Annotated in this window: 104 protein-coding genes; 42 read left to right on the forward strand and 62 right to left on the reverse strand. The window is 70.3% G+C overall.

The window, feature by feature from the left end:
- The first annotated feature begins 73 nt into the window (after positions 1–73).
- Positions 74–403, forward strand: coding sequence for a glycosyltransferase (locus tag ACYVGD_RS12735; protein WP_460744111.1), 330 nt, complete (start codon positions 74–76; stop codon positions 401–403).
- A 20-nt stretch (positions 404–423) separates the two neighbouring features.
- On the opposite strand, the gene ACYVGD_RS12740 is transcribed toward ACYVGD_RS12735, so the two are convergent.
- Positions 424–1,590 carry a nucleotide sugar dehydrogenase gene (locus ACYVGD_RS12740; RefSeq protein ID WP_460744113.1) on the reverse strand — a complete coding sequence of 389 codons (1,167 nt, stop codon included), beginning with the start codon at positions 1,588–1,590 and terminating at the stop codon, positions 424–426.
- A gap of 110 nt (positions 1,591–1,700) precedes the next feature.
- Between ACYVGD_RS12740 and ACYVGD_RS12745 the strand changes: the two genes are divergently transcribed.
- The 8 genes from ACYVGD_RS12745 to ACYVGD_RS12780 all read left to right on the forward strand — a co-directional run bounded on the left by ACYVGD_RS12745 (position 1,701) and on the right by ACYVGD_RS12780 (position 10,725).
- Positions 1,701–2,738, forward strand: a complete 1,038-nt coding sequence (locus ACYVGD_RS12745; RefSeq protein WP_460744115.1) for an LLM class flavin-dependent oxidoreductase — start codon at positions 1,701–1,703, stop codon at positions 2,736–2,738.
- 262 nt (positions 2,739–3,000) lie between these two features.
- Positions 3,001–3,558, forward strand: a complete 558-nt coding sequence (locus ACYVGD_RS12750; protein ID WP_460744117.1) for a YdcF family protein — start codon at positions 3,001–3,003, stop codon at positions 3,556–3,558.
- Between the two features lie 256 nt (positions 3,559–3,814).
- Positions 3,815–4,459, forward strand: coding sequence for a DUF6803 family protein (locus ACYVGD_RS12755; protein WP_207483723.1), 645 nt, complete (start codon positions 3,815–3,817; stop codon positions 4,457–4,459).
- Positions 4,460–4,490: 31 nt separating this feature from the next.
- Positions 4,491–5,186: a response regulator gene (locus ACYVGD_RS12760; RefSeq protein WP_460744118.1), complete on the forward strand. Its 696-nt coding sequence runs from the start codon at positions 4,491–4,493 to the stop codon at positions 5,184–5,186.
- Between the two features lie 143 nt (positions 5,187–5,329).
- On the forward strand, positions 5,330–6,325 hold the full coding sequence (locus ACYVGD_RS12765) for a HAMP domain-containing sensor histidine kinase (RefSeq protein ID WP_460744119.1): 996 nt from the start codon (positions 5,330–5,332) through the stop codon (positions 6,323–6,325).
- A gap of 35 nt (positions 6,326–6,360) precedes the next feature.
- The gene (locus ACYVGD_RS12770; protein ID WP_460744120.1) at positions 6,361–7,839 is read left to right on the forward strand and encodes a multicopper oxidase family protein; all 1,479 of its coding nucleotides are present in this window, start codon (positions 6,361–6,363) and stop codon (positions 7,837–7,839) included.
- 175 nt (positions 7,840–8,014) lie between these two features.
- A complete protein-coding gene (locus tag ACYVGD_RS12775) occupies positions 8,015–8,320 on the forward strand; it encodes a hypothetical protein (RefSeq protein ID WP_460744121.1) in 306 nt (101 codons plus the stop codon).
- 68 nt (positions 8,321–8,388) lie between these two features.
- Entirely contained in the window at positions 8,389–10,725 is a 2,337-nt protein-coding gene (locus ACYVGD_RS12780; protein ID WP_460744247.1) for a copper-transporting P-type ATPase, read from the forward strand.
- A 31-nt stretch (positions 10,726–10,756) separates the two neighbouring features.
- On the opposite strand, the gene ACYVGD_RS12785 is transcribed toward ACYVGD_RS12780, so the two are convergent.
- From ACYVGD_RS12785 to ptsP, 7 genes are all read right to left on the reverse strand, one after another.
- Positions 10,757–11,587, reverse strand: coding sequence for a cytochrome c oxidase assembly protein (locus tag ACYVGD_RS12785; RefSeq protein WP_460744122.1), 831 nt, complete (start codon positions 11,585–11,587; stop codon positions 10,757–10,759).
- Complete coding sequence (locus tag ACYVGD_RS12790; protein ID WP_460744123.1) at positions 11,584–12,003, reverse strand: DUF2243 domain-containing protein; 420 nt, start codon at positions 12,001–12,003, stop codon at positions 11,584–11,586. Before ACYVGD_RS12790 ends, ACYVGD_RS12785 begins: the two co-directional genes overlap by 4 nt.
- The gene (locus ACYVGD_RS12795) at positions 11,919–12,134 is read right to left on the reverse strand and encodes a DUF2243 domain-containing protein (protein ID WP_460744124.1); all 216 of its coding nucleotides are present in this window, start codon (positions 12,132–12,134) and stop codon (positions 11,919–11,921) included. The genes ACYVGD_RS12790 and ACYVGD_RS12795 overlap by 85 nt, the downstream gene beginning before the upstream one ends.
- Before the next feature lie 73 nt (positions 12,135–12,207).
- A complete protein-coding gene (locus ACYVGD_RS12800) occupies positions 12,208–13,332 on the reverse strand; it encodes a GTPase family protein (RefSeq protein WP_460744125.1) in 1,125 nt (374 codons plus the stop codon).
- Between the two features lie 88 nt (positions 13,333–13,420).
- Positions 13,421–14,389 carry a glucosaminidase domain-containing protein gene (locus ACYVGD_RS12805; RefSeq protein WP_460744126.1) on the reverse strand — a complete coding sequence of 323 codons (969 nt, stop codon included), beginning with the start codon at positions 14,387–14,389 and terminating at the stop codon, positions 13,421–13,423.
- Between the two features lie 235 nt (positions 14,390–14,624).
- A complete protein-coding gene (locus ACYVGD_RS12810) occupies positions 14,625–16,388 on the reverse strand; it encodes a PTS transporter subunit EIIC (RefSeq protein ID WP_460744127.1) in 1,764 nt (587 codons plus the stop codon).
- A 12-nt stretch (positions 16,389–16,400) separates the two neighbouring features.
- A complete protein-coding gene (ptsP, locus tag ACYVGD_RS12815; protein WP_460744128.1) occupies positions 16,401–18,962 on the reverse strand; it encodes a phosphoenolpyruvate--protein phosphotransferase in 2,562 nt (853 codons plus the stop codon).
- Between the two features lie 158 nt (positions 18,963–19,120).
- Here ptsP and ACYVGD_RS12820 point away from each other — a divergent pair, with 158 nt between their 5' ends.
- The 3 genes from ACYVGD_RS12820 to ACYVGD_RS12830 all read left to right on the forward strand — a co-directional run bounded on the left by ACYVGD_RS12820 (position 19,121) and on the right by ACYVGD_RS12830 (position 25,441).
- Complete coding sequence (locus ACYVGD_RS12820; RefSeq protein ID WP_460744129.1) at positions 19,121–20,659, forward strand: HNH endonuclease signature motif containing protein; 1,539 nt, start codon at positions 19,121–19,123, stop codon at positions 20,657–20,659.
- A gap of 460 nt (positions 20,660–21,119) precedes the next feature.
- On the forward strand, positions 21,120–22,982 hold the full coding sequence (gene typA, locus ACYVGD_RS12825) for a translational GTPase TypA (RefSeq protein ID WP_460744131.1): 1,863 nt from the start codon (positions 21,120–21,122) through the stop codon (positions 22,980–22,982).
- A gap of 236 nt (positions 22,983–23,218) precedes the next feature.
- Positions 23,219–25,441 (forward strand): L,D-transpeptidase family protein, encoded by a 2,223-nt coding sequence (locus ACYVGD_RS12830; protein WP_460744132.1) that lies wholly within the window; start codon positions 23,219–23,221, stop codon positions 25,439–25,441.
- A gap of 436 nt (positions 25,442–25,877) precedes the next feature.
- On the opposite strand, the gene ACYVGD_RS12835 is transcribed toward ACYVGD_RS12830, so the two are convergent.
- From ACYVGD_RS12835 to arsB, 9 genes are all read right to left on the reverse strand, one after another.
- Entirely contained in the window at positions 25,878–26,756 is an 879-nt protein-coding gene (locus tag ACYVGD_RS12835; protein ID WP_460744134.1) for a hypothetical protein, read from the reverse strand.
- Between the two features lie 137 nt (positions 26,757–26,893).
- On the reverse strand, positions 26,894–29,497 hold the full coding sequence (locus tag ACYVGD_RS12840; protein ID WP_460744136.1) for a glycoside hydrolase family 65 protein: 2,604 nt from the start codon (positions 29,495–29,497) through the stop codon (positions 26,894–26,896).
- A 38-nt stretch (positions 29,498–29,535) separates the two neighbouring features.
- Positions 29,536–30,258 carry an HAD family hydrolase gene (locus ACYVGD_RS12845; protein ID WP_460744138.1) on the reverse strand — a complete coding sequence of 241 codons (723 nt, stop codon included), beginning with the start codon at positions 30,256–30,258 and terminating at the stop codon, positions 29,536–29,538.
- Positions 30,259–30,371: 113 nt separating this feature from the next.
- A complete protein-coding gene (locus ACYVGD_RS12850; RefSeq protein ID WP_460744140.1) occupies positions 30,372–31,043 on the reverse strand; it encodes an FMN-binding negative transcriptional regulator in 672 nt (223 codons plus the stop codon).
- A gap of 1 nt (position 31,044) precedes the next feature.
- A complete protein-coding gene (locus ACYVGD_RS12855) occupies positions 31,045–32,016 on the reverse strand; it encodes an asparaginase (RefSeq protein ID WP_460744142.1) in 972 nt (323 codons plus the stop codon).
- Positions 32,017–32,058: 42 nt separating this feature from the next.
- Positions 32,059–32,664 (reverse strand): response regulator transcription factor, encoded by a 606-nt coding sequence (locus ACYVGD_RS12860; RefSeq protein ID WP_460744144.1) that lies wholly within the window; start codon positions 32,662–32,664, stop codon positions 32,059–32,061.
- Positions 32,661–33,926 (reverse strand): sensor histidine kinase, encoded by a 1,266-nt coding sequence (locus tag ACYVGD_RS12865; protein WP_460744146.1) that lies wholly within the window; start codon positions 33,924–33,926, stop codon positions 32,661–32,663. The genes ACYVGD_RS12860 and ACYVGD_RS12865 overlap by 4 nt, the downstream gene beginning before the upstream one ends.
- Positions 33,923–34,900, reverse strand: a complete 978-nt coding sequence (locus tag ACYVGD_RS12870; protein ID WP_460744148.1) for a lysostaphin resistance A-like protein — start codon at positions 34,898–34,900, stop codon at positions 33,923–33,925. The genes ACYVGD_RS12865 and ACYVGD_RS12870 overlap by 4 nt, the downstream gene beginning before the upstream one ends.
- Before the next feature lie 152 nt (positions 34,901–35,052).
- Positions 35,053–36,138: an ACR3 family arsenite efflux transporter gene (gene arsB, locus ACYVGD_RS12875; RefSeq protein ID WP_460744150.1), complete on the reverse strand. Its 1,086-nt coding sequence runs from the start codon at positions 36,136–36,138 to the stop codon at positions 35,053–35,055.
- Positions 36,139–36,198: 60 nt separating this feature from the next.
- On the opposite strand from arsB, the gene ACYVGD_RS12880 reads away from it, so the two are divergent.
- Positions 36,199–36,552 carry an ArsR/SmtB family transcription factor gene (locus tag ACYVGD_RS12880; RefSeq protein WP_460744152.1) on the forward strand — a complete coding sequence of 118 codons (354 nt, stop codon included), beginning with the start codon at positions 36,199–36,201 and terminating at the stop codon, positions 36,550–36,552.
- An 81-nt stretch (positions 36,553–36,633) separates the two neighbouring features.
- Here the strand turns inward: ACYVGD_RS12880 and ygfZ are convergent, their stop codons facing one another.
- Genes ygfZ through ACYVGD_RS12905 form a run of 5 tightly spaced genes read right to left on the reverse strand, consistent with a single transcriptional unit; the run spans position 36,634 to position 39,081 of the window.
- A complete protein-coding gene (gene ygfZ / locus ACYVGD_RS12885) occupies positions 36,634–37,593 on the reverse strand; it encodes a CAF17-like 4Fe-4S cluster assembly/insertion protein YgfZ (protein WP_460744154.1) in 960 nt (319 codons plus the stop codon).
- A complete protein-coding gene (locus ACYVGD_RS12890; RefSeq protein WP_460744156.1) occupies positions 37,594–38,121 on the reverse strand; it encodes a heme-binding beta-barrel domain-containing protein in 528 nt (175 codons plus the stop codon).
- A 2-nt stretch (positions 38,122–38,123) separates the two neighbouring features.
- Entirely contained in the window at positions 38,124–38,312 is a 189-nt protein-coding gene (locus ACYVGD_RS12895) for a hypothetical protein (RefSeq protein WP_460744158.1), read from the reverse strand.
- Positions 38,313–38,370: 58 nt separating this feature from the next.
- Positions 38,371–38,802 (reverse strand): D-aminoacyl-tRNA deacylase, encoded by a 432-nt coding sequence (dtd, locus tag ACYVGD_RS12900; protein WP_460744160.1) that lies wholly within the window; start codon positions 38,800–38,802, stop codon positions 38,371–38,373.
- Positions 38,803–38,829: 27 nt separating this feature from the next.
- Entirely contained in the window at positions 38,830–39,081 is a 252-nt protein-coding gene (locus ACYVGD_RS12905; protein WP_460744162.1) for a ubiquitin family protein, read from the reverse strand.
- Positions 39,082–39,145: 64 nt separating this feature from the next.
- Between ACYVGD_RS12905 and ACYVGD_RS12910 the strand changes: the two genes are divergently transcribed.
- Positions 39,146–39,787 carry a response regulator transcription factor gene (locus tag ACYVGD_RS12910; RefSeq protein WP_460744164.1) on the forward strand — a complete coding sequence of 214 codons (642 nt, stop codon included), beginning with the start codon at positions 39,146–39,148 and terminating at the stop codon, positions 39,785–39,787.
- Positions 39,788–39,790: 3 nt separating this feature from the next.
- On the opposite strand, the gene ACYVGD_RS12915 is transcribed toward ACYVGD_RS12910, so the two are convergent.
- On the reverse strand, positions 39,791–40,390 hold the full coding sequence (locus ACYVGD_RS12915; protein ID WP_460744166.1) for a hypothetical protein: 600 nt from the start codon (positions 40,388–40,390) through the stop codon (positions 39,791–39,793).
- A 67-nt stretch (positions 40,391–40,457) separates the two neighbouring features.
- Between ACYVGD_RS12915 and mshD the strand changes: the two genes are divergently transcribed.
- The 9 genes from mshD to ACYVGD_RS12960 all read left to right on the forward strand — a co-directional run bounded on the left by mshD (position 40,458) and on the right by ACYVGD_RS12960 (position 50,668).
- The gene (gene mshD / locus ACYVGD_RS12920) at positions 40,458–41,432 is read left to right on the forward strand and encodes a mycothiol synthase (protein WP_460744168.1); all 975 of its coding nucleotides are present in this window, start codon (positions 40,458–40,460) and stop codon (positions 41,430–41,432) included.
- Positions 41,392–43,494 (forward strand): RNA degradosome polyphosphate kinase, encoded by a 2,103-nt coding sequence (locus ACYVGD_RS12925; protein ID WP_460744170.1) that lies wholly within the window; start codon positions 41,392–41,394, stop codon positions 43,492–43,494. Before mshD ends, ACYVGD_RS12925 begins: the two co-directional genes overlap by 41 nt.
- 1 nt (position 43,495) lies before the next feature.
- A complete protein-coding gene (locus ACYVGD_RS12930; protein ID WP_460744172.1) occupies positions 43,496–44,377 on the forward strand; it encodes an NUDIX hydrolase in 882 nt (293 codons plus the stop codon).
- Between the two features lie 167 nt (positions 44,378–44,544).
- Entirely contained in the window at positions 44,545–45,672 is a 1,128-nt protein-coding gene (gene pstS, locus ACYVGD_RS12935) for a phosphate ABC transporter substrate-binding protein PstS (protein ID WP_460744248.1), read from the forward strand.
- A gap of 92 nt (positions 45,673–45,764) precedes the next feature.
- Positions 45,765–46,925 carry a phosphate ABC transporter permease subunit PstC gene (gene pstC, locus ACYVGD_RS12940; protein WP_460744174.1) on the forward strand — a complete coding sequence of 387 codons (1,161 nt, stop codon included), beginning with the start codon at positions 45,765–45,767 and terminating at the stop codon, positions 46,923–46,925.
- A gap of 17 nt (positions 46,926–46,942) precedes the next feature.
- Complete coding sequence (gene pstA, locus ACYVGD_RS12945; RefSeq protein WP_460744249.1) at positions 46,943–47,842, forward strand: phosphate ABC transporter permease PstA; 900 nt, start codon at positions 46,943–46,945, stop codon at positions 47,840–47,842.
- 13 nt (positions 47,843–47,855) lie between these two features.
- Positions 47,856–48,632 carry a phosphate ABC transporter ATP-binding protein PstB gene (gene pstB / locus ACYVGD_RS12950; RefSeq protein ID WP_460744176.1) on the forward strand — a complete coding sequence of 259 codons (777 nt, stop codon included), beginning with the start codon at positions 47,856–47,858 and terminating at the stop codon, positions 48,630–48,632.
- A 260-nt stretch (positions 48,633–48,892) separates the two neighbouring features.
- Positions 48,893–49,849 carry a DUF2510 domain-containing protein gene (locus ACYVGD_RS12955; RefSeq protein ID WP_460744178.1) on the forward strand — a complete coding sequence of 319 codons (957 nt, stop codon included), beginning with the start codon at positions 48,893–48,895 and terminating at the stop codon, positions 49,847–49,849.
- A 3-nt stretch (positions 49,850–49,852) separates the two neighbouring features.
- Positions 49,853–50,668: a DUF2510 domain-containing protein gene (locus ACYVGD_RS12960; protein ID WP_460744180.1), complete on the forward strand. Its 816-nt coding sequence runs from the start codon at positions 49,853–49,855 to the stop codon at positions 50,666–50,668.
- On the opposite strand, the gene ACYVGD_RS12965 is transcribed toward ACYVGD_RS12960, so the two are convergent.
- The 3 genes from ACYVGD_RS12965 to ACYVGD_RS12975 form a co-directional block, all read right to left on the reverse strand.
- Complete coding sequence (locus ACYVGD_RS12965) at positions 50,669–51,874, reverse strand: glycoside hydrolase family 3 N-terminal domain-containing protein (protein ID WP_460744182.1); 1,206 nt, start codon at positions 51,872–51,874, stop codon at positions 50,669–50,671. It abuts the gene before it with no gap.
- Positions 51,875–51,907: 33 nt separating this feature from the next.
- Complete coding sequence (locus ACYVGD_RS12970) at positions 51,908–53,320, reverse strand: mycothione reductase (RefSeq protein ID WP_460744184.1); 1,413 nt, start codon at positions 53,318–53,320, stop codon at positions 51,908–51,910.
- Positions 53,321–53,524: 204 nt separating this feature from the next.
- On the reverse strand, positions 53,525–53,821 hold the full coding sequence (locus ACYVGD_RS12975; protein WP_460744186.1) for a YciI family protein: 297 nt from the start codon (positions 53,819–53,821) through the stop codon (positions 53,525–53,527).
- 62 nt (positions 53,822–53,883) lie between these two features.
- Between ACYVGD_RS12975 and ACYVGD_RS12980 the strand changes: the two genes are divergently transcribed.
- Both ACYVGD_RS12980 and hutH read left to right on the forward strand, forming a co-directional pair.
- On the forward strand, positions 53,884–54,684 hold the full coding sequence (locus ACYVGD_RS12980; protein WP_460744188.1) for an SDR family NAD(P)-dependent oxidoreductase: 801 nt from the start codon (positions 53,884–53,886) through the stop codon (positions 54,682–54,684).
- Positions 54,685–54,759: 75 nt separating this feature from the next.
- Entirely contained in the window at positions 54,760–56,319 is a 1,560-nt protein-coding gene (gene hutH / locus ACYVGD_RS12985) for a histidine ammonia-lyase (RefSeq protein WP_460744191.1), read from the forward strand.
- 3 nt (positions 56,320–56,322) lie between these two features.
- On the opposite strand, the gene ACYVGD_RS12990 is transcribed toward hutH, so the two are convergent.
- Positions 56,323–57,102, reverse strand: coding sequence for an IclR family transcriptional regulator (locus ACYVGD_RS12990; protein ID WP_460744193.1), 780 nt, complete (start codon positions 57,100–57,102; stop codon positions 56,323–56,325).
- 203 nt (positions 57,103–57,305) lie between these two features.
- Between ACYVGD_RS12990 and hutU the strand changes: the two genes are divergently transcribed.
- From hutU to ACYVGD_RS13010, 4 genes are all read left to right on the forward strand, one after another.
- Positions 57,306–58,973, forward strand: coding sequence for a urocanate hydratase (gene hutU / locus ACYVGD_RS12995; protein WP_460744195.1), 1,668 nt, complete (start codon positions 57,306–57,308; stop codon positions 58,971–58,973).
- Positions 58,973–60,199 carry an imidazolonepropionase gene (gene hutI, locus ACYVGD_RS13000; protein ID WP_460744196.1) on the forward strand — a complete coding sequence of 409 codons (1,227 nt, stop codon included), beginning with the start codon at positions 58,973–58,975 and terminating at the stop codon, positions 60,197–60,199. Before hutU ends, hutI begins: the two co-directional genes overlap by 1 nt.
- Complete coding sequence (gene hutG, locus ACYVGD_RS13005; protein ID WP_460744198.1) at positions 60,196–61,206, forward strand: formimidoylglutamase; 1,011 nt, start codon at positions 60,196–60,198, stop codon at positions 61,204–61,206. The genes hutI and hutG overlap by 4 nt, the downstream gene beginning before the upstream one ends.
- A gap of 78 nt (positions 61,207–61,284) precedes the next feature.
- On the forward strand, positions 61,285–61,473 hold the full coding sequence (locus ACYVGD_RS13010) for a hypothetical protein (protein ID WP_460744200.1): 189 nt from the start codon (positions 61,285–61,287) through the stop codon (positions 61,471–61,473).
- Here the strand turns inward: ACYVGD_RS13010 and ACYVGD_RS13015 are convergent, their stop codons facing one another.
- The 11 genes from ACYVGD_RS13015 to hemL form a co-directional block, all read right to left on the reverse strand.
- The gene (locus ACYVGD_RS13015; RefSeq protein WP_460744202.1) at positions 61,474–62,670 is read right to left on the reverse strand and encodes a multidrug effflux MFS transporter; all 1,197 of its coding nucleotides are present in this window, start codon (positions 62,668–62,670) and stop codon (positions 61,474–61,476) included. It lies immediately after the preceding gene.
- Positions 62,667–63,611, reverse strand: a complete 945-nt coding sequence (gene ccsB / locus ACYVGD_RS13020) for a c-type cytochrome biogenesis protein CcsB (RefSeq protein ID WP_460744250.1) — start codon at positions 63,609–63,611, stop codon at positions 62,667–62,669. The genes ACYVGD_RS13015 and ccsB overlap by 4 nt, the downstream gene beginning before the upstream one ends.
- A 106-nt stretch (positions 63,612–63,717) precedes the next feature.
- Positions 63,718–64,905: an L-2-hydroxyglutarate oxidase gene (lhgO, locus tag ACYVGD_RS13025; protein ID WP_460744203.1), complete on the reverse strand. Its 1,188-nt coding sequence runs from the start codon at positions 64,903–64,905 to the stop codon at positions 63,718–63,720.
- Positions 64,902–65,768: an amidohydrolase family protein gene (locus tag ACYVGD_RS13030; RefSeq protein ID WP_460744204.1), complete on the reverse strand. Its 867-nt coding sequence runs from the start codon at positions 65,766–65,768 to the stop codon at positions 64,902–64,904. Before ACYVGD_RS13030 ends, lhgO begins: the two co-directional genes overlap by 4 nt.
- On the reverse strand, positions 65,765–67,045 hold the full coding sequence (locus ACYVGD_RS13035; RefSeq protein WP_460744205.1) for an MFS transporter: 1,281 nt from the start codon (positions 67,043–67,045) through the stop codon (positions 65,765–65,767). Before ACYVGD_RS13035 ends, ACYVGD_RS13030 begins: the two co-directional genes overlap by 4 nt.
- Positions 67,046–67,108: 63 nt before the next feature.
- Positions 67,109–67,813 carry a GntR family transcriptional regulator gene (locus ACYVGD_RS13040; protein ID WP_460744206.1) on the reverse strand — a complete coding sequence of 235 codons (705 nt, stop codon included), beginning with the start codon at positions 67,811–67,813 and terminating at the stop codon, positions 67,109–67,111.
- Positions 67,806–69,353, reverse strand: a complete 1,548-nt coding sequence (gene resB / locus ACYVGD_RS13045; RefSeq protein ID WP_460744207.1) for a cytochrome c biogenesis protein ResB — start codon at positions 69,351–69,353, stop codon at positions 67,806–67,808. The genes ACYVGD_RS13040 and resB overlap by 8 nt, the downstream gene beginning before the upstream one ends.
- Before the next feature lie 27 nt (positions 69,354–69,380).
- Positions 69,381–70,136, reverse strand: coding sequence for a cytochrome c biogenesis CcdA family protein (locus ACYVGD_RS13050; RefSeq protein WP_460744251.1), 756 nt, complete (start codon positions 70,134–70,136; stop codon positions 69,381–69,383).
- Between the two features lie 26 nt (positions 70,137–70,162).
- Complete coding sequence (locus tag ACYVGD_RS13055; RefSeq protein WP_460744208.1) at positions 70,163–70,747, reverse strand: TlpA family protein disulfide reductase; 585 nt, start codon at positions 70,745–70,747, stop codon at positions 70,163–70,165.
- 3 nt (positions 70,748–70,750) lie between these two features.
- Complete coding sequence (locus ACYVGD_RS13060) at positions 70,751–71,410, reverse strand: histidine phosphatase family protein (RefSeq protein WP_460744209.1); 660 nt, start codon at positions 71,408–71,410, stop codon at positions 70,751–70,753.
- Positions 71,411–71,451: 41 nt separating this feature from the next.
- Complete coding sequence (gene hemL, locus ACYVGD_RS13065; RefSeq protein WP_460744210.1) at positions 71,452–72,759, reverse strand: glutamate-1-semialdehyde 2,1-aminomutase; 1,308 nt, start codon at positions 72,757–72,759, stop codon at positions 71,452–71,454.
- A gap of 42 nt (positions 72,760–72,801) precedes the next feature.
- Here hemL and ACYVGD_RS13070 point away from each other — a divergent pair, with 42 nt between their 5' ends.
- On the forward strand, positions 72,802–73,290 hold the full coding sequence (locus ACYVGD_RS13070) for a hypothetical protein (RefSeq protein WP_460744211.1): 489 nt from the start codon (positions 72,802–72,804) through the stop codon (positions 73,288–73,290).
- Positions 73,287–74,060 carry a hypothetical protein gene (locus ACYVGD_RS13075; RefSeq protein ID WP_460744212.1) on the forward strand — a complete coding sequence of 258 codons (774 nt, stop codon included), beginning with the start codon at positions 73,287–73,289 and terminating at the stop codon, positions 74,058–74,060. The genes ACYVGD_RS13070 and ACYVGD_RS13075 overlap by 4 nt, the downstream gene beginning before the upstream one ends.
- A 110-nt stretch (positions 74,061–74,170) precedes the next feature.
- Here ACYVGD_RS13075 and hemB read toward each other — a convergent pair whose 3' ends face one another.
- From hemB to ACYVGD_RS13110, 7 genes are all read right to left on the reverse strand, one after another.
- Positions 74,171–75,151: a porphobilinogen synthase gene (gene hemB, locus ACYVGD_RS13080; protein ID WP_460744213.1), complete on the reverse strand. Its 981-nt coding sequence runs from the start codon at positions 75,149–75,151 to the stop codon at positions 74,171–74,173.
- Positions 75,151–76,803 carry a bifunctional uroporphyrinogen-III C-methyltransferase/uroporphyrinogen-III synthase gene (locus ACYVGD_RS13085; RefSeq protein ID WP_460744214.1) on the reverse strand — a complete coding sequence of 551 codons (1,653 nt, stop codon included), beginning with the start codon at positions 76,801–76,803 and terminating at the stop codon, positions 75,151–75,153. The genes hemB and ACYVGD_RS13085 overlap by 1 nt, the downstream gene beginning before the upstream one ends.
- Positions 76,804–76,850: 47 nt before the next feature.
- Positions 76,851–77,807 carry a hydroxymethylbilane synthase gene (hemC, locus tag ACYVGD_RS13090; protein WP_460744215.1) on the reverse strand — a complete coding sequence of 319 codons (957 nt, stop codon included), beginning with the start codon at positions 77,805–77,807 and terminating at the stop codon, positions 76,851–76,853.
- Positions 77,804–79,078: a glutamyl-tRNA reductase gene (locus tag ACYVGD_RS13095; RefSeq protein WP_460744216.1), complete on the reverse strand. Its 1,275-nt coding sequence runs from the start codon at positions 79,076–79,078 to the stop codon at positions 77,804–77,806. The genes hemC and ACYVGD_RS13095 overlap by 4 nt, the downstream gene beginning before the upstream one ends.
- Before the next feature lie 35 nt (positions 79,079–79,113).
- Positions 79,114–79,791 carry a redox-sensing transcriptional repressor Rex gene (locus ACYVGD_RS13100; RefSeq protein WP_460744217.1) on the reverse strand — a complete coding sequence of 226 codons (678 nt, stop codon included), beginning with the start codon at positions 79,789–79,791 and terminating at the stop codon, positions 79,114–79,116.
- 134 nt (positions 79,792–79,925) lie between these two features.
- Positions 79,926–80,162 (reverse strand): glutaredoxin family protein, encoded by a 237-nt coding sequence (locus ACYVGD_RS13105; protein ID WP_460744218.1) that lies wholly within the window; start codon positions 80,160–80,162, stop codon positions 79,926–79,928.
- Positions 80,159–81,643: a class I adenylate-forming enzyme family protein gene (locus tag ACYVGD_RS13110; RefSeq protein ID WP_460744219.1), complete on the reverse strand. Its 1,485-nt coding sequence runs from the start codon at positions 81,641–81,643 to the stop codon at positions 80,159–80,161. The genes ACYVGD_RS13105 and ACYVGD_RS13110 overlap by 4 nt, the downstream gene beginning before the upstream one ends.
- Positions 81,644–81,727: 84 nt before the next feature.
- Here ACYVGD_RS13110 and ACYVGD_RS13115 point away from each other — a divergent pair, with 84 nt between their 5' ends.
- Positions 81,728–82,522: an HAD family hydrolase gene (locus ACYVGD_RS13115; RefSeq protein ID WP_460744220.1), complete on the forward strand. Its 795-nt coding sequence runs from the start codon at positions 81,728–81,730 to the stop codon at positions 82,520–82,522.
- A gap of 224 nt (positions 82,523–82,746) precedes the next feature.
- Here the strand turns inward: ACYVGD_RS13115 and ACYVGD_RS13120 are convergent, their stop codons facing one another.
- The 7 genes from ACYVGD_RS13120 to ACYVGD_RS13150 form a co-directional block, all read right to left on the reverse strand.
- Positions 82,747–83,754: a lysophospholipid acyltransferase family protein gene (locus tag ACYVGD_RS13120; protein WP_460744221.1), complete on the reverse strand. Its 1,008-nt coding sequence runs from the start codon at positions 83,752–83,754 to the stop codon at positions 82,747–82,749.
- Positions 83,747–84,772, reverse strand: coding sequence for an NAD-dependent epimerase/dehydratase family protein (locus tag ACYVGD_RS13125; protein WP_460744222.1), 1,026 nt, complete (start codon positions 84,770–84,772; stop codon positions 83,747–83,749). Before ACYVGD_RS13125 ends, ACYVGD_RS13120 begins: the two co-directional genes overlap by 8 nt.
- Positions 84,773–84,785: 13 nt before the next feature.
- Positions 84,786–84,887: a 30S ribosomal protein bS22 gene (locus tag ACYVGD_RS13130; RefSeq protein ID WP_042842924.1), complete on the reverse strand. Its 102-nt coding sequence runs from the start codon at positions 84,885–84,887 to the stop codon at positions 84,786–84,788.
- Between the two features lie 259 nt (positions 84,888–85,146).
- A complete protein-coding gene (locus ACYVGD_RS13135) occupies positions 85,147–85,371 on the reverse strand; it encodes a helix-turn-helix domain-containing protein (protein WP_460744223.1) in 225 nt (74 codons plus the stop codon).
- A 332-nt stretch (positions 85,372–85,703) separates the two neighbouring features.
- Positions 85,704–86,849 carry an acetoin utilization protein AcuC gene (locus ACYVGD_RS13140; protein WP_460744224.1) on the reverse strand — a complete coding sequence of 382 codons (1,146 nt, stop codon included), beginning with the start codon at positions 86,847–86,849 and terminating at the stop codon, positions 85,704–85,706.
- Positions 86,850–86,876: 27 nt separating this feature from the next.
- The gene (proC, locus tag ACYVGD_RS13145; protein ID WP_460744225.1) at positions 86,877–87,692 is read right to left on the reverse strand and encodes a pyrroline-5-carboxylate reductase; all 816 of its coding nucleotides are present in this window, start codon (positions 87,690–87,692) and stop codon (positions 86,877–86,879) included.
- Between the two features lie 3 nt (positions 87,693–87,695).
- Entirely contained in the window at positions 87,696–88,733 is a 1,038-nt protein-coding gene (locus ACYVGD_RS13150; protein ID WP_460744226.1) for an aspartate-semialdehyde dehydrogenase, read from the reverse strand.
- A 102-nt stretch (positions 88,734–88,835) separates the two neighbouring features.
- Here ACYVGD_RS13150 and ACYVGD_RS13155 point away from each other — a divergent pair, with 102 nt between their 5' ends.
- Positions 88,836–89,798 carry a cation diffusion facilitator family transporter gene (locus tag ACYVGD_RS13155; protein ID WP_460744227.1) on the forward strand — a complete coding sequence of 321 codons (963 nt, stop codon included), beginning with the start codon at positions 88,836–88,838 and terminating at the stop codon, positions 89,796–89,798.
- 3 nt (positions 89,799–89,801) lie between these two features.
- Here ACYVGD_RS13155 and ACYVGD_RS13160 read toward each other — a convergent pair whose 3' ends face one another.
- The 6 genes from ACYVGD_RS13160 to ACYVGD_RS13185 are packed head-to-tail and all read right to left on the reverse strand — an operon-like array spanning position 89,802 to position 95,469.
- Positions 89,802–90,608 carry a CPBP family intramembrane glutamic endopeptidase gene (locus ACYVGD_RS13160; RefSeq protein ID WP_460744228.1) on the reverse strand — a complete coding sequence of 269 codons (807 nt, stop codon included), beginning with the start codon at positions 90,606–90,608 and terminating at the stop codon, positions 89,802–89,804.
- 8 nt (positions 90,609–90,616) lie between these two features.
- A complete protein-coding gene (locus tag ACYVGD_RS13165) occupies positions 90,617–91,552 on the reverse strand; it encodes a proline dehydrogenase family protein (protein ID WP_460744229.1) in 936 nt (311 codons plus the stop codon).
- Positions 91,553–91,597: 45 nt separating this feature from the next.
- Positions 91,598–92,407, reverse strand: coding sequence for a sugar phosphate isomerase/epimerase family protein (locus tag ACYVGD_RS13170; protein ID WP_460744230.1), 810 nt, complete (start codon positions 92,405–92,407; stop codon positions 91,598–91,600).
- Between the two features lie 9 nt (positions 92,408–92,416).
- A complete protein-coding gene (locus ACYVGD_RS13175; protein ID WP_460744231.1) occupies positions 92,417–93,616 on the reverse strand; it encodes a glycosyltransferase family 4 protein in 1,200 nt (399 codons plus the stop codon).
- Positions 93,613–94,485 carry a DMT family protein gene (locus ACYVGD_RS13180; protein WP_460744232.1) on the reverse strand — a complete coding sequence of 291 codons (873 nt, stop codon included), beginning with the start codon at positions 94,483–94,485 and terminating at the stop codon, positions 93,613–93,615. Before ACYVGD_RS13180 ends, ACYVGD_RS13175 begins: the two co-directional genes overlap by 4 nt.
- 27 nt (positions 94,486–94,512) lie before the next feature.
- A complete protein-coding gene (locus ACYVGD_RS13185) occupies positions 94,513–95,469 on the reverse strand; it encodes a Ppx/GppA family phosphatase (RefSeq protein WP_460744233.1) in 957 nt (318 codons plus the stop codon).
- Positions 95,470–95,505: 36 nt separating this feature from the next.
- Here ACYVGD_RS13185 and ACYVGD_RS13190 point away from each other — a divergent pair, with 36 nt between their 5' ends.
- The 6 genes from ACYVGD_RS13190 (at position 95,506) to disA (ending at position 100,906) form a co-directional block, all read left to right on the forward strand.
- Positions 95,506–96,297, forward strand: coding sequence for a hypothetical protein (locus tag ACYVGD_RS13190; protein WP_460744234.1), 792 nt, complete (start codon positions 95,506–95,508; stop codon positions 96,295–96,297).
- A gap of 109 nt (positions 96,298–96,406) precedes the next feature.
- Positions 96,407–97,042, forward strand: a complete 636-nt coding sequence (locus ACYVGD_RS13195; RefSeq protein WP_460744235.1) for a VOC family protein — start codon at positions 96,407–96,409, stop codon at positions 97,040–97,042.
- Positions 97,042–98,136, forward strand: a complete 1,095-nt coding sequence (gene hisC / locus ACYVGD_RS13200; protein WP_460744236.1) for a histidinol-phosphate transaminase — start codon at positions 97,042–97,044, stop codon at positions 98,134–98,136. The genes ACYVGD_RS13195 and hisC overlap by 1 nt, the downstream gene beginning before the upstream one ends.
- A 35-nt stretch (positions 98,137–98,171) precedes the next feature.
- Complete coding sequence (locus ACYVGD_RS13205) at positions 98,172–98,399, forward strand: arsenate-mycothiol transferase ArsC (RefSeq protein WP_460744237.1); 228 nt, start codon at positions 98,172–98,174, stop codon at positions 98,397–98,399.
- Positions 98,400–98,409: 10 nt separating this feature from the next.
- Entirely contained in the window at positions 98,410–99,837 is a 1,428-nt protein-coding gene (gene radA, locus ACYVGD_RS13210) for a DNA repair protein RadA (RefSeq protein ID WP_460744238.1), read from the forward strand.
- A gap of 31 nt (positions 99,838–99,868) precedes the next feature.
- Positions 99,869–100,906 carry a DNA integrity scanning diadenylate cyclase DisA gene (disA, locus tag ACYVGD_RS13215; RefSeq protein WP_460744239.1) on the forward strand — a complete coding sequence of 346 codons (1,038 nt, stop codon included), beginning with the start codon at positions 99,869–99,871 and terminating at the stop codon, positions 100,904–100,906.
- A 6-nt stretch (positions 100,907–100,912) separates the two neighbouring features.
- Here the strand turns inward: disA and ACYVGD_RS13220 are convergent, their stop codons facing one another.
- Complete coding sequence (locus tag ACYVGD_RS13220; RefSeq protein WP_460744240.1) at positions 100,913–101,398, reverse strand: hypothetical protein; 486 nt, start codon at positions 101,396–101,398, stop codon at positions 100,913–100,915.
- A gap of 85 nt (positions 101,399–101,483) precedes the next feature.
- Between ACYVGD_RS13220 and ACYVGD_RS13225 the strand changes: the two genes are divergently transcribed.
- Positions 101,484–102,344, forward strand: coding sequence for an HhH-GPD family protein (locus ACYVGD_RS13225; RefSeq protein WP_460744241.1), 861 nt, complete (start codon positions 101,484–101,486; stop codon positions 102,342–102,344).
- Here ACYVGD_RS13225 and ACYVGD_RS13230 read toward each other — a convergent pair.
- Positions 102,341–103,180, reverse strand: a complete 840-nt coding sequence (locus ACYVGD_RS13230) for an EamA family transporter (protein ID WP_460744242.1) — start codon at positions 103,178–103,180, stop codon at positions 102,341–102,343. The genes ACYVGD_RS13225 and ACYVGD_RS13230 overlap by 4 nt on opposite strands.
- A gap of 108 nt (positions 103,181–103,288) precedes the next feature.
- On the opposite strand from ACYVGD_RS13230, the gene ACYVGD_RS13235 reads away from it, so the two are divergent.
- Complete coding sequence (locus ACYVGD_RS13235) at positions 103,289–103,480, forward strand: hypothetical protein (RefSeq protein ID WP_460744243.1); 192 nt, start codon at positions 103,289–103,291, stop codon at positions 103,478–103,480.
- Positions 103,481–103,523: 43 nt separating this feature from the next.
- On the opposite strand, the gene ACYVGD_RS13240 is transcribed toward ACYVGD_RS13235, so the two are convergent.
- Entirely contained in the window at positions 103,524–104,027 is a 504-nt protein-coding gene (locus ACYVGD_RS13240; protein WP_460744244.1) for a hypothetical protein, read from the reverse strand.
- A gap of 53 nt (positions 104,028–104,080) precedes the next feature.
- On the opposite strand from ACYVGD_RS13240, the gene galE reads away from it, so the two are divergent.
- Complete coding sequence (galE, locus tag ACYVGD_RS13245; RefSeq protein ID WP_460744245.1) at positions 104,081–105,100, forward strand: UDP-glucose 4-epimerase GalE; 1,020 nt, start codon at positions 104,081–104,083, stop codon at positions 105,098–105,100.
- Here galE and ACYVGD_RS13250 read toward each other — a convergent pair.
- Positions 105,088–105,441 carry a hypothetical protein gene (locus ACYVGD_RS13250; RefSeq protein ID WP_460744246.1) on the reverse strand — a complete coding sequence of 118 codons (354 nt, stop codon included), beginning with the start codon at positions 105,439–105,441 and terminating at the stop codon, positions 105,088–105,090. The two genes, galE and ACYVGD_RS13250, sit on opposite strands and share 13 nt — an antisense overlap.
- Positions 105,442–105,594: the final 153 nt, after the last annotated feature.

Consider the following 105,594-nt stretch of genomic DNA (forward strand, 5'->3'; position numbering starts at 1 on the left):
GACGTCTATCCCCGGACCGACGCGCCCACACCGCCATCGACCGCTACACCCTCATCTGTGAAGAGCCGATTTGATGCGCGCAGCAGACCTCGCCGTGCTGGTGTCTCACCGTGAGGGCCTTCCTGTGAATGTCAAGGAAGCCATGGCAACGGGGCTCCCCCTCGTGGTCTCTGATTGCAGGGGGAGTCGCGAACTTGTGAGTGACTGGGTGAACGGGCGGATCGTAGGCGGTCGCGTGGAAGACACCTCTCGGGCCATCATCGACCTGCTGACCGATGCCGATCTCGCCCACCGCTACGGCATGAAGGGGCGCGAGCGCGTGCAAGCGTACGGTGCTGGCCCGGTCAAGGAAGCCATGTCGGAGATCTACCGTTCTGTCGGGAGTTTCAGCCCTAGGAAGTAGCAGCGACGCCCAATGTGAGCTCAGTCTTGGCCGTACAGGTCCCGTGTGTAGACCTTGTCCGCCACGTCCTTGAGCTCGTCGACCATCCGGTTGGCGACGACGACGTCACAGCGCTCGAGGAACTCCCCGAGATCCTTGATCACCTCGGAGTTGTAGAACGAGTCGCCGTCGAACAGCGGCTCGTAGAGCACCACGGGGATGCCCTTGGCCTTGATGCGCTTCATGATCCCCTGAATCGACGAGGCGCGGAAGTTGTCCGATCCGGCCTTCATCGCCAGCCGGTAGATGCCGACAACCTTCGGCTTCCGGTCGAGGATGTCAAAGGCGATGAAGTCCTTGCGCGTGGTGTTCGACTCCACGATCGCCTTGATCAGGGTCTGCGGCACGGCCTGGTAGTTCGCCAACAGCTGCTTGGTGTCCTTCGGCAGGCAGTAGCCGCCGTAGCCGAACGACGGGTTGTTGTAGAAGTTGCCGATGCGCGGGTCGAGGCCGACGCCCTCGATGATCTGCTTCGTGTCGAGGCCGTGGGTGGCCGCGTACGTGTCGAGCTCGTTGAAGTACGCCACCCGCATCGCCAGGTAGGTGTTGGCGAACAGCTTGATCGCCTCGGCCTCCGTGGCGCCGACCAGCATCACCGGGGTGTCCTCGTCGAGCGAGCCCTCCTTCAGCAGGTTCGCGAAGGTCTCCGCCTCCGGGCACGGGTCGGCGACGACGATGCGCGACGGGTGCAGGTTGTCGTGCAGCGCACGCCCCTCGCGCAGGAACTCCGGCGAGAACAGGATCTTCTGATCGGGGAAGTCCTGGCGTACGCGCGCGGTGAATCCCACCGGGATCGTCGACTTGATCACGACCGTCGACGCCGGCGCGTGCTGGGCGACCTGGGCGAGGACCTTCTCGACGGTGGAGGTGTCGAAATACTGGGTCTCGGTGTTGTAGTCCGTGGGTGTCGCGATGATCACGAAGTCCGCGCCCGCCAGGGCCTCCGCCGCGTCCGTCGTTGCTGTCAGCCGCAGGTCCTTCGTCGCGAGGAACTCCTCGATGTCCGGGTCGACGATCGGCGAGCGCCGCTCCGAGATCGCGCGTACGCGGGACTCGTCGATGTCCACGGCCACGACGTCGTGGCGCTGCGACAGCAGCACCGCCGAGGCCATGCCGACATAACCCATACCGAAGGCCGCGATCCGCATAAGGGCCATGGTAGAGGCTTCGCGACTCGCGGTGCTCGCTCGAGGAGCACATGGAGTCTCGACCCGCCCCCAGCGGGAATAGTTGAACAGTCACCCAGGTTGCCCGACACATGAAGGCCTTCGGTTTCCTCAGCTTTGGTCACTACGGCGCGCCCGGCCCCGATGCGCAGCAGATGCTGCACGACCACGTCGACCTCGCCACCGGCGCGGACGAGATCGGCGTCAACGGCGCCTATCTCCGCGTCCACCACTTCGCCCGCCAAGCCGCCTCCCCCATGCCGCTGCTCACCGCAATGGCCGCGCGTACGCAGCGCATCGAGGTCGGCACAGGCGTGATCGACATGCGCTACGAGAACCCGCTGCAGATGGCCGAGGAGGCCGCCGCGCTCGACCTCATCGCCAACAATCGCATCGCCCTCGGCGTGAGCCGCGGATCACCCGAGCCGGCCGACCGCGGCTGGGAGGCGTTCGGCTACACCGGCTCGACCGACCCCCGAGGCGCCGACATCGCCCGCGAGAAGTTCACGACCTTCCTGCGGGCGATCGACGGCGAGTCGATGGTCGACGCCGACCCCGCGCAGTACGGCCGCCGCGTACGGCTGTCCGTCGAGCCCCACTCCCCCGGGCTACGCGACCGCATCTGGTGGGGTGCCGGTTCACGCGAGTCGGCCGAATGGGTCGGTCGCCAGGGACTCAACCTCATGAGCTCCACCCTCCTCACCGAGGCCACCGGCCAGGCGTTCGGCGACCTCCAGGCCGACCAGATCGCCCGCTATCGCGATGCGTACGCCGACGCCGGCCACGCGCGGACGCCGCGGGTGTCGGTCAGCCGCAGTGTGTTCCCCGTCGTCGACGGCAACGATGCGCTCTGGCTGCAGATGCGTCGCGAGGGCCACGACCAGATCGGGGTCATCGACGGCTTCCGCTCCACGTTCGGCCGCACCTATGTCGGGGAGCCCGACCGGCTGATCCATGAGCTCAGGAGCGATGCCGCGGTCATGGCGGCCGACACGCTCATGCTGACCATCCCGTCACAGCTCGGCGTCGACGCGAACCTCCGGGTGTTGCAGAACTTCGCTGAGCACGTCGCGCCGGAGCTCGGATGGCGGCCGAACACCGAGGGGCCCGTCACGGGGTACGCCGTTTGACGGCTGGCCGTAACCCCCCGTTCTCCCACTCCGGCTAGCCTCGCGGCGTGAACCGCAAGCCCCTGCTCGTCCTGTCCGCCGCCACTGCGCTGCTCGCCGTCGTGTGGGCCGGGGCGTGCTGGCGCTATGTCGTCCACGTCGCACGACGCGCTCGTTCTCTGTCTTCTCATCCGTCATTGCCCGCCGCCCCTTCGCTCACCGGTCCTGCGAGGACGCGACTGCACTAAGGAGGCGCCCCTGAATGGCTGCATAGACTTGCGACGTGCATGGCCCCAGGACGCGACGCATCCTGGCCGCAGCGACCCTCGCCGCCCTCCTGGCCGGCAGCGCATGGGCCGCGCTCGCCTCCCGCTACATTCTGCGGCCCGACGTCGACCCCCTCCAGCAGACCGACGCGACGTACGTGCTCGCGTCCAGTGGCGGTGTCGAAGTCATCCTCCAGGACCTCTACACGAAGCTGCCCGGCCGGGTGCTCGTCGTCTCCACCACACCCGAGCTGATGGCCATGCCCGCGTACGCGAAGCTCTGCGCCGCCGGCACCAGCGGTGGTCGCGAGGTCGTCTGCACCACCCCCGACCCGCTCACCACCCGCGGCGAGGCCCGCGTGTTCGCCGGCCTCGCCCGCGAGCGCGGCTGGACGTCGGTCACCGTGGTCAGCCACCGCACCCACCTGTCGCGGTCCCGCATGCTGATGGAGCGCTGCTTCCCCGGCACGGTCCGCATGCACGTCCAGGAGTCCGAGGGCCGCCGCGCCAAGGCCGTCGCCGTGCTCTACGAGACCGGGGCCTACGTCAAGGCGTCCGTGCTGCGGGGGTGCTGAGCATGGCCTTCGACGAACGGGGCTTGTTCATTTTTCCTCCCCGTTCGCGTATCGTGAAAGCGTCTGCACAGGTCCGGGGCATCGATGGTCCGGACGGGGGAGGTGGGTGACAGCCGGTGTTCGCGGTGGATCTTGATCATTTCTTCACACTGTCTTGCTCGTGGCTCGACATGCCGCCTGGAGGCTTGGCGGCATGACGACGAATGGATCCTCATCCCTGGCTCGTGGGTCCCTCGCATTCCTGGGAATTGCCAGCGTGGCCGCGGTCGGGCTGGCCCTGGCCGTGCCCGACCTGACTGCTGGCTCGGGCATGGCTGGCATGGCGATGACCCACTACATGGAACTTCTCGCGGTGCGGCAACCGTGGAACCTGCTGTTGTTCATGGCCCTCCCGGTCATCCTGGCCGAGACCTTGGCGATCACGGAACTGGTCATGCTGCTGGGGCGCCGCAATGACCGGCCCGCAGCCCCGTGGGTGGCGAGGCTCAGTCGGGCTGCTGGCCTGCTCGCCGGTCCCGTGTGGGTCTTCATCGGGACGCACCTGATGGTCCACGCGGTGGTGCCCTTGACCATGAATGGGGGATGGCGCGGCCCGGCTGATGTCATCGCGGTCCTCAGCTACTTGGTCGGTGGCCTGCCCATGCTCGTGATCAGTCTCCTCGAGGCGGGGGTCCTGGGCCGCAGTAGTGAGAACCGTCTGCGGATGCACGTGGCGATGGTGGCGGCCTTCCTCGTGGTGGCCCACGTGGCGATGATCTTCGGGATGGTCGATCCGGCAGTCCTGGGAGGTGACACGTCGTCGAGCGTCATGACCCATGACATGGGTGGCATGTCCGGCATGAACCACGACATGGGCAGCATGAACCACAACATGTCCCCGTCCTCGCAACCGACGAGGTGACGCCTGCTGGGTCTCGTGGTGAGGTGGAGCCATGAACGATGTGGCGCGCACTTCGGTGCTGGTGGTCGACGACGAACCGGTGCTGGCCGGCACGGTGAAGAACTACCTGGAACGGGCCGGCATGGCCGCAGACACCTGTGCAGACGGGAACGAGGCGGTGTCGCGGATCCGGGAGGAGCAGCCGGATGTCGTCATCCTCGACCTTGGCCTTCCGGGCCTCGACGGAGTGGAGGTCTGTCGCAAGGTGCGCACCTTCAGCGACTGCTACGTCCTGATGCTGACCGCGCGAGCTGACGAGGTGGACATGCTCATCGGGCTGTCCGTGGGCGCGGATGACTACCTCACCAAGCCCTTCAGCCCGCGCGAACTCGTCGCACGCGTCCAGGTGATGCTGCGTCGCCCGAGATCCACGGCTTCGGCATCCGTCGCCCGCAGGATCGGGGAACTGGTGGTGCATCCCGACTCGCGCGAGGCTTTCATGGATGGTGTGGCGGTGGACCTGACACGCACCGAGTTCGACCTGCTGAAGGCGCTGTCCGCGCATCCCGGACGTGTGTTGAGCCGGCGTCAGCTCACGGACATGGTCTGGGGCGAGGACTGGGTCGGCGACGACCATCTGGTCGATGTCCACGTGGCACACCTTCGCAAGAAGCTGGGTGAGGAGGCCGCCGATCCCCGCTACGTGCTGACTGTGCGGGGCGTGGGCTACCGGATGGGCCGAGGCTGATGGGAGGACGGCCATCAGAGCTGTGGCCCGGGTTGTCGTGGGGTCGACGGCTGGTGTGGACCCAGTTCGCCGTCCTGGTCACCATGAGCGTCACGCTGGTCCTGACCGCCCTGGAGATGGGCCCGCCGTTGTTCAAGAAGCACATGGCCGAGGCCGGGCACACCCAGCCCATGGTGCTGGACCATGCCGAGCGTGCCTTCCATGACGCCGGTGCGGCCTCCCTGGGATTGGGGCTTGCCGCCGCGATGATGATCGCGGCGGTGACGTCATGGGTGCTGAACCGCAGCCTCATCCGAGGGCTGGATGCCCTGGCCGAGGGGGCTGAGAGGGTCGCGCACGGCAACTACGACGACCCCGTGCGCATGCCGCCACTGGGGCGCGAACTCGAATCCGTGGCCCATGAGTTCAACCGGATGGCGGCCCAGATCGCGGCCACGGAGGCCACCCGACGACGCATGTTGACCGATCTTGGCCATGAGCTGCGCACGCCCCTGTCCGTGACGCGGGTGACGCTCGAGAGCCTCGAGGACGGAGTCGCCGTGTATGGGCCGGAGGTCCTTGAGGTCCTCCAACGCCAGAACGAGCGCATCACGGCGCTGGCGGCCGACATCTCCGAGGTCTCCAGGGCAGAGGAGGGGCGGATCCCCTTGGAACTACGGCTGACCCGCATCGATGACCTGGTGGAATCGGCGGTCACCTCGTGTGCGAAAGCCTGTGCCGAGGCAGGTATCCAGCTGGTGACCCGTGGCAACTGCCCCGTGGAGGTGGATGTCGACCCTGCACGCATCGGCCAGGTCCTGGACAACCTGCTGCGCAACGCCGTCCAGCACACGCCACGCGGGGGTGAGGTATGTGTGACGAGCTGGTCTGACACGGACTCGGTGTCCATCCAGGTCAGCGACACCGGCGCAGGCATACCCGCCGGTGAGGTGCCCCACGTCTTCGAACGCTTCTTCCACCAAGGATCACGCAGGGTCCGTGACGTCGACGGCGGAACCGGAGTCGGCCTGACCATCGCCAGAGCCGTCGCCCGGGCACATGGGGGCGACGTGCTGGCGGCCAGTCCGGGGGTGGGCTGCGGTGCGTCGTTCACCCTGGTGCTGCCACGAAGTCTTGATCGAATCTCCACACTTCCCTGACCCGGTCACAATGCGGGGCGGGAAGAGTCGGGGGCATGAACACGATCACTCGCCGACAGGCCTTGCTCGCCGGCCTCGGCCTGGCATCCACCAGCGCCCTGGCTGCATGCGGCGCCAAGCAGCCCTCCCCGGCCAGCACCACCCCGGCCACATGGGCCATCCCGACCCAGACACCACTCGCCACCCCGGCCGGGGCGACGACTATCACCCACACCCTGACCCCGCGCCCTGTCACCTTGGACCTGGGCGGTGTCCTGGCCAAGACCTGGGCCTACACCGACGAACTCGACGGGAACGTCCTGCGCGGCAAGGCGGGCGACCTGTTCCGGGTCACGGTCGACAACCAGCTCCCCACAGCCACCTCGGTGCACTGGCACGGCATTGCCCTGCGCAACGCCTCCGACGGTGTGCCTGGTGTCACTCAGGACCCCATCGCCGCCAAGAGTGCCTTCACCTACGAGTTCGTCGCACCCCATGCCGGAACCTACTTCTTCCATCCCCACAGCGGAGTCCAGATCGACCGGGGCCTGTACGCTCCCCTCGTGCTGGACGACCCACGCGATCCGGGCGACCACGACGCGGAATGGGTCCTGGTCCTGGATGACTGGACCGATGGGGTGGGCAAGTCACCGGATGCGATCTTCGCCGACTTCAAGGCCAACAGCGGCCCCCTGTCCCAAGGAATGAACCACGACATGGGAGGCATGGACCACGGCAGTTCCCCCTTGGGCGATGCCGGAGACGTGAGCTACCCGCACTACGTCGTCAACGGCCGGATCCCGGCCGCACCGCGCACCCTCACGGCACGCCCCGGAGACAAGATCCGGCTACGGCTCATCAACGCCGGAGCCGACACGATCTTCAAGGTCGGCCTGTCCGGGCACCGACTCACCATCACCCACGCCGACGGATTCGCCGTGCAGCCGGTCGAGGCGACGGCCATCTACCTCGCCATGGGAGAAAGGATCGACGCCACCGTCACCGTCGGCGACGGCGTCTTCGTGCTGCAGGCCGCCCCCGAGGGCAAGACCGGTACTCCCGCCCGCGCCATCGTCAAGACCGGCGCCGGCAGCATTCCGCCGGCCACCACCCGAATCCCCGAACTCGGAGGAAAGGCTGCCCTGGGCACCGCCCTGCGCGCCGCCGACGCAGCCAAGCTGCCCGACAAGGAACCGGAGCAGACCCTCGAGGTCCAGCTCAACGGCCAGATGAAGCCCTACGCCTGGGGCATCAACGGCAAGAAGTTCGGTGAGGACACACCCCTGTCGATCAGCCCGGGACAGCGGGTCCGGATGCGGATGACGAACATGACGATGATGGCCCACCCGATGCACATCCACGGCCACACTTGGTCCCTGCCGGGCAGCAACGGACTACGCAAGGACACCGTGCTGCTGCTGCCCATGCAGACCATCGAGGCCGACCTGCAGGCCGACAACCCCGGAGCCTGGATGCTGCACTGCCACAACATCTACCACGCCGAGATCGGCATGATGACCAGCCTGCGCTACTGACCCCAGCCCACGCCGATGCGGTTCCCGCGTCACCCCGGGAACCGCACCGCCGCATGCCCGCACATGCCTCCGACGTCTTGGTCAAACCTTCATCATTTGCCCCGGTCCAGCTTCATGGACGCTCGACAGTCTGGATGGTGACGGCAGCCAGCCACACACGACGAAGGAGACCACCATGTACACAAGCCCCACCCAGCTCAACCGCAGTGACAGCGACGCTCCCCGCCCCGCCGCCGACCCGGAACTCGAGCCCGTGCAGCACCGGCACGACCCGAAGATGACAGGCCACGGCAAGAGCCACCACTGGATGCACCTGCTGATGTGTGCCCCAATGCTGCTCATCGTGGCCGGATACCTGTGGACAGGTCGTGCCAGCCTCGCCGCAGGCGGCGTCATGGCCGCCGTCATCCCCGCCCTCGGCTGCGTAGTGATGATGTGGCTCATGATGCGGATGATGAACCACGGGGCCGATCACCACTGAGCCAAGAACCTCGCACCACGCGCCCACCAGCACCACAGAGCACCACCACTCAACGGACGAAGAAGACCATGACCAGCCCTACCCCACCCGACAAGCCCATCACGGCTGAAGGGGACTCCTTCACCTGCCCCATGCACCCCGAGGTCACCAGTGACCACCCTGGCCGCTGCCCCAAGTGCGGCATGTTCCTCCAACCGGACGGACAGCCCCCCGCGCCAGCAGCACACCAGCACACCCACCCCGGGCAGACTGCTGCCCACCAAGAGCACGGCGGGCAAAGCGCCCCGCCACCACAGGCCGACACCGGCCCACGCGATGGCGAATGGACCTGCCCCATGCACCCCGAGATCCGGCAGGATGGGCCGGGCGAGTGCCCGATCTGTGGCATGGCGCTCGAACCGGTCTCGGTGGGCGTCCACGACGGACCCAACCCAGAGCTGGCAGACATGCGCCGCCGTCTCCGCGTGGCAGCCGTGCTCAGCCTGCCCCTGGTGGTGCTGGCGATGGTCCCGGCCCTGGCCGTCGGGGCGTGGGTGCCCTGGGTCGAACTCGCGCTGTCCACCCCCGTGGTGTGGTGGGCCGGGTGGCCATTCTTCGCACGTGGCGCCCGATCAGTGGCCAGCCGGCACCTCAACATGTTCACCCTCGTCAGCCTCGGTGTGGGTGCCGCGTGGTTCTACAGTGTGGTCGCCGTCCTGGCCCCGGGGATCTTCCCGGCCATCATGCGTGATGACGGTGGCCGGGTCGGCGTCTACTTCGAGGCCGCCGCCGTGATCATCACCCTGGTGCTGCTGGGGCAGGTACTCGAACTGCGGGCACGCGACCAGACCTCGGGTGCCATCCGCGCCCTGCTGGACCTGTCGCCAGCCACCGCGCACCGCATCAACCCCGACGGAGAAGAAGAGGAAGTGCCATCCGCGGACCTGCAGGTCGGCGACCATTGCCGGGTCCGCCCCGGTGAGAAGATCCCAGCAGACGGCATCGTGGTCGACGGCCACGCCTACGTCGACGAATCCATGATCACCGGCGAGCCGGTACCTGTTGACAAGAACCCCGGCGACCGTGTGATCGGCGGCACCATCACCAGCGGCGGCAGCCTGGTCATCGAGGCCACCGGCCTGGGCGCCGACTCGACCCTGGCCCGCATCGTCGACCTCGTGTCCCAGGCGCAACGTTCCCAAGCCCCCATCCAAGGGCTCGTCGACAAGATCTCCGCTGTGTTCGTGCCGGTCGTGATCGGCATCGCACTGATCACCTTCGCCGTCTGGGCCACGGTCGGGCCACAGCCCCGGCTACCGTTCGCGATCGTTGCTGCAGTGTCCGTGCTCATCATCGCCTGCCCTTGCGCGCTTGGCCTTGCCACACCCATGTCCATCATGGTCGGGGTTGGTCGCGGAGCCCGCGATGGCGTCCTGGTCAAGAACGCCGAAGCACTCGAACGACTGCAGAAGATCGACACCCTGGTGGTCGACAAGACCGGGACCCTGACCCAGGGCCATCCCAGCCTCGTCGACCAGAAGGTCGTCACCGGCCGCCACGCCGAGATCGTGCTGGCCATGGCGGCCGCTGTCGAGTCCGGGTCCGAACATCCCTTGGCCCGCGCGATCGTCGACGCGGCGCGAGAACGCGACGTCACCGTACCGACCGCCACTGCATTCACCGCCCACCCGGGTGGCGGCGTCGAAGCATTGGTCGACGGTCACCAGGTCATGGTCGGCAGCCCTGCCTTCCTCACGACCCAGCATGCCGACACGACCCCCCTGACCGACGACATCGACGCCTTCCGTCGCCAAGGAGCCACTGCCGTCATCGTGACTGTCGATGGTCAGCCTGCAAGCATCCTGGCCATCGCCGACCCACTCAAGCCCACCACCGCCCAGGCCATCGACGACCTACGTCACCGTGGCATGCGGATCGTGATGCTGACCGGGGACAACGCCACCACCGCCCACGCCATCGCCGACGAGCTCCACATCGACGAGGTGATCGCGGACGTGCTTCCGGATCAGAAGCATGGGCACGTCCAGCGGTTCCAGGAGCAAGGTCACACGGTCGCGATGGCCGGTGACGGCGTCAACGACGCCCCTGCCCTGGCCGGAGCGGACGTTGGCGTCGCCATGGGCACCGGGACCGACGTCGCCATCGAGAGCGCGGACGTGACCCTCCTCGGCGGCGACCTCGCAGCCCTGGTCAAGGCCCGCGACCTGTCCGTCGACACTATGCGCAACATCAAGCAGAACCTGCTGTTCGCATTCATCTACAACGTCATCGGCATTCCGATCGCCGCGGGAGTGCTCTACCCCGCCTTCGGCTGGCTGTTGTCCCCGATGATCGCCGCAGCCGCCATGGCCCTCAGTTCGGTGAGCGTCATCACCAACTCCCTGCGCCTGCGCCGACACCACTGACATGAACTGCCCCCCATAAGCTGCCCGGAGTTCACTCTGGGTTGGCTTCTCGCACCCAACCGGGGCCCAGCCAGACCGACAACCCGGGGCCAAATGAAGTTGACATAGCCACCAGGGCCAGGCCCAGCTCGGCGATGTCCCCGCCGTAGTACATGAGGTCGGCTCCAGCCCTGCGCTCGGCCGGCGTCGCTGGCACCTGCGTCCACAGGCCCCCATAGATCGCCTGCGCCAGCAGCGCGTGCACCGTGATCGACACGCCCAGCACCACCAGCCGGAACGGCACCGACGGCCGGTGCGGCGCGGGATCGGCGCCACAGATGGAGTATGCGAACAGGTAGCCCGCGGCGAGGAAGTGCACGTGCACCAGCGAGTGCACCCACCCGTGGTGGGTGGCCAGCACATACAGGGGCGTGAAATACAGCACCGCCATCCCGCCCAGGTTCAGGACCATCGCCGTCACCGGGTGGGCCAAGAACCTCAGCAGCGGCGTACGCAGCAGCCGGCCCACCCGCTTGCCCACCAGCCGCGGCACCGAGCGCAGCAGCAGCGTCAGCGGCGCACCCAGCGCGAGGAACAACGGGGCGTACATGCCGATGAGCAGGTGCTGCAGCATGTGCGTCGCGAAGCCGTGCGGCGGCCACGGCGACCACCCCGGCACCGCCGACGCGGCCAGCAGGCCACACCCCACCAGGAACGACGCCGTACACCAGCTCTTCCAGCCGCGCGGCTCCCTGCCGCGCCGGGCCGCCAGGACCGCGTACGCGACCCCCACCGCGACCGCCGCCACCAGCGGCAGCCAGGCGACCTCGGCGCCGACGTGGCCGTGGCCGCCCGTGTGCAGGGGGACGAGGACGGCGCTCATGACGCGCGTGTGGATGCGACGTCGTCGACCGGGGCGCCGGAGCGCTGCACGAGCCAGCCGACCCCCATCAGCACCACGCCGGACGCGAGGAACGCGAGGTCGGCGGCGAGCTGGTTGGCGCCGCCGATCACGTGGTGGATGCCCAACACGTGGTGGTTGATGATGCCCTCGACGAAGTTGAACAGGCCCCAACCGAACAGGATCCAGCCCCACAACACCCGGGACGTCCACACGCGGCCGCGGGCGTGGGTGACCCTGGCGTACAGCAGGCCCAGGCCGGCGAGCGTCGACGTCCACGTGGCGGCGTGGAAGATGCCGTCCCAGACGGTGTTCATCTCCAGGCCGTGGACCGTGTCGACCGGGTAGTCACCGATCGGGATGTTGGCCGTGGCGAGCTCGACAGCATGTGGTGCCACTGCAGGATCTGGTGCAGCAGGATGCCGTCGAGGAAGCCTCCGAGGCCGATGCCGAGCAGGATCCCGGGGAGGGCGATGCCGGGCGGCCTGGTCGACGTGGGCGCTGCCGTCGCCGCGTGCATGCTGCTCATGCCGACTCCTTCACGGATGGATATGTCGACAAACACCCTACGACGAGTCGGCTCCCCTGTCAGGGGGTCGTGCTCACTGCTCCCGGCGTACGCCCGGCATGCGCTTGCGGAACTCGTTCTGGAACAGGTCCTGGACCGCCTGGGAGTCGAGCGCGCCGTCGAGACCGGCGAGCTGACCCGCCTGGGCGCGCTGGCAGACCACGATCCACGCCTGGCCCATCGCCAGCGTGAACGTCGACGCCACTCCCGCACTGATCAGGCCGCCGGTCAGTGTTCCCGCACCCGGCACCATCTTCAGCAGGTTCGTGAAGGCAGCCCGCCCACCGGCGGTCGCGGCCGACGTGGACGCCAGCGCCAGCATCGACGCACGCTCGAAGCGTACGCCGAAGACCTGCGCGATCCGGGCGAACATGCCCAGCTGGATCGGCACGAGCATCGCCGCGTCCGAGAAGGGGATGGGCGACGCCGCAGCGGCCGCGGCCGACGCGGCCGCCGTCGTCACGGCTTTCTGGGCCTCCCGCGCCTTGGCAGCGAGATCGATCTGCTGCGTCGCCGCGAGGGCTCCGTGGACGGCTTCGGGCGCAACCTGAAAGGTCGCCGTCAGCACGTCGATCAAGCCGTGCTCGGGCTGACCCGTGAACGGATCCCTCATCGCGTTGGTCATGAACGGGCGCCCGCCCACGATCGGCAGGTTCATCGACTGGATGTGCCTGGCCAGCGCCACTGCATCCGGGTGGTAGAGACCGTCGGCGTTCCGCGGCACCTGCGTGAAGACCATGATCACCGGCAGCTCGAGCTCGGCCAGACGGCGTACGAAGTCGGCCTCGGCCTCCTCGAAGCGCCGGTCCATGCCGCGTACGCAGTACCAGGCCACGTGGACCTGCTCCGCGACCGGCTTCTTGCGCATGTCCTTGACCATCTTCTCAAGGTCGCCGAACAACGCCTTGTTGTCCTTGCCGACCTCCAGGCCCTGGGTGTCGACGATGCCGAGCTGGCCCCGGCGGTCGAGGTAGAGGTGGGAGCCCTGCGTCACCGGCTCACCGATGCCCGTCTCGGCCACCTTCTCCCCGAACACGGCATTGACCAGCGTCGACTTCCCGACGCCGGTCTTGCCGAAGATCGCGAGATTGAAGCGGCCCATGATGTGGGCCTGGCGCTCGAACTGCTCGCGGAACGACTCGGTCACCCACTCGCTCATGGATCAAGCGTACGTGGCCGCCCCGCGGCGTCACTCGGCGTCGAGCCCGCCCAGACCGGCCAGACCGCGGGAAGCGGGGTGGTCGAGGTCACTGCGCCGTCGCCTTCCCCTGCCGCTCCACGATCGCGCCGTTGTCGAACACCAGCCGCGTCGCGCCGTCGGCTTCGGAGCCGGACGCCTTCGGCGCCCCCAGCCGTTCGCGCAGCTTCGGGTCGTTGCGGTAGAGCATCCACGTCGGTCCCGTCAGGGGGAATGCGCCGTGCTCGCGGGTCCACAGCATGATGCCCTTCTCGAACACCACGAGCGTCGTGTCGGCTGGCCCGTCCTGCTCACCGCCGACCGGACCGCCCAGGGGCGAGGTCGCGCCGCCCATCTCGGCCCACCGCTGCCCGATCGGTCCGTCGACCTTCGCCTGCCCCGGCGCGGGGCTCGGCGTGGGCGACGGGGTCGACAGGTCGTACTGCGTCAGGTCGTAGGTGTCGACCAGCTGCATCACCAGGTCGGGGTAGCCCGGGTCGGTCGCATACCCTGCGCGATGGATCCGCACCACGAACTCACGCGGGTCCTTCGTCGTGAACGCGTCCGCATAGCGCGGGTTGTCGCGCAGGAACTGGCCGTGGTCGGCGAACGAGTCCCGCGGCGACGCGTACGTCCGGAAGCTCGACACCTCCGCACGCGGGCTCGCCGACGCGTCATACTCCAGCGACGACTGCGCCACGCAGTCCATCTGGAACTTCGAGGTGACCTTCGAGCACTTGATGCCGAAGTACGCCCCACCCCACACCGTCAGCCCCGAACGGCCCCAACCCGACTCCAGGATCGCCTGGCCCATCGCGATCGACGTGGGGACGCCATGGGTGCGCTCGCCCTCCTGGGCGTACGGGGCGATGGACTGGATGAAGCGCAGGTTCGCGATCTTCTCCGACTGACGCGTCACCCGCGGGGTCGTCGGGCCCTTGGGCGACTGCTCGACCTCGCACGCGGTCATTCCGACGGCGAGCGATGAGGCGAGCAGGACAGCAGCGAGACGGCGCACGGGGACGATTGTGTCAGCCACGGGCAACTTCCTCGTCTCGGCCGCAGGCGGCTCGCTCGGAGAACCGAAGTGGGCAAGCAGAGTGGCCCCGCTCGGAGGACCGGAGATGATGCCCACCGCCCACGAACGAGCACACCCCTACTTCAGGCCCTCGAGCGAGCGCCAGCGAGACCAGGAGCAGCCGAATCGGCCCGGAACGACGATGACACGCCCAAGGTTGGGCGTGTCATCGCTGATCGGGGACGATCTGGCTCGGTCACCTCCGCGCCATGGCCGTCGCGTAGTGGTCGGCATCGACACCTGCAATGAGGTGCCAGACACCGGGCGAGACCTCCACGGCGGCGGGCAGTCCCGCCTCGCGCAGCGCGGCCTGGTCAACCTTCGTCGAATCCTTGACCTCGACGCGGATGCGCGTCTCGGCCAGCGCCTCGGACTTCTCCACGTTGGTCTCGCCACCCAGCGCGGCGATCCAGGCACCCGCCTTGTCGGTCTCGGCATCGGAGACCTCGACCGGGGCGGACGGAGCGGCGGCGACCGCCGCGACCTCGGTGTCGACCGGCTCACCGGCAGCCTTGGCGAGGGCCTTCTGCTCCGGCGTGCGGTAGTCGAGGAAGATCACCAGCAGCATCGCCGTCAGGAACGACGCCAGGATCGCGATCGAGTACAGCAGGATGTTGTCGAACGCCGGGATGGTGAGCAGCGACGAGAACACGAACGCCTGCGTCTTCACCGAGCCGCCGAAGCCCAGGATCAGGCCGCCGACGAGACAGCCGGGCAGCATGCGCGAATAGATCTTCTTGTAGCGCAGATGGATGCCGTAGAGCGACGGCTCGGAGATGCCACCGAGCAGACCTGCGACCAGCGCACCCGTCGCGGTCTGACGCATCTGCGTCTCCTTGTCCCGCATCGCCAGCACGAGCACGCCGGCCGTCGCACCGAAGCAGGCGAAGTTCCACGCGCCCATCGGGCCCTGGATGTAGTCGAAGCCGAGGGTCTGGATGTTCAGCAGCATGACGGCGTTCAGCGGCCAGTGCAGGCCCAGCGGCACCATGAACGGGTAGGCCAGCGGGATGATGATGGCGAAGATGAACGGCGAGATCGCGTTGATCGCACCCAGGCCGCCGGCCAGCCACGCACCGATGTAGACGCCGATCGGGCCGATCAGGAACGCCGTCAGCGGCAGCATGATGAGCAGCGACAGGAACGGCACGAAGATCAGCTGCAGGTTGTCGGGGATGATCTTCTTCAACAGCTTGTAGAGCGGGCCCAGCAGCGCCGCCATCAGCAGGGGCGGGAACACCTGGGACGAGTAGTCGAACACCGTCAGCGGCACCCCGAAGATGTCGACCAGGGTCACCTCTGAGCCGGCGATCGTCGCCTTGTGGGCGATGTCGAGCTTCCCGAGGGCGGTGAAGCCCGGCAGCATCGTCATCGCCATCACGGCGAAGCCCACCCACGGGTCAGCGCCCACCTTCTTGGACGCGTTGTACGCGACCATCAGCGGCAGGAAGACGAACACCGACTTCCACATCAGGTTCACGAACTGCCACGACGGCGGCAGATCCGTACGCGGGTCGGCCCAGTTGCCGATCACGCCCACCGTCGCCATCAGCGACATGAACGTGATGAACAGCGACGCGCCCAGCAGTGCGCCCAGGATCGGGCGGAACGAGTCGGACAGGAACTCGAACAGTGAGTCGACCCACGCCGCCTTGCCGCGTACGCCGCCCTCGCGTGCCGCCGCCTTGATCTCGGCATCGGTCGGCTCCTTGCGACCCTTGATGGACGGCAAGGCCACGATGTCGTTGTAGACGTTCTGGACCGCGCCGCCGATGATGACCTGGTAGCGGTCACCTGCCTGCGGCACGGCGCCCATGACGCCCTTGACCGACTCGACCGTAGGGGTGTCGACGATGCTGCCGTCGCGCAGCTGGAAACGCAGCCGCGTCGCGCAGTGGGTCAGGCTGTCGATGTTCTCGGGGCCACCGACGGCCTCGACGATCTCTTCTGCAGTGCTCATGGTGTGGCCTCCTCAGTCCTCGTCCATCGGCACGAGGGAACGGACCTCGCCTGCGGTCGAGCAGGTGACGGCCTTCGCGGCCAGCCCACGGCAGGACTCCAGCGAGAACTTCCGGACCATCGCCTTCACCGAGGGGATGGCCGGGATCGAACAGCTCAGCTCGTCGACGCCCAGGCCGACGAGGATCGGGACGGCCTGCGGGTCGGAGGCGACCCCGCCGCAGACACCGAGCCACTTGCCCTGTTCGTGGAGCGCCTGCGCGGCGTTCCCGATGAGGGTGAGGATGGCCGGGTTGCAGGGGTCGACCTGCGCCGCCAGCTTGGGGTGCCCGCGGTCCATCGCGAGCGTGTAGGACGTCAGGTCGTTGGTGCCGACCGAGAAGAAGTCGCAGCCGTCCTCGGCGGCGAACTGCTTCGCCATCACCGCGACCGACGGGACCTCCATCATGATGCCGATGCTCACGTCGGCCCGGTTGTCGACCTTCGCGCGCTCCTCGTCGACGATCTTCTTGGTGCGTCGCCAGTCCTCGATGGTCGCGATCATCGGGAACATCACGTTCAGCTTCGCGCCCTCGTCGGCCGCGGCGAGGATCGCGCGGACCTGCGTACGCAGGATCTGCGGCTTCTCCAGGCCGACGCGTACGCCGCGTACGCCGAGGAACGGGTTCTCCTCCGCCGGGAGCGGGAGGTAGGCCAGCGGCTTGTCGCCGCCGACGTCAAGCGTGCGGATCACCAGCGGCTGGCCGGGCTGGAGCGCGCGGGCGCAGTCGGCGTACACCGCCGCCTGTTCCTCCTCCGTCGGGGCGGTCGGGCGATCCATGAACACGAACTCGGAGCGGAGCAGGCCGACGCCCTCGGCGCCCTTGGTCATGGCCTGGCGGGCGTCGTCGGCGTTGCCGATGTTGGCGACGACCTGGACCCGGTGGCCGTCAGTGGTGACCGCCGGCTCGTCCTTGGCGGCCTCCTCGGCCTCGCGACGCTCGGCCTGACGCCGCTGACGCGTCAGGATCGCGTCGAGCTCGGAGTCGCTCAGGTTGAGCTCGAGCGTGCCGGCCGTGCCGTCGAGGACGACGCGGGTGCCGTCGGCGATGTCGAGCGCGCGGGACTCGATGCCGGCGACCGCCGGGATGTCGAGCGAGCGGGCGATGATCGCGACGTGCGACGAGGCGCCGCCGCGAGCCGTCGCGAAGCCGACCACCTTCGAGCGGTCGAGCTGGGCGGTATCGGACGGTGTGAGGTCCTCGGCGAGGAGGATCGTGTTCTCCGGCATCTCCTTCGCCTCCGAACGCTGGCCCGTCAGCTCCTCGAGCACACGCTGGCCCACATCGCGCACGTCGTTCGCGCGGCCTGCCAGCACCTCGTTGGACAGGCCGGCGAGCTGGTCGGCGAAGCTGGTGAACGCGCCCTGCCACGCGTACGCGGCGCTGCGACCCTTGTCGATCGCACTGACGGCGCGGTCGAGGAGGTCGGGATCCTGCAGGATCTCCTGGTGGGCGGCGAAGATCGCGGCCTTGTCGGGGGCCGCCTCGTTCTCGAGGCGGTGCTGAAGCGCCGAGAGGTCGAGCAGCGCGCGGTCGATCGACTGGTCGAGGCGCCGGCGCTCCTTGTGGCGGTCGGAAGCGTCCTTCTCGACCTGGATCTCCTCGCGGCGCATCTGGAGGACCGTGCCCACACCCAGGCCCGGCGAGGCCGAGACGCCCCTGAGGACGTTCGGGTCCTGAGGCTCGGCCGGCACGTCGGGCTGCACGTCGAACGCGGTGGCGCCGGCCGCGGCGGCCGGGGCCTCGGTGAGCGGATTGACGTCCTCGCCCAGACCCTCGCGGATCGCTTCCGCGAGCCTGGCGACGGCCTCCTTGGCGTCGGGGCCGTGGGCGGTGACGACGACCTTGTCGCCGTAGCCGACCGCCAGTCCCATGACCGACACGATCGAGCGGGCGTTGGCGGAGTCGTCTCCACGGCGGATGCGGATGTCGGACTTGAAGCTCTTCGCGAGGCCGGCCAGCGTGGCGACCGGGCGGGCGTGGAGCCCCGTCGGGTTCGGCACGAGGATGGCCTCGGAGGTGGCCTTCGCTCCCCCGGCGGCGGCGCCCGCAGCCTCGTCCTGCTCACCCATCGCGATCGTGAGCGCGACGTCCTCGCCCGCGGTGACGAGGCCCTCGGCGGGTTCCATCGACTCCACGAGCTCGCCGTTGGTGACGACCACCTGGGTGAGCAGCGACTTCGCCTTCTGGGCCACCTCGTCGAGGTCGAACTCGATCAGCGGCTGGCCCGCCTCCACGGACTGTCCCGCGGAGACTTTTGCGGTGAACCCCTCGCCCTCGAGTCGGACGGTGTCGAGGCCGATGTGCATCAGGACCTCGAGGCCCTCGGCCGTACGCAGCGTCACGGCGTGGCGCGAGGGCTGGACGTCGACGATCTCGCCCGCCGCGGGCGCCACGAGCACATTTCCGACGGGGTCGATGGAAAATCCGTCACCGACCATCTTGCGGGCGAAGACCGGGTCGGGGACCTGATCGATCCGCACCATGACTCCGGTCAGTGGCGCGAGAAGGGTGGTTGGGGGCTGTTCGGACATCACGCCGTCCTCTCCGGGTCGAACCCGTACCTCCATTGGCGAGTTCCAGACCGCATGGTCATTCTTGCAACTCCCCCTCCTCCGTAACAACCGTTTGTTAACCCGATGTTCACCACCCGTGATTCGTACACATGTTCGATTCATGGTAGTCTTTGATCATGCCCTCGAACAAGAGCCTCACCACGCGGGAGGCCCTCCTGCAGATCAGTGACGCCCTCGACGGGCTGGACGACGACCGGCGTCGTCTTGATCATGAGACGCGCCTCGAGCTCGTGACCTCCGCGCGCCGGGTCGCGCGACGCCTGCAGGCACTGGCGGCCGTGTTGGTGGCCGAGGCCGATGCCGCAGGCTCGTCCCAGAAGGCGAAGGCGACGCCGACCACCCAGTGGCTACTCACCGACCCCACCGTCACCCGCGGCGAGGCGCTCGGTGCGGTCTTCACGGGGCGCGAGCTGGCGGCCAACGAGGCCGTACGCGAGGCCACCCTCGCCGGCGACCTGCCCCTCGACCGCGCGCGAGCCGTGGTGAAGGCGCTGGGCCAGCTACCCGAGGGACTGACGAGCCAGCAGCGCGACGCGGTCGAGCGCGACCTCGTGGCCCACGCCGACACGGTGTCTGAGCGCCGGGCGGCCCGGGCCGCGCGTGAGTCGCTCGAGCGCGTCGCCCCCGAGGCACTCCCCTCCCCCGAGGACGACCAACGACGTCTCGACGAACAGCGGCGACGGGCCCATGCGCGGCGCCACCTGTTCCTGACCTCCGATGGAGACGGCGGCCTGGACGTACGCGCCAACCTGCCCGAGCTCGACGCACGGCCACTGGTTTCCATGATCGAGAAGTTTTTGGGGGACCGGCGCCGCGAGCTGCGTGACGCCCGTGACCGCCTCGACCCGCGGTCCGCCGCGACCCCGGAGCAGCAGCGCGCCGACGCCTTCGTCGAGCTCGTACGCTCGCTCCACGCCGAACCGCGCGAGGCCCCACAGGCCGAGCGCCTGGCGAGCGGGGCCACGCAGCACCACCAGCCCACAGACGAGCACACACGGCACACCAGAGACGTAGCCCACCCCGGCGAACCCGCTGAGCCGAACGGATCTCCCAGCCAGGCCCAAGAACCAGGACGCCCGCACCACGAGGCCCCGGCGCACGAGACTCCGGACCAGCACGCGCAGCGAGCGAGGCGAGGAGCCCGCATCGTCGTGACGATCCACGAGTCCGCCCTGCGCGATCGCGCGGAACAGGCGGGGCTGCTGCCGGACGGCACCGAGATCGGGGCCGGGGACCTGCGGCGGCTGTGCTGCGACGCGGAGATCCTCCCTGTCGTGCTCGGATCAGGATCGGACGTTGTTGATCTTGGTCGCACGGTGCGACTGGTGACGCCCGGGCTGCGCTCGGCGCTGGCCGCACGGGACGGCGGCTGCTCGTTCCCGGGCTGCGGCGTGCCCGAGGAGCGGTGCGAGGCCCACCACCTCGTCCCCTGGTGGGCGGGCGGTGCGACAGACCTCGACAACCTCGTGCTGCTCTGCCCTCACCATCACGCGCTGGTCGAGCCCTCGCGGTTGTTCCCCGGCCACGGAGACCCTCCCGACCGCTGGCAGTTCCGCCTCGCCGCCGACGGCCTCCCCGAAGTGGTGCCGCCGCGCCGTGTCGACCCCGAACGCCGGCCCATCCGCAACCAGCCGCGCAAGCCCAGAGCGGCCTGAGCAGCCCATGCGAGGGGCGTGCTCGACGAGATCGAGTAGCCCTGCGGCGACACCCTTCGGGCCCGGGCTGCGACGAGCCAGCGTGGGCGCCCTCCACTCTCCGAACGGCCGCCCGGTTGCCTCGCCACCGCCGTCGACTACGCGCGTCGCTCCGCCGACTGGGTGGTCGGCCCGGACGTCAGGGGCGGCCTCGCCGCGCGGCCCGCACCCTCCACGGCGACAACCCAATCAAGCCACGTAGCGGGGTGCGAGCGCCAGGCCCTTGACCAGGAACTCGCAGCGGAATGGTCGATGAGCGGAATACGCGAAGTCATCTCTGCACAGCTCTTGTCCAGGCACAGGGATCACCAGGACTCTCGGACCGTGCTCGGCCGTGGTTCGTCCGACGGCCGCGAGATTGTGTGGCATCGCCAACCCGGCCATAGACTCCACGGGCAACCAACCAGTCGGGAGTACCTGCATGCCCATCCGCAACGACCTTCGTAACGTCGCCATCGTGGCCCACGTCGACCACGGCAAGACCACGCTGGTCGATGCCATGCTCTGGCAGTCAGGCGCGTTCCGAGAAGGCTCCGACGTCGACAACCGGGTCATGGACTCGATGGACCTCGAGCGCGAGAAGGGCATCACCATCCTCGCGAAGAACACCGCCGTGCTCCACCGCATGGACGACGGCACCGACGTCACCATCAACATCATCGACACACCGGGCCACGCCGACTTCGGTGGCGAGGTCGAGCGCGGCCTCGAGATGGTCGACGGCGTCGTCCTCCTCGTCGACTCGTCGGAGGGTCCGCTCCCCCAGACTCGCTTCGTGCTCCGCAAGGCGCTAAAGAAGAAGCTCCCAATCATCGTCGTCATCAACAAGGTCGACCGCCCCGACGCCCGCATCGAGGAGGTGGAGGAAGAGGTCTACGAGCTGTTCATGGACCTCATCGAGGACGAGTCGACCGACACCCTCGACTTCCCGACTGTGTACGCCTCTGGCAAGGCCGGCCGCGCCTCCCTCAACCGGCCCGAGAACGGCCAGCTCCCCGACTCCGAAGACCTCCAGCCGCTGTTCGAGGCACTCATGAACTACGTGCCGGCCCCGGCGTACGAGGAGGGCGCGGTCCTCCAGGCCCACGTCACCAACCTCGACGCCTCCCCCTACCTGGGTCGCCTCGCGCTGCTGCGCATCGTCGCCGGCGAGCTCCACCGCGGCCAGAGCGTCGCCTGGTGCAAGCAGGACGGCACCATCTCCACCGTCAAGCTCTCCGAGCTCCTCATGACCGAGGCCCTCGAGCGCAAGCCCGCCGAGAAGGCCGGCCCCGGCGACATCGTCGCCATCGCCGGCATCCCCGACATCACCATCGGCGAGACGATCTCCGACCCCGAGAACCCCAAGCCGCTGCCGCTGATCACGGTCGACGAGCCGTCCATCTCGATGACGATCGGCATCAACACCTCCCCGCTGGCCGGCAAGTCCGGCAAGAACCTCACCGCACGCCTGGTGAAGGCCCGCCTCGAACAGGAGCTCATCGGCAACGTCTCCATCCGCGTCAACCCGACCGAGCGCCCCGACACCTGGGAGGTCCAGGGCCGAGGCGAGCTCCAACTCGCGATCCTCGTGGAGATGATGCGCCGCGAGTCGTTCGAGCTCACCGTCGGCAAGCCGCAGGTCGTCACCAAGGAGATCGGTGGCAAGCGCCACGAGCCGTTCGAGCGCCTCACCATCGACATCCCCGACGAGTTCGTGGGCACCGTCACCCAGATGATGGGCACCCGCAAGTCGCGCCTCGAGCAGATGATCAACCACGGCACCGGCTGGGTCCGCATGGAATACATCGTGCCCGCCCGCGGCCTCATCGGCTTCCGCACCGAGTTCCTCACCGAGACCCGCGGCACCGGCCTCATGCACCACGTGTTCGAGGCCTACGAGCCGTGGGCCGGAGAGCTGCGTACGCGCCCCACCGGCTCGCTCGTCGCCGACCGCATGGGCGTCGTCACCTCGTACGCCCTGTTCAACCTGCAGGAGCGCGGCACTATGTTCGTCGGCCCCGGCACCGACGTGTACGAGGGCATGATCGTCGGCGAGAACTCCCGGCCCGACGACATGGACGTCAACCCCACCAAGGAGAAGAAGCTCACCAACGTGCGCTCCTCGACCGGGGACGAGCTCGAGCGCCTCATCCCGCCGAAGCTCCTCAACATGGAACAGGCGCTGGAATTCTGCCGCGAGGACGAGTGCCTCGAGGTGACGCCGACCCACGTGCGCATCCGCAAGGTCCAGCTCGCGGCGACCGACCGCCAAAAGACCCGCAACCGCAACAAGCAGGGCTGAGAGCCGGCTCCGTCTGGGGGCCCCAACGGCACTGGCGGGGCCCTCGGACCCCCGACTCACAAGGCCTCGAAGAACCCGTCGAACGACCGCTGCCGCCCGCCTGGGAACAATTCATGCGGCGTCCATCTCAGAGGGACCATGTCGATTTCTCGAACCTGAGAAGGAGACGTAGGTTGTCCCAAGAAAGCACCGTCGGGGCAACTTCCCACCCCATCCCTGCACCTGAAGGAACCCTGATGAAACCTGTCGTTTCGTCGGCTGTGAGCCTGACCGTCGCCGCACTGGCGCTGTCGATGCCCGGCCTGGCGCACGCCGCCCCGACGCCCACGCCGTCTCCGGCTGCCTCGCCGTCGGTGACGGTGACCGCCACCCCGACGCGTACGCCCTCGGCCACGCCGACGCCGAGCGCGCCGGCCGCCCAGCCGCCGGCGACCCCCACCGCGGCCCCGACCTCCACCGCGGCCCCGTCGCCCACCGCGACCTCGCCGGCGACCACCGCGATCGCCGCCAAGCGGGCCCAGACGGCGTGGCTCGGCGATCCGGTCGGCCCCGAGGCCGCCATCGCCAACGGCCGCATGCAGCAGTACGCCAACGGCGTCATCTACTGGTCGCAGACCACCGGCGCCCACTGGTCGCGCGGGCCCATCCTCGAGCGCTACAAGGGCATGCAGGCTGCGGACGGCTGGCTCGGGTTCCCGACGACCGACGAGTTCGTCGGCTCGACCGGTGCTGTGGTCCAGAAGTTCTCCAACGGCCTGATGATCTTCACCCCCGAGGGTGGCGCCCAGCCCGTGGGCGGCGCGATCCTGCTCAGGTACGCCGACCTCAACTGGGAGAACGGCCCCGTCGGCGCCCCCCACACCGGTGAGCTGCCGCTGCCGTCCGGCGTGATCATCCAGATGTTCAAGGGTGGCCAGGCGTTCTACACCGCCAAGACGGGCGCCCACTTCACCTACGGCCTGATCCACCAGGCGTACGTCAACACCGGTCTCGAGAACGGCCCGCTCGGCCTGCCCGTCACCGACGAGTTCGCCGGCGCCCGCGGGTCCCGCGTCCAGAACTTCGAGCACGGCCAGATCATCTGGTCGCCCGAGACCGGCGCCCACGCCATCTACGGCGAGATCCAGCGCGTGTACGCGAGCCTCGGCTGGGAGGGGGGCGTCCTCGGCCGCCCGATCACGCCCGAGTTCGACGGCTCCCGCGGCACGCGCGTCCAGAACTTCGAGGGTGGCCAGATCATCTGGTCGCCCCAGAACGGCGCCCACGCCGTCTATGGCGCGATCCAGCAGGAGTACGCGAACCTGCGCTGGGAGGGCGGCGTCCTCGGCCGCCCGATCACCGATGAGTTCCAGGGTGCGCGTGGTTCCCGCGTCCAGAACTTCGAGCACGGCCAGATCATCTGGTCGCCCGAGACCGGCGCCCACGCCGTGTTCGGCGCGATCCAGCAGACGTACGCCAACATGCGCTGGGAGGGCGGCGTCCTCGGCCGTCCCATCACCAACGAGTTCCCCGGCGCCCGTGGTTCGATCGTGCAGAACTTCGAGTTCGGTCAGATCATCTGGTCGCCGCAGACCGGCGCCCAGCCCGTCTTCGGCGCGATCGCCGGCACGTTCGCCCGCCTCGGCTGGGAGGGCGGCACCCTCGGCCGCCCGCTGTCTGGTGAGTACATCGCCGGCTCCGGTGCGGTCCTTCAGAACTTCGAGTTCGGCATGGTCTACTGGACGCCCGGCACCGGCGCCAATGCCATCTACGGCGAGATCCTGATGCAGTACGCCGACCAGGGCTACGACAACGGTCCGCTGGGTGTGCCGATCAACCTCGAGTACAACGGCGCGCCCGGCGCCCGTGTGCAGAACTTCACCGGCGGCATCATCGTGTGGACGCCCCGCACGGGTTCGTGGTCGGTCCGCGGCAAGATGCTCGAGGGCTTCGGAAACTACGGCTATGAGGGTGGCCACCTCGGTGCTCCGCGCTCCAACGAGTACACCGTCCCCGGCGGCTGGGCCCAGGACTTCGAGAAGGGTCGCCTGCAGTTCATCAACGGCCGGTTCTCTGTGGTCTGGCCCGGCCCGAACGTCGACCCCCGCTGCCGCTACGGCCGCGTGATGTGCGTGTCCAAGGCTGACCGCAAGCTGCGCTGGATGATCGACGGTGTCGTCATCCGTGAGATGGACGCCCGCTTCGGCGCGGCCGGCACGCCGACGCGTGAGGGTGAGTTCAAGGTCTTCTCGAAGGTCCGTAACGAGGTGTCCTGGATGTACGGCAACACGCCTATGCCGTTCGCCATGTACTTCTCGGGCGGCGAGGCCGTGCACTACTCCTACGACTTCGCCAAGTACGGCTACTCGAAGTCTGCTTTCGCCTCGCACGGCTGCGTGAACATCCGTGACTGGGACGGCATCCAGTGGCTGTATGACACGCAGGTCCGTCTCGGCGACCGTGTCGTCGTGTACTGGTGATCGTCCCCTCGACCGGTCCGTGGGACTGATCGATCGACTGCACTGACGAAGCGCCCCGGCCATGAGGCCGGGGCGCTTCGCCGTATCCGGGTCCGCTGCACTCCTCCGTTTCCGTGAGTGAGGCGAGAGCCGGCTCCGAATCTCGCTCGGAAGACGGGAACCGGCGCTCGGACGGCTTCCGCTCGGACACGAACTGACGACGGCCCCGCTCCGAGAACAGGAAAAGCGGCCAAGACCGCCTCCCCTGCTCCTCGTCTCTGGCCGCAAGCGGCCTCCGCTCGGAGAGCAGGACAGTTGTCCTCCGCTCGGAGAGCGGACACGCAGCAACGGGACAAGGGCTGCGGGCCAGCAGGAACAGCGAGGGGCACGATCCGTTTGGATCGTGCCCCTCGTGTGTCTGCGGTCGGGTCCGGGTGGTCCCGACGTCAGAGGTGGGTCAGGACTGGGACTTCGGTGCGCGGGGCGGGACCGGCTTGGTCTCGTCGGTCGCGGCCGGCGCCTTGGAACCGGGGGCCTTGGCGGCACGCTTGGCCGGCGTGCGCTTCGCGGCCTTGTTCGCCGGAGCCTTGTTCGCCGGAGCCTTCTTCGCGGCGGGAGCTGCAGCGGCCTTCTCGTCGGGCGTGGGGACCGGGCCGTTGTCGGCGGCGGACTCCTTCGCCTCGGCGGCCGGCGTGGCGGGGTTCTTCGTCGTGACCTTCGCGGCGCGGCGCGGGGCGGTCTTCTTCGGCGCGGCCGGGGCGACGGGCTCGGTGACCTCGGAGGCGTCACCCGAGCCGAGGACCGTGTCGACGCCGTCGACTGCATCGGCGAGGTCGTCGTGGAGGGCGCTGTCGGCGTCGTCCGACTCGACGATGTCGGCGACCTGCTCGGCGCGGTCCACGATGTCGTCCTGGGCGTCGTCGACCGACTGGCCGGCGCGGCGGACCGTGCGGCGGGTCGTCGCGGCAGCGGTCTGACGGACCTCCGAGATGCGCTGCTCACCGCGGCTGGCCATCTCTTCGAAGCCCAGGTTGAGCTCCTTCAGGAGAGCCTCGAGCTGTTCCTGCACCTGGGCGGGCAGATCCTTCGCCAGGCCCGGGGCCTCGCTGACGAGTGACTGGGCGCGCTTCGGCAGCTCACGGGCCAGCTCGGAGGCCTGGACGATCTGCTCGGCACGCTTCTCACGCTTCGCACGGGCCGCGGTCTGCTTCTGCTCCGCGTACTCCTTCAGCTGCTCGGCCAGAACGTCGGTCACACCGGCAGCGACATACAGCGCCTTGATGCTCGTCTCCAGGAGAGGCTGTCCCCCGGCGGCTTCCTTCTTCTTGTCAGTCATTGAGGTCTCCTGATTCGGAATGCACAACCTGTTCGGGCACGTACCCCTCATGCTAGTGCCGGGCACCCGCCCCCGGATCGGGGGTGGCACCCGGCACTCGTACGCCGCAGGTGCGGGCTATTCGAGCTGCGTGCCCGTCATCGGGAGTTGGGCACGCTCGCGGTGATGATCGACCCGTCGTCGCACCGTCCCCCGACCATCGGCGACTGGCCCACTTCGCCGTCGATGTGACGGCCGTGACCGTCGATCTCGACCCGTGTCGGGGACTCGGTGCCGACGTCGACCTGCCGACCGCGCACCTCGACCGACAGCCCCGGCCCCTTCTCGACGAACAGCTCGACGTGGTCCTCGGCCACAGTGACGCGCAGGCGCGAGTCGCGGACGCGTACCCGGAAGGTCAGCGCGTCCCAGCTGCGCGGCAGGCGCGGGTCGAAGCAGAGCCGCCCCGCGTTGTCGCGCATGCCACCGAAGCCGTAGACCAGCGCCGACCACACACCACCGGTCGACGCCACGTGTACGCCGTCGGAGGTGTTGGCGTGCCGGTCGTCGAGATCGACGAACAGACCGGCGTAGAAGTAGCGCAACGCCATGTCGTGGTAGCCGACCTCCGCCGCCACGATCGACTGCACGACCGCCGACAACGTCGAGTCGCCGGTGGTGATCGGGTCGTAGTACTCGAAGTTGGCGCGCTTCTCCTCCGCGGTGAACGAGTCGCCCTGCAGGAACATCGCCAGCACGACGTCGGCCTGCTTGAGCACCTGGAAGCGGTACAGCACCAGCGGGTGGTAGTGGAGCATGAGCGGCCGCTTGTCCTGCGGCGTGTGCTCGAGGTCCCACACCTCGCGCTCGAGGAAGTGGAGGTCCTGCGGGTGGACGCCGAGCCGCTCGTCGAACGGGATGGCCATGGCCTCGGCGCAGCGCTGCCACTCCTCCGCCTCGTCGTCGCGCAGGTCGAGGCGGCGGCTGAGACGCGCGTACGCCTCCGGCCGCTTGACCTGCAGCTCACGCACGGTCTCGGCGGCCTTCGCCAGGTTGAACCGCGCCATGACGTTGGTGAACAGGTTGTCGTTGACGACGGTCGTGTATTCGTCGGGGCCGGTCACCGAGTGGATGTGGAACCGGTCGTCCCCGTTGGCCCGCCAGAACCCGAGATCGGCCCACAGGCGGGCGGTCTCGACGAGGATCTCGATGCCTTCGTGCAGCAGGAAGTCGATGTCGCCGGTGGCATCGACATATTTGGCCAGTGCGTACGCGATGTCGGCGTCGATGTGATACTGGGCGGTGCCGGCCGCGTAGTAGGCCGAGGCCTCCTCGCCGTTGATCGTGCGCCAGGGGAACAGCGCGCCGAGCTGGGCCATCTCCTGCGCGCGCTTCCGCGCCGCGTCGAGCATCGTGTAGCGGAACCGCAGCGCGCACCGCGCCGCCTGCGGATTGGTGTAGGTCAGGAACGGCAGGACATAGACCTCGGTGTCCCAGAAGTAGTGGCCCGAGTAGCCGGAGCCGGACACGCCCTTCGCGGCGATGCCGTACGCCTCGGCGCGGGCCGATGCCTGCGCGACCTGGAACAGGTTCCAGCGGATGGCCTGCTGGACGTGTGGTTGGCCGGGGACCTCGACGTCGGAGCACTCCCAGAACTTGTCCAGCCAGTCGCGCTGGGAGTCGTGGACCGACTCCACGCCCTGCTCGGCGGCGCGGTCGAGCGTACGCCGGCACCGGTCGGCCAGCTCGCGCACGGGCACCGAGCGCGACGTGTGGTAGGCGGCCGTCTTCTCGATGTGGATGGGGACGCCCTGCTCGGCGTTGACGCGATAGACGACCTTGCCGGAGTCGGCCTGCGCCGACACCGCCTCGGTGTAACGGTTGTCGGTGGTGATCTCGTGGTCGACGCCGACGGCGATCGTCATGCCCGACTCCACGGTGCGGTAGCCGAGCAGGATGCGGCCGTCGCCGCACCACTGCGAGACAGGCTCGAGGACGCGGCGCCCGACCTGCTCCTGCTTGCGCGGGTCGACGGGGCCGGCGGTGGCCGTGCCGGCGTAGTCGTCCTGGCCGTCCTGGCGGTTGATCAGCTGGGACGACACCACGATCGGCGCGCTGCCGTCGAGCATCGTGATGTCGACGGTCATGACGGCGAGGTGGCGCTGGGCGAACGACACGAGGCGTGTCGACGTGATCTGGACACGCTTGCCGGCCGACGTGCGCCACACGAGGCGGCGGCGCAGCACTCCGGAGCGCAGATCGAGCGAGCGCTCGTAGTCGTCGAAGTCGGCGACGGACAGCAGCAGCGGCTCGTCGTCGACGTAGATCTTCATGACCTTCGCGTCGGGCGCGTTGACGATGGTCTGGCCGATGCGGGCGAAGCCGTACGCCTCCTCGGCGTGGCGGATCGGCCAGGTCTCGTGGAATCCGTTGACGAACGTGCCGTGGGTGTGGGCGTCACGCCCCTCCTCGGGGTTGCCGCGCATGCCGAGGTAGCCGTTGCCGACGGCGAACAGCGTCTCGGTGGTGCCGAGGTCGGAAGCGTCGTACTCGGTCTCGACCAGGCGCCACTCGTCGATCGGGAACCGGGTGCGGTCGAGCGGGTCGGTGGGCGGAGGGGGCGCGTCGCGCGGGCCGGGCTCGGCCTCGGTGATCGTCCACGGATCACCGTTGACGCGCCCGTCCTGCGGTGCGTTGTTGTCGACGCCGTGGGCGCCGGGACCTTCGCTGGCCTCGGGCGGTTCGACGTTGGGCACGGTCATCTCGGGGATCTTTCTCGCGCGGTTCTCGGGGGGATGTGTCAGCGGGGGTCGAGCTCGTCGAGCTGCTGGACGACGACGGTGGCGCCGGCCTCGCGGAGGCGTTCGGCGCCCGTGCCGCGGTCGACGCCGACGACGGCGGCGAATCCTCCGGCGGCGCCGGCGCGTACGCCAGACAGCGCGTCCTCGAACACGACGCTGCGGTCGTGGGCGACCCCGAGCTGGTCGGCGGCGTGCTGGAAGGTGTCGGGCTTCGGCTTGCCGGGCAACCCGAGCTCGGCCGCCTCCTTGCCGGAGACGACGACCTCGATCCGGTCGGCGATGCCTGCCATCTCGAGGACGGCGGCGGCGTTCTTGGACGACGAGACGACGGCCGTACGCAGGCCGGCGTCGCGGACGCGGTCGAGGAACGTCATGGACGTGGCGTACGGCTCGATGCCATCGCGCTTGAGCACGGCGTTGAACGCGCGGTCCTTGCGGTTGCCCAGTCCGCAGACGGTCTGGGCGTCGTCGGGGTCGGACGGGTCGCCGTACGGCAGCTCGATGCCGCGGGACGCGAGGAAGTCGGCGACGCCCTCGTAGCGGGGCTTGCCGTCGACGTGGTCGAAGTAGTCGCGATCGGTGTAGCGGTCGGTGACCCCGCGGGCGGTGAGGAAGTCGTTGAACATCTCGGCCCACGCGCGCATGTGGACCTCGGCGGTCGGCGTCAGCACGCCGTCCAGGTCGAAGAGGCAGGCGTCGATCTGATCCCACGTCAGGTTCATGGGGCAACCGTACCGAAGGAGTCCCCGTCCGCCGGTCAGGCTGGGGGGCTCCTCATCTCGGCAGCGAGCGCCTCGCTCGGAGTGCGCGTGGTGGAGCGCGGGCCTCGAGGAGGTCAGCGGTATTTCAGGCGGGGCGGCGGCCACTCTTTGTCGCGGTTGGCGTGGGCGACGGCGTCCGCGGAGCCGTGCGCGCCGTGGGAGCGGAGTCCCTCGACGACGCCCGCGACGTCCTCGGGGGACTTGTTCTGGCTCTGCTTGGCCTTGGCCTCGATGCGGGTGACGGCCATCTCGACCCCGACGACCGCCTTCGCCATGCCGTCGATGTAGTCGGCGGGCGCGTCGTCGATGGTCCAGCGGTCGGGCAGGTGCTCCTCGAAGTGGTCGCTGAGATCACGCAGGTGGCGCAGGATCCAGTCGTGGTCCTCGACGACGCGGACCGGGCCGTGCAGGTGGATGACCGTGTAGTTCCAGGTGGGCACGGTCTTCGGGTTGGTCGCCTTGGACGGGTACCAGGTCGGGGAGATGTACGCGTCGTCGACGTGGGCGATGACGAGCGACTCCCCCGCTGACGCCTCGGCGGCCCGCAGGGCGTCGACGTGCGGGTTGAGGCGGGCGAGGTGGCCGCGGAGCGTGCCGTGGGAGCCGGCGGTCTCGTCGAGGACCAGCGGCAGGAACGTCGCGGCGATCCCGCCCTCGTGCGGGGTGAGCAGGTCGGCGGCACCGAGGTCGGCGAGCGCGGCGTACGCCTCGTCGAGGGGCAGGGCGAACCGGTCGGGGATCCACATGTCAGAACCCCAGCACGCCGTCGCGTACGCGGATCTCGCCGACGGGCTCGCCGTGACCCAGCACGGGCACGGTCGACAGGCGGACGAGGTCCCCGTGGTCGAAGCCGAGGCCGCGCAGGACCCGGGCGAGGATCGCGCCGCGGCCGCGGGCGTCGCCGTCGACGACCTTCAGCGCGATCCCGCGGCCGTCGGGCAGCCCGGCGGCGAAGCAGGCCTCGGCGCCCATCTTGCAGACGAGGCCGTCGACGGCGCGGTGGAAGTCGACCTCGTCGCGGCGGGTGCCGGACGCGTACTCGGGGTGGGCGCGGTAGGCGTCGGCGATCTTCTTCTCGGGACCTTCGGTGGCCCCCGCGACGCGGCCGAACGACCGGGCGAGGCCGGCCAGCGAGATCGCGAACAGCGGGGCGCCGCAGCCGTCTGTCGTCGTCCAGCCGGCCGGCTCGCCGGCGAGGTCGGCGATGGCGTCACGGATCGTGACCTGCAGCGGGTGGTCGGGGTCGCGGTAGTCGTCGGTCGACCACCCGTTGAGGACGCAGGTGCGCAGCATCGCCGCATGCTTGCCGGAGCAGTTCATGGTGATGGGCTCCTTGCCGTGCCCGGCTCGGATCCACTCGACCTTGGCGTCGTCGTCGATCGGCCAGTCGGGAGGCGTCTGGAGCGCGTCAAGCGTCAGTCCGGTGCGCGACAGGATGTCGACGACTCCCTGGCGGTGGATCTCCTCGCCTGAGTGGGAGGCGGCGGCAAGCGCGAGCAGCGGTCCCTCGAGGTCGAGCCCGGCACGGATCATGCCGACGGCCTGCATCGGCTTGGCGCATGAGCGCGGATACATGGGGGCCTCGACCGAGCCCACGGCGTGCTCGACGGTGCCGTCGGGTGCGGTGACGACCACGCGTGCACGGTGGACGGATTCGACGAGGTCCTGGCGTACGACGTCGAGGACGATGGGGTCTGCTGCGAACGGGTCGGTGGTCACGCGCGAAACCCTACTGCCCCCGCCGGCACCGGTCGGGGCGGATCAGATCCAGCCGCGCTCGCGGGCTCGGCGCGCGGCCTCGTGGCGGTTGGCGGCGCCGAGCTTCGTGGTCGCGACCGACAGGTAGTTGCGGACGGTGCCGGGCGACAGGTTGGCGCGACGCGCGATGTCCTCGACGGGGTCACCCTCGGCGGCGAGCGCGAGCACGTCGGCCTCGCGCGGCGACAGCGGCGAGTCGCCGGCGCCGATGGCCTCGGCGGCGAGCTCTGGGTCGACGTAGCGCCCTCCGGCGGCGACGTCGCGTACGACCTTCGCCAGCACCGGCGCCGAGACCGTCTTCGGAAGAAAACCGCGTACGCCGGCGGCGAGCGCGGTCTTCAGGTAGCCGGGCCGGCCGTGGGAGGTGACGATGATGCAGCGACAGTCCTGCAGCTCGGTGCCGAGCTGGCGCGCCGTCTCGATGCCGTCGGGTGCGGGCATCTGGAGGTCGAGGACGGCGACGTCGGGCTTCTCCTTGCGGGCCATGGCCAGCGCCTCGGCGCCGGACGCGGCGCGGGCGACGACCTCGATGTCGTCCTCGAGCGACAGCAGCCCGGCGATGGCGTCGCGGATGAGGTTCTCGTCGTCGGCGAGCAGCACGCGGATCATGGTCGGGCCTTGCGGTCGATGGGGTTCGGGGGATCACCGGGGTTCGCGGGATCTCGGGGTTTCGTGCGGGTGGGGACGGTGGCGACGAGCGTGAACCAGCCGCCGTCGTGGGTGACGTCGAGGGTGCCGCCGAGCGGTGCGAGCCGGTCGCGCATCGATGCGATGCCGGTCTGCGAGCCGGAGGTTCCGGTGAGCGTGGCGCCGTCGTTGGCAAGCATGAGCGTGGTGGCCTCGTCGTCGACGGCCACCGACACCGATGCCTGGGTGGCCGAACTGTGGCGCAGCACGTTCGTGACCCCCTCGCGCACGATCCAGGCGAGCACCTGTGCGGCATCGGCCGGGACGGCGGCCTCCTCGCCGACGACGGTGGTGGCGATGCCGGCCGAGGTGAGCAGCGAACGGGCTCCGTCGAGCTCCTGGCCGAGCCCGGAGACGATGTCTCCCCGTACGACGTGGCGTACCTCCTTGCCCGCGCTGGCGGCGATCGCACGGATCTCGGTGAGCTCGCGGGCGGCGTCGTCGTTGCGCTCGCGGCGCACCAGCTCTGAGGCGAGCTCGGACTTGACGGCGATCGTGGCGAGCGTACGCCCGAACACATCGTGGAGGTCACGGGAGATGCGCAGCCGCTCGTCGGCGACGGCGAGGCGGGCCTGGTCCTCCTGGGCGTCCTGGAGGCGGTGGAGGACTCCGAGCATCCACACGAACGAGTACGCCGACAGCAGCATGGCACTGACCATGGCGGCGCCAGCGACGAAGTAGCGCAAGCGGTAGGCGGGGTCCATGCCCATCGGCAGCGCGCACCCACCCACGACCGCCACCATCGCGGCGGCGGCGGTGGTGGCGCCGCGCCAGTCCATCAGCGGCAGCACCATGCACAACGAGATCATCGTCACCGCGGGGATGACGATCGGCCACGGCGAGCGGGGCGACAGCCACGGCATGAACCCGGCGATGGTGATGAGCCCGGTGGCCAGCCACGAGCCGAGCAGCGCCTTGGGCCATGGCCCCGGCGTACGCATCCGTCCGAAGGCCCACCGGCACACGAGGATGTCGAGGACGACGTGGGCCAGGCCGGACGCAGCGCCGCTCCAGCTGAACACCGACAGGTTGTAGGCGCCGTCGATGACGATCATCAGCAGGTAGGCCGCCTCGAGCAGGACGAACGAGTACAACGTCCAGCGGACGTAGGTCTCGAAACGTCGCGCCGAGCGGGCCGTGGTCGCGGCCCGCCCGGCGGCGGCGGTCTCGTTCGTGGCGGTCACGCCGACATCCTGCCAGCCCGGCGACGCTTGAGCGCCCACGTGACGAGGCAGACGATCGCGAGCACCGCCATGGGGACGAGCATGAAGGGGCCGCCCGCACCGGCGGACCGGTCGAAGGCCTTCTCGAGGTCCATTCCCATCAGCACGCCCGCCCACAGGGAGAGGACGTTGTTGACGGCGTGGACGAGGACGGCGAGCTCGAGGCCGCGGGTGAGGCGGCTGACGACGTTCATGGCGAGGCCGAAGACGCAGTAGTAGACGAACAGCCACGGGTCGGTGGCCCCGTGGGCGAGGCCGAAGACGAGCGACGAGACGGCAGTACCGACGGCGAGCGCGGTGCGGGGGTCGGCGGCCCATGTGGCGGCCGAGGCGGTGATGGCGCCACGGAACATGTACTCCTCACCGGCGGCCTGGAACGGTGTGGTGAACAGGCAGACGATGCCGAACGCGAGCAGGGTCGGCGTGAGGGCACCGCCTGCGGGCCCCGCCATCTCGGGGAACGCGAGGAAGCCTGCGATGTTCGAGACGAGGTAGAGCGGGAGGACCCAGGCGAGGGCCCGCCACATCCGGCCCCAGCGGAAGCCGCCCTCGACGGAGCTCATCGCACCCTTGGGCACCTTGTGGATCCAGCGCATGACGGCGGGGGCGACCGGGATCATCACCGCCCACGACAGGTTGAGCGCCGCAATCGTGGCGGGGTTGATCATCGTGGTGAACCCGAGCATGGTGCCGATGAACGATGCGGGGACCATCAGGACGAGGTTGGCGACGAGGTTGACGGCGGCGAGCGCCAGGATCGACAAGACGCCCTTCCACCAGCGGCTGCCGTGGGCCTGCAGGCCGTACTCGGCGGGCAACTGACGCTCGACGGGCACGACCGGACCGATGGGGTCGGTCTGCCCGCCGGGCCGGGGCGCGTACGACTGCTGCGGGGCGTCGGAATATTGCGTGGGCTGCGGGATGTGCGTGGTCATGCATCCATCCTCGAGTCGGATCCGCCGCCCCACCGGTGCGTGGGGTCATCGCTTCGTGTGAGCCGTTCACCCCTCCCGCATGACATACGTAACGGCCCCCAACCCCGGCCCAATTCGTGCACAAGGATTCACGAATCGGGTCTGGGTAAGGGTCAGTGCGTGAAACGCCCCCGCAGGGCGAGCGAGACGTAGACCAGCCCCACCAGCACCGGGACCTCGATGAGCGGGCCGACGACCCCCGCCAGCGCCTGGCCGGACGTCACGCCGAACGTGGCTATGGCGACCGCGATGGCGAGCTCGAAGTTGTTGCCCGCAGCGGTGAACGCGAGCGTGGTGGTGCGCGCGTACGACATGTCGAGCAACCGCCCGACGAGGTAGCCACCGCCCCACATCAGGGCGAAGTACGCCAGCAGGGGCAGCGCGATCCGGGCGACGTCGAGCGGACGGGACGTGATCTGGTGGCCCTGGAGGGCGAACAGCAGCACGATCGTGAACAGCAGGCCGTACAGGGCCCAGGGCCCGATCTTCGGCAGGAAGGCGTTCTCGTACGCCACCCTCCCCCACCGGCGTTCACCGATCCGCCGCGACAGGTATCCGGCGACGAGCGGGACGCCGAGGAACACCAGGACGCTCTTCGCGATGTCCCAGGGCGAGACGTCGAGGCCTCCGGTGGTCAGGCCGAGCCAGCCGGGCAGGACGGACAGGTAGAACCAGCCCAGCACCGCGAACATGAGGATCTGGAAGATCGAGTTGAGCGCGACCAGGACGGCGGCCGCCTCGCGGTCACCGCAGGCGAGGTCGTTCCAGATGATGACCATCGCGATGCAGCGGGCCAGGCCGACGATGATGAGGCCGGTGCGGTACTCGGGCAGGTCGGGCAGCATCAGCCAGGCCAGCGCGAACATCAGCGCCGGGCCGAGCACCCAGTTGAGCACGAGGCTCGCCAACATGAGGCGACGGTCGCCGGTCACCGTGCCGAGCCGGTCGTAGCGCACCTTGGCGAGCACCGGATACATCATCACGAGCAGGCCGACGGCGATCGGGAGGGACACCCCGCTCACCTCGACGGCCGAGAGCGCCGAGCCGAGCCCGGGCACGGCCCGGCCGAGCAGCAGCCCGGTGACCATCGCCGCGATGATCCAGACGGGCAGGAAGCGGTCGAGCGTCGACAGCCGCGCCGAGACGGGGGTGTCGGGGTCCGGGGGTGCGTCCGAGGAACGGGACTCATCGATGGTCATCGATGTGATTCTCCCCCCATGTATTGACGTCGGTCAATACGGGAGCCCACACTGTCTGCCATGACCACCACTGACGTGCCCATCGGGCGCGCTCCCGCGGGCGGGCTGATGCCGCTCGAGCGCGCCGAGTGCCTGTCGGCGGTCTTCAAGGTGCTGTCCGACCCGACGCGCGTACGGCTCCTCGCGCTGATCTCGGGCGCCCCGGGTGGCACTGCCTGCGCGTGCGACCTCACCGAAGAGCTCGGCATCAGCCAGCCCACGCTGTCGCACCACCTCAAGCGCCTCACCGAGGCGGGGCTGATCACCCGCGAGCAGCGCGGGCGCTGGGCCCACTACACGGCGGTGCCGGGGACCCTGAACACGGCACGCGGCTTCCTGGGCGACGAGACTGCCGGGTCGGAGCGCTGCTGCTGACGCGCCCCGTCTCCTCCCGCGGCCCCGGAGGCCGTGGGTCCCCCGACGGATCTCCGGGGTTGCGGGAGGGCTCGAGGTGCGTCAGCCCAGCCTGGCCCGGAAGTGCATGCCCACGTCGGGGTCGACCACGACCTCCTGGGCCGCAGCGACGCCATCGGTGACCAGCTCGGCGTCGACGGGCACGTTGCGTTTGAGCAGCGCGAGGGCGATGGGGCCGAGCTCGTGGTGGCGCGCCGACGTGCCGACGACGCCGATCTCCTTCTCGCCGTGGACCACGGGTGACCCCACCGGCGGCAGGTGATCGACCGAGCCGTCGAGGTGGAGCATCGTGAGTCGACGCGGCGGCTTGCCGAGGGTGTGGACGCGCGCGACGGTCTCCTGGCCGCGGTAGCAGCCCTTGTCGAGGTGCACGGCCGCGCCGGGCACCCCCAGCTCGTTGGGGATCGTGCGGTGGTCGGTGTCGAGGAACACGCGCGGCACTCCGGCGGCGATGCGCAGGGCCTCGTACGCCCACAGGCCGGCCTGACGCAGCCCACCGACGAAGTCGTCGAGGTGGTCGCGCGGGACGAACGACTCGTGGCCGCCGAGCGAGTCGGCGCCGGATCGGGTGATGCGCGGGCCCTCGGGCGCAGCGCCGGGTTGCCAGACGACGGCGAGCAGCGGCGTACGCAGCGCCACCTCGACACGCCGCATGAACACCATGCGCTGCAGCCAGTCGGCGAGGTCCTGACCGTGGCCGGGCTCGGTGTGGGCCCAGGTCACCTCGCCGTCGTCGACGAGGTGCAGGACATGCTCGATGTGGCCCTGCGGCGACAGGACGTACGCGGTCGTCCCCTCACCGGGCTGCAGGCCCTCAAGATGCTGGGTGGTCAGCGAGTGGAGCCAGGTGAGCCGGTCGGGGCCGCTGATCGACAGCACGTCGCGGTGACCCAGATCGACATACCCCTCGCCAGACTCCAGCAGGCGCTGCTCGGCCGCCAGACTGCCCAGGTGGGCGACGGCGCCGGCGTCGGGACCTTCCTCGAGGCGTACGGCAGTCATTCAGCGGCGCTCCAGCTCGCCGGTCAGCCACGGTCCCAGCGGGACCGACTGATCGGCCCGGTCGTACGCGAACATCAGCTTGCCCTGGACGTAGCCGTAGAGGCGGTGGCCGGCGGTGTGGGTGCCGGCCGAGACGACGGCGTCGGTCGTCATCTCGATGCGGGTGGCGAGCTCGCCGCCGGGCGCGGACTGGAGGCCGGTGACGGTGCCGTGCCACTTCTGGGCGACACCGGCGGGGTTGGTGACGACGCACATCACCTCGTTGCCCTCGCCGGGCACGAAGAACCCGGACTCCATGTGGACCGGTGCGCCGGGCCTGCCGTCGTCGTCGACGAAGGTCTGCAGCAGGTAGTGGAGGTAGGGCTCGCCGTTGTGGGAGAAGTCGACCTGCTCGAGCACCCGCTGGTCGGTCTCGCCGGGCCACTGGGTCTGGCCGAAGCCCTCCCAGTGGCCGACGAGCCAGCCGAGCCCCTGCAGGGACGGGTGGAGCCCCTCGGGGAAGGTGTAGTCGAGGTTGCTGTCAGCCATCGTCAGTCCTGGTTCCCGGCCAGCGGCCGTTCGTTGGTGGGATCGGTCTCGCGCCCGGCCTCAAGCGCCACGGGCGTGCGGCCGGCACGCACGACCTCGCGTACGCAGGCCGCGAGGGCGACGATGCCCGCGAGCGCGGCGGCCACGACGAGGACCAGGGTCCAGGTCTGCGGCGAGGTGAGCATGATCACGCGCCCACCTTAGTCGCCCCGCCACAGCGGGCGGCGCCGTGAACCGCTCGCGCCACGCTCAGGCGTCGACGTCCATCACGATCGTCACGGGCCCGTCGTTGACGAGCGCGACCTTCATGTCTGCCCCGAAGCGGCCGGTCTCGACATGGGCGCCGAGCTCCCGGAGTGCGGCGAGGAACGCGTCGACGAGCGGCTCGCTGACGGGCCCGGGTGCAGCCGCGCTCCAGGAGGGGCGGCGGCCCTTGCGCGTGTCGGCGTACAGGGTGAACTGGCTGACCACGAGCAGGGGCGCGTCGATGTCGGAGGCGGAGCGCTCGTCGGCGAGGATGCGCTGCTGCCACACCTTGGCGGCGAGCCGTGCGGCGACCTCGGGGGTGTCGGTGTGGGTCACGCCGACGAGCACGAGGAGTCCCGGCGACGGGAGGGAGCCGACGACTTCGCCGTCGACGGTGACGCTGGCTTCACTGGCACGTTGGACCACGACTCGCATGGCGCCACCCTAGGACGTGCCGGCCGCTCAGCCGCCCGCGAACGGCGGGAGCACCTCGATGGCGACGGGGCCGTCCAACGGCTCGTCGAGGGCGTCGCCGCGCACCGCGCGCCCGTCGACGAGGAATGTGGCCACCGCCAGCACGTTGTCGAGCCGGCCCTCGTGGGCTGTCCGCGCAGCGGCCAACGCCCCGCCGATGGTGTCGGCCGCGATAGTTTCGTCGTCGACACCGGCGGCCGCGGCGGCCCCGGCCCAGTAACGGATCGACACATCAGGCATGTGCCGATCCTAGCCTCGGTGGTTGTCGGGGTGGCCCGGGTCGAGTGGTGAGGGAGGGGTGGTGATGGCCGACGTCCTGCTGCTGACCCCCGCGCCCGCGCAGGCAGCGGCCGTGCTGCCAAGCCTGGCGCTGCTGGGACACACCGTGCGCGCCGCACAGACGCAGGCCTCGAGCCTCGTCGACGCCGAGCCCGACGTCGTCCTGCTGGACGCACGCACCGACCTGGTGGGGGCTCGCGACCTGCGCCGCACCATGACGGCGGCGGGGATCACCGTCCCGGTGGTCCTGGTCGTGACCGATGCGGGCCTGCCGGCGCTGTCGCGCGACTGGGCCCACGACTTCGTCCTCGCCCACGCGGGCCCGGCCGAGGTGGACGCCCGCATCCGCCTGGCGGCCGGCTCGTCGGAGGACGCGCCGGCGCCGCTGGCCAGCGGCGGCGTGGAGATCGACGAGGCGGCGTACGCGGCGAAGGTCGACGGTCGGGTGCTCGATCTGACCTACACCGAGTTCGAGCTGCTGCGCTACTTCGTGGCCCATCCGGGCCGCGTGTTCTCCCGCGAACAGCTCCTGTCCGACGTGTGGGGCTACGACTACTACGGCGGTACGCGTACGGTCGACGTCCACGTGCGTCGGCTGAGGGCCAAGCTCGGCGAGTCGGACGGCCTGATCTCGACCGTCAGGAACGTGGGCTACCGCTTCGGCTGACGCTCACTCCTCGGTGGGCGCGTCGTCGGCGGGCGGCTCGACGACGAGCTGGGGGTTCTGGCGGGCGTGGAGCCGGCGGAAGTGGGCGGGCAGCGTGCCCGGCGCACCGGCCACGCGGAAGTATTCGATGCCGCCGAGGACCTGGGCGGCGACGAGCGTCACGAGCGCGGCGAGCGCCCACCAGAACACCGCGGCAGTCGTGCCGGCGTCACGCATGACACCGAGGGCCCCGACGAGGCCTGCCGCGACCACCGCGAACGACCCGAGATGGGCATACCAGGACGGCATCGTGTAAGGCGCGAGGTTGACGTCACGACGCCCCTCCCACTCGGCCATGGCCTCGTTCCACACCCATGCCTGAAAGGCGCAGATCGCGACCATGAGCGCGGTGGCGGTGAACAGGAGCCAGGGCAACCAGCCGGTCGCCGGGTCGAACACGGGGAACGTCATGAGCGCCCCGAGCGCGGAGGCGGCCGAGACCACGGCAAGAGCGAGCCCGGCCCGCGTACGCAGCAGTCGCGGCCGCATGCGTTCGGCGACAGCGGGCTGTGCGGGAACCCCGAACGTGCCGACCTCGCTGACCGCGTAGTCCTCGCGCCCCATGTCCCTCCTCGCCGGATCGCCGCGCCCCCCGCCGGGGTGCGGACGCCGCCCAGACTACCGTTGCCCCATGTCCACCCAGCCCGTCACCACCCGCACCCTCGCAACGCTGGACGCCGACGACCTGGCCCGTGTCGCCGACCTCGTCGCCGCCGCCGAGCGCGCCGACGGCGTACGCCCCGTCAACGAGCAGGCCTGGCTCGACATCGTCGGCAAGGCCCGCGACGGCATCGCCCACCAGCTCGCCGAACGGGGCGGAGTGCTCGTCGGCTACCTGCACCTCGACTCGGCGACCGACGACACGACGGGCCAGCTCGTCGTCCATCCCGACCACCGTCGCCGGGGTGTCGCGTCGGCGATGCTGGGCGCGCTGGGCTTCGACCCGCGCTCACCCGAGGGCGCGAGCCGCCGCGACCGCGGCCTGGTGCTGAAGCTCTGGTCGTTCGGCGACCTGCCCGCGGGCCGGGCGACGGCGGAGGCCCTGGCGTACGCGCCGGTGCGCGAGCTGCTGATCATGGAGCGGGACGTCGAGGAGATCCCCGAAGCCCACTTCCCGCCCGACGTGACGCTGCGGACGTTCACCGAGGACGACGTCCAGCCGTGGTTGCGCGTCAACGCGCGTGCGTTCGCCCACCACCCGGAGCAGGGCATGGTGGCCGAGGCTGACCTGCGCGCCCGGATGGCCGAGCCGTGGTTCGACCCGGCGGGGTTCCTCGTGGCGACGCGCCCCGACGATCAGGGTCGCGACCAGCTCGTCGGCTTCCACTGGACCAAGATCCACGACGCCGACACCGGCGAGGTCTACGTGATCGGCGTCGACCCCGACCACGCCGGCGGGGGTCTGGGCCGCCAGCTGCTGCACGCGGGCCTGGCCCATCTGCGCGACCGGGGCGTGCGCCGCGTCATCCTGTACGTCGAGGGTGACCAGACGCGCGTCGTCGGTCTGTACCTCTCCGCTAGATTTGCCATCGCGCACCGAGACGTCCTCTGGAGCAGGAGAGCACGTGACGAAGTACTATCCGCCCGCCGGAGACCTCCCCGATGACCGTTTCGGTGACCGGGAGCTCTCCTGGCTCGCGTTCAACCAGCGCGTGCTGGAGCAGGCGATGGACGCCCAGCGCGTCCCCCTGCTCGAGAGGGCGAAGTTCCTCGCGATCTTCTCGTCGAACCTCGACGAGTTCTTCATGGTCCGTGTGGCCGGCCTGAAGCGCCGCATCGCCGCGGGGGTGGCCGTGCCGGGTGTCTCGGGGCACATGCCGCGCGACCTCCACGAGCTGATCCTGCAGCGTACGCGTGAGCTGGTCGACCAGCAGCGCCGCGTCTTCGCCGACGACGTACGCCCGGCCCTGGCTGCGGAAGGCATCGAGATCCTGCGCTGGGACGAGCTCCGCGCGCCCGAGAAGGACCGGCTGCGCCAGCTCTTCGCCGAGCGCATCTTCCCGGTCCTGACGCCGCTGGCGGTCGACCCGAGCCACCCGTTCCCATACATCTCCGGCCTGTCGCTGAACCTGGCGGTGCTGCTGAAGAACCCGACGACGGGCGCGCGCCAGTTCGCGCGGGTGAAGGTGCCGAACATCCTGCCGCGGTTCCTCGAGCTCGGCGATGGCCGTTTCGTGCCGCTCGAGGACGTCATCGCCCACCACCTCGACCAGCTGTTCTCCGGCATGCAGGTGCTGCAGCACCACGTGTTCCGCGTGACCCGCAACGAGGACGTGGAGGTCGAGGAGGACGACGCCGAGAACCTGCTGATGGCGCTCGAGAAGGAGCTGCTGCGCCGCAAGGTGGGCCGCCCGCCGGTGCGTCTCGAGGTCGAGGACGACATGGACGACCGGATGCTCGAGCTGCTCGTCTCCGAGCTGGACGTCGACGAGCGCGAGGTCTTCCGGATGGCGGGTCCGCTCGACCTGACGGGGCTGTTCTCGCTGGCGTCGGTCGACCGCGACGACCTGTCCTACCCGAAGTTCCTGCCCCAGACCCACCCCCATCTGGCCGAGGTCGAAACGGCGGCGCCGGTCGACGTGTTCACCCAGATGCGCAAGCGCGACGTGCTGCTGCAGCACCCGTACGACTCGTTCGCGACGTCGGTGCAGCGGTTCATCGAGCAGGCCGCGGCCGATCCCCACGTGCTGGCGATCAAGCAGACGCTCTATCGCACGTCGGGCGACTCCCCCATCATCGACGCCCTGATCGAGGCCGCGCAGGCCGGCAAGCAGGTGCTGGCGGTCGTCGAGATCAAGGCGCGGTTCGACGAGCAGGCCAACATCGCGTGGGCGCGCATGCTCGAGAAGTCGGGCGTGCACGTGGTCTACGGCATGGTCGGGCTGAAGACCCACTGCAAGCTGTCGCTCGTGGTGCGCGACGAGCCGGAGGGCCTGCGCCGCTATGCCCACATCGGCACGGGCAACTACAACCCGAAGACGGCCCGCATGTACGAGGACATGGGCCTGCTGACCACGAACCCGATCATCACCGAGGACGTGGCCCGGGTGTTCAACCACCTGTCGGGCATGACCCAGGAGATGAATTACCGTCGCCTGCTCGTGGCCCCGCACTCGATCCGCAAGGGGCTGATCGCGCGCATCGAGAACGAGATCGCCAACGCGGAGGCCGGGCGGCCGGCGGGCATCCGCATCAAGGTCAACTCCATCGTCGACGAGGCCGTGCTGGACGCCTTGTACCGGGCGTCCAACGCGGGTGTGCCGGTCGACCTGTGGGTGCGCGGCATCTGCACCGCGAAGCCGGGCGTACCCGGGCTGAGCGAGAACATGCGCGTACGCTCGATCCTCGGCCGCTTCCTGGAGCACTCGCGCCTGTTCTGGTTCGCCAACGACGGCCGGCCGACGGTCGGGCTGGGCTCGGCCGACATGATGCACCGCAACCTCGACCGTCGTGTCGAGGTGCTGGTGTCGATCACGAACAAGGCCCACATCGCCCAGATCGAGCACCTGTTCGACCTGGCGTTCGACGAGGGCACCGTGTCGTGGCACCTGACACCCGAGGGCTGGGAGGCGCACACGACCGACGCGGAGGGCAACCCGCTGCGCGACCTGCAGGAACACCTCATCGCGGCGACGAGTCGCCGCCGGTCGCGGGAGGGCGCTCAGTAACGTGTCCAGGCGGGAGAAGCTCCAGGCCGCGGGGGCCGTCGTCGTGCGCGGTGAGGGCGCCGAGCGCGAGTTCCTGGCGGTGCACCGCCCGAAGTACGACGACTGGTCCTTGCCCAAGGGCAAGCTCGAGGCCGGGGAGCTGCCGCCGGTTGCCGCGGTGCGGGAGGTGGCCGAGGAGACCGGCACGGTCGTGGCGCTCGACCTCCCGCTGGGCACGACGCAGTACGAGGTGCGCGGCCAGCCGAAGCGGGTCCACTACTGGCGTGCATCGGTGATGGCGACGGTGGGCCACGCCCCCGATCTGGAGGTCGACCGGGTGCGCTGGATCAAGGTGGCCTCGGCGGCGGCGTCGTTGACCTATCCCGGTGACGCCGAGCTGGTCGCCCAGGCTGTGGCCGCACCGGCCACGACCCCGCTGGTCATCACTCGCCACGGCAAGGCGATGGAGCGCAAGCGGTGGGCCCACCGTGACTCGGCGCGGCCGATCACCCATCGCGGCCGTCACCAGGCGCGCGAGGTCGCGAAGGTGCTCACGGCGTTCGGGGTGATGAGGATCACGTCGTCGAGCTCGAACCGGTGCGTGGCGACGGTGCTGCCGTACGCGACGCAGCGTCACCTGCCGATCGAGCGGGCGACCATCCTGAGCGAGGAGCGCGGCGTCGACGACCGGTCGGGTGTGGGCCGCTTCATGGAGGCTCTGGCCCGCAGCTGTGCCGACACGGGGATCGCGACGGTCGTGTGTGGCCACCGGCCGGTGCTGCCGCACATGCTGGAGGGGCTCGGGCTGCCCGACGAGCCGTTCCGCACGGGCGAGTCTGCGATCATCAATGTTGGGGCCGACTACGAGATTCACAGCGTGGAGCGCATCCGCACGGTCACCTGAAGGTAACGATTGGCGATCAACGAATGGATAGTTCACCTCCTGTTCACCTCTTCGGACTCACCCCGTCACGTGACCTGCCTAGTTTCGCGAGTGCAGGACCCCCTGAGGTTCTGACAAGAGCTCCACGGGGGAGCACACACTCGACCCACGAAGGATGAATCGTGACGATGAACCAGTTCGCCAAGCTGGCCACCCTGGCCGCCGCTGGCACGCTCGCTCTGACCGCCTGCAACAGCGGCGGCAACACCACCGGCGGCGACACCACCGGTGGCAAGTCTGAGGCTGCCAGCGCCTACGCCTGCCCCACCGGCAAGCTGTCGGCCGAGGGTTCGTCGGCTCAGAAGAACGCCATCGACGAGACCTCGGCCGCCTACGGCGAGGAGTGCAAGGGCAAGGCCACCGTCGAATACAACCCGACCGGTTCGGGCGCCGGCATCAAGGCCTTCTACAACAAGCTCGTCGACTTCGCCGGTTCCGACTCGGCGCTGAAGACCACCGAGAAGGACGGCATCGTCGAGGCCGACAAGGCCAAGGAGCGCTGCGAGGGCAACCCGGCCTGGAACCTCCCGATGGTCGTCGGCCCCGTCGCCATCGCCTACAACGTCGACGGCGTCGAGAAGCTCGTGCTGACCCCGCAGGTCCTCGCGAAGATCTTCGATGGCACCATCACCAAGTGGAACGCCCCCGAGATCCAGCAGATCAACAACGGCGCCACGCTGCCCGACGCCAACATCACGGTCTTCTTCCGCTCCGACGAGTCGGGCACCACCGAGAACGTGACCAACTACCTCAACAAGGCCGCCGGCGACGCCGGTTGGGCCAAGGACAAGGTCTCGAAGTCCTGGAAGGGCAAGGGCGAGGGCAAGCAGAAGTCCTCCGGCGTCGCCGAGGGTGTCAAGGCCACGAAGAACTCCATCTCCTACATGGAGCTCTCCTACGCCAAGGACAACCAGCTCAAGATGGCCCAGATCGACAACGGCGCGGGCCCCGTCGAGCTGAACGGCGCGAACGTGTCGAAGGCCATCGCCGAATCGAAGATCGCGGGCCAGGACCACGACCTCAAGCTCGAGTTGAAGTACGCGGGCACCGGTGCCGGCGCCTACCCGATCAACCTTGTCACCTACGAGATCGTCTGCTCGAAGGGCCTGCCCGCCGAGAAGACCGCCCTGGTGAAGGACTACCTGACCTACATGTCCTCCACCGAGCAGCAGAAGGCGCTCGAGGAGATCGGCTACGCGCCGCTTCCCGCCGACCTCCAGAAGAAGGTCCAGGAAGCCGTCAAGGCCATCCAGTGACCTCGGCTCTCTGAGCTTCACACAAAGACTGCAGACAGTGGTTGGCCTTCCCGCTCTCCAGCGGGAAGGCCGCACCCTTATCAGGGAGAAACATGTCCAACACCGATGACTTCGGCCAGCCGCTGAAGGACCAGCCGGAGGGTGCACGCAACGCCTTCGGCCAGCCGGTGCCCGACGACCCGACGATGTCCCCCGTCGCCGTCGCGGGCAAGGATGGCGCCGATCCTGCCGTGGCACCCCCGGTCCCCCAAGTCCAGTCCCGGGCCCAGGCCAACGCCGACCCGTCCCCCGTCACCGACGAGCCGGCCACCGGCAAGGTCCAGCTCGCCAAGGTCGGCAAGGCCGGCGACAAGGTCTTCCTGGGCCTGTCGTGGGCCGCGGCGATCATCATCGTCTCGGTCGTCGCCTTCGTGGGCATCTTCCTCGTGATGATGGCCGCCCCGAGCCTCGCCCAGAACGACGCCAACTTCCTCACCTCGCGTGAGTGGAACGTCGGCGGCGAGCGCCTCGCGTTCGGCATCGCCGGCCTGTTGTGGACCACGGTCCTCACGTCGGTCGTCGCGATGATCATCGCCGTGCCGATCGCGGTCGGCTGCGCGCTGCTCATCACGATGTTCCTGCCGAAGCGCCTCGCGAGCCCGTTCGGCTTCGTCATCGAGCTCCTCGCCGCCGTCCCTTCGATCATCTTCGGCCTGTGGGGCATCAAGGTGCTCGCCCCCTTCCTCAACCCGATGACGATCTGGCTCCAGCACACGTTCGGCTGGTTCCCCCTGCTCGGCGAGGGTCTGTCGTCGACCGGCACCGCGTTCGTGGCCTCGGTCGTGCTGGCCATCATGATCCTGCCGATCGTGACGTCTATGTCCCGCGACGTGTTCGCCCAGACCCCGCGCGACCACATCGAGGCCGCGCTCGCCCTGGGCGCCACCAAGTGGGAGGTCATCAAGACCGCCGTCTTCCCGTACGGCCGCTCCGGCGTCATCTCCGCCTCGATGCTCGGCCTCGGCCGCGCGCTCGGCGAGACGGTCGCCGTGATGATCATCCTCGCCCAGGAGGCGGCGGGCTCGAAGTTCAACCCGTCGCTGTTCGCCGGCGGTGAGACCTTCGCCTCGAAGATCGCCAACAACGCCCCCGAGTTCGACACGCCGTCGAAGACGGGCGCGTACATCGCCGCGGGCCTGGTCCTGTTCATCGTCACCTTCGTGGTGAACGCGACCGCCCGCATGATCGCCGACAGCGGAAAGGTGAAGTCGTGAGCACCGCAACCACCACCATGGAGCCGGCGGGCGAGTCGCGCGTCCAGCTCAAGCGTCCCTCGGGCGCACGCACCGTCAAGAACACGCTGACCACGGTCTTCGTGTACGCCTGCGGCGTGGCCGCGCTCATCCCGCTGGTCTGGATCCTCTTCTCGGTCATCGGCCTGGGCCTCCCGGTCATCCTGAACGCCGACTGGTGGACCAAAGATCTGACGGGCATCACGTTCCGCCGTGCGGGTGGCGGTGCGCTCCACGCGATCATCGGCACCCTCGAGATCGGGCTGATCTGCGCGGTCGTGGCAGTGCCGATCGCCATGCTCGGCGCGATCTTTCTCATCGAGTACGCGCGAGGCACCAAGATGGCCCGCGTCGTCTCGTTCATGGTCGACATCCTGTCGGGCATCCCGTCGATCGTCGCCGCGCTCTTCGTGTACGCCCTGTTCATCACCATCCTGGGTCAGGGCCGCTCGGCGCTGGCTGCCGCGATGGCGCTCGTGCTCCTCATGCTCCCGGTCGTTCTCCGCTCGACCGAGGAGATGCTGAAGCTCGTGCCGGACAGCCTCCGCGAGGCCTCGTACGCCCTGGGCGTGCCGAAGTGGAAGACCATCATGCGTGTGGTCATCCCCACGGCCTTCTCCGGCATCGCGACCGGCGTGATCCTTGGTCTGGCCCGCGTCATGGGTGAGACCGCCCCGCTGCTCATCCTCGTGGGCTACGCCCAGGGCATGAACACCGACCCGAACAGCAGCGTCATGGGTACGCTTCCGACGATGATCAACGACGGACGCGCCCAGGCCGAGCAGATGCCGGGCTACGCCCGCGTCTGGGGTGCCGCTCTCACGCTGATCATCATCGTCATGGGCCTGAACATTCTCGCCCGGTTCCTTGCCAATGTCGGCAAGGTCAAGAACAAATAAGGACTTCGTAGACATGGCAAAGCGCATCGATGTAGAGAACCTGAACATCTACTACGGCAAGTTCCACGCCGTCGACTCGGTCTCGTTGACGGTCCAGCCGCGCACCGTGACTGCCTTCATCGGCCCGTCGGGCTGCGGCAAGTCCACCGTGCTCCGCACGCTCAACCGCATGCACGAGGTCATCCCCGGCGCCTACTGCGAGGGCTCGGTCAAGATCGACGGCGTCGACCTGTACGGCCCGGGCGTCGACCCGGTGGCTGTCCGCCGCCTCGTCGGCATGGTGTTCCAGCGCCCGAACCCGTTCCCGTCGATGTCGATCTACGACAACGTCATCTCGGGTTTGAAGCTCAACGGCGTGAAGGACAAGAAGGTCCTCGACGAGACCGTCGAGCGCGCCCTCAAGGGCGCCAACCTCTGGGAAGAGGTCAAGGACCGCCTCGACAAGGCCGGCATCGGTTTGTCGGGTGGCCAGCAGCAGCGTCTGTGCATCGCCCGCGCCATCGCGGTGGAGCCGCAGGTCCTGCTCATGGACGAGCCGTGCTCGGCCCTGGACCCGATCTCGACGCTCGCCATCGAGGACCTCATCCAGGAACTCAAGGAGAAGTTCACCGTCGTCATCGTGACCCACAACATGCAGCAGGCCTCGCGTGTGTCCGACCAGACGGCGTTCTTCAACCTCGCTGCGACAGGAAAGCCCGGCCAGCTGGTGGAGATCGGCCCGACCGAGAAGATCTTCTCGAACCCCGAGCAGAAGGCCACCGAGGACTACATCACCGGCAAGTTCGGCTGATCGTCCCTCGTTCGCCTCAGGAGCGCCCCCCACCGCTCGCGGTGGGGGGCGCTCCTCGTCGTCGCGGGTGGCGCGGTCAGCGCTTCTTCGACGTGGTGCCCGCCTTCGAGCCGGTGCCCGACTTCGAGCCGGTGCCCGACTTCGAGCCGGTGCCCGACTTCGAGCCGGTGCCCGAGCGCGTACTGGTCTTTCCACACCCAGGGTCACCTCGGGGTTCCCCCTGACCGACCGGACAGGGTTCGGCAACCTACACTGTCCGCGTGAGCGAACCCGGTTGGTACCCAGATCCGGGCGGCCACAAGGGCATGTTCCGCTACTGGGACGGCTCGAGGTGGTCGCCGAACGTCTCGCCGTCGCCCGGCGGCACGCCTCCCACGCCCGCAGGCGGCGGTGGGTTCGACCCGACGCGCCCGCTCACGCCCACGACCCAGACGGGGCCGCGCCTGCAGCCCGGGGCCGTCCCGCCGGGGCGGGCTGCCGGCATGCCACCGGGTGCTGGCGGCGGTGGTGGACGGCGCCTGTGGTGGGTCGCCGGCATCGCTGCGGCCGTCGTCCTCGTCGTCGTGCTCGCGCTGGCTGTCCGCGGCGGCATGGGGACGATCGCCGGCGGCAAGAAGACCACCCCCGGGGTCGTCGGCCAGCGTGACGTCTGCCCGCGCATCACGGCAGCGCCGACGGCGCCCGGCAAGGGCACCTCTCGCGACGGCCGCGTGTTCGGCGGCAAGCTGTCCTACCCGCTGCTGCCGCCGCCGTGGAGCGCGCCGTCGCCGGACTCCCGCGTACCCTTCGGGCGCGAGGTCGCCACCCAGTCGGTGAACGTCGAGCGCAACACCGACCCGCGCTACGACTGGGATTCCTGGGTCGCGTCGGTGCTCGTGGCCGAGCTCGTGGCCGGGGACGGCTTCTACGAGCCCAAGCAGGGTGCCGAGATCGTCGTGAAGTGCGTGGTGGGCGCGTTCTACGGCAACTCCAAGGTCGACCGCAACGACACCGTGAACCGTGCCGAGAAGGTGCAGGGGCGCGACGCGTGGCTGATCGAGTCCCACCTCTCGTTCGACGTGCCGGGGCTGAACACCAAGGGCGAGCTCCTCGTCGTCCTCATCGTCGCCACCGGGGAGGGCGAGGCAAGCCTCTACTACGCGTCGATCCCCGACACGGCCCGCCAGTGGGAGGCCCCCGCCCGCCAGGCCATGTCCGATCTGCGGGTCGAGGGCTGAGCCTTGCCCTCCGCGGGCTGGTATCCCGATCCGGGCCGCCAGCCCGGGCTGTACCGCTACTGGGACGGCCGGACGTGGACGGAGCGGACCACGCGTACGCCGGGCGCTCCCCTGCCCGCGCCCCCCGCTCCGCCGTCGGGTGGGGCGCGGCGTACGGGATGGATCGTCGCCGCGGTGGTCGTGGCCCTCGTCGCGGGAATCGCCGTCTGGCGCTCCTCGGCGGGCGGTGGCGGTCCGCTGGTCGGGCCGCCGACGGTGAAGCCCACGCCGCGCGAAGTGTGCCCGAAGCCGGGCATGCCCAGACCGGTCACCGTGGAGAACGGCCGCGTACGCGCCGGCCGCCTGACCTACCCGGTGGCGCCGCCGCCGTTCCTGGGTCCCCGGCTCGACAATCGCATCCCATACGCCGTAGCAGCCGGCAACCAGGAGGTCGTGACGCAGCACGACTACCAGCCCGGCTACAACTGGTATGCCAACATCATCAGCGCCGAGCTCCAGGCCGGGGACGGGTTCTATGCACCGAAACAGGGTGCCGAGATCATCGCGACGTGCTTCGGCCGGCTCTACATGGACGCCAAGCTGACCCGCAACGGCCGGGTCAGCCGCGCCCTGACGATCGACGGACACGACGCCTGGCTGCTGGAGACCGACCTCGGCTTCACGATCACCGGTCTCAGGGCGAAGAGCGAGCGGGCCATCATCGTGGTCGTGGCCACCGGCGAGGGCGAGTCGAGCCTGTTCATGGCGTCCATCCCGGAGGACGCGAAGGAGCACGAGGCGGCGGCCCGCCAGGCCATGGAAGGCCTGCGCGTCGGCTGATCAGCGCGTGCAGGTGCCGGCAGCGCCCCGCGCCGCCTTGTACGCGACCACGCGGGCGGCGGCCTCGTCGACGAGCTTCGCGAACGCCGGGTCGGAAATGGCACGCTCGCGTACGGCCTTCACCATGGCGGGCTGGATCGACGGGTCGCCGTTGATGACGACGTCACCGCCCGCGGCGACGAAGCGTACGGCGCGCTCCCCCGGCGACAGGAACGCGACCTGCTTGGCCGCGCCCATGTCGTCGGAGATCACGACACCGTCGAAGCCAAGGTCTCCGCGGATCATGTCGCCGATGACGGCCTTGGAGAAGGTGGCGGGCGTCCCGGGGTCGATCCGGCTGTAGATCGCGGTCGAGACCATGACCATGTCGGCGCCCGCGGCCACCCCCTCGCGGAACGGGGCGAGCGCGACGTCGTCGCGCGTCGTGGTCGTGTCGGTCACGTTCGCCGCCAGGTCGGTGTTGCCCTTGACGCGGCCGAGGTTCGGGAAGTGCTTGACCGAGGTGGCGATCCCGGCGGCGTCCATGCCGCGGATGAACGCGTTGGTCTTGGGGGTGACCTTGTCGGGGGTGGCACCGTAGCCGCGCTTCAGCGCACCGATCGGGTCGTTGGCCGAGCCGATGTCGCCGGGCACGACATCGGTGACGGGCGCCAGGTTGACGTCGATGCCGGCCTGCTTGAGGTCGTCGCCCCACTTCTGGGCGGCGGCCTGCAGCCCCGCGTCGTCCATCTTCGCCTGGTCGAGGGCGCTGGGGATCGTCGCGAAGCCGTCACCCCTGAGGCGCTGGACCATGCCGCCCTCCTGGTCGGCGGCGACCAGGACGCGTACGCCCCGGGGGCTGACCGCCGCGGCACGCACGTCGTCGGCGATCTTCTTGACTCCGGAGCGGCCGGCGGTGGTGTTCTCCAGCAGGATGACCTGGCCCGTGCGGGTGTCGGCGAGCATCCTGCGATAGGTCGCGTCGACCGGGGAGGTGGCGGGCTTGCCGACCATGAACAGCTGGCCGACGCGCTCCTCGCGCGTCATCGCGCCCACCAGCGACGCGCACGACGGCTGCGTGGGGGTGGGTGAGGGCGTCGGGGATCCAGCGGTCGACGTCACCGGCGCGGGCGCGGAATGGGAGGCTGGCCCGGTGGGCGCCTGCGCCGGCGTACCGCACGCGGCGACGGGGACGACGGCGAGCAGGGGCAGCAGTCGGGTACGCACCCGGCCACCCTAGGCGACGCCTTCGCGCGCAGGTCAGATCGGCCTCGCGTCACCCTCCAACGGGAGCGCGAGCAGCGCGTTCTCGACGACCTCGGTGAGCGCCGGGTGGATCCAGTACTGGCCGCGGGCCACGTCCTTGACCGGCGTGCCGAGCGCCATGGCCTGCACGAGCGGCTGGATGAGCATCGACGCCTCGGGGCCGATGATGTGGGCACCGAGAAGGGTCCCGTCGGGCGAGGCGAGCACCTTGCAGAAGTGGTCGGTGTCCTCCAGCGCCCAGCCGTAGGCGACGGACCCGAAGTCCTGGACGGCCCGCACGTAGGGGATCTTGGCGGCTCGGAGCTCCTGCTCGGTGGCGCCGACCGCCGAGATCTGCGGATGGCTGAAAACCGCGTGCGGGACGGCGTAGTGGTTCGCGGCGATCATGGCGTCGGGGTTGAGCAGGTTGTGCTGGACGACGCGGGTCTCGTGGTTGGCGACGTGCTTGAGCTGCCACGGCGAGCTGACGTCGCCCATCGCGAACACGCCCTCGGCGGTGGTGCGCTGCTGGTCGTCGACCACGATGTAGCCGGCCTCGTCGACCTCGATCCCGGCGGCCTGGAGGTTCATCTCGTCGCCGTTGGGGATGCGGCCGGTGGCGTTGAGGACGACTTCGGCCGAGTACTCGTACTCGACACCCTCGGCGTCCTCGGTGACGACGACGACCTCGCCGGTCTCCTCGTCGTCCTCGAGCCGCACCAGCGTCTGGTCGAGGCGGACGGGGATGCGCCGGCCGACGAGTTCGGTGAAGCGTTCGGAGACGTCCTCGTCCTCGCGGCGCAGCAGGTGGCTCGAGCGGTTGATGAGCGTCACCTTCGTGCCGTAGGCCGAGAAGATGTAGGCCATCTCGGCGGCGACGAAGCCACCGCCGAGGATGATCATCGTCTTCGGCAGCTCGGGCAGCCGCATGACGGTGTCGGAGGTGTGGACGACGACGTCGTCGGCGCCCGGCACGTCGAGCGGACGCGGGCGCGAGCCGGCGGCGATGACCACGCGGTCGGCGGTGATCTTGCCGCCGGCGACGCCGAGCTGGCGGGGTCCGGTGAAGCGGGCGTGGCCGTCGATGACGGTGATGTGGGGGTTGCGCTCGCGCCAGTCACGGCCCGACTCGGAGATCAAGTCGATGCGCCCGAAGATCCGGTCGCGCACGGCCTCGAAGTCGACGTGGCCGCGCTGCATCGTCACGCCCAGACGCGCCGCCTCGAGGTGGGCCGTCGCCAGGTCGGCGGGGTGGACGAACATCTTGGTGGGGATGCAGCCCACGTTGAGACACGTGCCACCGAACTTCCCCTCGATGCCGCGGTCGACCAGCGCGATCTTCAGGTTTTCGAACCGCTCGTCGAGCAGCGAGTTCCCCGAGCCGGAACCGATGACGATCAGGTCATAGTGAGGAAGGGCGTCGTCCATGGCCGCAATCCTTTCACGGCCCCACCTCGCGCTCCGAGCAGACCCGTGGATGAGCTCGGCGCGGAGAGCGGCCTCGGACCACACCGCGGGCGTGCCGAATCATCACAAAGTTTCCCCGAGGGGGCCCAGATCCAATCGCTCGAGCCAACTTCTTGCTGATCTGGCACGCCGCTCGCCCGGAGCCCGGGGTTGTGCGCGGAGGGATCAGGCCAGGTGGGAGGCGTACGGGCCCACCGCGGGACCCCATTCGAGGATCCGCATGTCGGTGACGACCGACTCGACCTGGAACGGGTCGCCCTTCAGCAGCTCGGCCAGACCCTCCTTGGACTCGTGGCGGAACACGAGCAGGCCACCCGGCTCCTCGGCGGGGGCGTAGGCGCCGGCCACCAGGCAGATGCCGTCCTCGGCGAGACGGCCGAGGAACTCGCGGTGGGCGGGGCGGACCTCTTGGCGGCGGTCGGCGTCGTCGATGTAGGTGTAGTGCACGGCGTACGTGGGCATGGGCACAGTCTGCCACCGCCACGGCTTCGGGCTCCAAGGAGATCACCGATAGTGTCGAGGTCATGAGCGAGGAGCGTTTCGACCTGCACGGCACGGCTCTGGTGACGGGAGCCTCGGGTGGCCTCGGGGAGGCGTACGCGGAGTTCTTGGCCCGCAGCGGCCTCGACATCGTCCTCACCGCGCGTTCCACCGACAAGCTCGAGGCGCTGGCGAACCAGCTGCGTGAGCGCCACAACCGCGTGGTGACGGTCCTCCCCTGCGACCTGACCGACCGGGCCTCCCGGGAGAAGCTCGTCGCCGACCTGTCCGCGCGCGCGCTGACCGTCGACGTGCTGGTCAACAACGCGGGCTTCGGCACGTGGGGCGGCTTCGCCGACATCGAGACCGAGCGCGTGCTCGACGAGGTCGAGGTCAACGTCGCCGCACTGACCCATCTGACCCGGCTGCTGCTGCCGGCGATGCGCGAGCGGAGGTACGGCGTGGTCGTCAACATCGCCTCCACCGCAGCGTTCCAGCCGATCCCCGACATGGCGGTGTACGCGGCGACGAAGGCGTACGTCCTGAGCCTGTCGCAGGCGCTGTGGTCAGAGAACCTGGAGCACGGCGTACGGGTCATCGGCGTGTGCCCCGGCCCGACCGACACAGCGTTCTTCGACAACGCCCGCGCGACCGATGCGATGACGCAGCGGCGCACGCCGGAGCAGGTCGTGCGCACGACCGTCCAGGCGCTGAACCGCAACGAACCATACGTCATCGACGGCGCCGCGAACGCACTGCTGGCGCAGGTGTCGAAGCGGTCCCCGATCAAGGTCGCCCTCCCCGTGGCACGACGGTACGCGGCCCCGCGGACCCCGAGGCCCTGAGCCCGGCGTCTCGGATCCGGGACACACCCACGGGGCACGTTGGTCGTGCCGACCGCGCCCGGCACCATGGCCCGCATGGTCGAGAACGCGCATCGGAAGGTTGAGGTCGGGGTGGGGCCGCTGGCCCCCGAGGACGTGGTGCTGGTGGCGCGCGGGGGCGCACCGGTCCGCCTGACAGAGGAGGCACTGGCGGGGATCGCGGCCACGCGTACCCGAATCGAGGAGCTCGCCGCCGCGTCCCGCCCGGTCTACGGCGTCTCGACCGGCTTCGGGGCGCTGGCCACACGCCACATCCCGGCCGAGCTGCGCACCCAGCTGCAGCAGTCGCTCGTCCGTTCGCACGCCGCCGGCTCCGGCCCGGAGGTCGAGCGCGAGGTCGTCCGTGCCCTGATGCTGCTCCGGCTGTCGACGCTGGCCACGGGCCGGACCGGCGTACGCCCGATCGTCGCCGAGACGTACGCCGCGCTGCTGAACGCCGACATCACGCCAGTGGTCCATGAGTACGGGTCGCTGGGCTGCTCGGGCGACCTGGCACCGCTGGCCCACTGCGCTCTGGCCGTCATGGGCGAGGGCGTGGTCCGCGACGCGTCCGGGGAGCGGGTGGGGGCCGCCACGGCGCTGGCCGCCGCCGGCATCGAACCGGTGACACTGGCCGAGAAGGAGGGCCTGGCGCTCATCAACGGCACCGACGGCATGCTCGGCATGCTCGTGCTCGCCTGCCACGACCTCGGCCGCCTGTTCACCCTCGCCGACGTCGTCGCCGCGATGAGCGTCGAGGCGATCATGGGCACCGACAAGGTGTTCGCCGCCGACCTGCAGGCGCTCCGCCCCCAGCCGGGTCAGGCGCTCGCCGCCGCGAACATGGCGACGATGCTCGCCGGTTCGCCGATCGTCGCCAGCCACGACCGCGACGACTGCCCGATCGTGCAGGACGCGTACTCGCTGCGGTGCGCCCCGCAGGTCGCCGGCGCCGGACGCGACACCCTCGAGCACGCACGCCGCGTCGCCGGGTACGAGCTCGCCGCCGCCGTCGACAACCCCGTCGTCGCCCTCGATGGCCGGGTCTCCTCGAACGGCAACTTCCACGGTGCGCCCGTGGCGTACGCCCTGGACTTCCTCGCGATCGCCGCCGCCGACCTGGCCTCGATCTCGGAGCGCCGCACCGACCGGTTCCTCGACGCGAAGCGCTCGCAGGGACTGCCGCCGTTCCTCGCCGACGACCCGGGCGTCGATTCGGGCCACATGATCCTGCAGTACACGCAGGCTGGCATCGTCTCCGAGCTGAAGCGCCTCGCCGCGCCGGCGTCGGTCGACACGATCCCGAGCTCGGCGATGCAGGAGGACCACGTGTCGATGGGCTGGTCTGCGGCCCGCAAGCTGCGGCGCGCCATCGATGGGCTCACCCGCGTGCTGGCCTGCGAGGCGCTGACGGCCGCCCGCGCGCTCGACCTGCGCGAGGCCCGGGGGCTCCAGACGGGCCGGGCGACCGGGGCGGTCCGCGACCGCATCCGCGACGAGGTCCCCGGCCCGGGCCCCGACCGCTTCCTGGCCCCCGAGATGGAGGCCGTCGTCCGCATGGCCGCCGGTGGCGACCTCGTGCGCGCCGCCGAGGCCGTCACGGGCCGCCTGCACTGACCGTCAGCGGCGGCCCTGGATCCGGCGGGTGATCTCGTCGGCCCCGCGCCGCAGCGCCTCGGCGACCTCTTCGGGCTCACGGGTCAGGACGCGCGAGCGCCACGTCGCCGACAGCGCCGCGAGGGGCTGCTCGTGCAGGTCGAAGATCGCCACGCCCGCCGACCGCAGGCCCGCGGCGACCAGCTCGACCTCCTCCGACCAGCCGCGGTCGCGCTCGGCCGCCAGCTCGCGGACCAGCTCCGCGTACGACCTGGGGCCGCGACCCGTGCGGGACACGAAGTCGCCGGGGCGCGCGTACAGGGCCTTGACCTGCGGGGCGTCCATCCGGGCGAGGATCGAGCGCCCGTTCGCGGTCAGGTGGGCCGGCAGGAGGACGCCGATCGCCGTGACGAGGTCGGGCTCGGCGTCACTGACCTGACGCGGCGACTCCTTCAGCAGGTACATGGTGTTCGCACCGCGCAGGATGCCGAGGTGGACGGTGATGCCGACCTCGTCGGCGACGCGGCGCATCACGGGCCGCGAGACCCGCTCGAGCTGTTCGTGGACCGTGTACGCCGACGCCAGCCGGAACGCCGCAGCCCCCAGCGCGTAGCCGCGCGCCTCGGGCACGTAGACGACGAACCCGCGGTCCACCAGCACGGTGAGGATGTGGTAGGCCGACGAGCGCGGCAGGCCCAGCTCGCGGACCAGCGTCGCCACGGGAACGGTGCCCGCCCGTGCCGACAGGAACGTCAGGATGTCGAGCGCACGGCCGACCGCGGGCGAGGTGCTGGTCTCGGGCATGGTCCTCCTGTCGTGGTGGGGGTCCTCGTCCTGGCGCAGGCGGCCTCGCTCGCGGAGCGGGCCGAGCCACCTGCCCTCCGAGCGAGCGCCAGCGCGACGAGGAGCTCCGGCGTCTCGGATACCAGATCACCCTAACCCGGGGCGTGACGCCGCGTACGCCCCCGCGCAGGCTGGTCCCAATCGGCAGATGCGAAGGAGCAGACATGTCCCACGACTTCACCAAGGGCCACCGCCCGGTCACCGCCCCGCGGGGGCTCGAGAAGACCGCCCAGACGTGGCAGGCCGAGGGCGCGATGCGCATGCTCATGAACAACCTCGACCCGGAAGTCGCTGAACACCCCGACGCGCTCGTCGTCTATGGCGGCACCGGCCGCGCCGCCCGGTCCTGGGACGCGTTCGACGCGATCGTCCGCACCCTGAAGACGCTCGCCCCCGACGAGACTCTGCTGGTGCAGTCGGGCAAGCCGGTCGGCGTCTTCCGTACGCACGAGTGGGCGCCGCGCGTGCTCATCGCCAACTCCAACCTCGTCGGCGACTGGGCGAACTGGGAGTTCTTCCGCGAGCTCGAGGCCGAGGGCTTGATGATGTACGGCCAGATGACGGCCGGCTCGTGGATCTACATCGGCACGCAGGGCATCCTGCAGGGCACCTACGAGACCTTCGGCGCGGTGGCCCGCAAGCGGTTCGGCGGGACGCTCGCCGGCACGATCACCCTCACCGCCGGCCTCGGCGGCATGGGCGGCGCACAGCCGCTCGCCGTCACGATGAACGAGGGCGTGGCGATCTGTGTCGACTGCGACGAGACCCGCATCGACCGCCGCATCGAGCACCGCTACCTCGACGTGAAGGCCCGCGACCTCGACCACGCGCTCGAGCTGGCCATCGAGGCCCGCGACGCGAAGAAACCGCTGTCGATCGGTCTGCTCGGCAACGCCGCCCACGTGTTCCCCGAGCTGCTGCGCCGTGAGGCCCCCATCGACATCGTCACCGACCAGACGTCGGCGCACGACCCGCTGTCGTACCTCCCGCTCGACTACGACTTCGACGACATGGGCGAGCGCGCCAAGGACGACCCGTCGACGTTCACAAAGGCCGCCCGCGAGTCGATGGCCAAGCACGTGGAGGCGATGGTCGGCTTCCAAGACCGCGGCGCCGAGGTGTTCGACTACGGCAACTCCATCCGCGACGAGGCCCGCAAGGCCGGCTATGAGCGCGCCTTCGAGTTCCCGGGCTTCGTCCCGGCCTACATCCGCCCGCTGTTCGAGGAGGGCCTCGGCCCGTTCCGCTGGGCCGCGCTGTCTGGCGATCCCGAGGACATCAGGAAGACCGACCAGGCGATCCTCGAGCTGTTCCCCGAGAACGAGCACCTGCGCCGCTGGATCACCATGGCCGAGGAGCGCGTCGCCTACCAGGGCCTGCCCGCGCGCATCTGCTGGCTCGGCTACGGCGAGCGCCACCGCGCCGGCCTGAAGTTCAACGAGATGGTCGCCAACGGCGAGATCGGCCCCATCGCGATCGGCCGCGACCACCTCGACTCCGGTTCGGTCGCGAGCCCCTACCGCGAGACCGAGGGCATGAAGGACGGCACCGACGCGGTCGCGGACTGGCCCCTGCTCAACGCGCTGGTCAACACCTCTTCGGGCGCCAGCTGGGTCTCGATCCACCACGGCGGTGGTGTCGGCATCGGCCGCTCCATCCACGCCGGTCAGGTCTGCGTCGCCGACGGCACCGAGCTCGCCGGCCAGAAGATCGAGCGCGTGCTCACCAACGATCCGGGCATGGGCGTCATCCGCCACGCCGACGCCGGATACGAGCACGCCAACCAGGTCGCCCGCGAGCGCGGTGTACGCGTCCCGATGATGGAGGACTGATGCCCACCGATCTCCCCGGTGAGTCGAAGAGTGGTCTCCGAGCGAGCGCCAGCGAGACGAAGAGCATCCTCGTCGACCGCATCGGCCACCTCGTCACCAACGACCCGTCGCTCGGCGAGGGCCCGCTCGGGGTGCTCGCCGACGCGGCGGTGGTCGTCGAGGGCGACCGCATCGCCTGGGTGGGACCGCGCACGAAGGCCCCCGACTGCGACGAGCGGGTGGACGCCGACGGACGCGCGGTGATCCCCGGCTTCGTCGAGTCGCACTCCCACCTGGTGTTCGCGGGCGAGCGCGCCGAGGAGTTCGCGGCACGCATGTCGGGCGAGAAGTACGCCGCGGGCGGCATCCGCACGACCCTGGCGAAGACGCGCGCGGCCAGCGACGACGAGCTGCACGCCAACGTCGCCCGGCTCGTCGCGGAGTCGCTGCGGCAGGGCACGACGACGATCGAGTCGAAGTCGGGCTACGACCAGACGACCGCGGGCGAGCTGCGGTCGTTGGAGATCGCGGCGGCCCACTGCGACACCACCACGCTGCTGGCGGCGCACGTGTGTCCCCCCGAGTTCGAGGGCCGCCAGGACGACTACGTCCGCATGGTCGTCGACGAGATGGTGCCGACCTGCGCCCCGCACGCGCAGTGGATCGACGTGTTCTGCGAGCGCGGGGCGTTCGACCCCGACCAGACACGCACGATCCTGTCAGCCGGGAGGGCGGCCGGTCTCGGCGTACGCGTCCACGGCAACCAGCTGTCGCAGGGCCAGGGCGTCCAGATCGCCGTCGAGCTCGGCGCCGCCTCGGTCGACCACGTGTGCCACACCGACGACGACGACATCGAGGCGCTGGCAGCCTCCGACACCGTCGCGACGGTGCTGCCGGGCGCGGACTTCTCCACCCGCAACAAGTACCCCGACGCACGGCGCATGCTTGACGCGGGCGTGACGCTGGCGCTCGGCGCCGACTGCAACCCGGGCACGAGCTACACGACGTCGATCCCGTTCTGCCTCGCAGTCGCCGTGCGTGACCTGCACATGACGCCCGACGAGGCGCTGTGGGCAGCGACCGCCGGGGGGGCGCGGGCCCTGCAGCGCGACGACGTCGGTGTCGTCTCCGCTGGCAGGCTCGCCGACCTGGCGTTCCTCGACGCCGACTCGCACCTCCACCTGGCCTACCGGCCGGGCGTCCCGCTCGTCTCGCGCGTGATGCGGGCGGGGAGGATGGTCGCGTGACACCCCTCCTCGACGGCATCGACCGCTCCCCCGCACCCTGGACCGGCCGCGACGACGGCCCCGGTGCCGAGCACGCCCGCTGGTGGTCGACGATCACGCTCGAGCGCCAGCAGGATGAGGAACCTGATTCCTCCCGCTCTCCGAGCGAGGCCGCCCGCTGCCGGGACGAGGAGCGCTCGCGCATCGCCCTCATCGGCTTCGCCTGCCATGAGGGCGTACGCCGGAACCTCGGTCGCCTCGGCGCGGCTGAGGGTCCGGCGGCGATCCGCGGTGCGCTGGGTTCGCTCTCCGCGCCGACGAACCCGGTGGAGCTGATCGACCACGGCGACGTCGTCGTGACCGACGACGACCTCGAGGGTGGCCACGACCGGCTGGGGCGCGCCGTGGCGGCGTCGCTCGACGCCGGCGAGCTGCCGGTCGTGCTGGGTGGTGGCCACGAGGTCGCGTACGGCACCTATCGCGGTGTGGCCGCCAGCCACTGCACGGGCGAGGGTGTGCGGCACGGCGTCTTCAACGTCGACGCCCACTTCGACCTCCGCCGCGCGGACCGGCCGAGCTCGGGCACGCCGTTCCTGCAGATGTTCGACGACCAGCGCGCGGCCGGCAGGCCGTTCGTCTACTCGGTGGCGGGCATCTCCCCGGCCAACAACACCCGGGTGCTGTTCGACACGGCCGCCGAGCTGGGCGTCGACGTGCTGCTGGAGGACGCGTGCACGCCGGATGGGTGCGACGCATTCGTCGACGCGTTTCTGGCGAGGACCGACGTGGCCCACCTGACGATCGACCTCGACGCCATGCCCGCCGCGGACGCCCCCGGTGTCAGTGCGCCAGCTGCGTTCGGCATCCCCGTCGCCGTCGTCCGGCGCATGTGCCGCCGCATCGCCGGCTCCGGGAAGCTCGTCGTTCTGGAGATCGCAGAGATGAACCCGACCCACGACATCGACGGACACACGGCGCGGCTCGCCGCCCGGCTCGTCGACGAGACCGTGCGGGCGCTCCCCCAGTGACCCCATCGCTCGGAGTGCGGGATCACCGTTCTTCGAGCGGAGGCCGCCCAAGGCCGAAGGAACGGAGCCACCCCAGCGATGCGCACAGTGCCGGGCGCGCCGAGATTCGGGCCGGGGCGTACGCTCAGCCCGCCGGCGCCCAGCCGCGTGACGACGGCCTGCTCCTCGTCGACCTCGCACGACACGAAGTTCGTGTGCGTCGGCTGGCTCGGACGCTGGCAGCGCCAGCACCGCGACGAGTACGCCGCCCTGTGCAGGAAGCGCTGATCAGGTACGCGCCAGCCAGCGTCGGTGCCACGTCCACAGGGCCCAGCCGACGAGCACGAACCCGAGGCTGGCCGCCGCGAGCTGGGTCAGCGACCCAGTCACCAGCGGTGAGACGAGCCCGGCCAGCGCGGCGTTGACGAGCAGTGACAGGAACGAGCCCATCGACGCGGCGGCGCCACGGAACCGCGGGAACAGGTCGAGCATGGCGAGTTGGGTGATCGGGAAGAACAGCTGGTTGCCGAACGCCATGACCATCGGCCCCAGCACCGGCCACGGCAGCGCGTCCACGCCGGTGGACATCAGTGCAAGGTTCATGGCTGCGGCGGACGCCGAGACGAGGAAGCCGATCCCGGCGAGCCTCGGGGCGGCGATCCGCCCCGCCAGCCGGCCGGACACGAACGCGCCCGAGATCATGCCGACGATCATCGGCACGAAGAAGATCCAGAAGTCCCGCTCCCCCTTGCCGAGCAGCGTGACCACGAAGATCGGCGCCGAGGCGATGTAGAGGAACTGGGCGGCGAACCCCAACGACGACGCGAATGCGATGCGCAGGAAGCTGCCGTGACGGACGACCTCGGTGAGGTTGCGAAACACCGGGGCGAGGCGCAGCGGCGTACGGTTGTCGGCCGGGTGGCTCTCCGGCAGCCACAGCGCGCAGGCGCACGTGAACAGGCCGTAGACGACCAGGAACCAGAAGATCACCGGCCAGCGCCCCAGGCCGAGCAGCAGGCCGCCGAGGATGGGCGCGATGGCCGGGGCGAGGCCGAAGATCATCGCGATGTGGCTCATGAGCCGCTGCGCCTCGGGTCCGGAGAACAGGTCGCGGACCATCGTGCGCGAGATGATCAGCCCGCCGGCGGCGGTGACGCCCTGCAGCGCACGGAACACCAGCAGCCAGCCCAGCGACGGCGCCAGCGCGCAGCCGACGGACGCGGCCGCGTACGCCAGGGTCGAGACGACCATCACGGGGCGCCGGCCCACGGCATCGGAGACCGGACCGAGGACGAGCCCGGCGAACGCGAATGCCAGCAGGTAGACCGACGTGATCTGCTGCAGCGCGGCGTCGTCGGCGCGCAGCTGGACACCGATCTGCGCGAACGCGGGGAAGACCGTGTCGGTGGTGAACGGCCCGTACATCGAGATCGCCGCGAGGGCGAACGTCACCCCGAGCCCGGCGCGGGCCGCGCGCTCGCTCACTTGGCGTACGAGTGGAGGCCCTGGACGAACAGGTTCACGCCGACGAAGTTCCACCAGAACACGAGCATGCCGATGATGGCGATGACGGCGGCGGGACGGCCCTTCCAGCCGGCGGTGGCCCGGGCGTGGAGGTACGCGGCATACACGACCCAGGTGATCAGCGACCAGGTCTCCTTGGGGTCCCAGCCCCAGTAGCGTCCCCACGCGTACTGCGCCCAGATGGCACCGGCGGCGATGACGAACGTGAACAGGGGGAACGCGAACGCGAGCGTGCGGTAAGCGAAGCGGTCCATCGCCTCCGACGACGGCGCCTTCGCGAGATAGCCGTTGACGACGCCGTCGGACTCGGCGCGCTGCTTGACCAGGTAGAGGATCGACGCCAGGCCGCCGAGGGTGAACGCGGCGCACGACACAGTCGCAGCAAGGATGTGGAACAGGAACCACACCGAGTGGAGCGCCGGGACCAGCGGGCCGACCTCGACGTAGAACACGGTGACAGCCAGACCCAGGCCGATGGTCGCCGCGAGCGTGACGGGCAGGCCGAGCCAGCGCATGTCCTTCACGATCGCCAGGAACAGATAGACGGCGATGACGAAAACCAGCGACGTGGTGGTGAACTCGTACATGTTGCCCCACGGCCAGCGCTGGGCGGCGACGCCGCGGCCCACGACGCCGGCGACGTGGCACACCAGGCCGACCATAGTGATGGCGATGCCGATGCGGCCCCACTTGTCGGTTCGCAGGCGGTCGGCGCCGGTCTCGGCCGACTCGACCTTCGGTGCGTCGTCGTCGACCTCGGCGGCAGGGGCACCCGCACCCACCAGGATGCGCCGGCGCCGCCTCGAGACCGTCGCGACGGCGTTGCGGGCCGAGGCCCACTCGCCCGCGTGGGCGAACAGCGCGAACATGTAGACCACCGCCGCCGACACCATGGCCAGCATCGAGTTCTCAGCCAGGAACCTCACGCGCGTCCGCCCTCCTCGGGAATGGTCATCGACTCATCTCATCTTCCCTCACTCAAGACGAAATCGCACTCCGGCAGGACGCTCAGCTCCCTTCGACCACTGCCTTCGCGATCCGTTCTCCGATGAGGAGGCTCGCCGTTGCCGCAGGGGACGGGGCGTTGAGCACATGAAGTTGCCGACCGCGGGCCTCGAGGACGAAGTCGTCCACGAGGTCGCCGCTCCGGCGAACCGCTTGGGCCCGCACGCCGGCGCCCGATCGCCGAAGGTCCTCAGCGCGCAGCTCCGGCAGCATCCGTTGCACCGCGCGCAGGAACAGGGGCGGCACGAGCGACCGCGATGCCTCCCCGATCCCGTTGACGAGGTGGCGCCTGGCGACGTCCCATGTGCCGGGGAACGACAGCGTCTGCCAGACGTCCCGCACGTCGACGTCCCTCCATCGGTATCCCTCCCGCGCCAACGCAAGCACGGCGTTGGGTCCCACGTGCACGTCGCCGCCGATCCCTCGGGTGAGGTGTACGCCGAGGAACGGCAGGGAGGGGTCGGGGACCGGATAGACGAGCCCCCGCACCAACCCGGCGCGCTCCGGTGTGAGCTCCCAGTACTCCCCGCGAAAGGGCACGATTCGCAGGTCTGGTCTCGCCCCGCCGTCGGCGCTGAGCCGGTCGGCCTGGAGCCCCGCGCAGTTGAGCACGCGGTCAGCCTCGATCGGGCCCGTGTCGGTGTGGACCACAGCGCAGTCCGCCCGTTCCTCGATCCGTCGTGCGGTGGTGGACAGCCGGATCTCGCCGCCGGCGGCCCGAATGAGCTCGCCGAGCGTGACGGCCAGGCCCGGGAAGTCGCAGACGCCGGTCGACGAGACCCAAAGGGCGCCGACGCACCGGACGTGGGGCTCCCGCTCGTGTGCCTCCTCGACAGAGATCGGCCGCACGGGGACCCCATTGCTCACGCCCCGCTCCGCCAGCGCGTTCATCCGCCCGAGCTCGTCAGGACGGACCGCCGCGATCATCTTGCCGGTCCGCCGGAAAGCAACACCGTGGTCCCCGCAGAACCTCTCGAGCTCGGTCGTGGCGCGCACGGCGAACTGCGCCTTGAGGCTCCCCGGCGGGTAGTAGAGCCCGGAGTGGACGACCCCGGAGTTGCGCCCCGACTGGTGCTGCGCGAGCGCGGACTCCTTCTCGCACACGACGACCTCTCGGCCCTGCTGGGACAGCGCCCATGCCGCCCCCAGCCCGACCAGGCCACCTCCGACGACAACGACGGGCCGAGTCATCGCGATTCTCCGGTCTTGAAGCCGTAGAGACGGCTGGGATTGTCCTCGCACACCGCACGCCGCTGCTCCGCGTCGGGGAGCCAGCGGTGGAGCCGGTCCAGAAGTCGGTCTGGACCCGGGTGCGGCAGCTGGAGGCCCACGTGTGGCCAGTCGCTCCCCCACAGGACGCGATCGGGGGCTGCGGCGACACAGGCCGCGACCCGTTCGGCGACGCGTTCCTCGTGTTCCTCCCACGCGCGGGCAAACCCCGGCTCGCCAGGGGTCGGCGCCTCGACCGGGTAGAGGCGGTCGAGACCCGAGAGAGTCACCCAGCAGCGCTCCGCCGCCAGAAGGTCCAGCAGGAGGGAGACCGCCGGTGAGTCGATCCCGTGGTCGGAGGGCACATAGCCCAGGTGGTCGATCACCACGGGCACCCCCGCCTCCCGCACCAGCTCCGGCAGGTCGGCGACCCACCGGCGCAGGTCCGTCCAGACCTCGATGTGCCACCCGAGCGGGCCCACCATCTCCGCGACGGCTCCAAGCGCCCCGACCGGGACCCCACCGGGATAGCCGTCCTGCACCCGGGTCGCCCGGACGCCGGCGTCGTGGAGCTCCTGGAGCCGCGCGGTCGGCGTACCGACGGGAACGCAGGCCACTCCGCGGAGCACATCGGGCCGCGCCCGCAGGGACGCCAGGAGCACTGCGTGATCGTCGGTACCGTACGCGCTCGGCTGCACCAGCACCCCACGGTCGCAGCCGAGCTCCGCCAGGTGCGCCGCGTGGTCCCAGACGTCCACCTGAGGAGGCGCATAGGCCGCGTCACCCACGGACGTCTGGGCAGCCCCCTTCGGGAGCGTGAAGGCGTGGCAGTGGTTGTCGATCACGATGCCACCTCCTCGCTCGCGCCATCCTGGTGCAGGTCACGTCCTCGGGTCTCCGGCAGGAGGAGGGCGGCAACGGCCAGCAGGGCGTACGCCCCTGTCGCGAAGCCAGCGATCGCGACGCCAATGCTCAGCTTTGCAGCCAGCATGCCGACGAGGTAGGGAAAGAGCGCTCCGATGCCGCGGCCGAAGTTGTAGGCGAATCCCTGCCCGGATCCGCGCAGCTCCGTGGGGAACTGCTCGGTGAAGAAGGCACCGATGCCGCTGAAGTAGGCACTAGAGAAGAAGCCCAGGGGGAAGCACAACACCGTGAACACGGCCCGGGGCATGTCGAGGAGCGTGAACGGCAGCACGACCACGACCGCGCCGACAGCGGTCAGGACGAGCGCCATGCGGCGCCCGATGCGGTCGGTCAACCAGGCCCCGAACAGGTAGCCCGCGAACGCGCCCGTGATGATGACGGCGAGCGTGCCGCCGAGTGCCATGACCTTGAGCCCTCGTGCCTCGGCCAGGAACTGGGGCAGCCAGGTGGTCAGCGCGTAGTAACCACCCTGCGCGCCCGTGGCCAGCAGCGAGCAGAGGATGGTCGTCTTGAGGATGCGGGGGCTGAAGATCCCACCCAGGGAGCTCTTCCGGGCGGGTGAGGTGCGCGCCTGCTGGGAGATCTCCGGTTCATGGACGTGGCGCCGCAGGAACACGACGAGCAGGGCGGGCGCGATCCCGAGAAAGAAGAGGATTCGCCACGCCCACTCGACCGGCGCGAAAGCCGTGACGATCAGGAAGGCGACCACCGCGAGGCCCCAGCCGACGGCCCAGCCCGACTGGACCGACCCCACTGCACGTCCGCGGTAGGCGGGCCGAACGGTTTCGCCGATCAGGACGGCGCCGGCGGCCCATTCGCCGCCAAATCCGAAGCCCATCAGTGCGCGGGCGATCAGGAGCTGGGTGGAGTCCTGCGCGAAGCCCGAGAGGGCCGTGAACACGCTGAACCAGAGCACGGTGAGCTGCAGTGTGCGGACACGGCCGATGCGATCGGAAAGGACGCCGGCCAGCCAACCGCCCACTGCCGAGGACAGCAGTGCCACGGTGGCGATCAGGCCAGCCTCGCCCTTGTCTCGGATGAAAGCGGTGGACAGGAGGACCGGAATGACGAGGCTGTACAGCTGGACGTCGAAGGCGTCAAGCGCCCAGCCAGCGAAGCAGCCCCAGAAGGTGTTCTTCTCTCCGCGGTCCATAGCCCGGAACCACGACTTCGGCTCCGCTTCACGACTCTGACTCATGACCCCCCCTTGATATGTAACATGTTACTGGGGGACCTAGGCTAGATCAGACGGTCACGGCCGTCAACGCCCGTCCGCGTGAGGGACGAAACCCTGCGACCAGGATCGAACCGTCTCCCCTCCCGACAGGCGCGCGATCAGCGCCTCCCCCGTGTTGACGAGGTGACGAGCCATGGATGCGGCGGCCGCTTCCTCGTCCCCGGCCTCGATCGCATCCGCCACGGCCCGATGCTCGTCCAGCAGGTCCTCCCAGGTTCGTCGCGAGCCGTGCGTGGACAGTCCCCGGCTGAAGACGGCGTCGCGGGCCGCCGCCACGGTGGCTTCGATGCGGCGGTTGCCGGCCGCGCGCAGGAGCACGTTGTGGAATCGCAGGTCAGCGGCCATGAACCCCTCTCGATCCCCCCTGGCACCGCTTTCCCGCATCGCATGCTCCTCATCGCGCAGGAGTGCCACGGTCTCAGGCAAGCGGACGAGGGCAACCCGGCGGGTGACAGCCACCTCGAGACTCAACCTGACCTGGAAGACCTCCGCCACAATGGTGGGCGAGACCTGCACTGCGGTGAACCCGCGGTTGCGCCGGAACTCGATGAGTCCGCTCTCCTGCAGCTGGAGCAGCACCTCTCGCACCGGCGTGCGTGACACCCCCAGCTCCGCGGCCACCTCGGCGACCGACCACAGACGGTCGTCGTAGCGACCCGAGCGCAGATCGGCGAGGACCCGCGACCGGACCTGCTCGGTGAGACTCGAGTGCACGATGGGTTTATTCATGGCCCGAGCCCACCGGTTCGTCCTCGACCACTCGCTGCGCGAGCGACTCCACCTCGTCCTCGAGCCCGCTGCGGGCGTCGGCCCGGTCGAGGCCCGCGACCTCGACCATGCGTACGCCGTCGACCACGCGCTCGCGCACCCACACCCGGCGGGGGCGGACGAACAGGCTGAGGCACAACCCCGCCACACCCACGACGAGCGAGCCGAGGATCAACCACATGCCGGGCGTGTGGGAGACCTGGAGCTTCACCCAGCGCTCGTAGCCGTCGAACGTCAGCGAGCCCTTGCCGTCGGGCAGGGTCAGCGTGTCCCCCACGCCCATGCGCGCACGCATCGGCTGGCCGTCCTTGGTGAACTGTGTCAGCCCGGTCTTGTTGAGCGAGTAAACGTTCTCAGGCAGCCCGGTCTCGACTCTGGGCGGGCCGTGGTAGGCGGTGAGGAACAGCTCGGGGTTGATCGCGTCGGGGAACAGCGAACGCGGGCCCTTCTGGTCGACGGTCGCCGTCGGGAGGAAGAAGCCCTCGAAAGCGATCCGCTCGGGGCGCGCGTCGACGGCGTTCACCACGCCGGCGGAGGTGAAGTTGCCGTCCTGCGGCAGGAAGACCGCTGGCCCCGACCAGGCGACGTTCCCGGCGCCGTCGCGGACGGTCACCCGTGGCGCGTAACCATGGCCGAGGAGGTGGACCTGGGTCTCGCCGAGCTCGAGCGGGTGGTTGACGCGGATCGTCGACTCGCGCGGGGTCGCGCCCGGGCGGTCGATCACCCGGACGTTCGCGGTGAACTCACGCGGGGCGCCGGTGTTGACCTTCGACGTCTCGAAGCGCACGGTGAACCGGTCGACGAGCACGCTGAACGGCTGCAGGTCGCGGTCGGTGAACTCGGCACCCGAATTGATGTCGTCGTACTGGCTGAGCGTGTTCGAGAAACCCTGGCCCACCAGCACGACCGACGTGCCGCGATAGCCCTGCAGCACACCCCAGGCCACGCCGACGAGCATGAACACCAGCGACAGGTGGAACACCAGGTTGCCGGCCTCGCGCAGGTAGCCCCGCTCGGCCGAGACCGAACCGCCGCCGTCCTCGGTGAGACGGCGTACGCGGTAGCGCCGCTTCTTCAGGTAGGCCTCGGCGCGGTTGAGCGCCCCGTCGGCCGCCGGTGCCGAGCCGGAGACCGGCAGGCGAAGCAGGTTGCGCGGCGTCGCGACCGGCTGGGCGCGCAGCGCCTTCCAGTAGACGCCGATGCGCGGCAGGATGCACCCGATCAGCGAGACGAGCAGCAGCAGGTAGATCGCCGAGAACCAGGGCGAGGTGTAGACCTCGAACAACCCGACGGTGTCGTAGACCTTGCCGAGCTTCGGGTGCTGGACCATGAAGTCGCGCACCTGCACCGGCGAGACGGGCCGCTGCGGGATCAGGGAACCGGGGATGGCGGCCAGCCCGCCGATGAACAGCAGGCTCAGCGCGGTGCGCATCGAGGTGAGCTGGGTCCAGAAGAACCGCAACATCTCCCGCGGCGACAGGGCCTCGGCGCGTTCAGCCATGCATCCCTCCCGCATATGTCGATCGGGTCACAGCACCGTCCCGAATCCGGCGGCCAACTGGCGCAGGCCGCCCATCATCATCTCCCACAGACCTGTGACGAGCAGAATCCCGACCAGCACCATCATCGCGCCGCCGATGCGCATCATGGTCTGGGTGTGGCGGCGTACGACGTCGAGGACGCGGCGCATGCGACCGAACGCGAGCGCGGCGACGAGGAACGGCACGCCGAGGCCGAGGGCGTACGCGAAGGCCAGCACGCCACCGCGGGCGGCGGAGCCCTCCGTCATCGCAAGCGACAGCACCACGCCGAGCGTCGGGCCGATGCACGGCGTCCAGCCGACGCCGAACAGGATGCCCAGCAGCGGGGAGGCGGCCACGCCGACGGCGGGGATGCGATGGATCCTGACGTCGCGCTGGCCCAGCGGCACCAGCCCGGCGAACATCAGGCCGAGCAGGATCGTGAGCAGGCCGAGGACGACGGTGATCGGTCGCTGCTGGGCCAGAAACCAGCGACCCAGCGTCCCCGCCAGCGCGCCGGAGGCGACGAACACGAGCGCGAAGCCGAGGACGAAGCCGAACGTGCCGGTGAGCATGCGACCGCGGCCGCCGCGCTCCTCCATTACCTCGGTCGCCGACAACCCCGTCGCGTACGCCAGGTAGCCCGGCAGCAGCGGCAGCACGCACGGCGAGAAGAACGACACCAGGCCGGCCAGCGCGGCGACGGGCAGAGCGACGATCAGCGAGCCGGTGACGGCCTGCCGGGCCCACTCGCCGATGTCCATCGGTGTGAGCAGAGCGAAGACCTCCATCAGCGTCCCTCCGCCGTGTCTCGCACGAGCCCGACGAGCGTGGCGCGGTCGACGACGCCGATGACGCGCGCGGCGATGCGCCCCTGGGTGTCGATCACCAGTGTCGAGGGGATTCCCGACGGCGGCAGCTCATCGGAGAAGACGAGGAGCTGGGTGGCCTCCGGGTCGTGGATCGACGGGTAGGTGACGCCGAAGCTCCGCTGGAACGCGAGCGCCGGGGCGGGGTCGGGATCGCGGGTGTCGATGCCGACGAACCGAGCGACGTCCTGGGTCTCCTCCGCCGCCTTCTGGAGGTCGGGGGCCTCCTTGCGGCACGGCGCACACCAGGAGCCCCACACGTTGATGACGACGACCTTGCCCGGGTGGGAGGTCGTGACCTCACCGCCCTCGAGCCCCGGTCCCTTGGCGACGGGTGCGACCCTCCGTTTGGCGGGCTCGACGCGGGTCAGGCCCGTCGAACCCGATACGAAGCCCTCCTGGCCGTCCCCGGCCGCGGTCGTACACCCCGTTGCGAGGGTCGCCGCGGCCACGGCGGCGAGGACGCGCCGGCGTACGCGGGCAGGGGGACGGGGCGACGATGTCATGGCTCACGCTCCAGCGACGAACTTCTTGGACTTCTTGGTGTCCTTGATCGGCACGAGGTCGATGGCGGGCTCGGCGTACGAGACGCGCGTGATGCGGCCGTCAGTGACCTCGAGCGTCGTCAGCGAGGCAAGGGTGCACTCACGCTTGCGCGGGTCGTGGACGAGCGAGCGGCCCTCGGCGGCCAGGCGCGTGATCCAGATCGGCAGCTGGTGGGACACGATGAGCGCCTCGCGGCCCTGGGCCGCCTCGGCGGAGTCACGGATGGCCTGCTGCATGCGGGCGACGATCTGCTGGTAGGGCTCGCCCCACGACGGCTTCAGCGGGTTGTAGAGGTGGCGCATGACGGCCGGGTTGAGCAGCTGGCTGATCTTCCCGGTGAACACCCGGCCGGCGAGCTTGTTGCCGGCCTCGATGACGCGGTCGTCGTGGACGACCTCGAGCTCGGGGCGGCGGCGCGCGATCGGCTCCATCGTCTCGCGGGCGCGCTCCAGCGGGGAGCAGCGCAGGTGGGCGAGGTCGAACTCGGCGGTGTGCTCCCCCATCCGCTCGGCCATGGCGCGGCCGATGTCGGACAGGTGGAAGCCGGGCAGGCGCTCGTACAGCACGCCGTCGGGGTTGTGCACCTGGCCGTGGCGCATGAGGTGGACGAGGGCGGTCGACATGGTCGGCTCCGGTTTCTTCGTGGGCTGGGCGGGTCGGTCGGTCAGTGTTGCGCCTGCGCCGCGGCGCGGGCGGCGCCCGGCAGGGCCTCGACGATGCGGCTCATCTCGGCGTCGCCGTGGGTCGACGACACGAACCAGGCCTCGTACGCCGAGGGTGCGAGGTAGACGCCCGCGTCGAGCATCGCGTGGAAGAACGCCGCGTACGCCTTCGTGCTCTGGGTCGACGCGGTGCGGTAGTCGGGCACGGCCGGGGCGTCGGCGAAGAAGACCGAGAAGAGCGTCCCTGTGTTCTGCACCACGTGCGGTACGCCGGCCTCGCCGAGCGCACGCGACACCTCGGTGCGCAGGCTCTCGCTGGTGTCGGCGACGCGCGCGTACACGTCGTCGGTGGCCAGGCGCAGCGTGGTGAGGCCTGCGGTGGCGGCCACAGGGTTGCCCGACAGCGTGCCGGCCTGGTAGACCTCCCCGGCGGGCGCGAGGTGGGCCATGAGCTCGGCGCGGCCACCGAACGCGGCGGCCGGGAAGCCGCCGCCCATGACCTTGCCGAACGTCATGAGGTCGGGCACGACGCCGTCGACGCCGAACTGGCCCTGGCGCGTCACGCGGAAACCGGTCATGACCTCGTCGGAGATGAACAGCGCGCCGTGGTGGCGGCAGGTGTCGGCGAGGAACTGGTTGAACCCCACGCCGTCGACGACGGCGGGCGGGACGACGCCCATGTTGCCGGGTGCGGCCTCGGTGATGACGCAGGCGATCTGGTCGCCGTGCTCGGCGAACGCGGCCTCGACGGCGGCTCGGTCGTTGTATTCGCACACGATGGTGTCGCGCGTGGTGGCCTCGGTGACGCCCGGCGTGCCAGGGATCCCGAGGGTGGCGACGCCGGAGCCAGCCTGGACGAGCAGTGCGTCGACGTGGCCGTGGTAGCAGCCGACGAACTTCAGGATCTTCTCGCGGCCGGTGATGCCGCGCGCCAGGCGCAGCACGGACATGGTGGCCTCGGTACCTGAGCTGACCAGGCGGACCTGCTCGACCGGCGTACGACCGATGATCTCCTCGGCGAGCTCGATCTCGACCTCAGTGGGGGCGCCGAAGCTGGTGCCGTCGACGGCGGCGCGTCCGACGGCGGCGAGGACCTCGGGGTGGGCGTGGCCCAGGAGCATCGGCCCCCAGGAGCCGACGAGGTCGACGTACTGGTTGTCGTCGGCGTCGTAGACGTACGGGCCCGAGGCGCGCGTGATGAACCGCGGCGTGCCGCCCACCGACCGGAACGCCCGGACGGGACTGTTCACCCCTCCCGGGATGGAGCGCTGGGCGCGTTCGAACAGATCCGCCGATCGATTGGTCTCCACGAGGGGTCAGTGTAGTCGCCCCGCGCCGTCTACCCTCGTTCCATGTCACCGCCGACGCCCCATCCCGCCGCGGACGCACACGCCGCTCGCCTGGGCCTGGGCGCGCCGACCACCGCGTACGCCAGGGGGCCACGCGCCCTCCGCCTCCACGAGCACGGTCTGGTCGCCGCCGGCAAGGGGGTCGCGGTGGGCGGCCGCTGGTGCCAGATGGGGATCAGCCGCACCGAGTCACCCGAGGACACCTTCCACTGCCACGTCGCCGGGGCGAAGGTGGCCCGGGCCGTCCTCGCTTCCGGCGGCACGCGGGACTTCAGCGGCTGGTTCGTCTCACGCACCGGGGTCCGCACGCCGGTCGTGCAGGCGCGCCGAGGCGAGGTGTGGCCACGCGTCAGCGAAGAGCCCTCGCTGACGGGGATGCGACGACGCGTACGCCTCGTCGATGCCGCCCACCGGCAGGTCGACGTCATGGAGATCCACGACGCCGAGCGGCTCGAGCAGATCTTCACGCCCGCCGTCGGGACCCCGCGATGAGGGGCACGCCCGCCCGCCGCGACGCGGCGCCGCTGCCAGCGCACCCCGCCGCCGACGCCCGCGCCGCCCAGCTCGGGCTGGGCCCGTTGGAGGCGGTGCACTCCCAGCGCGTCGACTGGAGTTGGCTCATCGGTCCGCCCCTGCTCATGGCGGCGATCGGGGCCCTGATCGGCTGGTTCAGCGACGGGGGCTGGCTCATGCCCGCCGTGGCCCTCGGCTTCGTGGGCATCGTCGCCGGGCTCGCCTTCGTCGTCTGGCAGCTGGTCAACACCCGCCGAGGGTTGCAGGTACGCCGCTACCGCCACGGCATGGTTCTCCTCGACGGCGACCGGATCGTCAGCGGGCGGTGGAACGAACTGAGACTGTCCGAGTTCGAGTTCCCGCGCCGGGCCCGCTCGTGGCGCGTCGTCGCCCCGGACGGCGTGTTCCAGGTCTCCGACAACACGTGGACCGACATCGACGACGCGCTGCGGCCGGTGCTGGGGGCCCGAAGGGCCCAGCTGGACCAGGCACGCGCCACGATCGCTCGAGGCGAGCCGTGGAACTTCTCGGGCTGGGTGCTCACCCGCGAGGGCATCCGCACGCCGCGCCGTCAGGGCTTGTGGGGATCGGTCGAGCTCCGCACCGCGCGGCGCACACAGGGCTTCGACGGCCATCGAGACAGCGTCCAGCTGTTCGCCGGTGGCGTCTTGGTGGACGTCCTGGAGGTCGACGACACCGACCTGCTCGCCGACATCCTCGGGCCGTTCGTCAGGCTGAACGGCTTCTGATGGCACGGCGACTACCCCGGGCTGACTCGTGCGCCGAGTCGTCGCGTGGGCATCCTCGACACCGAGGGCTTCCACCAGCTCGGGAAGGCGATCGCCCCGAGGTCGGTGTGCTAGCGGGGGCGCCGGGCGTGCTCCAGCGCCCAATAGGTCAGCACGATGTCCGAGCCGGCACGACGGATCGAAGTCAGCGTTTCGTCGATGGCCTTCTCGCGGTCGATCCACCCGTTGGCCGCGGCGGCCTCGACCATCGCGTACTCGCCGGAGATGTTGTAGGCCGCGATCGGCAGGTCGGTGTGCTCGCGCGCCGCGCGGATGATGTCGAGGTAGGCCAGGGCGGGCTTCACCATGATGATGTCGGCGCCCTCGGCGACGTCGAGGTCGATCTCGCGCAGGGCCTCCCGCACGTTGGCAGGATCCTGCTGGTAGGTCTTGCGGTCGCCCTGCAGCGACGACGCGACCGCCTCGCGGAACGGCCCGTAGAACGCCGACGCGTACTTCGCCGCGTAGGCCATGATCACCGTGCCGGTGTGACTCGCGGCGTCGAGCGCCTCACGGATCGCGCCGACCTGACCGTCCATCATCCCCGACGGGGCGACGACGTGGGCGCCGCACTCGGCGTGCATGACGGCCATCCGCGCGTACAGCTCCAGCGTCTTGTCGTTGTCGACGACACCCGAGTCAGTGAGGACGCCGCAGTGGCCGTGGTCGGTGAACTCGTCGAGGCAGACGTCGGACATGACGAGCAGGTCGTCGCCGACCTCGTCACGCACGGCCCGCAGCGCCACGTTGAGGATGCCGTCGTCGGCCAGGGCACCGGAGCCGGAGGCGTCCTTGTGCTCCGGCAGGCCGAACAGCATGATCCCCGCCAGACCGGCCTCGACGCACTCGACCGCGGTCCTGCGCAGCGAGTCCATCGTGTGCTGGACCACGCCCGGCATCGACGAGATGGGGCGCGGCTCGGCGAACCCCTCCCCCACGAACACCGGCAGGATCAACTGGCGCGGCTCGACCGACGTCTCGGCGACCATCGCCCGGATGACGGGCGACGCACGCAGCCGGCGCGGGCGTACGCGCAGCTCGCGCGCCGCCATCAGGAACGCTTCTTCCCGGCCTTGCGCTCGGACGGCTTGGTGACGGGGTCACCGGCCTTCACGAAGGCGTCGCGGCGGTCGGAGGCGAACGCGGCGAGGGAGTCGGCGAGCTCGATGGCGCTCGGCTTGGGCGCCATGACGTCCACACGCAGGCCGTGCTCTTCGCACGTGCGTGCCGTCGCCGGACCGATGGCCGCGATGACGGTCGTGGCGTGGGGCTTGCCGGCGATGCCGACGAGGTTGCGCACGGTCGAGCTGGAGGTGAACACGACGGCGTCGAACCTGCCGGTCTTGATCGCCTCGCGCGTCGGCGCGGGCGGCGGAGCGGCACGGACGGTGCGGTACGCCGTCACGTCCTCGACCTCCCAGCCGAGCTCCGACAGGCCCGCCGACAGCGTCTCGGTGGCGATGTCTGCACGCGGCAGGAAGACGCGGTTGATCGGGTCGAGGACCTCGTCGTACGGCGGCCACTCGGCGGCCAGGCCGGCGGCCGACTGCTCGCCGGTGGGGACGAGGTCGGGCTCGATGCCCCACGACTGCAGCGACGCGGCGGTGGCGTGGCCGACGGCCGCCACCTTCAGGCCGGAGAACGCGCGGGCGTCCAGGCCGTAGTCCTCGAAGCGCTCGCGGACGGCCTTGACGGCGTTGACCGAGGTGAACGCCACCCACTCGTAGCGGCCCTCGACGAGCCCGCGGACGGCGCGCTCCATCTGCAGCGGCGAGCGCGGCGGCTCGACGGAGATGGTGGGGACCTCCTCCGGCTGGGCACCGTAGGAGCGCAGGCGGTTCGTCATGGGGCCGGCCTGGTCCTTGGTGCGGGGCACCAGGACGCGCCAGCCGAACAACGGCTTCGTCTCGTACCAGGCGAGGTCGTCCTCACGCTGCTCGACGGCCGGGCCGACCATGAGGTTGACGGGTTCGTCCTCGTCGAGCTCGAGCTCCTGCAGCGCGTTCGCCAGGTCCGACAGCGGCACGGCGACCGAGTTCTGCTCGGTCGAGCCGCCGTAGACGGTCAGCAGGCATGCCTCTGACTCGGCGCGTCCACCGGCCAGCAGCGCGGCCGCGGCCTCCTCCACCAGCGAGGCGCGCGTCGACACGACCAGCGTGCCCGCGGAGGCCCACTGCGACGACTGGGTCTTGGTGATCTTGTCCATCGCCGACACGAAATGGGTGCCCGCGGCGTTGTTGAGGGGTACGCCCGCGTACTCCGGCACCGACATCATCGTGGAGACGCCGGGGATGACCTCGAACTCGATGCCGCCGCGCACGCAGGCCGCCGCCTCGTCGGCGATGCCGCCGTCGAGGAACGGGTCGCCGGCGACGAGGCGCACGACACGACCGCCGTCCTCGGCGAGCTTCAGCACGATCTTGGCCCGCTGGGCCGGCGGCAGGAACTTGCCGTTGGACTGCAACGGCAGGACCTGCGGCTCGACGCCCTCGGCGCAGGAGACCTGCGGGTGGTCGAACAACGGCAGCAGGTGGTCGCGGTCGCAGACCACGGCGTCGGCGTCGGCGATAGCCGCGACGGCGCCCAGCGTGAGCAGGTCGGGGTCACCGGGGCCCGTGCCGACGAAGATCACACGTCCGCGGGCTGCCGGGGTGGCGGCAGACGTCGAGGACCTGTCGGGCGTGCGGGCTGATGCGCTGGTCAACGGTGCCTCCGCGTCCTGCCTGTGCTGCACCCGTGGTCCCGGGCACGTCACTGATCGTTGGTCTGTGGCAGCCCGAGCCGGGCCAGTGCCGTCCGCGCCAGGGTCTCCCCCAACGCCTCGGGCGAACCTGCGTCACCGGTGGCCGTGACCCGCAGCAGCGGATCGGCGCCATCCGTCGACGAGGTGCTCATGAATGTTCTCCCAATAACGGCGGCGAGAGTCAAATCCGCCTTTGTACCATCCCGCTCCTCGAGCGACGCAGCCACCCCCACCGGGGCCAGACAACCGGCCTCCAGGGCACGCAGGAACGCGCGCTCGGCCGTCACGCAGGCACGCGTGGGAGCGTGATCGAGCGTCGCGACGAGCTCGCGTACGCGGTCGGCACGCTCGGCCACCTCGATGGCGAGCGCGCCCTGGCCCGCGGCGGGCAGGAGGACGTCGAGCCCGACGACCTCGTGGGGCAGCTCGAGACCGTCGAGACGGCCCAGACGGCGCAGTCCGGCGGCGGCCAGGACCGTAGCGTCGACCTCCCCGTCGCGCACGAGACCGAGCCGGGTGTCGACGTTGCCACGCACGGGCCGGAACTCGGCGGTGATGCCGCGCGAAGCCAGGTGAGCGGCGAGCTGGGCCTCGCGCCGCGGCGAGCCCGTGCCGACGACCGCACCGTCGGCCAGCTCGTCGAGCGGCCGACCGACGAGTACGTCACGGACGTCCTCGCGCTGCGGGACGGCGGCGACGACGAGCCCGTCGGCCGGCGCCGTCGGCAGGTCCTTCATCGAGTGGACGGCGATGTCGATCCGGCCGTCGTGGAGCGCCTGGCGGACGGCCATCGCGAACACGCCCGTTCCGCCGATCTCGGTCAGGTGGCGGCGGTCGGTGTCGCCCTCGGTCGTGATGCCGACGAGCTCGGCCTCGACGCCCCGCTCGGCGAGCGCGGCGCGCGTGGCCTCGGCCTGGGCGACCGCCAGGGGCGACTTCCGGGCCCCGATGCGCAGGGGCGTCATCGCGTGGTCCGCGAAACGGCCTCGACACAGTCGGTGTCGAGCGCGAACAGCGTGCGCAGCGCCCCGGCGTAGTCGGGAGAGTCGGGCTCGCGGGACAGCTCCTTGACCCGCACCGTGGGCTGGTGGATCAGCTTCTCCACGACGCGCCGGACGGTGGTGGCCACCTCCGCGCGCATCGCCTCGTCGAGGTCGGGTATGCGCTGGTCGAGGCGCCCCAACTCGGCACCGATGACGTCGTTGGCCATGGTCCGCAGCGCGACGACCGTCGGCGTGACCGCGGCCGCGCGACGCAGGCTCAGGAAGTCCTTCACCTCGCCCTCGACGAGTTCGTGGGCCTGCCGCAGCTCGACCGAGCCGGCGGCATCGAAACCACCCTCGCTCTGCAGGCGCCCCAGGTTCACCAGCTCGACGCCGTCCATGTCGCCGACCTCGTCGGACACGTCGGCGGGCAGCGCAAGGTCGACCACCCCCGAGATGCCCGTGTCGCGGAGCCGATCGGGGCCCAGCACCAGGCCACGTGCGCCCGTGCACGTGATCAACACCTCCGCGGCCGCCATCGCGTCGTCGAGGTCGTCAATCGGGCGGGCAGTGCCCCCGACGGCGCGGGCCAGGTTCTCGGCACGCTCCAGCGTGCGGTTGACCAACGTGATCACCCCACCCCGGTCGGCGACGGTGTGGGCGGCCAGCGCCGCCATCGATCCCGCACCGACGATGAGGACGCGACGGCCGTCGACACGACGGTCGAGCTGGTCGAGAAGATCGAGGCTGGCGGTGACCAGCGAACGGCCGGCTGATCCGGCGGCCGTCTCCGACTGGACCCGCTTGCCGACACGCAGCGCCTGCTGGAACAGCGCGTTCAACGCGGTGCCGACCGTGCCCTCCGCCTGGCCGTGGGCCAGGGCGTGACGCACCTGGCCGAGGATCTGGTGCTCACCGGCCACCATCGAGTCGAGACCCGAGGTCATCGTGAAGCAGTGGCTGACCGCCGCCTCGTCGTAGAACACCTCTACCGAGCCGTGAACAGTCTCCAGCGGGACGCTGCTGGCCTCCGACAGGAGGCCGACGACACCTGCCAGGCCGTGGTGGAACTTCGTGACCGACGCATACACCTCGGTGCGGTTGCACGTCGACAGCACCACGGCCTCGTCGACGTACTCGTTCTCGACCAGCGCGTGGAGCATCTTCGTCGTGGTCGGCGCGTCCAACGAGAGTCGCGACAGGAGGTCCATGGGGGCCGTTCGATGGTTGACGCTGACGACCAGGATGCTCAAGGCAGGACTTTCTCTTCGGGGACGCGGGACGACGATCAACCGAGAACCGTGTCGGGGCGGATCTCGTCGGCCAGTGACGCCTGTCGATGGTACGCCAGAATCTGCAGCTCCGAGCCGAGGTCGACCTTACGAAGCGTCACGTCGGCAGGCACCTCCAGGTTGATCGGCGCAAAGTTCAGCAGGCAGCGCACACCCGCCAGGACCAGCCGGTCCGCCACCTGCTGGGCCGCCGTGGCCGGCGTCGCGATCACGCCGATGGTCGCCGCCGGATCGGTGACGACGTGCGCGAGCTCCGCCACCGCATGAATGCGTACGCCCTCGATCTCCCGCCCGATCAGCTCGGGCGCGTCGTCGAACAGCGCGACCACCTTGAACCCGCGCTGCGACACCCCCGCATGGCTCGCCAGGGCACGCCCCAGATTGCCGACGCCCACGATGATGACCGGCCAGTGCTCGGCCGACCCGATGTGCTGGTCGAGCTGGAACCGCAGGTACGGCACCTCGTAGCCCACCCCCCGGATCCCGTAGGAGCCAAGGTGGGAAAGGTCCTTGCGCAGCTGGGCCGGGTTCACGCCCGCCGCACTCGCGAGCTCCCCCGACGACACCGTCGCCACACCGCGCGCGGACAGCGCGTTCAACACGCCCAGATAAGCCGACAGGCGCGCGACGGTGGCCTCGGGGATCCCCGGGCGGCGTACCTCTGAGTCGGACACCCGACCCCCTCCCGACGCGTGCGGCCACGAACGCTGACCAGCCTAGGCCGCTTGTGAAGAACGGCACAAGCAACCGTGACGCGTATTACTCCAGCTCGCGCCCGCGCGCCCTCGCGCGCGAGACGAGGAGCTCCCTAGAGCGCCGCGCGGAGCTTGTCCTCGTCGAGGAACCAGATGGCGTGCTTCGCGCCATCGACGAAGGTCACGGGAACGTGGTCGGTGTGCTCGGCGCGCAGGGCGGGGTCGGAGTCGACGTCGACCTGCTCCAACGTGCAACCCTTCTCGCGACACACGCGCTCGGCCACGGCGACGGCCTCGGCGCACAGATGGCAGCCCACACGTGTGAGGATGCGTACGCGGGGCCCGGTCACACCTCTTCCTCCATCCGGTCGAGCATGTTGCGCAGGTCGCCCTTGCGGGGCTTGCCCGTCGGGGTGCGCGGGATCTCCTTGAGCACGATGAACTCGGCCGGGACCTTGTAGCGAGCCAGGTTCTCACGCGCGAGGGCACGTACCGATGCCAGCTCGACCTTGCGGCCCTTCGCCGCGTCGAGGAAGGCGACGACGCGCTCGCCCGTGCGCTCGTCGGGGGCACCGATGACCGCGGCCCCAGAGACCGACTCGTGCTGCTCGAGGACCTCCTCGATCTCGCTCGGGTAGACGTTGAAGCCGGAGACGATGATCAGCTCCCCGGCGCGATCCAGCAGGAACAGGTCGTCGCCCTGCATGTAGCCGACGTCGCCGGTCGCGCGCCAGCCATCGGCGTCGGGCGCCTCCGCCCCGTCGGGCCAGTAGCCCGAGAAGAGGTTGGCCCCGCGGACGTGGACCTCGGCCGGGTCGTGCGGATGGGATCCGTCGCCGATGCGGACTTCCACGCCAGGCAGTGCACGGCCGACGTGGCCGGGGCCGCGGAGCTCGTGGCCGAAGGTGGACGCGATGCCCGGCGACGCCTCGGTCTGGCCGTAACCCTGCTCGACGCGCAGGCCCGTCTGGAGGGTGAACCGCTCCCCCAGCACTGCCGGCATGGGCGCCGCGCCAGAGCTCACCAGACGCAGGCTGCGCGTGGCCTCCGGCAGCCCCGGGTCCTGTTGTAACCGGTAGAGCACCGACGGCGTTACGGGCAGGTGGGTGACCTTCTCGGCGACGATCAGGTCACACAGGTCATCCACCATCCCCTCGACAAGAACAGTGGTCCCGCCGACATGCAGGGTGAGGCCGACGACCGCGTTGAGGCCGTACATGTGGCACAGCGGCAGCATGGCCAGCGCCACGGCATCCTCCGCGCCCAGGCCGGCACGGGCGGCCTGCTGGCAGGCGGCGAGGAGCGCACGGTGGGTGAACATCGCCGCCCGCGGCACCCCCTGGCTGCCGGATGTGAACACCAGCGCCGCCAGCGCCTCGCGGTCGGGCACCGAGGCGATCCGCGTGACCTCGACACCGTCGCCGTGACCGGTCAGCGAGACAGGGCGTACGCCGTCGGGCAACTGGCGGTCGTCGTCGGTCAGGATGATCGTGGCCCCGCAGGACACGAGCTCACGCGCCATCTCGGCGTCCGAGAGCCGCGGGTTGAACGGCACGGCCACCACACCGACGCGGAGCGCACCGAGCCAGGCCGACACCGCGTCGACCGAGTTGGCCATCACGATGGCCACCCGCTGCCCGGCCACGAGTCCGAGCGCGTCGTACGCGACCGCCGACTGGTCGACCAACCGGTCGAGCTCGGCCCAGGTGACCTCCCGCCGCCGGTCACCGCGTTCGACGAGCGCGACGGCCTCCGGACGGGACCGCGCATGGCGGCGTACGGCGTCGGCCAGATTGTTGTCACCACTGGTGACCGTCTGATCGGTGGGCATGAACCCACTGTCGCACAGCGGTTCCGACCCGTCGTCAGGCCCCCGGACCTGCCCATGTTCGGCTCCCACGACTAAAGTGGCTCTATGTCTGAGGAGGGTTCGGGTGTGCGTTCAGCCGCGTTCTTCGACCTAGACAACACGTTGGTGCGGGGTACGTCGATGATCCAGGTCGGCAAGGGCCTGTATGCACGCCGCTACTTCAAGATCTCGCTCATCCTGCGTGCGCTGTGGCTCGAGTCGGTCTTCCGGGCGACCGGCCGCGAGCACGAGGGCCACATCCACGAGGCCCGCGAGACGATCCTTGGCCTCATCCGCGGACGCCGCGTCGACGAACTCACTGCCGACGTGACCGCGATCTACCACGAGTCGATCGCGGCCCGGATCTGGCCCCAGACGCGTGCCCTCGCCGAGGGCCACCTCGAGGCCGGCATCCCCGTCTGGCTCATGACGGCGGCTCCCAGCGAGGTCGCGGAGGTGGCAGCGCAGCACCTCGGCCTCACCGGCGGGTTCGGCACTCGCGCCGAGTCCCGCGACGGCGTCTACACCGGCCGGTTGGTCGACGGCCTCCTCCATGGACCCCAGAAGGCGGTGCAGGTACGCCGGCTCGCCGACGAGCACGGCTACGACCTGGTGGAGTGCCATGCCTACAGCGACTCGTGCAACGACCTGCCCATGCTGGAGCTGGTCGGTCACCCCCACGTGGTGAACCCCGACGACCACCTGCTCGGCATAGCGCGCGAGCGCGGCTGGCCCGTCCACGAGTTCCGCGCGCCCGGCCGTCGCCGCCGCGCGATCGTCGGCGCCACCGCAGTCGTGGGTCTGGGCCTCGGCGCCCTCAAGATGCACGCGATGAAGGTGGCCAAACAAGTTCGCCCTTGAGCGGCATCACCCCTCCAGCCCGCACACACCCGCACCCCGCGGGTGAATGCCTGGCTGGCCCCGGGCAAGAAGCGGACTCCCGGCGAGCGTCGGCAAGCGCACCCCGGCGTCTGGAAGAGCACAAAGGAATCGCCCCGCGACGACTTCGCCCGGTGCTGGAAGGCCGCCGCGGGGGCGATGAAGACGCCGGACCCCGGCGCGCGGGCGCGAGCCGGACCAGCACGCTAGAAGAACACGTGGTCCCGCTGGGCGAGCAACGCGTACAGCTTGTTCTGGATGGTCAGGCGCACCTGGTCGGTGATCTGGAAGACCGTCATGGGGTCGTCTGCGGCGTTTGGGCCGAGCTCGTCGGTGGTGATGGCCTCGCCGAACTCGATGATCCACTTGCTGGGCAGGGGGACCATGCCGAGGACGCCGAACCAGGGGAACAGCGGGGTGATCGGGAAGTAGGGGAAGCCGAGCGCCTTCGCGAGGCCGGGCGCATTGGACAGGAGGGGGTAGATCTCCTCCGAGCCGACGATGGACACCGGCACGATGGGCGCCTGCGCGCGCAGGGCCGTGGAGACGAAGCCGCCGCGGCCGAACCGCTGGAGGCGGTAGCGCTCGGAGTAGAGCTTGCCGAGCCCCTTGAACCCCTCGGGGAACACGCTGACGAGCTCGCCGTTGTCGAGGAGTCGGGCCGCGTCCTCGGGGCAAGCGACGGTGGCGCCGATGCGGCGGGCGAAGTCGTGGCTGAACGGGGTCTTGAAGACGAGGTCGGCGCCGAGCATGCGCGGCTGGCGGCCGAGGCCGTGGTGGACGACGGAGTTCAGGACGAGGGCGTCGACAGGCATGGCGCCGGCGTGGTTGCTGACGAGCAGCGCGTGGCCCTCGGTGGGCACGTTCTCGAGGCCGCGTACCTCGACACGGAACCAGCGGGTGGCGAGAAAGCGCAGCGCGGGCATGACGATGCGGTCGGTGAACTCGGGGTCGTAGCCGAACTCGTCGACGGCGTAGTCACCGGAGATGCGGGTGCGGGCGAACGCGATGAGTTCCTCCAAGGACCCCTGCCACTCGACGCCGATGCGCTGGCCGGCGGTGAACAGCGTGTCCCAGGGGTCGTCGGCGAGACGGGCCAGCTCGTCGGTGTCACGGATGCGTTCGAGGGCTTCGACGCCGGCACCGGCGAGCTCGATGAGCAGGTGTCGGAGGTCGGGTCGGTCGCCGCGCGCGCCGTCGTCGCGATCAGCCATGCGTACGCCTCCCGGGGGTCGGTGCGAGCATACGGGCTGCGGCGTCCAGCGCCCTGTCCACCCGCTCGATCGACATGAGGCCGGGCTGTCCGAGTGCGGCGAACTCCTCGAGCGCGCGGCGCGAGGAGTAGTGGGCCTCGAAGCCCGTGGTCTCGGTGAACAGCGACGTGTCCATGACGCGCCCGTAACGGATGCCGCGGAGCTGGTCCTCCGTGACCCGGGTGATGCCCATCTTCCGGGCGAGGGCCAGTGCCGGTGATGGCACGTCGGGGAGCACGCCGACCGAGGGGCGGCCCAGGACGGCGGCGGCCTGGGTGAGGGTGAGGACGTCGGGGGCACCGATGTTGTAGGTGCCGAGGACGTCCTGCTCGACGGCGGTCGTCAGCGCGGCCACCACGTCGGCCGGGTGGACGAACTGGAGGCGGCCGTCGTAGCCGAGGGGGCGTACGACGACGGGGGACGCGAGATAGCGCGTGAGCGGGGTGTCGACGCCGGCGCCCATCAGGTTGGCCATGCGCAGCGTCGTGACGGTCACGTCGGGGCGGCGCATCTCGAGGCCGCTCGCGTACGACTCGGCGTCGAGGCAGTCGCGGGCGAAGCCGGGGGAGCTGGGCGTACGCCGGGCCATCGTATCGGTGAAACGGGCAGGGTCGAGCGGCCCGGAGCCGTAGACGACGGCCGAGCTCATCAGGACGAACTTGGTGACGGCGGGAGCCTTCTGACAGGCAGCGAGGAGCTGCATGGTGCCGATGACGTTGGACTCCTTGGCCATCGCGCGGCTCTTGGCCGACTCGACCAGCCCGAGATGGACGACGGTGTCGACACCGCGGTCGACGACGAGGCGCTGGACGATCGGACTGCGGACGTCGGCGCGGACGAGCGTCACCCCGGCCAAGTCATGGCGGGGTGACGCGACGTCGAGGCCGAGGACCTCGCAGGTCTCGGTCGCGGCGAGTGCACGCGCAAATCTGGCCCCCACATCGCGCGCGACCCCGGTGACGAGCACGACGCGTGACATGGGGACCCTCGGATCACTTACCGGCGCGGCGACGCTGGATGCGCGTACGCTTCAGCAGCTTGCGGTGCTTCTTCTTCGCCATGCGCTTGCGGCGCTTCTTGATGACCGAACCCACAGGTGGAGCCTCTCAGAGTTGGAACCGCCCCGTCGCGGTCGCTGGACCAGCAGGATGGGGCGCGCCCGGCGGATGGCCGGACAAGTACGGAATCCTACCTACTCATGGCCGGATCGACCAAACGCTGACGGCGACGGAGCGGCTCCAGGCCGACCACCCGCCGGGAGGGGCGAGCCAGTCGGCCGTTCAGGCGCAGGTTGAGCCCGTGGGCGGCGCGCTCACGCTTGAGGAGTGGGCGTGGCACCGCGTTCGCGCAGGCTCAGCCGACGTCGTAGTAGGAGCCGCGCAGGTAGTCGTTGACCGCCTTCTCGGGCACGCGGAAGCTCCGACCGAAGCGGGCAGCCTCGAGCTGGCCCCCGTGGATCAGGCGGTAGACCGACATCTTGGAGACGCGCATGAGCGCCGCCACCTCAGCCACCGTGAGGAACTTGACGTCGGAAAGGCCGTCGACCGGCTTCAGGCCGGGACGCTTCTCTTCGCTCATTGCACGCTTCTCCCCGCGCGTGTCGGAACCGCCGGCTTCCCCTCCGGCGTGTTGCACGCGCTGGGAGTGACAGTAGTGGTAAAAGGTGCGCCGCGAAAGTCGGGGTCAGCCCGCGGTGGAGTCCCGCAGGCGACCAGCCTCGTCGTCTCGGCCTCCCGGCGCGGGGTCGACCCGGACGGCGTACGCGGCCCGCTGTGACCGGGGCCGATCAGCCCGAGCACGCGTACATCTCAGCGCGACGTCCTCGCCCGTCGCGCTGTACCTGGACGCGGGGGTCAGCGAGATCGGACGACGCACTCCCCCATCGTCCCCAGCGTGGTGGTCCGGCCGGCTCAGTAGTCCGGGTCGAGCCCCAGGTCGGGAAACACGGCCCTACGCGTGGCGATGATGGCCTGGTCGAGCCGGCTCGACGGGTTATAGCCCCAGGAGATCGGGTCGAACTCCGTCCGCGCCCCGTCGCCCATGAACCGTGGCGCGTCGGGGCCGATGGCCTCACGCCACGCCTCGGGGGTGGGCGTCTCGACGGGGATCGGGTGACCGCCCAGCACGCCGATGAGATGGGCCCAGGCGCGGGGCACGACGTTGTCGACGGCGTACCCCCCGCCGCCGGTGGCGACCCAGCGGCCGTGGCAGTGGGCGTCCGCGAGGTCGGCGACCATCTGGTAGGACCTCGCCATCCCGTCGACGCTGAGCTGCAGGTCGGTCAGCGGGTCCTCGGCGTGGGCGTCGCAACCGTGCTGGCTGATGAGGATGTCGGGCTCGAACGCCTCGATGACCGGCGGCACGATCGCGTCGAACGCCCGCAGCCAGCCGGCGTCGTCGCAGTCGGGTGGCAGCGCCACGTTGACCGCCGAGCCCTCGGCCCCCTTGGCACCGGTCTCGTTGGCGAACCCGGTGCCCGGGAACAGGTGGATGGGCGACTCGTGCAGCGATATGGTCAGCACGTCCGGGTCGTCGTAGAAGATGTCCTGCACGCCGTCGCCGTGGTGGGCGTCGGTGTCGAGGTAACAGATCCGTCCCGCACCCTGCTGTTGCAGCCAGCGGATCGCGATGGCGCAGTCGTTGTAGACGCAGAAGCCGCTGGTCGCCGACGGCATGGCGTGGTGGAGCCCCCCGGAGATGTTGGCCGCACGGCGGGCCTCACCGGTCCACACGAGGCGGGCCGCCTCGGTGGTCGCCGCGGCGACGCGCGCGGCGGTGCCGTGCATCCCCAGCACGAGCGGGTTGTCCGGCGTACCGATTCCGTAGTGGGTCTGGACGCGATCGGACTTCACCGCGGCGACGTAGTCCTCGCTGTGGACGAGCCCGACCAGCAGGTCGTCGGCGTCGGGCGCCTCGACGAGATCGACGTGGTCGAGCGCCCCGAGCTGGCGGGCGAGCTCGACGGCTTGGCGCACCCGGCCCGGGGCCATGGGGTGGCCGGTGCCGAAGTCGTAACGGGTCAGGGCGTCCGAGTGGACCAGGCATGCTCGCGTCATTGCGACCTCCGATCGTTGGGCGCCACCCTACGGCCTGTCGCGCTCCTTCGCGCCCAGCTCGGCAGATCGGTCCCGTGCGGCCTCCATCGCCTGCATGAACGCCGAGCGCACCGAGGCGAGCTCGAGCGCGCGTACGGCCGCGGCGGTCGTGCCGCCGGGCGAGGTGACGCGCTCGCGCAGCACGGTCGGGTGCTCCCCCGACTCGCTGAGGAGCTTGGCCGAGCCCAGCATGGTCTGCACGACCAGCTCGGTCGCCACGGCGCGCGGCAGGCCCAGGTGGACGCCGGAGTCGATCATCGCCTCGACGACGAAGAACAGGTACGCCGGCCCCGATCCCGAGATCGCCGTCACGGCGTCCTGGTAGTTCTCGGGCACGGTCATCACGCGGCCGGTGGCCGACAGGACCTCGGTGACAGCGTTCAGGTGCTCCGGCAGGGCCGTACGCCCGGCCGAGATCGCCGCCATGCCCTCGGAGACTTGCGCGGGGGTGTTGGGCATGACACGGATGACCGGGGTGCCCTCGGGCAGCCGCGCCTCGATCGTCGACGTGGCCACGCCGGCACACATCGAGGCGACGACGGCGCCCGGCCGCAGCTCGGGGGCGAGGTCGTCGAGCACCGGCTCGATGTCCTGCGGCTTGACGGCGACCAGCACTGTCGGCGCCTCGCGGGCGGCCTCGGGGTTGGTCAACACGCGGACGCCGTAGCGCTTCTCCAGCTCGGCCTTGCGGTCGGGGCGACGCTCGGTGATGACGATGTCGGCGGGGTCCCAGCCGGCGGAGACGAGACCGCTGAGGACGGTCTCGCCCATCACGCCGGCGCCGATGATGGCCAGCCGTGCCACGGCTCAGCCCTTTCGTCCGAGGTTGTCGGCGACGACCTCCGCGATCTGGACGGCGTTGAGCGCCGCGCCCTTGCGGAGGTTGTCGTTCGACACGAACATGACCAGACCCTTGCCGGCGGGTGCCGACTGGTCGGCGCGGATGCGGCCGACGTAGGAGGGGTCGGCTCCGGCGGCGTCGCGCGGGGTCGGGACGTCCATCAGTTCGACGCCCGGGGCGTCGGCCAGCAGCTCGCGGGCACGCTCGGGGGTGAGGTCGTCGGCGAACTCGGCGTGGACCGCAAGCGAGTGGCCGGTGAACACGGGGACCCGTACGCAGGTGCCGGCGACGAGCAGGTCGGGCAGGTGGAGGATCTTGCGCGACTCGTTGCGCAGCTTCTGCTCCTCGTCGGTCTCGCCGGAGCCGTCGTCGACGATCGAGCCGGCCAGCGGCAGGGCGTTGAACGCGATCGGCTTCACGTAGGGGGCCGGGTCGGTGACCTCGTCGATGCGACCGGCGAACGTCAGACCCTCGAGGTCGGAGGCGGCGCGGACCTGGTCGGCGAAGTTGCCGACCGCGGCGCCGCCGGAGCCGGACACGGCCTGGTAGGTCGCCACAACCAGCCGCTGCAGGCCCGCGGCCTCGGCGAGCGGCTTGAGCACCGGCATGATCGCCATCGTCGTGCAGTTCGGGTTGGCGATGATGCCCTTGGGCGGGTCGATCGTGTCGTCGGGGTTGACCTCGGAGACCACCAGCGGGACCTCGGGGTCCATGCGCCAGCCCGACGAGTTGTCGATGACGATCGCGCCCGCGGCGGCGACCTTGGGCGCGTACTCCTTCGAGGCGGTCTTGCCGGCGGAGAACAGGGCGATGTCGAGGCCGGCGAAGTCGGCGGTCGCCATGTCCTCGACGACGACGTCGGAGCCCTTCCACGGCAGCGTCTTCCCGGCCGAGCGCGCCGAAGCGAAGTAGCGGATCTCGTCGACTGGGAAGTCACGCTCCTCCAGCAGTGTGCGCATGACGCCACCCACCTGGCCGGTCGCTCCGAACACTCCAACGCGCATGGTGAATCTCCCTAGAAAATCGGCTGGGGACAGCGTACGTGGCCCCGTCGTGGACGCCCGACCATTTCCGAGCGGCGAGAGGGTCGTGCGACACTCGTGGCCGTGTCCGAGCGCCAAGACCTGTCGAAGTACGCATGGCTGTCCATCGCCGCGGCCGTGCTGACGATCTCGTTGAAGGCCGGGGCCTGGGCCGTCACCGGCTCCGTCGGCCTGCTGTCGGACGCCGCCGAGTCGATCGTCAATCTGGTCGCCGCCGTCGTCGCCCTCGTCGCACTGAGGGTCTCGGCACGCCCCGCCGACTCGAAGTTCACCTATGGGCGGGCGAAGGCTGAATATTTCTCGGCCGCCATCGAGGGCATGATGATCTTCGTCGCGGCGGCGGTCATCCTCGTCACGTCGGTCGAACGCTTCGTCCACCCGAAGCCGCTGGAGGACGTCGGCCTGGGCCTGGGCATCTCGGTCGTCGCCTCCCTCGTCAACGGTGGTGTGGCGCTGGTCCTGCTGCGCGCCGGCGAGCGTCATCGCTCCCTGACCCTCACCGCCGACGGCCGCCATCTCATGACCGACGTCGTCACGTCGGCGGGCGTCGTGATCGGCGTCCTGATGGTGTGGCTCACCGGGTGGGACCGCCTCGATGCCATCGTGGCGTTCCTCGTCGGCATCAACATCATCATCACCGGCTCCCAGCTCGTCTCCGAGTCCCTCGAGGGCCTGCTCGACGTCACGCTTCCCCCGGAGGAGAACGCGGCGATCGTGGGTGTGCTGCGCCGGCGCACGTCGCAGACCATCAACTTCCACGGCCTCCAGACCCGTCAGGCCGGCCACCAGCGGTACGCGAGCGTCCATGTCCTTGTGCCCGCCGGCTGGACCGTCCAGCAGGGCCACGACTACGTGGAGGGTCTCGAGACGGAGCTGCGCCAGGCGGTGCCGGACCTCGAGGTCCTCACCCATCTCGAGCCACTGGAAGACCCCCGCGCCTACCGCGACCGGCCCCGCGGCGAGGTACGCATCGAGGACGACCCGACCCCCGACCGCACCCGCACCCACGCCCTCGGTTCGGAGTGAACCTCAGAGCCAGCCGACCCGGTCGTGGAGCGAGGCATAGCCGACGAAGGCGGCGACGTCGATGATCGTGTGGGCCGCGACCAGCGGGCCGACGCGGCGCAGCCGCAGGTACAGCAGCCCGAACAGGATGCCCATCAGGACGTTGCCGGCGAACCCGCCGAAGCCCTGGTAGAGGTGGTAGGAGCCGCGGACCACCGCGCTGACGACGATCACCGCCGGCCACGACCAGCGCGCCTGGCGGAGCCGGACAAACGCATACCCGATCATGATGACCTCCTCGAGGATGCCGTTCATCGCGGCGGCGAGGACGTAGACGGGGACGGTCCACCAGTTCTCGGCGAGGTTGCCGGGCTGGACGTCCACGTTGAGGCCGAGCTGGCGTGCACCCAAGTAGAAGAACAGCCCGGGGATGCCGATGCCAGCGGCGATCGCAAGCCCCCAGCCAAGGTCGAAGACCGGACGGCGGTGGTCGAACCCCAGCCGCCGCGTGCCGACCCCGCGCGGGTCCCACTGGGCGAACCGTGGGCCCTCCCACTGCGCCAGCAAGTAGAGCGCCAGCGCCACCGGCACGAGCGGGAGGACGAGGTTCGCGATCTGGTAGGACAGGTCGAGCCACGGCCGCTCCGCCGCCACCGACTGGTTCATCTGGGCCGTCTGCTTGGCCAGCGGCTGGTCGACGCGCGTCATGCGCTCGACGATCCGCAGGATCGAGTAGATCGCCGACTCCCCCAGGGACACGCCCAGCACGAGCGCGAGCTCGACCAACGGGCGCGGGTGCGCGGCCGGCTCACCCCGCGTCGGGAGCGTCACCGCCTCGCTCACCGGCGGTCGACGAGGCCGCGCAGGAAGAATGACAGGTTGGCCGGCTTCTCGGCCAGACGGCGCACGAGGTAGCCGTACCAGTCGGTGCCGTAGGGGATGTAGACGCGCATCGTGTGGCCCTCGGCGGCGAGCCGGTCCTGCTCCTGGGGACGGATGCCGTAGAGCATCTGCAGCTCCCACGAGTCCTTCTCGCGGTGGTTGCGCGAGGCCAGGTCGAGCGCGATCGCGACCAGGCGCGGGTCGTGGGTGGCGACCATCGGGTAGCCGTCGCCCTCCATCAGGGTGCGCAGGCAGCGAACGTACGCCCGGTCGATCTCCTTCTTCGTCGTGTACGCCACCGTCTCCGGCTCGGCATACGCGCCCTTGCACAGGCGGATGCGCGACCCGGTGGTGGCCAGCTCGGCGCAGTCGGCCTCGCTGCGGCGCAGGTAGGCCTGCAGCACCGTGCCGGTCGACGGGAAGTCCTTGCGCAGCTCGCTGACGATGCCGAGGGTGGAGGACGTCGTGGTGTGGTCCTCCATGTCGATGGTGATCGTCGCACCGGCGTTGCGGGCGGCGGTGGCGACGGCCCGGGCGTGGTCGAGCGCGTGCTGCTCACCGCGCTCGCCGAGGAACTGGCCGAGCGCCGAGAGCTTCAGCGACAGGTCGACGCCCGCGGCCAGCCCGGCCTCACCGAGCTTCTCGAGCAGGACGAGGTAGGCCTCGGCGGTGCGCTGGGCCTGGTCGAGGTCGGTGGTGTCCTCGCCAAGGTGGTCGATGGTGGCGACGATGCCGCGCGATCCCAGGTCGGCCACCGCATGGACGGCATCGTCGGCCTGCTCACCGGCGACGAAGCGATCCACGACCTTGCGGGTCGGGGGCAGCCCCATGGCGACGTCCTTGATCTGTTCGTTGCGAGCCACCGACATCAGGGCCTGGCGTACGGGATCCACGTCGCTCCTCCATCTCCCCGGACCTCCCGGGGTCTCTGCCTCAGGCTACTTGTCGTCCTGCGACGTCGTCGGGTGCCCCAGGTGGCGCCGCGCGAACTCCTGGCACGCGGCCAGGTCGGCCTCGCGTCCCTTCTTGCCGCCGGAACCTCGGGTGTTGACCTCGAGCACCACGTGGCCCCGCCAGCCGGTCGTCGCCAGGTGCTCCAGCAGCTCGGCGGCGGGCTGGTCACCGGCACCGGGCATGAGATGGTCGTCCTTGAACGAGCCCCTCCCATCGGTGAGATGGACGTGCCGCAGGCGGTCGCCCCACGCCTTCGCCAGCTGCAACGAGTCCTGCTTCGCGGTCGAGGCGTGCGACAGGTCGAGGGTGAGGTGGTCGTAGTCGAGCTCGCTGGGATCCCAGCCGGGCAGGTAGGCCTTGAACTCGTTGTTGCGCGGCCCGCGCCACGGATACATGTTCTCGACGCAGAACTCCACGCCGGTCTCCTGGGTGAGGCGGCGTACGCCGGCGACGAAGTCCGAGGCATACCGACCCTGCCAGCGGAACGGCGGGTGGACCACGACGGTCGACGCCCCGAGGCGCGTGGCGGCGTCGGCGGAACGCTGGAGCTTCTCCCACGGATCGGATCCCCACACCCGTTGCATCACGAGCAGCGTCGGCGCGTGGATCGACACCACGGGGACCTGGTGGTGGTCGCGGAGGCGTTCGAGGGCGTCGACGTCGAGCGATGTGGAGTCGAGGCCCACCATGACCTCGATGCCGTCGAAGCCCAGGCGGCTGGCGTACGCGAAGCCCGCGGCCGTGGACTCCGGGTAGGCGCACGTGGTGCTCATCGAGACCAGAATCTGCTCCATCGGACCAGACTATCCAGCGCCGGCGCGCGTGTAGCAGGAGAGTACGCGCTCCACGTACGCCTCCCCCAGAAACGTTCGCCGGGCCGCCAGGCAGGCGCGTGAGGCGGAGACGACCTCCGCACGGTCGTCGGCGAGCCGGACGAGGGTGGCGGCCAGCTCGTCGACGCCTCCGAACGCGGGGATGCCCGCTCCCCCGTCGAGGCCCTCGGTGAGCGCCGGGTCGCGGTGGACGACGCCGCGCAGCGCCATCACCGACTCGACGACAGTCATGGGCTGGTTGTCGAAGCCGCACGAGGTGAGGACCATGACGTGGGCGGCCCGGATGCGCTCCTGCACCTCGGCGTGCGGGAGCCGGCCACGGCAGGTCACCTCCGGGCGCCCGCGCGCGATGGCCCGCGCCCGCACCAGCGACTCGCCCGACCCGATGACCTCGACCTGGAGCCGCCCCGGACCGAGACGCTCCGCGGCCGCGACGACGGCGCGGACGAACAACGTCAGGCGCTTCTCCTCGACCGCACGGCCGATCCACACGACCCGCAGCGGCCCGGCGGCGGTGTGCTCGTCGAGCACCTCGGCCTCCGGTGGCACGGCCAGCGCGTTGGGGATGACGTCCACGGGCCCCAGCCCGGCAGCGGTCACCTGGTCGGCCACGTGCTGCGACGGCACGACGATCCGGTCGGCCTGCTCGGCCACGGCGTACGTCAGGCCCCGCAGGGCCGCGTCCCCGGGCAGGTCGGCCAGCGGACGCCGCCGCCAGCGGGTGCCCGCGACGAGCCGCTGGTAGACAGGCACGACCAGCGGCAGCAGCCACTGGATCGGATAGCTCGTGTGGAACCAGCAGTGGATCGTCTCGACCACGGGGATCCCCCGGGCCCGCGCCACCTGCAGGGCGGCGGTCGCCAGGCCCAGCTCCGAGTGGAGGTGGACGACGTCCGCGCCGGCCAGCGCGCGGTGGACGACCTCCCGCGTACGGGGGGTGTTGCGCACCGAGACGACCTGCGCGAACGGGACGTAGAGCGCGGCGGGCAGGCCGATGACCTCGATGCCGAGGTCGCGCCCCACCCGCGCGAGGCGCCGGGACGCCGGGGCCACCAGAACGACCTCGTGGCCGACGGCGAGCGCCCGGGCCTGCTCGACGAGAGCCGTCTGGGCACCGCCCAGGACGTCGAGGCTGTAGTCGCTGACCAGGGCGACCCGGCGTACGCTCACGCGTGCTCCGGGTGGTCCCCACGCATGGAGAGGATGCCGACGGCGCCGAAGGCCAGCGCGGCGGTGAGGACCATGAGGATGGCGTGCCCGGCGCCGATGCCGGAGCCCTCGCCCAAGGCGAAGACGCCGAACAGGACGGCCATGACCGGGTCGACGGTGGTCATGACGCCGACGCTGACCGAGGCCCGGCCGGCAGCGAACGACTGCTGGACGACCCAGGCCGCGCCACCGTACGCGCACACCAGCACCGCGACCGTCGCCCACAGCCACGGCGAGCGGAACGGGTCGGGCTTGCTGAGGGTGATGAGGCCCACACGGATGAACCCCGTCGCCAGGCCGTAGACCATGGCCGCTGACGCGGCCCACAAGAACGCGCGCCAGGCGCCGCGGGCGCGTAGGGCGGACAGCCCGGCGAGGGCGGCGAGCAGCACGATCGGGATGGCGGTGGTGACCACCGGTGCGAGCGCGAGGTGGTCGGTGGCCTGCGACTTCAGCGAGGCCAGCACGACGAACGCGGCCAGCGAGACCACGGCGACGAGGACCGTCAGCCACAGCGACGGTTTCGACTCCAGCCGCCTCTGGCGGATCTCCAGCAGCACGGCCCACACGATCGACAGGATGCCGATGGGCTGCACGAGCGTGATCGGCGCGAACGTGAGCGCGGTCAGGTGGAAACCAGCCGACCCGCCGATCAGCAGCAGGCCCAGGAGCCAACGCGGGTTGCGCAGCAGCTTCAGGAAGGCCGAGAAGCCGACGGAGTCTTTGCCGCCCTGCCCCACGGTGTGGTGCTGCAGCGCGATGCCCCCGGCATAGCAGAACGTGCCGAGGACGGAGATGATGACGGCCAGCGGTGCGGAGGGTGTGAGCATTGTGGTCAGCCTAGGTCCCGTCCGGGCTCAGTCGCGCCGACGCAGGCGGCGCGTGCGCATCGAGCCGTCGGCGAAGTATTCGAGGTGGTCGAGGTGGTTGAGGATGATGCCCTCGCGCAGCGCCCACGGGCACAGGATGAGCTCGTCGAGGCCCGCGAGCTCCATCACCGACTCGGCGACGACGGCACCGGCCAGGATCTGCGCGGAGCGTCCCTCGGACACGCCGGGCAGCCCGGCGCGGTTCTCGGGCTTCATCGACTCCAGCTTCTCGATGACCTCCGCGAGGTCGTCGCGGCGCAGGACGCGGCGGACGAAGGGGCCCTCGGCGGCGGGCGCGGCGCCGGTGAGGCGACCGAGCGTGCGGAAGGTCTTCGAGGTGGCCACGGCCCGGTCGAACGGACCGCGGCGGAGCACGTCACCGATGACCGCCCCGATCTCGGTGCGGGCGTGACGGCGTACCTTCACCCGCTCGCGCGGGCCGAACGAGCGCGCCATGCGTCCCGCGCCGACCGGGACGGACAGGGCGATCTCGGGCTCCTCGTCGGGGCCGACGGCCATCTCGAGCGAGCCACCACCGATGTCGAAGACGGCGAGCGTGCCGGCCGACCAGCCGAACCAGCGGCGGGCGGCGAGGAACGTGGCGCGGGCCTCGTCGTGGCCGGAGAGGACGCGCAGCTCGATGCCGGTCTTCTCCTTGACTTCGGCGATGACCTCGTCGCAGTTGGACGCCTCGCGCAGCGCGGAAGTGACGAACGGCAGGACGTCGGAGCAACCGGTGTCCTCGGCGACAACGCCGCACTCGCCGACCATCTCGACGAGCGCGTCGATGCCCTTGCGGCTCATCGTGCCGTTGTCCTCGAGGTGTTCTGCCAGCCGCAGCTCGCGCTTGTGGGAGACAGCCGGGACGGGCGCGCCTCCGACGCGGGCGTCCACGACGAGCATGTGGACGGTGTTGGAACCGATGTCGATCACTCCGAGGCGCACCCACGAACCCTAGCGCCGAGATCATAGACTCGACGAATGCCCGAGATCCTGGCCCGCTTCCCCCGCAACTTCGTCGAGTTCACCGATCCCGCCGACGACGACCAGGTGTTTCGCTGCGACCTCACGTGGCTCACCTCACGCTGGCAGTGCATCTTCGGGTCGGGCTGCCGCGGCATCTACGCCGACCGGCCCGACGACGGCTGCTGCACGCTGGGCGCCCACTTCTCCGACGCCGACGACGAGGCGCGGGTCGGCCGGGCGGCCGCCCGGTTGACCGCCGAGCAGTGGCAGCTGCGGGACGAGGGGCTGGCCGGCGGCTGGGCCGAGCCGGAGGACCCGGAGACGGTCGCCGAGGGCGAGGAGCCCGCACGCAAGACACGGATCGTCGACGGCGCCTGCATCTTCCTCAACCGCCCGGGGTTCCCCGCCGGCTCCGGGTGCGCCCTGCACGTGCTCGCCGCCGACGAGAAGGTGTCCTTCGTCGAGACCAAGCCCGACGTGTGCTGGCAGCTGCCGATCCGACGCCAGTATCGCGAGGTCACCCTGGCCGACGAGTCGACCTACACCGAGGTGACGATCGGCGAGTACGTGCGTGGGGGCTGGGGACCGGGCGGCCACGACCTCGACTGGTACTGCACGTCGAACACCGAGGCCCACACGGGGAAAGACCCGGTCTACGTGAGCTCGCGCGACGAGCTCGTGGAGCTGATGGGGCCGGCGGCGTACGCCACGCTGGTCGACCACTGCGAGGATTTCCTCGCCGGCGGCGCCCGGACGGTCCACCCGGCGACCGCGCGGACAACCGGAGGGGTCGCGGGCGGTCGATGAACCGCACGTGGGCGACGGCTCGACCTGCAGACTGTACGCCAGTGCGATGCCGCCGCGACCGAGGGGTCCCTGAGTTTGTGCTGGGATCACAGGGGTCCACAATGGGGCCATGCATCTCGACCACCTTGTGTTCGCCGCCGGCCCCGAGGGCCTGGTCAAGTCTGCCGAGCGCCTGAGCTCGCTCATCGGACAGGACTCCCTGAACGGCGGGTTCCACCCCTCCTTCGGCACGCGCAACCGGGTGATCCCGCTCGCCGACGACCGCTACATCGAGATCGTCGAGGTCCTCGACCACCCGGCTGCCGACAAGGCGCCGTTCGGTCAGGTCGTCCGCGCCCGCTCCGAGGCCGGCGGCGGCTGGCTCGGTTGGGCCGTCTCGGTCGACGACCTCGCCCCCTACGAGGAGCGACTGGGCCGCCAGGCGGTCGACGGTGCCCGCAACTTCCCCGATGGACGCCGACTCAGCTGGAAGCAGGTGGGCGTCAAGGGCCTGCAGGCCGACCCGCAGCTCCCCTTCTTCCTGAAGTGGACCTCCGACGAGTCGGTCCTCCCCCGCGCGCTCGAGGGCAGCGTCGAGTTGATCCGCCTCGAGGTCGCCGGTGACAAGAACCGGCTCCAGGACTGGCTGGGCGGCTCGTGCGCCGACCTGTTCGGAGACTTCGACATCGAGTGGATCGCGCCGCACGGCACGCCGGGCATCGTCGCCGCCCACTTCCGCACCGCCAACGGCAAGGTCCGCGTCTGATGGCTGTCCGCATCCGCGGCTCGGTCGCGGGCCTGCCCCCGTACCGTCCCGGCAAGCCCGCCCCCCCGGGCCCCGATGGGGTGTCCTACAAGCTCTCGTCCAACGAGAACCCGTACGAGCCGCTGCCCGGCGTGCTGGAGGCCGTCCAGGCCTCGTGCGCCCACATGAACCGCTACCCCGACGCGTCGAACACCGAAATAGGCCGTCGGCTCGCCGAGTTCCTGTCGCGCGAGGGTGTCGCGGTCGCCCCCGACAACGTGGTCTTCGGGACCGGCTCGGTGACGGTGCTGGCCACCGTCCTCCACGCCGCCTGCGAGGCCGGTGCCGAGGTGGTTTACGGCTGGCGGTCCTTCGAGGCCTACCCCATCGCCGTCCAGCTCGCCGACGCGACCCCCGTGCCCGTGGCGCTGACCGCCGACGGCGAGCACGATCTGGCGGCGATGCGGGCCGCCATGACCGAACGCACCCGCGTGGTGATGCTGTGCACGCCGAACAACCCAACCGGGCCGACCATCCCCCACGACGACCTCGTCGAGTTCGTCGCCGACCTGCCCGACGACGTGCTCGTGCTGGTCGACGAGGCGTACGTCGAGTTCGTCACCGATCCCGCCGCCACGCGCGGGCTGGAGGTCTGGGAGCGGTTCCCGAACGTCGTGGTCCTGCGTACCTTCTCGAAGGCGTACGGCCTCGCCGGGTTCCGCGTGGGCTACGCCGTGGCCCACCCCGACCTCGCCGCCGCGCTGCGCGCGTGCACGCTGCCGTTCGGTGTCTCCGCGCCCGCACAGGCCGCCGTCGTCGCTTCGCTGGACGCACAGGCCGAACTGCAGGAGCGCGTGGACGCCCTCGTCGTCGAGCGCGAGCGGCTCGCCGACGGCCTGCGCGGCCTCGGTTTCGCCGTGCCCTCGGCCCAGGGCAACTTCGTGTGGCTTCCTGCGCGCGAGCGCTCGCAGGAGTACGCGGACGTCTTCTCCGCCGCTGGCCTGATGGTGCGCGCCTACGTGGCGGGCGACAACCAGGACGGCGTACGCATCACCGTGGGCGAGCCCGAGGCGAACCGCCTCGTGCTCGAGACCGCCGAACGCCTCCAGCGCTGAGGGCGCCCGTCAAGTCCGCCCCGTTTCGCATCTTGGTGGTCTGCACCGGCAACATCTGCCGGTCCCCGGCCGGACACCTGCTGCTGCAGCGCTACCTCGGTGACTCCGTCGAGGTCACCAGCGCGGGCACCCATGCACTCGTGGGCCAGCCCGTCGACCCGACGAGGCCGAGGAACGGCAGTGCCTTCGAACGCATGGACACACCCTACGTGACGGGCCACACGTCCGCCCGGTGTCCGGGAATTGTCGGACGGCTCACCTAGGGTCGACGCCATGGGGAAGTCATCGACGAAGGCCGCGTACGCGTGCACCGAGTGCGGCTGGCAGACGGCGCGCTGGGTGGGCCGCTGCGGCGAGTGCCAGACGTGGGGCAGCGTGGCCGAGCAGGGGGCGCCGCGAGTCCACGAGGTGAGGGCGGCCGCGCCGGTGACGAGGGCCGTGCCGATCGCCGAGGTCAGCGCAACCGCGGCCAGCCGAGACCTGACGGGCGTCGGCGAGCTCGACCGCGTGCTCGGCGGCGGCCTCGTGCCGGGCGCGGTGTGCCTGCTGGCGGGCGAGCCGGGCGTCGGCAAGTCGACGCTCCTGCTCGAGGTCGCCGCGCGCTGGGCCCGCGGGGAGCGACGCACCCTCTATGTGTCGGGTGAAGAGTCCGCCGCCCAGGTGCGGCTGCGCGCGACACGCACCGAGGCGCTCGCCGACGAGCTCTACCTCGCCGCCGAGTCAGACCTCGGCACGATCCTTGGCCACATAGAAGACATCTCCCCCAGCCTGTGCGTGATCGACTCGATCCAGACGGTGTCGACCGCCGAGGCCGAGGGCTCACCGGGTGGTGTCTCCCAGGTGCGCGAGACCACGGCCGCCATCGTCCGCGTCGCCAAGCTTCGGGGGATGGCGGTCATCATCGTCGGCCACGTCACCAAGGACGGCAACATCGCCGGGCCGCGCACGATGGAACACCTCGTCGACGTCGTGCTCAACTTCGAGGGCGACCGCCACTCGGGCTTCCGCATGGTGCGCGCCACCAAAAACCGCTTCGGCCCCGCCGACGAGGTCGGCTGCTTCGAGATGGCCGAGCACGGGATCGTCGAGGTCCCCGACCCGTCGGGGCTCTTCACGAGCCACCACACCGAACCCGTCACGGGAACGTGCGTGACGGTGACGATGGAGGGGCGCCGACCGCTGCTGGCCGAGATCCAAGCGTTGGTCGCCCCGAGCGCGCTCCAGTCGCCGAAGCGCACGACTCACGGCGTCGAGTCGAACCGCATCGCGATGGTGACGGCCGTGCTCCAGCGGCGAGCCAACATCGCGCTCGGCAACAAGGACGCCTACGTGTCCACGGTCGGCGGCGCGAAGGTGACCGACCCGGCTGTCGACCTGCCTGCGGCGATCGCGCTCGCCTCCGCGGCGCTGGAGCGCACGGCGACCGGCGTCGAGGGCAACCGGCGTCTGGTGGCGATCGGCGAGGTCGGCCTGGCCGGCGAGCTGCGCCGGGTGCCTGGCCTCGAACGACGCATCGCCGAGGCCGCCCGGCTGGGCTTCGACACCGCCATCGTCCCCGCCGAGCGCGGCACCGAGGGCCGCCGCCGCGCGGTGAAGGGCATGCGCGTCGTCGAGGTCGGCACCCTCAACCACGCGCTGTTCGAGGCGCTCGCCGCCAAGGAGCACCGCGACCGGGCCCCGCGCCCGGGTGACGAGGCGTAGGATCGACAGGACCGATCGACCGAGGAGACCCGTGCCCGTCCGCCGATACCGCGCCCAGCTCGCCCCGGGCACCCCGCTGCGATCCGGGCTCGAACGCATCCTCCGCGGGCGCACCGGCGCATTGATCGTGATGGGAACCAACCGACAGGTCCAGGGCATCACGACCGGCGGCTTCACCATCGACGTCCCGTTCACCGCCACCGCGCTGCGCGAGCTGGCGAAGATGGACGGCGCGATCATCCTCGACAACGACTGCGAACGCATCCTGATGGCCGGCGTACATCTGGTGCCCGACCCGTCGCTCGAGACGATCGAGACCGGCACGCGCCACCGCACCGCCCACCGCGTCGCCCAGCAGTGCGGCGTGCCCGTGGTGACGGTGTCTGCGTCGATGAACACCATCCAGATCTTCCTCGGCGATCAGCGCTACCTCATCGAGCAGTCCCCCGCGATCCTGGCACGGGCCAACCTGGCGCTCCAGACGCTGGAGCGCTATCAGGTGCGCCTCACCGAGATGACCAGCCGCCTCAACACCCTCGAGGTCCACGACCAGGTGACCGTCCGCGACTTCGTGGTGGTCTCCCAGCGGCTCGAGATGGTGCGTCGGCTGGCGGCCGAGACCGAGGCGTACGCGACCGAGCTCGGCTCCGACGGACGCCTCCTGCAGCTCCAGCTGTTCGAGGTGCAGGTCGGCTTCGCCGACCTGCCCGAGCTGCTCGAGAACGACTACAGGCCCGAGGGTGACGACTCGTTCTCGCTGGCACCGCTGCGCGACCTGCCCGACGAGGAGCTGGTCGACCCCGTCCTCGTGGCCCGCGCTATTGGCTTCACCGAGGCCCTCGACGCCCGCATCACGCCCCGCGGCCTGCGGCAGCTGTCGACGATCAACCGACTTCCCGGAACCGTCGCCGCCCGGCTCATCGACCACTTCGGCTCGCTGCAGGCGCTGTTCGGCGCCAGCACCCAAGAGCTCCAAGAAGTCGATGGCGTCGGCGGGGGACGTGCCCGGATGGTCCGCGAGGGTCTGACCCGTCTGGCCGAGGCCGCATACGTCGACCGTGTCGACTGACGTCGGTCAGACGCGACCGGTGTGCGGCAGACCCGTCGGCACGTCGGCGCTCCTCGGCTGACTGCCCGCCGGCGGTGTCGTGGTCGCCGCCACCGCGGGAGGCGTCGCGCCCGGAGGCGTCGCGGCGGGGGACGGCTGCGTCGAGGCGGTGGCGGGAGCAGCCGTATTGGCCGGAACAGGGGTGGTGGACCGAGCAGGCGTGGCGGCCGGAGCAGATGTGGCTCGCGGGGTAGCCGCGGGTGCAGGCGTCGCCCGCCCCGAGGTCTCCGCGGTGCCGGGCACGTCGACGGGCGCGGGCGCCTCGGCGGTCGGGGTGGGGGTCACCACCGGTGCCGAGGTGGGAGCCTGAGCGGGGCGTACCGCGTTGGCGAGGGACGCCACCGACATGCCCACGACCACCAGCACGCCTACCAGCGTCGCCAGCACGAGGACGCGCCTCATCCAGTAGGTGCCGGTACTCTCCGGCCCCACAGGATGCAGGATTCCGCTCATAGCACCAAGGCTAGGGAAATTCAATTCACTGTGGTGTCCGCCACGCCGTACGCGGGTCACACTTCGCGCCACCTAGAGTCAGCCCGTGCCCGATGACCTGACCCCGCGCGTGATCGAGTGGTACGCCCACCACGCCCGCGACCTTCCCTGGCGAGCCCGCGACTGCTCCGCCTGGGGCGTGATGGTCAGCGAGTTCATGCTCCAGCAGACGCCCGTCGCACGGGTCCTCGAGCCGTGGGCGGCCTGGCTCCGGCGCTGGCCGACACCGGCGGCGCTCGCCGCGGAAGCGCCCGGTGAGGCCGTGCGGGCATGGGGCCGGCTCGGCTACCCCCGTCGCGCGCTGCGGCTGCATGCCGCGGCCACGGAGATCGTCGAGCGCCACGACGGCGAGGTGCCCGCGGCGTACGAGGACCTGCTCGCGTTGCCGGGCGTCGGCGACTACACGGCGGCCGCGATCGCCAGCTTCGCCCATCAGGGGCGGCACGTCGTGCTCGACACGAACGTGCGCCGCGTCCTGGCGCGGACGCTGCAGGGGCGGGAGTTCCCGGGTGCCTCCCCGACGGCTGCAGAACGCAGGCTCGCCGCCGATCTGCTGCCGCAGACCGACGCCCACCTGTGGGCGGCCGCCTCGATGGAGCTCGGCGCGCTGGTCTGCACGGCACGATCACCGCGGTGCGTCGACTGCCCCGTCCTCGACTCCTGCGCGTGGGTGGCCGCCGGGCGGCCCGCCCACGACGGCCCGCCGCGCCGCGGCCAGACGTATGCCGGCACCGACCGGCAGGTTCGCGGACGACTCCTGGCCGTGCTGCGCGAGGCGGACGGCCCGGTCGACGCCACGGCGCTCACAGCCGTCTGGGACGACGCAGACCGGCGCAACCGGTGCCTGGCATCCCTGCTCCACGACGGGCTGGTGGTCCGCCGCGGCGACGCGTACGCCCTCCCCTAGGCGCTCCGGGTCGCACCGACGCTGGCGACGACCACGCAGGCCATGGCGGCGACCTCGACCCACGAGAGCCTCTCCCCGATCAGGACGAGCCCCGCGAGTGCGGCGGCGGCGGGCTCGAGCGACATGAGGATCCCGAAGACCTTCGACGGCATCGTGCGCAGCGCGGTGATCTCCAGCGAGTACGGGATCACCGACGACAGCAGGCCCACCGCCGCCCCGATGGCGAGCACGTGCGGCTGCCACAGGGACGAGCCGCCGACCGCCAGCGCGGGCCCGGTGATGACGGCCACGGCGACGAGGCTCGCCAGCGACAACCCGCTGAGGCCCTCCCACCGCTTGCCGGTGTGTCCCGACAGCAGGATGTACGCGGCCCACGCCACACCCGCCAGCAGGGCGTACGCGACGCCCACCAGGTCGAATCGCGAGGGCGTGAACCCCAGGAGCGCCACACCGATGGCGGCCAGGAGCACCCACAGGAAGTCGCGGGCACGTCTCGACCCGATGACCGCGATCGCCAGCGGCCCGAGGAATTCGATCGTCACCGCCATTCCCAGCGGAATCCGCGAGAAGCTCAGGTAGATCGCCCAATTCATGGTGACCAGAGACAGGCCGAACGCCGACACCACGGCCCAGTCGGTGGGCGTACGCCCACGCAGGCGCGGTCGGGCCCAGGCGAGCAGCACCAGCGTCGACGTCAGCAGGCGCAACCACACCATCGCCGTGGGAGAGATGACCCCGAAAAGGCCCTTGGCCACGGCGGCGCCCACCTGGACCGACAGGATGGAGACGGTGACGAGGAGCACCCCACTGTCGGGGGTCCTGGCGGGCGAGGTCATTGGGACAATGTAACGGGATGACCGAGACCGAGTGACGAACGATTCTGTACGACGCCACAGTGAATTGCGGGTCTGACCGACGAGGAGATCCGCCGGACAGCCCTCTCGATGCGCATCCTCCAGAGCTCCGACATCGTGTCGATGCAGGCGCCGATGGTCGGCTTCGGCTGGGCCGGCGACCAGGCGATCGCCGAGGTCGACGAGAAGCAGATGGCCGAGATGGCCAAGGCGCTACGCGAGGACAAGCTCGGTGAATACCTGGTCAATTTCCCGAAGAGCTGCACCGGCCCCAACTGCTGAGCAGGACGAATTCGGCCCGAATTCGTCCTGACCCTCCCGACATTCAGCTCGGGGTGCCGGCCCCCGGGCTCTGGCCGGGCTCGTTGCGGGTGCGGGCTCGGGACCCGCGTACGAGACCCTCGGCGACAACACCGACGCCGAGCGCCCATGCGCCGGCGACCACCGCCGGGTGGTAGAGCAGCGTCAGGTCCTCCAGCCGCGCGTTGGCGGGGCGGCGACGGTCGAACAGGACCTTCACCTCCGAGCCGATGGCGGGGGGCTCGGTGGTCGTCGTCGCCTCGGTGAACCGTCGGAACTGACCGTTGTGATCGGGATATTCGATGACGAGGCGATATTCGGCGGGCGCCTTGACCTGCCCGGCCTCGTCGCGGACCTCCTCGAGGGCGATGACTTCGCCGTTGGCCTCCCCTGAGCGCAACGAGTAGACCAGCGTGCTCACCGCGAGGCCGAGGGCGACGGCCGCGAGCACGGAGGCGACGGCCGCGCAGGCCCACCCGAGGAGGCGCCGCAGCCGGTCGGTGTCCTCGATCGCTACGGCGGTGCTCATTGTCACAGCCTAGCCATCCCGCGTGCACATGCCTGTCTGCCACGATGGGGGCCATGCGCGTTCTCGTCACCGGCGGTGCCGGCTACATCGGATCCCACACCGTCCTCCGCCTCCTCGAGGAGGGGCACGTCGTCCATGTCGTCGACAACCTCTCCAACTCCAGCCTCACATCCCTCGAGCGCGTACGCGGCCTCGTGGGCGAAGACGCCGGGCTGACGGCGCAGAAGGGCGACATCCGTACGCCGAGCGACCTGGACGAGGCGTTCGGCGCCTTCTCGCCCGACGCCGTCATCCACTTCGCTGGCCTCAAGGCCGTCGGTGAGTCGGTGGAGAAGCCGCTGATGTACTTCGACAACAACGTCGCGGGGTCGATCGAGCTGCTACAGGCGATGGAGCGCCACGGCTGCCGCACCCTGGTGTTCTCGTCGTCGGCGACCGTCTACGGCGACCGCGCCACTCCCCCCTTCCGGGAGGACTCGCCGCAGGGCACGACGAACCCCTACGGCGCCACGAAGCTGATGGTCGAGCAGATCCTCGACAACACCGCCGCCGGTCCAGGTGGTTGGTCGTTCGCCGCGCTGCGCTACTTCAACCCGATCGGCGCCCACGAGTCCGGCCGCATCGGAGAGGATCCGCTGGGCATCCCGAACAACCTGGTCCCCTACGTCGCCCAGGTCGCCGCCGGTCGCCGCGAGCACGTCAACGTCTTCGGCGACGACTACGACACCCCCGACGGCACGGGCGTACGCGACTACCTGCACGTCATGGACCTCGCCGAAGGCCACCTGCGTGCCCTCGGCGTGATCCACGGCAGCCCCGGGTTCAAGGTGTGGAACCTCGGCACGGGCCGCGGCTCGTCGGTGCTGGAGGTCGTGCAGGCGTTCCGCGACGCGTCCGGGCAAGAGATCCCCGCCGTCATCGGTCCGCGCCGTCCGGGTGACATCGCGACGTCGTACGCCGACGCCTCCCGCGCCCGCGACGAGCTCGGGTGGGTGGCCGAGCGCGACCTGGCGACGATGTGCCGCGACCACTGGGCGTGGCAGTCGGCCAACCCCGACGGCTACCGGGGCTGACCGAGCCGGTCAGTCGGCAGCGGCAGCCGCCGGGTCCGGGTGAGGTCGATGTCGCCGGGGTCGTCGGTCATGACTGGCCCCAGGCTGACCTCATCGCGGGTGAGCTCGGTGATGCGCACCGGGGTGGCGACCCCCTCGAGCAGGTAGGTCTCGGCCATCACCGACAGCCCGATCTCGTCGAGCAGGGTTTCCGCGGCGTCGAGCTCCCCGGCCTCCCCGCGGGGGCGCCACAGCAGGTCATGGGGCACGAACGCGCCGTCGGCGGTCATCGCGATGTAGCCGACGTGCTCGCCGTCATGGGCTCGGACGTGGTCGAACCACGTGATGTCCTGGTCGTCCATGGGGCGCAACTGTACGGAGCGCCTCCCGACCGCTCCAGTGCTTTTTGGCGGCCTCCTGGACATGACACGGGGCCCCGGCGGACCATGGTGGATTCTTGCGGTCCTCGCAACACCTGATGGTCTAGGCCGGTAGTAGATCACGCAAACGCTCGG

The organism is Mariniluteicoccus endophyticus (genome assembly GCF_054780035.1).

Excerpts from the sequence above, each read along its gene's own strand:
- ACYVGD_RS12795 (WP_460744124.1), bottom strand. The coding sequence starts at position 12,134 with ATGAGCAGCATGCACGCGGCGACGGCAGCGCCCACGTCGACCAGGCCG.
- ACYVGD_RS12860 (WP_460744144.1), bottom strand. The coding sequence starts at position 32,664 with ATGATCCGCGTGCTGCTCGCCGACGACGAGAACCTCATCCGCGACGCC.
- ptsP (WP_460744128.1), bottom strand. The coding sequence starts at position 18,962 with ATGTCCGAACAGCCCCCAACCACCCTTCTCGCGCCACTGACCGGAGTC.
- typA (WP_460744131.1), top strand. The coding sequence starts at position 21,120 with ATGCCCATCCGCAACGACCTTCGTAACGTCGCCATCGTGGCCCACGTC.
- pstS (WP_460744248.1), top strand. The coding sequence starts at position 44,545 with ATGAACCAGTTCGCCAAGCTGGCCACCCTGGCCGCCGCTGGCACGCTC.
- ACYVGD_RS12735 (WP_460744111.1), top strand. The coding sequence starts at position 74 with ATGCGCGCAGCAGACCTCGCCGTGCTGGTGTCTCACCGTGAGGGCCTT.
- hisC (WP_460744236.1), top strand. The coding sequence starts at position 97,042 with ATGGCTGTCCGCATCCGCGGCTCGGTCGCGGGCCTGCCCCCGTACCGT.
- ACYVGD_RS13110 (WP_460744219.1), bottom strand. The coding sequence starts at position 81,643 with ATGCCCACCGATCAGACGGTCACCAGTGGTGACAACAATCTGGCCGAC.
- ACYVGD_RS12740 (WP_460744113.1), bottom strand. The coding sequence starts at position 1,590 with ATGCGGATCGCGGCCTTCGGTATGGGTTATGTCGGCATGGCCTCGGCG.
- ACYVGD_RS13040 (WP_460744206.1), bottom strand. The coding sequence starts at position 67,813 with ATGAATAAACCCATCGTGCACTCGAGTCTCACCGAGCAGGTCCGGTCG.
- ACYVGD_RS12835 (WP_460744134.1), bottom strand. The coding sequence starts at position 26,756 with ATGACTGACAAGAAGAAGGAAGCCGCCGGGGGACAGCCTCTCCTGGAG.
- hemB (WP_460744213.1), bottom strand. The coding sequence starts at position 75,151 with ATGGCGGCGCGCGAGCTGCGCGTACGCCCGCGCCGGCTGCGTGCGTCG.
- ACYVGD_RS12915 (WP_460744166.1), bottom strand. The coding sequence starts at position 40,390 with ATGGGGCGCGAGGACTACGCGGTCAGCGAGGTCGGCACGTTCGGGGTT.
- arsB (WP_460744150.1), bottom strand. The coding sequence starts at position 36,138 with ATGACCATCGATGAGTCCCGTTCCTCGGACGCACCCCCGGACCCCGAC.
- ygfZ (WP_460744154.1), bottom strand. The coding sequence starts at position 37,593 with ATGACTGCCGTACGCCTCGAGGAAGGTCCCGACGCCGGCGCCGTCGCC.
- ACYVGD_RS12980 (WP_460744188.1), top strand. The coding sequence starts at position 53,884 with ATGAGCGAGGAGCGTTTCGACCTGCACGGCACGGCTCTGGTGACGGGA.
- ACYVGD_RS13075 (WP_460744212.1), top strand. The coding sequence starts at position 73,287 with ATGAGGGGCACGCCCGCCCGCCGCGACGCGGCGCCGCTGCCAGCGCAC.
- ACYVGD_RS13170 (WP_460744230.1), bottom strand. The coding sequence starts at position 92,407 with ATGGAGCAGATTCTGGTCTCGATGAGCACCACGTGCGCCTACCCGGAG.
- ACYVGD_RS13060 (WP_460744209.1), bottom strand. The coding sequence starts at position 71,410 with ATGTCGACCGCCCTCGTCCACCTCATGCGCCACGGCCAGGTGCACAAC.
- ACYVGD_RS12770 (WP_460744120.1), top strand. The coding sequence starts at position 6,361 with ATGAACACGATCACTCGCCGACAGGCCTTGCTCGCCGGCCTCGGCCTG.
- hutH (WP_460744191.1), top strand. The coding sequence starts at position 54,760 with ATGGTCGAGAACGCGCATCGGAAGGTTGAGGTCGGGGTGGGGCCGCTG.
- ACYVGD_RS12760 (WP_460744118.1), top strand. The coding sequence starts at position 4,491 with ATGAACGATGTGGCGCGCACTTCGGTGCTGGTGGTCGACGACGAACCG.
- ACYVGD_RS12850 (WP_460744140.1), bottom strand. The coding sequence starts at position 31,043 with ATGTGGATCCCCGACCGGTTCGCCCTGCCCCTCGACGAGGCGTACGCC.
- ACYVGD_RS12880 (WP_460744152.1), top strand. The coding sequence starts at position 36,199 with ATGACCACCACTGACGTGCCCATCGGGCGCGCTCCCGCGGGCGGGCTG.
- ACYVGD_RS12840 (WP_460744136.1), bottom strand. The coding sequence starts at position 29,497 with ATGACCGTGCCCAACGTCGAACCGCCCGAGGCCAGCGAAGGTCCCGGC.
- ACYVGD_RS13180 (WP_460744232.1), bottom strand. The coding sequence starts at position 94,485 with ATGCTCACACCCTCCGCACCGCTGGCCGTCATCATCTCCGTCCTCGGC.
- ACYVGD_RS13235 (WP_460744243.1), top strand. The coding sequence starts at position 103,289 with ATGCGCATCCTCCAGAGCTCCGACATCGTGTCGATGCAGGCGCCGATG.
- hemC (WP_460744215.1), bottom strand. The coding sequence starts at position 77,807 with ATGACGCCCCTGCGCATCGGGGCCCGGAAGTCGCCCCTGGCGGTCGCC.
- ACYVGD_RS13230 (WP_460744242.1), bottom strand. The coding sequence starts at position 103,180 with ATGACCTCGCCCGCCAGGACCCCCGACAGTGGGGTGCTCCTCGTCACC.
- ACYVGD_RS13135 (WP_460744223.1), bottom strand. The coding sequence starts at position 85,371 with ATGAGCGAAGAGAAGCGTCCCGGCCTGAAGCCGGTCGACGGCCTTTCC.
- ACYVGD_RS13240 (WP_460744244.1), bottom strand. The coding sequence starts at position 104,027 with ATGAGCACCGCCGTAGCGATCGAGGACACCGACCGGCTGCGGCGCCTC.
- ACYVGD_RS12910 (WP_460744164.1), top strand. The coding sequence starts at position 39,146 with ATGGCCGACGTCCTGCTGCTGACCCCCGCGCCCGCGCAGGCAGCGGCC.
- ACYVGD_RS13050 (WP_460744251.1), bottom strand. The coding sequence starts at position 70,136 with ATGGACATCGGCGAGTGGGCCCGGCAGGCCGTCACCGGCTCGCTGATC.
- ACYVGD_RS13055 (WP_460744208.1), bottom strand. The coding sequence starts at position 70,747 with ATGACATCGTCGCCCCGTCCCCCTGCCCGCGTACGCCGGCGCGTCCTC.
- ACYVGD_RS12800 (WP_460744125.1), bottom strand. The coding sequence starts at position 13,332 with ATGAGCGAGTGGGTGACCGAGTCGTTCCGCGAGCAGTTCGAGCGCCAG.
- dtd (WP_460744160.1), bottom strand. The coding sequence starts at position 38,802 with ATGCGAGTCGTGGTCCAACGTGCCAGTGAAGCCAGCGTCACCGTCGAC.
- radA (WP_460744238.1), top strand. The coding sequence starts at position 98,410 with ATGGGGAAGTCATCGACGAAGGCCGCGTACGCGTGCACCGAGTGCGGC.
- ACYVGD_RS12870 (WP_460744148.1), bottom strand. The coding sequence starts at position 34,900 with ATGACCACGCACATCCCGCAGCCCACGCAATATTCCGACGCCCCGCAG.
- ACYVGD_RS13190 (WP_460744234.1), top strand. The coding sequence starts at position 95,506 with ATGCCCGAGATCCTGGCCCGCTTCCCCCGCAACTTCGTCGAGTTCACC.
- ACYVGD_RS12775 (WP_460744121.1), top strand. The coding sequence starts at position 8,015 with ATGTACACAAGCCCCACCCAGCTCAACCGCAGTGACAGCGACGCTCCC.
- ACYVGD_RS12785 (WP_460744122.1), bottom strand. The coding sequence starts at position 11,587 with ATGAGCGCCGTCCTCGTCCCCCTGCACACGGGCGGCCACGGCCACGTC.
- ACYVGD_RS12820 (WP_460744129.1), top strand. The coding sequence starts at position 19,121 with ATGCCCTCGAACAAGAGCCTCACCACGCGGGAGGCCCTCCTGCAGATC.
- ACYVGD_RS13120 (WP_460744221.1), bottom strand. The coding sequence starts at position 83,754 with ATGGCTGATCGCGACGACGGCGCGCGCGGCGACCGACCCGACCTCCGA.
- ACYVGD_RS13125 (WP_460744222.1), bottom strand. The coding sequence starts at position 84,772 with ATGTCACGCGTCGTGCTCGTCACCGGGGTCGCGCGCGATGTGGGGGCC.
- ccsB (WP_460744250.1), bottom strand. The coding sequence starts at position 63,611 with ATGCTGGCCATGGTGTCGGCGGCGGTGGTCTACATGTTCGCGCTGTTC.
- ACYVGD_RS12905 (WP_460744162.1), bottom strand. The coding sequence starts at position 39,081 with ATGCCTGATGTGTCGATCCGTTACTGGGCCGGGGCCGCCGCGGCCGCC.
- ACYVGD_RS12890 (WP_460744156.1), bottom strand. The coding sequence starts at position 38,121 with ATGGCTGACAGCAACCTCGACTACACCTTCCCCGAGGGGCTCCACCCG.
- ACYVGD_RS13070 (WP_460744211.1), top strand. The coding sequence starts at position 72,802 with ATGTCACCGCCGACGCCCCATCCCGCCGCGGACGCACACGCCGCTCGC.
- lhgO (WP_460744203.1), bottom strand. The coding sequence starts at position 64,905 with ATGACTCGGCCCGTCGTTGTCGTCGGAGGTGGCCTGGTCGGGCTGGGG.
- ACYVGD_RS13250 (WP_460744246.1), bottom strand. The coding sequence starts at position 105,441 with ATGGACGACCAGGACATCACGTGGTTCGACCACGTCCGAGCCCATGAC.
- ACYVGD_RS12845 (WP_460744138.1), bottom strand. The coding sequence starts at position 30,258 with ATGAACCTGACGTGGGATCAGATCGACGCCTGCCTCTTCGACCTGGAC.
- galE (WP_460744245.1), top strand. The coding sequence starts at position 104,081 with ATGCGCGTTCTCGTCACCGGCGGTGCCGGCTACATCGGATCCCACACC.
- ACYVGD_RS12765 (WP_460744119.1), top strand. The coding sequence starts at position 5,330 with ATGGCCGAGGCCGGGCACACCCAGCCCATGGTGCTGGACCATGCCGAG.
- ACYVGD_RS13140 (WP_460744224.1), bottom strand. The coding sequence starts at position 86,849 with ATGACGCGAGCATGCCTGGTCCACTCGGACGCCCTGACCCGTTACGAC.
- ACYVGD_RS12830 (WP_460744132.1), top strand. The coding sequence starts at position 23,219 with ATGAAACCTGTCGTTTCGTCGGCTGTGAGCCTGACCGTCGCCGCACTG.
- ACYVGD_RS13150 (WP_460744226.1), bottom strand. The coding sequence starts at position 88,733 with ATGCGCGTTGGAGTGTTCGGAGCGACCGGCCAGGTGGGTGGCGTCATG.
- mshD (WP_460744168.1), top strand. The coding sequence starts at position 40,458 with ATGTCCACCCAGCCCGTCACCACCCGCACCCTCGCAACGCTGGACGCC.
- ACYVGD_RS12990 (WP_460744193.1), bottom strand. The coding sequence starts at position 57,102 with ATGCCCGAGACCAGCACCTCGCCCGCGGTCGGCCGTGCGCTCGACATC.
- ACYVGD_RS13035 (WP_460744205.1), bottom strand. The coding sequence starts at position 67,045 with ATGAGTCAGAGTCGTGAAGCGGAGCCGAAGTCGTGGTTCCGGGCTATG.
- ACYVGD_RS12810 (WP_460744127.1), bottom strand. The coding sequence starts at position 16,388 with ATGAGCACTGCAGAAGAGATCGTCGAGGCCGTCGGTGGCCCCGAGAAC.
- ACYVGD_RS13220 (WP_460744240.1), bottom strand. The coding sequence starts at position 101,398 with ATGAGCGGAATCCTGCATCCTGTGGGGCCGGAGAGTACCGGCACCTAC.
- ACYVGD_RS12975 (WP_460744186.1), bottom strand. The coding sequence starts at position 53,821 with ATGCCCACGTACGCCGTGCACTACACCTACATCGACGACGCCGACCGC.
- ACYVGD_RS13115 (WP_460744220.1), top strand. The coding sequence starts at position 81,728 with ATGTCTGAGGAGGGTTCGGGTGTGCGTTCAGCCGCGTTCTTCGACCTA.
- ACYVGD_RS13195 (WP_460744235.1), top strand. The coding sequence starts at position 96,407 with ATGCATCTCGACCACCTTGTGTTCGCCGCCGGCCCCGAGGGCCTGGTC.
- pstA (WP_460744249.1), top strand. The coding sequence starts at position 46,943 with ATGGAGCCGGCGGGCGAGTCGCGCGTCCAGCTCAAGCGTCCCTCGGGC.
- pstB (WP_460744176.1), top strand. The coding sequence starts at position 47,856 with ATGGCAAAGCGCATCGATGTAGAGAACCTGAACATCTACTACGGCAAG.
- resB (WP_460744207.1), bottom strand. The coding sequence starts at position 69,353 with ATGGCTGAACGCGCCGAGGCCCTGTCGCCGCGGGAGATGTTGCGGTTC.
- ACYVGD_RS12970 (WP_460744184.1), bottom strand. The coding sequence starts at position 53,320 with ATGGACGACGCCCTTCCTCACTATGACCTGATCGTCATCGGTTCCGGC.
- pstC (WP_460744174.1), top strand. The coding sequence starts at position 45,765 with ATGTCCAACACCGATGACTTCGGCCAGCCGCTGAAGGACCAGCCGGAG.
- ACYVGD_RS12780 (WP_460744247.1), top strand. The coding sequence starts at position 8,389 with ATGACCAGCCCTACCCCACCCGACAAGCCCATCACGGCTGAAGGGGAC.
- ACYVGD_RS13010 (WP_460744200.1), top strand. The coding sequence starts at position 61,285 with ATGCGCACAGTGCCGGGCGCGCCGAGATTCGGGCCGGGGCGTACGCTC.
- hutU (WP_460744195.1), top strand. The coding sequence starts at position 57,306 with ATGTCCCACGACTTCACCAAGGGCCACCGCCCGGTCACCGCCCCGCGG.
- ACYVGD_RS12745 (WP_460744115.1), top strand. The coding sequence starts at position 1,701 with ATGAAGGCCTTCGGTTTCCTCAGCTTTGGTCACTACGGCGCGCCCGGC.
- hutI (WP_460744196.1), top strand. The coding sequence starts at position 58,973 with ATGCCCACCGATCTCCCCGGTGAGTCGAAGAGTGGTCTCCGAGCGAGC.